The organism is Sphingomonas sp. NFX23, assembly GCF_049887795.1.
Lineage (GTDB): Bacteria > Pseudomonadota > Alphaproteobacteria > Sphingomonadales > Sphingomonadaceae > Sphingomonas.
Genome location: NZ_JAGEKH010000004.1, coordinates 170,314 through 283,225, shown reverse-complemented (window position 1 = coordinate 283,225; position 112,912 = coordinate 170,314). Strand labels below are relative to the sequence as shown.

The 112,912-nt window shown below is 65.8% G+C and carries 107 protein-coding genes, 1 tRNA gene, 1 riboswitch and 1 other annotated feature (2 of these 110 running past the window's edge); of the genes, 50 read left to right on the top strand and 58 right to left on the bottom strand.

Going from position 1 to position 112,912, the window contains the following annotated elements; translation table 11 throughout:
* The 3 genes in view from J4O76_RS12275 to J4O76_RS12265 are tightly spaced (at most 16 nt apart) and all read right to left on the bottom strand, a layout consistent with a single transcriptional unit that may run on beyond the window.
* Positions 1-29, bottom strand: the 5' portion of a protein-coding gene (locus tag J4O76_RS12275) for an RNA degradosome polyphosphate kinase (RefSeq protein WP_056058715.1). It extends 2,137 nt beyond the left edge of the window; the window shows 29 of its 2,166 coding nt (coding positions 1-29); its start codon is at positions 27-29; its stop codon lies beyond the left edge, outside the window.
* A 16-nt stretch (positions 30-45) separates the two neighbouring features.
* Positions 46-690: an HdaA/DnaA family protein gene (locus tag J4O76_RS12270; protein ID WP_426282441.1), complete on the bottom strand. Its 645-nt coding sequence runs from the start codon at positions 688-690 to the stop codon at positions 46-48.
* An 11-nt stretch (positions 691-701) separates the two neighbouring features.
* Positions 702-2,012: a heavy-metal-associated domain-containing protein gene (locus J4O76_RS12265; protein ID WP_426282099.1), complete on the bottom strand. Its 1,311-nt coding sequence runs from the start codon at positions 2,010-2,012 to the stop codon at positions 702-704.
* Between J4O76_RS12265 and purM the strand changes: the two genes are divergently transcribed.
* Genes purM through J4O76_RS12245 form a run of 4 tightly spaced genes read left to right on the top strand, consistent with a single transcriptional unit; the run spans position 2,011 to position 4,658 of the window.
* Positions 2,011-3,126: a phosphoribosylformylglycinamidine cyclo-ligase gene (gene purM / locus J4O76_RS12260; RefSeq protein ID WP_426282098.1), complete on the top strand. Its 1,116-nt coding sequence runs from the start codon at positions 2,011-2,013 to the stop codon at positions 3,124-3,126. The two genes, J4O76_RS12265 and purM, sit on opposite strands and share 2 nt — an antisense overlap.
* Entirely contained in the window at positions 3,119-3,691 is a 573-nt protein-coding gene (gene purN / locus J4O76_RS12255) for a phosphoribosylglycinamide formyltransferase (RefSeq protein ID WP_426282097.1), read from the top strand. Before purM ends, purN begins: the two co-directional genes overlap by 8 nt.
* Positions 3,688-4,053: an MmcQ/YjbR family DNA-binding protein gene (locus J4O76_RS12250; RefSeq protein ID WP_426282096.1), complete on the top strand. Its 366-nt coding sequence runs from the start codon at positions 3,688-3,690 to the stop codon at positions 4,051-4,053. The genes purN and J4O76_RS12250 overlap by 4 nt, the downstream gene beginning before the upstream one ends.
* Complete coding sequence (locus tag J4O76_RS12245; protein ID WP_426282094.1) at positions 4,050-4,658, top strand: hypothetical protein; 609 nt, start codon at positions 4,050-4,052, stop codon at positions 4,656-4,658. Before J4O76_RS12250 ends, J4O76_RS12245 begins: the two co-directional genes overlap by 4 nt.
* A gap of 120 nt (positions 4,659-4,778) precedes the next feature.
* Here the strand turns inward: J4O76_RS12245 and J4O76_RS12240 are convergent, their stop codons facing one another.
* The 4 genes from J4O76_RS12240 to J4O76_RS12225 all read right to left on the bottom strand — a co-directional run bounded on the left by J4O76_RS12240 (position 4,779) and on the right by J4O76_RS12225 (position 7,829).
* Positions 4,779-5,297, bottom strand: coding sequence for a GNAT family N-acetyltransferase (locus tag J4O76_RS12240; protein ID WP_426282093.1), 519 nt, complete (start codon positions 5,295-5,297; stop codon positions 4,779-4,781).
* Entirely contained in the window at positions 5,297-5,719 is a 423-nt protein-coding gene (gene ndk, locus J4O76_RS12235) for a nucleoside-diphosphate kinase (RefSeq protein WP_056058698.1), read from the bottom strand. The genes J4O76_RS12240 and ndk overlap by 1 nt, the downstream gene beginning before the upstream one ends.
* Positions 5,720-5,791: 72 nt before the next feature.
* Positions 5,792-6,238, bottom strand: coding sequence for a DNA polymerase III subunit chi (locus J4O76_RS12230; RefSeq protein WP_426282092.1), 447 nt, complete (start codon positions 6,236-6,238; stop codon positions 5,792-5,794).
* 115 nt (positions 6,239-6,353) lie between these two features.
* The gene (locus J4O76_RS12225) at positions 6,354-7,829 is read right to left on the bottom strand and encodes a leucyl aminopeptidase (RefSeq protein ID WP_426282091.1); all 1,476 of its coding nucleotides are present in this window, start codon (positions 7,827-7,829) and stop codon (positions 6,354-6,356) included.
* 180 nt (positions 7,830-8,009) lie between these two features.
* Here J4O76_RS12225 and J4O76_RS12220 point away from each other — a divergent pair, with 180 nt between their 5' ends.
* The 4 genes from J4O76_RS12220 (at position 8,010) to rsmA (ending at position 13,689) form a co-directional block, all read left to right on the top strand.
* A complete protein-coding gene (locus tag J4O76_RS12220; RefSeq protein ID WP_426282090.1) occupies positions 8,010-10,277 on the top strand; it encodes an LPS-assembly protein LptD in 2,268 nt (755 codons plus the stop codon).
* Positions 10,278-10,356: 79 nt separating this feature from the next.
* Positions 10,357-11,847, top strand: a complete 1,491-nt coding sequence (locus J4O76_RS12215) for a peptidylprolyl isomerase (protein WP_426282089.1) — start codon at positions 10,357-10,359, stop codon at positions 11,845-11,847.
* A complete protein-coding gene (gene pdxA, locus J4O76_RS12210) occupies positions 11,825-12,862 on the top strand; it encodes a 4-hydroxythreonine-4-phosphate dehydrogenase PdxA (RefSeq protein WP_426282088.1) in 1,038 nt (345 codons plus the stop codon). Before J4O76_RS12215 ends, pdxA begins: the two co-directional genes overlap by 23 nt.
* Positions 12,863-12,873: 11 nt before the next feature.
* A complete protein-coding gene (gene rsmA, locus J4O76_RS12205; RefSeq protein WP_426282087.1) occupies positions 12,874-13,689 on the top strand; it encodes a 16S rRNA (adenine(1518)-N(6)/adenine(1519)-N(6))-dimethyltransferase RsmA in 816 nt (271 codons plus the stop codon).
* A 45-nt stretch (positions 13,690-13,734) separates the two neighbouring features.
* Here rsmA and J4O76_RS12200 read toward each other — a convergent pair whose 3' ends face one another.
* From J4O76_RS12200 to guaB, 3 genes are all read right to left on the bottom strand, one after another.
* Positions 13,735-14,235: a tetratricopeptide repeat protein gene (locus J4O76_RS12200; protein ID WP_183037968.1), complete on the bottom strand. Its 501-nt coding sequence runs from the start codon at positions 14,233-14,235 to the stop codon at positions 13,735-13,737.
* 56 nt (positions 14,236-14,291) lie between these two features.
* Entirely contained in the window at positions 14,292-15,479 is a 1,188-nt protein-coding gene (locus J4O76_RS12195) for an RsmB/NOP family class I SAM-dependent RNA methyltransferase (RefSeq protein WP_426282085.1), read from the bottom strand.
* Positions 15,480-16,061: 582 nt separating this feature from the next.
* On the bottom strand, positions 16,062-17,519 hold the full coding sequence (guaB, locus tag J4O76_RS12190; protein WP_426282084.1) for an IMP dehydrogenase: 1,458 nt from the start codon (positions 17,517-17,519) through the stop codon (positions 16,062-16,064).
* Between the two features lie 132 nt (positions 17,520-17,651).
* Between guaB and J4O76_RS12185 the strand changes: the two genes are divergently transcribed.
* Together J4O76_RS12185 and J4O76_RS12180 are read left to right on the top strand one after the other, a co-directional pair.
* On the top strand, positions 17,652-18,620 hold the full coding sequence (locus tag J4O76_RS12185) for an SPFH domain-containing protein (protein ID WP_426282082.1): 969 nt from the start codon (positions 17,652-17,654) through the stop codon (positions 18,618-18,620).
* Entirely contained in the window at positions 18,620-19,057 is a 438-nt protein-coding gene (locus J4O76_RS12180; protein ID WP_426282081.1) for an NfeD family protein, read from the top strand. Before J4O76_RS12185 ends, J4O76_RS12180 begins: the two co-directional genes overlap by 1 nt.
* 139 nt (positions 19,058-19,196) lie before the next feature.
* Here J4O76_RS12180 and J4O76_RS12175 read toward each other — a convergent pair whose 3' ends face one another.
* A complete protein-coding gene (locus J4O76_RS12175) occupies positions 19,197-20,807 on the bottom strand; it encodes a phosphoenolpyruvate carboxykinase (protein ID WP_426282080.1) in 1,611 nt (536 codons plus the stop codon).
* A gap of 180 nt (positions 20,808-20,987) precedes the next feature.
* Here J4O76_RS12175 and J4O76_RS12170 point away from each other — a divergent pair, with 180 nt between their 5' ends.
* From J4O76_RS12170 to J4O76_RS12130, 9 genes are all read left to right on the top strand, one after another.
* Complete coding sequence (locus J4O76_RS12170) at positions 20,988-21,695, top strand: response regulator transcription factor (RefSeq protein WP_056058673.1); 708 nt, start codon at positions 20,988-20,990, stop codon at positions 21,693-21,695.
* Positions 21,664-23,247, top strand: a complete 1,584-nt coding sequence (locus J4O76_RS12165) for a stimulus-sensing domain-containing protein (RefSeq protein ID WP_426282079.1) — start codon at positions 21,664-21,666, stop codon at positions 23,245-23,247. Before J4O76_RS12170 ends, J4O76_RS12165 begins: the two co-directional genes overlap by 32 nt.
* A gap of 9 nt (positions 23,248-23,256) precedes the next feature.
* Complete coding sequence (locus J4O76_RS12160) at positions 23,257-23,688, top strand: HPr kinase/phosphorylase (RefSeq protein ID WP_426282078.1); 432 nt, start codon at positions 23,257-23,259, stop codon at positions 23,686-23,688.
* Complete coding sequence (gene rapZ, locus J4O76_RS12155; protein WP_426282077.1) at positions 23,685-24,599, top strand: RNase adapter RapZ; 915 nt, start codon at positions 23,685-23,687, stop codon at positions 24,597-24,599. The genes J4O76_RS12160 and rapZ overlap by 4 nt, the downstream gene beginning before the upstream one ends.
* A gap of 15 nt (positions 24,600-24,614) precedes the next feature.
* Complete coding sequence (locus J4O76_RS12150) at positions 24,615-25,022, top strand: PTS sugar transporter subunit IIA (protein WP_056058662.1); 408 nt, start codon at positions 24,615-24,617, stop codon at positions 25,020-25,022.
* Positions 25,019-25,294, top strand: a complete 276-nt coding sequence (locus J4O76_RS12145; RefSeq protein WP_056481934.1) for an HPr family phosphocarrier protein — start codon at positions 25,019-25,021, stop codon at positions 25,292-25,294. Before J4O76_RS12150 ends, J4O76_RS12145 begins: the two co-directional genes overlap by 4 nt.
* A gap of 106 nt (positions 25,295-25,400) precedes the next feature.
* Positions 25,401-26,216, top strand: a complete 816-nt coding sequence (locus J4O76_RS12140; RefSeq protein WP_426282076.1) for a TrmH family RNA methyltransferase — start codon at positions 25,401-25,403, stop codon at positions 26,214-26,216.
* Positions 26,217-26,344: 128 nt separating this feature from the next.
* Entirely contained in the window at positions 26,345-27,808 is a 1,464-nt protein-coding gene (locus tag J4O76_RS12135) for a L,D-transpeptidase family protein (protein ID WP_426282075.1), read from the top strand.
* Positions 27,809-27,819: 11 nt separating this feature from the next.
* Positions 27,820-28,164, top strand: a complete 345-nt coding sequence (locus J4O76_RS12130) for a hypothetical protein (protein ID WP_056058653.1) — start codon at positions 27,820-27,822, stop codon at positions 28,162-28,164.
* Positions 28,165-28,237: 73 nt separating this feature from the next.
* Here J4O76_RS12130 and J4O76_RS12125 read toward each other — a convergent pair whose 3' ends face one another.
* Together J4O76_RS12125 and J4O76_RS12120 are read right to left on the bottom strand one after the other, a co-directional pair.
* On the bottom strand, positions 28,238-29,710 hold the full coding sequence (locus J4O76_RS12125) for a SulP family inorganic anion transporter (protein WP_426282074.1): 1,473 nt from the start codon (positions 29,708-29,710) through the stop codon (positions 28,238-28,240).
* A gap of 69 nt (positions 29,711-29,779) precedes the next feature.
* Positions 29,780-29,835: a sequence feature (sul1 is cis-regulatory element that is thought to sense ions involved in sulfur or methionine metabolism; They are found in Alphaproteobacteria), on the bottom strand.
* A 150-nt stretch (positions 29,836-29,985) separates the two neighbouring features.
* The gene (locus tag J4O76_RS12120; RefSeq protein WP_120300206.1) at positions 29,986-30,429 is read right to left on the bottom strand and encodes a DUF488 family protein; all 444 of its coding nucleotides are present in this window, start codon (positions 30,427-30,429) and stop codon (positions 29,986-29,988) included.
* 58 nt (positions 30,430-30,487) lie between these two features.
* Here J4O76_RS12120 and trmFO point away from each other — a divergent pair, with 58 nt between their 5' ends.
* Positions 30,488-31,855 (top strand): methylenetetrahydrofolate--tRNA-(uracil(54)-C(5))-methyltransferase (FADH(2)-oxidizing) TrmFO, encoded by a 1,368-nt coding sequence (trmFO, locus tag J4O76_RS12115; RefSeq protein ID WP_426282073.1) that lies wholly within the window; start codon positions 30,488-30,490, stop codon positions 31,853-31,855.
* Here the strand turns inward: trmFO and J4O76_RS12110 are convergent.
* Together J4O76_RS12110 and J4O76_RS12105 are read right to left on the bottom strand one after the other, a co-directional pair.
* Entirely contained in the window at positions 31,791-32,261 is a 471-nt protein-coding gene (locus tag J4O76_RS12110; protein ID WP_426282072.1) for a histidine kinase, read from the bottom strand. The two genes, trmFO and J4O76_RS12110, sit on opposite strands and share 65 nt — an antisense overlap.
* Positions 32,262-32,326: 65 nt before the next feature.
* A complete protein-coding gene (locus tag J4O76_RS12105; protein ID WP_426282071.1) occupies positions 32,327-32,980 on the bottom strand; it encodes a squalene/phytoene synthase family protein in 654 nt (217 codons plus the stop codon).
* A 135-nt stretch (positions 32,981-33,115) separates the two neighbouring features.
* Here J4O76_RS12105 and J4O76_RS12100 point away from each other — a divergent pair, with 135 nt between their 5' ends.
* From J4O76_RS12100 to J4O76_RS12090, 3 genes are read left to right on the top strand one after another with little or no spacing between them, the layout of a single operon-like run.
* Positions 33,116-34,978 (top strand): TadE/TadG family type IV pilus assembly protein, encoded by a 1,863-nt coding sequence (locus tag J4O76_RS12100; RefSeq protein ID WP_426282070.1) that lies wholly within the window; start codon positions 33,116-33,118, stop codon positions 34,976-34,978.
* Positions 34,975-35,568, top strand: a complete 594-nt coding sequence (locus J4O76_RS12095) for a TadE/TadG family type IV pilus assembly protein (protein ID WP_247599375.1) — start codon at positions 34,975-34,977, stop codon at positions 35,566-35,568. Before J4O76_RS12100 ends, J4O76_RS12095 begins: the two co-directional genes overlap by 4 nt.
* Positions 35,565-36,278 carry a TadE/TadG family type IV pilus assembly protein gene (locus J4O76_RS12090; RefSeq protein ID WP_426282069.1) on the top strand — a complete coding sequence of 238 codons (714 nt, stop codon included), beginning with the start codon at positions 35,565-35,567 and terminating at the stop codon, positions 36,276-36,278. The genes J4O76_RS12095 and J4O76_RS12090 overlap by 4 nt, the downstream gene beginning before the upstream one ends.
* Before the next feature lie 45 nt (positions 36,279-36,323).
* Here J4O76_RS12090 and J4O76_RS12085 read toward each other — a convergent pair whose 3' ends face one another.
* Both J4O76_RS12085 and pdhA read right to left on the bottom strand, forming a co-directional pair.
* A complete protein-coding gene (locus J4O76_RS12085) occupies positions 36,324-37,751 on the bottom strand; it encodes a pyruvate dehydrogenase complex E1 component subunit beta (RefSeq protein WP_426282068.1) in 1,428 nt (475 codons plus the stop codon).
* Positions 37,751-38,803, bottom strand: a complete 1,053-nt coding sequence (gene pdhA, locus J4O76_RS12080) for a pyruvate dehydrogenase (acetyl-transferring) E1 component subunit alpha (protein ID WP_426282067.1) — start codon at positions 38,801-38,803, stop codon at positions 37,751-37,753. Before pdhA ends, J4O76_RS12085 begins: the two co-directional genes overlap by 1 nt.
* A 473-nt stretch (positions 38,804-39,276) precedes the next feature.
* Between pdhA and J4O76_RS12075 the strand changes: the two genes are divergently transcribed.
* Genes J4O76_RS12075 through J4O76_RS12065 form a run of 3 tightly spaced genes read left to right on the top strand, consistent with a single transcriptional unit; the run spans position 39,277 to position 42,856 of the window.
* Complete coding sequence (locus J4O76_RS12075) at positions 39,277-40,629, top strand: MFS transporter (protein ID WP_426282065.1); 1,353 nt, start codon at positions 39,277-39,279, stop codon at positions 40,627-40,629.
* Entirely contained in the window at positions 40,626-41,546 is a 921-nt protein-coding gene (cysK, locus tag J4O76_RS12070) for a cysteine synthase A (protein WP_426282064.1), read from the top strand. The genes J4O76_RS12075 and cysK overlap by 4 nt, the downstream gene beginning before the upstream one ends.
* Entirely contained in the window at positions 41,543-42,856 is a 1,314-nt protein-coding gene (locus tag J4O76_RS12065; protein ID WP_426282062.1) for a cell wall hydrolase, read from the top strand. The genes cysK and J4O76_RS12065 overlap by 4 nt, the downstream gene beginning before the upstream one ends.
* A 141-nt stretch (positions 42,857-42,997) precedes the next feature.
* On the opposite strand, the gene J4O76_RS12060 is transcribed toward J4O76_RS12065, so the two are convergent.
* From J4O76_RS12060 to hisI, 4 genes are read right to left on the bottom strand one after another with little or no spacing between them, the layout of a single operon-like run.
* Positions 42,998-44,800: an acyl-CoA dehydrogenase C-terminal domain-containing protein gene (locus tag J4O76_RS12060; protein WP_426282061.1), complete on the bottom strand. Its 1,803-nt coding sequence runs from the start codon at positions 44,798-44,800 to the stop codon at positions 42,998-43,000.
* Positions 44,801-44,803: 3 nt separating this feature from the next.
* A complete protein-coding gene (locus J4O76_RS12055; RefSeq protein ID WP_056049049.1) occupies positions 44,804-45,256 on the bottom strand; it encodes a MerR family transcriptional regulator in 453 nt (150 codons plus the stop codon).
* Between the two features lie 32 nt (positions 45,257-45,288).
* Complete coding sequence (locus J4O76_RS12050) at positions 45,289-45,774, bottom strand: hypothetical protein (protein WP_426282060.1); 486 nt, start codon at positions 45,772-45,774, stop codon at positions 45,289-45,291.
* A complete protein-coding gene (gene hisI / locus J4O76_RS12045) occupies positions 45,771-46,133 on the bottom strand; it encodes a phosphoribosyl-AMP cyclohydrolase (protein WP_426282059.1) in 363 nt (120 codons plus the stop codon). Before hisI ends, J4O76_RS12050 begins: the two co-directional genes overlap by 4 nt.
* A 132-nt stretch (positions 46,134-46,265) precedes the next feature.
* On the opposite strand from hisI, the gene purF reads away from it, so the two are divergent.
* The gene (gene purF, locus J4O76_RS12040) at positions 46,266-47,723 is read left to right on the top strand and encodes an amidophosphoribosyltransferase (RefSeq protein WP_056058607.1); all 1,458 of its coding nucleotides are present in this window, start codon (positions 46,266-46,268) and stop codon (positions 47,721-47,723) included.
* 16 nt (positions 47,724-47,739) lie between these two features.
* The gene (locus J4O76_RS12035) at positions 47,740-48,450 is read left to right on the top strand and encodes an SDR family NAD(P)-dependent oxidoreductase (RefSeq protein ID WP_426282057.1); all 711 of its coding nucleotides are present in this window, start codon (positions 47,740-47,742) and stop codon (positions 48,448-48,450) included.
* Between the two features lie 81 nt (positions 48,451-48,531).
* Here the strand turns inward: J4O76_RS12035 and J4O76_RS12030 are convergent, their stop codons facing one another.
* The 3 genes from J4O76_RS12030 to J4O76_RS12020 form a co-directional block, all read right to left on the bottom strand.
* Positions 48,532-49,776: a class I SAM-dependent methyltransferase gene (locus J4O76_RS12030; protein ID WP_426282056.1), complete on the bottom strand. Its 1,245-nt coding sequence runs from the start codon at positions 49,774-49,776 to the stop codon at positions 48,532-48,534.
* A gap of 209 nt (positions 49,777-49,985) precedes the next feature.
* Positions 49,986-51,347, bottom strand: coding sequence for a cryptochrome/photolyase family protein (locus tag J4O76_RS12025; protein ID WP_426282055.1), 1,362 nt, complete (start codon positions 51,345-51,347; stop codon positions 49,986-49,988).
* A gap of 33 nt (positions 51,348-51,380) precedes the next feature.
* Positions 51,381-52,283 carry a histone deacetylase family protein gene (locus tag J4O76_RS12020; protein WP_426282053.1) on the bottom strand — a complete coding sequence of 301 codons (903 nt, stop codon included), beginning with the start codon at positions 52,281-52,283 and terminating at the stop codon, positions 51,381-51,383.
* A 74-nt stretch (positions 52,284-52,357) separates the two neighbouring features.
* On the opposite strand from J4O76_RS12020, the gene J4O76_RS12015 reads away from it, so the two are divergent.
* From J4O76_RS12015 to J4O76_RS11995, 5 genes are all read left to right on the top strand, one after another.
* Positions 52,358-52,852 (top strand): RNA pyrophosphohydrolase, encoded by a 495-nt coding sequence (locus J4O76_RS12015; protein ID WP_426282052.1) that lies wholly within the window; start codon positions 52,358-52,360, stop codon positions 52,850-52,852.
* A gap of 39 nt (positions 52,853-52,891) precedes the next feature.
* Positions 52,892-53,794 (top strand): DUF481 domain-containing protein, encoded by a 903-nt coding sequence (locus J4O76_RS12010; protein ID WP_056481996.1) that lies wholly within the window; start codon positions 52,892-52,894, stop codon positions 53,792-53,794.
* Between the two features lie 40 nt (positions 53,795-53,834).
* A complete protein-coding gene (locus J4O76_RS12005; RefSeq protein WP_426282051.1) occupies positions 53,835-55,040 on the top strand; it encodes a hydrolase in 1,206 nt (401 codons plus the stop codon).
* Positions 55,037-56,053 carry an arginine N-succinyltransferase gene (locus J4O76_RS12000; RefSeq protein ID WP_426282050.1) on the top strand — a complete coding sequence of 339 codons (1,017 nt, stop codon included), beginning with the start codon at positions 55,037-55,039 and terminating at the stop codon, positions 56,051-56,053. Before J4O76_RS12005 ends, J4O76_RS12000 begins: the two co-directional genes overlap by 4 nt.
* Before the next feature lie 109 nt (positions 56,054-56,162).
* Positions 56,163-56,381 carry a hypothetical protein gene (locus J4O76_RS11995; RefSeq protein WP_056058579.1) on the top strand — a complete coding sequence of 73 codons (219 nt, stop codon included), beginning with the start codon at positions 56,163-56,165 and terminating at the stop codon, positions 56,379-56,381.
* A gap of 6 nt (positions 56,382-56,387) precedes the next feature.
* Here J4O76_RS11995 and J4O76_RS11990 read toward each other — a convergent pair whose 3' ends face one another.
* Positions 56,388-57,125, bottom strand: a complete 738-nt coding sequence (locus tag J4O76_RS11990) for a Crp/Fnr family transcriptional regulator (protein WP_426282048.1) — start codon at positions 57,123-57,125, stop codon at positions 56,388-56,390.
* Positions 57,126-57,431: 306 nt separating this feature from the next.
* Positions 57,432-58,007 carry a bifunctional adenosylcobinamide kinase/adenosylcobinamide-phosphate guanylyltransferase gene (cobU, locus tag J4O76_RS11985; RefSeq protein ID WP_426282046.1) on the bottom strand — a complete coding sequence of 192 codons (576 nt, stop codon included), beginning with the start codon at positions 58,005-58,007 and terminating at the stop codon, positions 57,432-57,434.
* 94 nt (positions 58,008-58,101) lie between these two features.
* Here cobU and J4O76_RS11980 point away from each other — a divergent pair, with 94 nt between their 5' ends.
* The 3 genes from J4O76_RS11980 to J4O76_RS11970 are packed head-to-tail and all read left to right on the top strand — an operon-like array spanning position 58,102 to position 61,449.
* Positions 58,102-59,076 carry an aminotransferase class I/II-fold pyridoxal phosphate-dependent enzyme gene (locus J4O76_RS11980; RefSeq protein ID WP_426282044.1) on the top strand — a complete coding sequence of 325 codons (975 nt, stop codon included), beginning with the start codon at positions 58,102-58,104 and terminating at the stop codon, positions 59,074-59,076.
* Positions 59,069-60,007 carry an adenosylcobinamide-phosphate synthase CbiB gene (gene cbiB, locus J4O76_RS11975; RefSeq protein ID WP_426282043.1) on the top strand — a complete coding sequence of 313 codons (939 nt, stop codon included), beginning with the start codon at positions 59,069-59,071 and terminating at the stop codon, positions 60,005-60,007. The genes J4O76_RS11980 and cbiB overlap by 8 nt, the downstream gene beginning before the upstream one ends.
* Positions 59,995-61,449 (top strand): cobyric acid synthase, encoded by a 1,455-nt coding sequence (locus J4O76_RS11970; protein ID WP_426282042.1) that lies wholly within the window; start codon positions 59,995-59,997, stop codon positions 61,447-61,449. The genes cbiB and J4O76_RS11970 overlap by 13 nt, the downstream gene beginning before the upstream one ends.
* Here the strand turns inward: J4O76_RS11970 and cobS are convergent.
* The 5 genes from cobS to cobO form a co-directional block, all read right to left on the bottom strand.
* Entirely contained in the window at positions 61,429-62,160 is a 732-nt protein-coding gene (cobS, locus tag J4O76_RS11965) for an adenosylcobinamide-GDP ribazoletransferase (RefSeq protein WP_426282041.1), read from the bottom strand. The two genes, J4O76_RS11970 and cobS, sit on opposite strands and share 21 nt — an antisense overlap.
* Positions 62,157-62,714 carry a histidine phosphatase family protein gene (locus J4O76_RS11960; protein ID WP_426282440.1) on the bottom strand — a complete coding sequence of 186 codons (558 nt, stop codon included), beginning with the start codon at positions 62,712-62,714 and terminating at the stop codon, positions 62,157-62,159. The genes cobS and J4O76_RS11960 overlap by 4 nt, the downstream gene beginning before the upstream one ends.
* 11 nt (positions 62,715-62,725) lie before the next feature.
* Positions 62,726-63,739 carry a nicotinate-nucleotide--dimethylbenzimidazole phosphoribosyltransferase gene (gene cobT / locus J4O76_RS11955; RefSeq protein ID WP_426282040.1) on the bottom strand — a complete coding sequence of 338 codons (1,014 nt, stop codon included), beginning with the start codon at positions 63,737-63,739 and terminating at the stop codon, positions 62,726-62,728.
* Complete coding sequence (locus J4O76_RS11950; protein ID WP_426282039.1) at positions 63,736-64,143, bottom strand: DUF1636 domain-containing protein; 408 nt, start codon at positions 64,141-64,143, stop codon at positions 63,736-63,738. The genes cobT and J4O76_RS11950 overlap by 4 nt, the downstream gene beginning before the upstream one ends.
* Positions 64,144-64,315: 172 nt before the next feature.
* Positions 64,316-64,509: riboswitch (cobalamin riboswitch) on the bottom strand.
* Positions 64,510-64,700: 191 nt separating this feature from the next.
* Positions 64,701-65,300, bottom strand: a complete 600-nt coding sequence (cobO, locus tag J4O76_RS11945; RefSeq protein WP_426282037.1) for a cob(I)yrinic acid a,c-diamide adenosyltransferase — start codon at positions 65,298-65,300, stop codon at positions 64,701-64,703.
* Between the two features lie 60 nt (positions 65,301-65,360).
* Here cobO and J4O76_RS11940 point away from each other — a divergent pair, with 60 nt between their 5' ends.
* Complete coding sequence (locus tag J4O76_RS11940) at positions 65,361-66,977, top strand: NAD(P)/FAD-dependent oxidoreductase (protein WP_426282036.1); 1,617 nt, start codon at positions 65,361-65,363, stop codon at positions 66,975-66,977.
* A 355-nt stretch (positions 66,978-67,332) separates the two neighbouring features.
* On the opposite strand, the gene J4O76_RS11935 is transcribed toward J4O76_RS11940, so the two are convergent.
* From J4O76_RS11935 to J4O76_RS11905, 7 genes are all read right to left on the bottom strand, one after another.
* Entirely contained in the window at positions 67,333-68,010 is a 678-nt protein-coding gene (locus tag J4O76_RS11935; RefSeq protein ID WP_426282034.1) for a peptidylprolyl isomerase, read from the bottom strand.
* A gap of 369 nt (positions 68,011-68,379) precedes the next feature.
* Complete coding sequence (locus tag J4O76_RS11930; RefSeq protein ID WP_426282033.1) at positions 68,380-68,685, bottom strand: UBP-type zinc finger domain-containing protein; 306 nt, start codon at positions 68,683-68,685, stop codon at positions 68,380-68,382.
* A complete protein-coding gene (locus J4O76_RS11925) occupies positions 68,682-70,340 on the bottom strand; it encodes an FAD-dependent oxidoreductase (RefSeq protein ID WP_426282031.1) in 1,659 nt (552 codons plus the stop codon). The genes J4O76_RS11930 and J4O76_RS11925 overlap by 4 nt, the downstream gene beginning before the upstream one ends.
* Entirely contained in the window at positions 70,337-71,719 is a 1,383-nt protein-coding gene (locus tag J4O76_RS11920) for an FAD-containing oxidoreductase (protein ID WP_426282439.1), read from the bottom strand. The genes J4O76_RS11925 and J4O76_RS11920 overlap by 4 nt, the downstream gene beginning before the upstream one ends.
* Positions 71,716-72,195 carry a DUF4126 domain-containing protein gene (locus J4O76_RS11915; protein WP_426282030.1) on the bottom strand — a complete coding sequence of 160 codons (480 nt, stop codon included), beginning with the start codon at positions 72,193-72,195 and terminating at the stop codon, positions 71,716-71,718. The genes J4O76_RS11920 and J4O76_RS11915 overlap by 4 nt, the downstream gene beginning before the upstream one ends.
* 170 nt (positions 72,196-72,365) lie before the next feature.
* A complete protein-coding gene (locus J4O76_RS11910; RefSeq protein WP_426282029.1) occupies positions 72,366-72,893 on the bottom strand; it encodes a RidA family protein in 528 nt (175 codons plus the stop codon).
* Between the two features lie 133 nt (positions 72,894-73,026).
* A complete protein-coding gene (locus tag J4O76_RS11905) occupies positions 73,027-74,670 on the bottom strand; it encodes a flavin monoamine oxidase family protein (RefSeq protein ID WP_426282028.1) in 1,644 nt (547 codons plus the stop codon).
* A 364-nt stretch (positions 74,671-75,034) separates the two neighbouring features.
* On the opposite strand from J4O76_RS11905, the gene htpG reads away from it, so the two are divergent.
* Positions 75,035-76,939, top strand: coding sequence for a molecular chaperone HtpG (gene htpG, locus J4O76_RS11900; RefSeq protein WP_426282026.1), 1,905 nt, complete (start codon positions 75,035-75,037; stop codon positions 76,937-76,939).
* A gap of 78 nt (positions 76,940-77,017) precedes the next feature.
* A complete protein-coding gene (gene bglX, locus J4O76_RS11895) occupies positions 77,018-79,249 on the top strand; it encodes a beta-glucosidase BglX (protein ID WP_426282024.1) in 2,232 nt (743 codons plus the stop codon).
* 18 nt (positions 79,250-79,267) lie between these two features.
* Here the strand turns inward: bglX and J4O76_RS11890 are convergent, their stop codons facing one another.
* The 5 genes from J4O76_RS11890 to J4O76_RS11870 all read right to left on the bottom strand — a co-directional run bounded on the left by J4O76_RS11890 (position 79,268) and on the right by J4O76_RS11870 (position 87,335).
* On the bottom strand, positions 79,268-79,867 hold the full coding sequence (locus tag J4O76_RS11890) for an ATP-binding cassette domain-containing protein (RefSeq protein ID WP_426282023.1): 600 nt from the start codon (positions 79,865-79,867) through the stop codon (positions 79,268-79,270).
* On the bottom strand, positions 79,857-80,546 hold the full coding sequence (gene modB / locus J4O76_RS11885) for a molybdate ABC transporter permease subunit (RefSeq protein WP_426282021.1): 690 nt from the start codon (positions 80,544-80,546) through the stop codon (positions 79,857-79,859). The genes J4O76_RS11890 and modB overlap by 11 nt, the downstream gene beginning before the upstream one ends.
* Positions 80,546-81,304, bottom strand: coding sequence for a molybdate ABC transporter substrate-binding protein (modA, locus tag J4O76_RS11880; RefSeq protein ID WP_426282020.1), 759 nt, complete (start codon positions 81,302-81,304; stop codon positions 80,546-80,548). The genes modB and modA overlap by 1 nt, the downstream gene beginning before the upstream one ends.
* A gap of 79 nt (positions 81,305-81,383) precedes the next feature.
* Entirely contained in the window at positions 81,384-84,752 is a 3,369-nt protein-coding gene (locus tag J4O76_RS11875; protein WP_426282019.1) for a polysaccharide deacetylase family protein, read from the bottom strand.
* Between the two features lie 249 nt (positions 84,753-85,001).
* On the bottom strand, positions 85,002-87,335 hold the full coding sequence (locus J4O76_RS11870; protein ID WP_426282438.1) for a TonB-dependent receptor: 2,334 nt from the start codon (positions 87,333-87,335) through the stop codon (positions 85,002-85,004).
* 305 nt (positions 87,336-87,640) lie between these two features.
* On the opposite strand from J4O76_RS11870, the gene J4O76_RS11865 reads away from it, so the two are divergent.
* Positions 87,641-87,859 (top strand): hypothetical protein, encoded by a 219-nt coding sequence (locus J4O76_RS11865; protein ID WP_253070541.1) that lies wholly within the window; start codon positions 87,641-87,643, stop codon positions 87,857-87,859.
* Positions 87,860-88,189: 330 nt separating this feature from the next.
* Here J4O76_RS11865 and lepA read toward each other — a convergent pair whose 3' ends face one another.
* Entirely contained in the window at positions 88,190-90,010 is a 1,821-nt protein-coding gene (gene lepA / locus J4O76_RS11860) for a translation elongation factor 4 (protein ID WP_056049136.1), read from the bottom strand.
* Positions 90,011-90,118: 108 nt separating this feature from the next.
* On the opposite strand from lepA, the gene J4O76_RS11855 reads away from it, so the two are divergent.
* Positions 90,119-90,195, top strand: a tRNA-Pro gene (locus J4O76_RS11855).
* Positions 90,196-90,306: 111 nt separating this feature from the next.
* Here J4O76_RS11855 and J4O76_RS11850 read toward each other — a convergent pair.
* Together J4O76_RS11850 and J4O76_RS11845 are read right to left on the bottom strand one after the other, a co-directional pair.
* Complete coding sequence (locus J4O76_RS11850) at positions 90,307-90,768, bottom strand: DUF1465 family protein (protein ID WP_426282017.1); 462 nt, start codon at positions 90,766-90,768, stop codon at positions 90,307-90,309.
* Between the two features lie 115 nt (positions 90,769-90,883).
* On the bottom strand, positions 90,884-91,081 hold the full coding sequence (locus J4O76_RS11845) for a DUF465 domain-containing protein (protein WP_056058507.1): 198 nt from the start codon (positions 91,079-91,081) through the stop codon (positions 90,884-90,886).
* A 252-nt stretch (positions 91,082-91,333) separates the two neighbouring features.
* Between J4O76_RS11845 and J4O76_RS11840 the strand changes: the two genes are divergently transcribed.
* Complete coding sequence (locus J4O76_RS11840) at positions 91,334-91,489, top strand: YdcH family protein (RefSeq protein WP_082441033.1); 156 nt, start codon at positions 91,334-91,336, stop codon at positions 91,487-91,489.
* 50 nt (positions 91,490-91,539) lie between these two features.
* Here J4O76_RS11840 and J4O76_RS11835 read toward each other — a convergent pair whose 3' ends face one another.
* From J4O76_RS11835 to J4O76_RS11820, 4 genes are all read right to left on the bottom strand, one after another.
* Positions 91,540-91,929: a PilZ domain-containing protein gene (locus J4O76_RS11835; protein ID WP_426282016.1), complete on the bottom strand. Its 390-nt coding sequence runs from the start codon at positions 91,927-91,929 to the stop codon at positions 91,540-91,542.
* A 59-nt stretch (positions 91,930-91,988) separates the two neighbouring features.
* Positions 91,989-92,459 (bottom strand): RNA polymerase-binding protein DksA, encoded by a 471-nt coding sequence (gene dksA, locus J4O76_RS11830; protein WP_056058504.1) that lies wholly within the window; start codon positions 92,457-92,459, stop codon positions 91,989-91,991.
* 673 nt (positions 92,460-93,132) lie between these two features.
* A complete protein-coding gene (locus J4O76_RS11825; RefSeq protein WP_426282015.1) occupies positions 93,133-93,864 on the bottom strand; it encodes a hypothetical protein in 732 nt (243 codons plus the stop codon).
* Positions 93,865-93,967: 103 nt separating this feature from the next.
* Positions 93,968-94,408, bottom strand: a complete 441-nt coding sequence (locus tag J4O76_RS11820) for a host attachment family protein (protein WP_426282014.1) — start codon at positions 94,406-94,408, stop codon at positions 93,968-93,970.
* A 103-nt stretch (positions 94,409-94,511) separates the two neighbouring features.
* Between J4O76_RS11820 and serS the strand changes: the two genes are divergently transcribed.
* The 5 genes from serS (at position 94,512) to J4O76_RS11795 (ending at position 99,449) form a co-directional block, all read left to right on the top strand.
* Positions 94,512-95,789, top strand: coding sequence for a serine--tRNA ligase (gene serS, locus J4O76_RS11815; RefSeq protein ID WP_426282013.1), 1,278 nt, complete (start codon positions 94,512-94,514; stop codon positions 95,787-95,789).
* The gene (gene surE, locus J4O76_RS11810; protein ID WP_426282011.1) at positions 95,789-96,553 is read left to right on the top strand and encodes a 5'/3'-nucleotidase SurE; all 765 of its coding nucleotides are present in this window, start codon (positions 95,789-95,791) and stop codon (positions 96,551-96,553) included. The genes serS and surE overlap by 1 nt, the downstream gene beginning before the upstream one ends.
* Positions 96,553-97,701: a peptidoglycan DD-metalloendopeptidase family protein gene (locus J4O76_RS11805; protein ID WP_426282010.1), complete on the top strand. Its 1,149-nt coding sequence runs from the start codon at positions 96,553-96,555 to the stop codon at positions 97,699-97,701. Before surE ends, J4O76_RS11805 begins: the two co-directional genes overlap by 1 nt.
* A 99-nt stretch (positions 97,702-97,800) precedes the next feature.
* Positions 97,801-99,024 carry a tyrosine--tRNA ligase gene (gene tyrS / locus J4O76_RS11800; protein ID WP_426282009.1) on the top strand — a complete coding sequence of 408 codons (1,224 nt, stop codon included), beginning with the start codon at positions 97,801-97,803 and terminating at the stop codon, positions 99,022-99,024.
* Positions 99,025-99,131: 107 nt separating this feature from the next.
* Positions 99,132-99,449 carry a PilZ domain-containing protein gene (locus J4O76_RS11795; protein ID WP_426282007.1) on the top strand — a complete coding sequence of 106 codons (318 nt, stop codon included), beginning with the start codon at positions 99,132-99,134 and terminating at the stop codon, positions 99,447-99,449.
* 4 nt (positions 99,450-99,453) lie between these two features.
* Here the strand turns inward: J4O76_RS11795 and recG are convergent, their stop codons facing one another.
* Positions 99,454-101,505 (bottom strand): ATP-dependent DNA helicase RecG, encoded by a 2,052-nt coding sequence (gene recG / locus J4O76_RS11790; RefSeq protein WP_426282006.1) that lies wholly within the window; start codon positions 101,503-101,505, stop codon positions 99,454-99,456.
* Positions 101,506-101,578: 73 nt separating this feature from the next.
* Between recG and J4O76_RS11785 the strand changes: the two genes are divergently transcribed.
* Both J4O76_RS11785 and mfd read left to right on the top strand, forming a co-directional pair.
* Positions 101,579-101,845, top strand: coding sequence for a succinate dehydrogenase assembly factor 2 (locus J4O76_RS11785; protein ID WP_426282005.1), 267 nt, complete (start codon positions 101,579-101,581; stop codon positions 101,843-101,845).
* A gap of 120 nt (positions 101,846-101,965) precedes the next feature.
* Complete coding sequence (mfd, locus tag J4O76_RS11780) at positions 101,966-105,436, top strand: transcription-repair coupling factor (protein ID WP_426282004.1); 3,471 nt, start codon at positions 101,966-101,968, stop codon at positions 105,434-105,436.
* A gap of 168 nt (positions 105,437-105,604) precedes the next feature.
* On the opposite strand, the gene J4O76_RS11775 is transcribed toward mfd, so the two are convergent.
* The 5 genes from J4O76_RS11775 to J4O76_RS11755 form a co-directional block, all read right to left on the bottom strand.
* Complete coding sequence (locus J4O76_RS11775) at positions 105,605-106,225, bottom strand: CC0125/CC1285 family lipoprotein (RefSeq protein WP_426282437.1); 621 nt, start codon at positions 106,223-106,225, stop codon at positions 105,605-105,607.
* Positions 106,226-106,352: 127 nt separating this feature from the next.
* Positions 106,353-106,769, bottom strand: a complete 417-nt coding sequence (locus J4O76_RS11770; RefSeq protein WP_426282003.1) for a secondary thiamine-phosphate synthase enzyme YjbQ — start codon at positions 106,767-106,769, stop codon at positions 106,353-106,355.
* A gap of 282 nt (positions 106,770-107,051) precedes the next feature.
* Positions 107,052-109,790, bottom strand: coding sequence for a preprotein translocase subunit SecA (gene secA, locus J4O76_RS11765; RefSeq protein WP_426282001.1), 2,739 nt, complete (start codon positions 109,788-109,790; stop codon positions 107,052-107,054).
* Between the two features lie 99 nt (positions 109,791-109,889).
* A complete protein-coding gene (locus J4O76_RS11760) occupies positions 109,890-110,141 on the bottom strand; it encodes a hypothetical protein (RefSeq protein ID WP_132739803.1) in 252 nt (83 codons plus the stop codon).
* 75 nt (positions 110,142-110,216) lie between these two features.
* Positions 110,217-111,059, bottom strand: a complete 843-nt coding sequence (locus tag J4O76_RS11755) for an energy transducer TonB (RefSeq protein ID WP_426282000.1) — start codon at positions 111,057-111,059, stop codon at positions 110,217-110,219.
* A gap of 48 nt (positions 111,060-111,107) precedes the next feature.
* Here J4O76_RS11755 and argJ point away from each other — a divergent pair, with 48 nt between their 5' ends.
* Complete coding sequence (gene argJ / locus J4O76_RS11750; protein WP_426281999.1) at positions 111,108-112,334, top strand: bifunctional glutamate N-acetyltransferase/amino-acid acetyltransferase ArgJ; 1,227 nt, start codon at positions 111,108-111,110, stop codon at positions 112,332-112,334.
* Between the two features lie 13 nt (positions 112,335-112,347).
* Here the strand turns inward: argJ and J4O76_RS11745 are convergent, their stop codons facing one another.
* On the bottom strand, positions 112,348-112,686 hold the full coding sequence (locus J4O76_RS11745; protein ID WP_426281998.1) for a hypothetical protein: 339 nt from the start codon (positions 112,684-112,686) through the stop codon (positions 112,348-112,350).
* 125 nt (positions 112,687-112,811) lie between these two features.
* Positions 112,812-112,912, bottom strand: partial view of a thioredoxin TrxA gene (gene trxA, locus J4O76_RS11740; RefSeq protein ID WP_055877560.1) — the 3' portion only. 223 nt of this gene lie beyond the right edge of the window; only the last 101 of its 324 coding nucleotides appear in the window; the start codon falls outside the window, past its right edge; it ends in the stop codon at positions 112,812-112,814.

Below are 112,912 nucleotides of genomic sequence, written 5' to 3'. Positions count from 1 at the left end.
TGGCGGACGATATGGGCTGGACGGTTCATCGGGCCTCTTGGGGGCTTATGGTGGCGTGAAGAGCGGGAGGTCGAGAGCGAGTTGCGGCCGGAGGATCAGCCCGGCCTCGGTGAGTGTGGTTCGTGCAAGAGGAATGGACAAGCGCTTGCGACGTTCCATCGCCTCTTGGTCAAGCGCATCGACGGTTCGCGTTACGGTAATATGACTGCGCTCGATTCTGGTCGCGAGCCAGTCGATCAGATCGGGGCGCGCATCGAGGCTGCGCCGCTCAAACAGATGCGCGAGCAACAGCCGCATGAGTTCGTCGTCGGGCGCGCCGATCGCCGCGATCGGGCTTGCGGCGAGGCGCGAACGCAGGTCTGGAAGCTTTACCTTCCATTCGGGCGGCGCGGCGTCGGCGACGATCAGCAGCGGCCTGTGCTCCTCCTGCGCGCCGTTCCAGGCGTGGAACAGCTGTGCTTCGGGCACGCGCTCGGCATCGTCGATGATCGTGCCACCGCTCTTCGCCGCGAAGATCCGCGCGAGCAGGCTGCGGCCCGATTTGCGCGGGCCGGTGAGGATGGCGGTCATGACGGGCCAGGTCGCGGTGTGCTCCAGCGTGTGGACCGCGCGCGAGTTGGAAGGGGTAACGAGGAAGGCGTCGTCGCGAGGGTCCGCCGGCCACCCGAGTGGCAGCGCAATTTGAGTCATCTTGGTCGCGCTCACCCTGTCGTCGCATTGTCCGCGGGCAAGTCCGGCGGAAGAAGTTGGGCGACCCGGCGGATGCGGATCGTCTGGCCGGAGCCGAATACCTGGTAGCCGCGGGCTTCGAGCGCGGTCTTTAGCGCGACGGGGTCGCCATCGTACGCGACGCGCATCAGTGAGACGCCGCCGAGCGCGAGACTGGTCGTTGCCGCCGAGCGAACACCGGGGATCGCGCGAAGTGCTGCTTCGGTCGAGGAGACGTTTGCTGCGGCCGGCGTATCGAACTGGACGATGACCGAGATCCCCTCGCCGCCGGTCAGCACCGCTGTGTTAGCGTCGGCAGTCTCGTCGGTCGGCAGGTCCTCGATCACCGCGGCTTCGGGCGGCGGCGGTGGCGACAGGCTGTAGTCGACGCGGAGCGAGCCGTTGCGGCGTGCCTGCTGATACAGGTCGTCGATCCGCTTCACCCCGGTATCGAGCAGTTGGGCGATGCCGTCTGGTGTGCCGACTCGCAGCGTGAAGCTGCCGATCAGGTCGTTGTCGGGGCCGTGGCGCGCTTCGAACACGCCGATCACCGGGCCGCCGGGCCATTGGCGATAGAGCTTTACGACCGGCATCAGCACGTCGCTCGCGCCATATTGGTCGAGGATCGTCCGCCACCAGCCGCGGCCGGGACGCTGCGTCTGGCCGACGTTGAGCAGCAGCGCGTCGGGGCCGGAGCCGGACGGGCGGACATAGTCGATGCTGCTGTTGCCGGTGCGATAGCGCGCCCAAGCCTGCTGCCACTGCGTGCTTTGCTCGAACGCCTGGCCGACGCCGCCCGAATATTGGATCGGGATCGTCAGCATCGGTTGCGAGCGATCGGCGTAGGTCGAGATGCCGAGGATCGAACCCGCGCGGCCGCGATCGAACAGCACGCCAAGCTTGGCGATGTAGCGCTGCGGGCCGATCTGTTCGTTCTCGACGACGATTCCCGAGACCAGCGAATCGAGCGTGCCGTCGGAAACGAGGCCGCCACCACCGCCGAGCCGGTTCGACAATTGGACCCAGGCCTTGCGCTGGGCGAGCCGCCAGCCGCTGTAGCGCGCGGCGTCCGCCGTCTTGCCGGCGACATCGACCGTGACGCCGCTCACCTCGTACGCGCTGCCGCTGTCGACCGGGGCTGCGCCTCGGCTGCCGCCTTCGATCTGCGCGAGCACTGTGCCGCCGCCCAATAGCAGGGCAGCGCCGGCGAGGGCGGCAGGAAGGGCTTTGATACGCGTCACGCGGGCCTTTTGGCGAAGCAGACGTAGAAATCCAAGCGCGATGTGGCTAGCAGCACCGATCATGACCGATACGCCAGACTCCGCCGCTCCCGCTTCGGGCCCTTACACCTACGCTCAGGCGGGCGTTTCGATTGCCGCGGGCAATGCGCTGGTGCGGGCGATCGCCCCGCTCGCGCGCTCCACGCGTAGGCCGGGGGCGGATGCCGATCTTGGTGGCTTTGGCGGGATGTTCGACCTCAAAGCGGCCGGGTTCGTCGATCCTTTGCTGGTCGCGGCGAACGACGGCGTCGGCACCAAGCTGAAGCTGGCGATCGAATGGGACCGGCACGAAGGCGTCGGCGTCGACCTCGTCGCGATGTGCGTCAACGACCTTATCGTCCAGGGTGCCGAGCCGCTGTTTTTCCTCGATTATTATGCGAGCGGGAAGCTCGATGCGGCGGTCGCCGAGCGCGTTGTCGCCTCGATTGCGGAAGGCTGCAAGACCGCCGGCTGTGCGCTGATCGGGGGCGAGACCGCCGAGATGCCGGGCATGTATGCGGACGGCGATTACGATCTGGCAGGCTTCTGCGTCGGTGCGGTCGAACGGACCAACGTTCTCACCGGGCGCGAGATCGCGGCGGGCGACGTGATGCTCGGGCTGGCGTCGTCGGGCGTGCATTCGAACGGGTTCTCGCTGGTTCGCAGGCTGGCGACGGATCGCGGGTGGAAGCTCGATCGACCCGCGCTGTTCGACCAGGACAAGTTGCTGATCGATCATCTGATGGCGCCGACTCGCATCTATGTCGCGAGTTTGCTGCCGTTGCTGCGCGAGCGCCGGATCAAGGGACTGGCGCACATCACCGGTGGTGGCCTGCTCGAGAACATCCCGCGCGTGCTGCCCGAAGGCGTGCATGCGGTGGTCGATGCGGATGCGTGGGAGCAGTCGCGGTTGATGGCGTTCCTGCAAGCCCAAGGTGCGATCGAGCCGGAGGAGATGGCGCGGACGTTCAACTGCGGGATCGGCATGGTCGTGATCGTCAGCGCCGACGAGGCCGAGGCGGTGACGGCGGCGCTTCAGGCGGCGGACGAGACGGTGTTCACGATTGGGCGGATCGAGACCGGCTCGCACGGTTGCACGGTGCGCGGGTCGGCCGGCACGTGGAGCGCGCGCGAGGACTGGACCGCGACGCATGGCTGACAAGACGCGCGTCGGCGTGCTGATCTCCGGGCGCGGATCGAACATGATGGCGCTGGTCGGCGCGTCGCGCGCGGCGGAGTGCCCGTATGAGATCGCTCTGGTCGCGTCGGACAAGCCCGATGCGGCTGGGCTCGCATGGGCGCGGACGGAGGGTGTAGCAACGTTCGCGCTCTCGCCGAAGGGGCTAGGGAAGCCGGCTTATGAGGCGGCGATCGATGCGGCGTTGCGCGAGGCGGGTGTCGAGGTCGTTGCGCTGGCTGGCTATATGCGGTTGCTGTCGGACGGGTTCGTTGCGGCGTGGCGCGATCGGATCGTCAACATCCATCCGTCGCTGCTGCCCAAGTACAAGGGCCTCGATACGCATGCGCGGGCGATCGCGGCGGGCGATGCGGTCGGCGGGTGTTCGGTGCATGTCGTGACCGAGGAACTCGATGGCGGCGTGGTGCTGGGGCAGGCCGAGGTGCCGATCCTTGCCGGCGACGATGCCGACGCGCTTGCGGATCGCGTGCTGGCGGCGGAACATGCTTTATACCCCAAGACCTTGGCGGAGTTCGTGACGCGATGACCGATCTGTCCCCCCTCGACCGTGTCCGCTCGGCGGCGCTGGCGTTGCCCGAGACCGAAGAGACGGTCTCGCATGGGCAACCGACCTTCTTCGTCGCCGGCAAACAGTTCGTGCAGTTCCGGGCGGATCATCATGGCGACGGGCTGACCGTAGTATGTGTGAAGACCGGCGGGAGCGACGAGCAGGCGATGCTGATCGAGGCGAACCCTAGCGTGTATTCGCGGCCGGCGTATCTTGGTGCGACTGGTTGGGTCGGGATGAAGGTTGCGGGCGATCCGGATTGGGCGCTGGTCGAGGACCGGATCGCGCGGAGTTGGGAATTGGCGGCCCCTGCCCGCTTGCTGGAGGCTGGCGGACGATGAGCACCGAGACACCTACCGAACGGCGCGAGGCTGCGGCGACGCGGCGGCGTTGGGTCACGCTGGCCGAAGTGGTGGCGGTGGCTGGCGTGCTGATCGCCGCGCTGACGCTGTGGACCAACTGGTCGGATCACCGCGCGAACGAGGCCGACAAGATCGCGGCGCAGTCTAGTGCGGCGCGCGAGCGGACGAAGATCGACCTGTCGGCGATCGTGCAGGATGGCGGCGATACGCTGTTGCTGAAGGATGCGCGGCACGATCTTCAGGACGTGACGATCACGTTTCCGCGCGCGCTGGTGGTATCGCCGCAGCGGCCGCCGGCCGAGCCGATCATTGACAAATCGTGGTTCTCGAAACCGCTTCTGAAGCTGACCGATGGCGGCGCGGACAACCGAGCAGGCCGGTTGCCCGTTCTCGTCAGCCTCCAATATTTTGATGGCGACACGACCCGGTCGGCGAGCGGCATCTATGAAGTGATCTGGAAGACCAAAGCCGGCTTGCCCTTTATGGGTCGGTCACTGAAGCTCGAGGGCTTGCGGGTTCGGCAGCGTGGTGGGGATCAGGCTAGGCTTGATGCGATCTGGGCGAAAGAGAAGCCGGCGGCTTAGCCTTCGTCATGCCGGGCTTGTTCCGGCATCCACGGTTCCGCGCACTCGACAAAGTATAGTTTGCGGAACGGTGGACCCCGGAACAAGTCCGGGGTGACGGAGAGTAGTGGATCGATTCGCTCAAACCGCTCGCGCGTAGACCGGGTCGTCGTGGAGGGTGGTGCCGACCATGAACTGGCGGGAGCCGATTACCTTGAAGCCCTGGCGTTCGTAAAAGGCTCGGGCGCGGGTGTTCTGGTCCCATACGCCTAGCAGGACTCGGGTTCGACCTGCGGCGGCGGCGTCTTCGAATGCGCGGGCCATCAGCGCGGCGCCCAGGCCTGAGCCTTGTGCCTCCTTCATGAGATAGATGCGGCGGAGTTCTGTGTCCGCGGGGCCGGGTTCGATCGGGAAGTCCGGCGCGGTCAGTACCGTGTAGCCGATCGGTGCGTGACCGGGCTCGTATTCGGCGAGCGTCACGATCGTCGCGGGATCGGACAGCCACGTCTCGAACGCGGCGACGCTGTTGTTGCGCGCGCAGTGGGCGACGATATCCGCCCCCGTCAGCACGGTCGCATAGGTATCGAGGAACGTGGCGGATGCGACGAGCGATAGCGCGGGCGCATCGCCCGGCTCGGCCCGTCGCAGCCGCCAGGTCATCAGCCGACGATTTCTTCGGGCTTGAAGAAGTACGCGATCTCGATCTCGGCGTTCTCGTCCGAATCCGAACCGTGCACCGAGTTGGCTTCGATCGACTCGGCGAGTTCCTTGCGGATCGTGCCGGCGTCGGCGTTGGCGGGGTTGGTGGCGCCCATGATGTCGCGGTTGCGCTGCATCGCGTTCTCGCCTTCGAGAACCTGGACGACGACCGGGCCCGAAATCATGAACGAGACGAGCTCACCGAAAAACGGACGCTCCTTGTGGACCGCGTAGAAGCCTTCGGCCTGCTCGCGGGTCATCTGGATGCGCTTCGAAGCGACGACGCGCAGGCCGGCTTCCTCGAGCATCTTGGTGACCGCACCGGTCAGGTTGCGGCGGGTTGCGTCGGGCTTGATGATCGAAAAGGTACGGTTCGCGGCCATGATGGTCACGGGCTCCTGTGTTGACGGTAATCGGATGCGCGGCGCTTAGGCGGGGCGCGGCGCTAAAGCAACCTATGCGGCCTGTTCCCAGCGGCCGGAGTCGTTCTGCTTCCAGTAGCGGCGTTCGACGCCATCACGGTCAGCCAACGCCTTCCACGCTAGACGCGCTTCCTGGATCGCTTCGTCGTCGAAGATGTGGAAGGCACGGTCAAAGGTTAGGATAAGGTCACGCCAACGGCCGTCTACCACCGCGACGTTGCGGGCGGCATTGGCGGGGGCGGTTTCTTGGATATCCTGAGCGATCAGAATGGGTTGGGCGGTGTCGTCGTTGCTGCCGGCCTGGGCGTGGGGGAGGAAGCTCTCGGGGGCGTAGGACCAGAGGAGACGGTCGAGCGCGACGCGTTGGTCTTCGGGTTCGGCGACGATCAGGAGGCGGCCGCCGGTTTGGACGACGCGCTCGGCTATGCGTGGGAGGACGCGGTCGAGGGGGCTGGTTAGGTGGTAGAAATCGACCTGCATGCTTACTCCCCTTCCGCTTGCGGGGGGGTCGGGGGAGGGCTTTGCCTCGCTCGACGCCGCTCGCGGTTGGCCCCTCCCCTAACCCCTCCCGCAAGCGGGAGGGGAATTCTTGGCCTCAGCCCTCAAAATTGTCCGCTACGAACTGGTCGAGCAGGCGCACGCCGTAACCGGTTGCGCCCTTGTCATGGTTCGTCCCCGGCTTGTCGGACCAGACCATGCCGGCGATGTCGAGATGTGCCCACTTCACGCCCTCGTCGACGAAGCGCTTGATGAACTGCGCCGCGGTGATCGAGCCGGCGCCGCGGGGGCCGACGTTCTTCATGTCGGCGATCGGCGAGTCGATCAGCTTGTCGTAGGCGGGCGACAGCGGGAAACGCCAGAGCGTGTCGCCGGTGGTCTTGCCGGCCGCGATCAGCTGGTCGGCGAGCGCGTCGTCGTTGGCGAAGATGCCGCCATTCTCGGTGCCGAGCGCGACGATCATCGCGCCGGTGAGCGTGGCGAGATCAACGATCGTGGTCGGCTTGTGCGCCTGCTGTACCCAGGTCACGCAATCACACAGCACGAGGCGACCCTCGGCGTCGGTGTTGAGCACTTCGATCGTCTGGCCCGACATCGAGGTGATGACGTCGCTCGGACGCAGCGCGGCGCCGTCGGGCATGTTCTCGACCAAGCCCATCACGCCGACGACGTTCGCCTTGGCCTTGCGGCTCGCGAGTGCCTTCATCGCGCCGGCGACGGCACCTGCGCCGCCCATGTCCCACTTCATGTCTTCCATGCCCGCGCCGGGCTTGATCGAGATGCCGCCCGAATCGAACGTCACGCCCTTGCCGACGAACGCGAGGGTGGGCGCGTCGGCCCCTGCGCCGTTCCACTTGAGCGCGAGGATGCGTGCTTCACGGCGCGAACCCTGGCTGACGCCGAGCAGCGAGCCCATGCCGAGCTCGGTCATCTGCGCTTCGTCGAGCACGGTGATCTCGAGCCCGAGACCCTCGACGTCCTTCGTCACCTTCTCGACGAAGCTCTCGGGGTAGACGACGTTCGGCGGCGACGTGACCAGCCAGCGGGTCAGGTCGAGCCCGCCGGTAACCGCAGCCGCTTCGGTCCAGGCTGCATCGGTGCCGTCTGGTGCGCCAGCAATGGTTATCTCGGTCAACGTCGGCTTCGACTTCTCAGCGAGCTTGGTGCGGTACGTGTCGTAGCGCCATGCGCGCTGGGCGGCGGCAGCGGCGAAGTGTGCGGCGGCCTTGGCGGTCGGCGTGGCACCGGCCGAGAGGTCGGCCACGACCAACGTCGCGCCCGAGGTCAGCAGGCGTGCGGTGATCGCACCGCCAGCCTTCTCCCAATCGGCGGTCTCGCCAGCGCCGACTCCTACTAGCAGGACCTGGCGGACCGCGCCGTCGGCGGGCACGAACAGCTCGATCACCGAGCCTGCTTCACCCGCAAAGCGTGCCGCAGACGCCGCACTGGTCGCCACCGCCTCGCCATCGCCGCCGATCGCGCTCCAGTTGATCGTCGCCAAGCCGTCCTTCGCGACGGGCACGGCGAGGATCGGGGCGTTGGCGGGAACGGTCGGGGCGAAGACGATCTGCATGAAGAAACCTCGGGAAGCTTTTGAACGGATGTGCGTACCCCATAAGTTGATGCCGCGGGTACGGCAAAGCAAGGTGGCGGCCTGTCATCTCACGGCGATTGCAGGGAAGCGCCGGTGATGCGATAGGCGGGCGATATGGCGGCAAACGGCTGCCCAGTGCCAAAGGGGTTGGTTCGGATCGTGTTGCGTATCGACCTTTTGACGGGTTGCGCCCTTTCGCTCGCGTTGGCGACCGGGATCGCGGCTGCGCCTGCCCAGGCCCAAGATTTCCAGAACCGCCCGGTCGCGCCTCCGGTGCAGGACCCGCCGGTCGCCAACGCGTCGACAACGACGCCGGCTGAGGACCAGGTACAGTTCAGCTCCACCGCGCTGGAGTACAACACCAACACCGATATCGTCACCGCGACGGGTGAAGTCCGGATGTTCCGGCAGGGCAGCCGGCTTCGCGCCGACAAGGTCGTCTGGAACCGCAAGACCGGGAAGGTCGTCGCGACTGGCAACATCGCCGTCACCAATCCCGAAGGCGACATCGCGTATGGCGACGAGATCAACCTGACCGATTCGCTGAAGGACGGCGTGGTCGACAACATGCTCGTCGTGCTGGAGCAGGGCGGAAGACTCGCGGCGAAGCAAGGCACGCGCGACGCCGACGGCACGGTCAATTTGAAGACCGCCGCCTACACGCCGTGCAGCGTCACCAACACCGCCGGTTGTCCCAAGGAGCCGACGTGGAAGATCACCGCGGTCCGCGTCACCTATCGCCCCGAGCGGAAGCGCATTTTCTACAAGGGCGCACGGTTGCATCTGTTCGGGCTGCCGAGCCTGCCGCTTCCCGAATTCTCCAACCCGGTCGGTGGCGGCAGCGACAGCGGCCTGCTCTCGCCCAACGGTGGCTATAGCCGCGTCAACGGCGTCGAAGTCAGCGTCCCCTATTACTGGAAGCTCGCCCCGAACCAGGGGCTGGTCATCACGCCGCACATCTACAGCAGCGTGCTGCCGATGGCGCAGGTCGATTATTCCGCGCTCAATTCGAAGGGCGCGTTCAAGGTACGCGCCTACGCGACCGAAAGCCGGCGCAGCGACGACCTGACGACCGCCACCCCGACCGACACGAGCATGGCGTTCCGCGGCTATATCGACGGCATGGCGCGCTATCAGCTAACGCCGAACTGGACCGCGAGCGGGTCGCTCCGCCTGACGACCGACCGCACGTTCCTGCGCCGCTACGACATTTCGCGCGACGACCGGTTGCGCACCACCGCGAGCCTGGAGCGGATCGACGACAGCAGCTATTTCTCGCTGAGCGGCTGGTACGCACAGACCCTGCGCGTCGCGGACAGCCAGGGGCAGCAGCCGATCGCGCTGCCCGAAATCGATTATCGCAAGCGATTTAACGATGGCCTCGTCGGTGGCCGGTTCCAGCTCCAGCTGAACACGGTCGCGCTGACCCGCACCGATGGGCAGGACACGCAGCGCGCGTTCGCGAGCCTGCAATGGGATTTGCGCCGCTTCACGAACTGGGGCCAGGAGGTCACCTTCACCGCGTTCGCGCGGGGCGACCTGTATAACAGCAACGAGATCGATGCGACGATCAACCCGACCTATCGCGGGTTCGGCGGCTTCCGCCAGCGTGCTATCGGCGCGGCCGCAGTGGACGTGAAATGGCCGTTCATCGGTACGTTCCTGGGCGGTACGCAGCGCTTTACGCCGCAAGTGCAGTTCGTCGCAGCACCGAAGGTCGCCAATCTTTCGTTGCCGAACGAGGATTCGCGCGCCGTCGACCTGGATGACACCAACCTGTTCTCGCTCAACCGGTTCGCCGGCTATGATCGGTTCGAGGATTCGTCACGCGTCACCTATGGTGGCGAATGGGCGCTCGACCTGCCGGGAATCGCGTTCACCACCAACGTCGGCCAGAGCTATCGTGTCGACAAGCGGCCGACCATCCTGCCCGACGGCACCGGGCTCAGCGACCGGTTCTCCGACATCGTCGGGCGCAGCGAGCTCCGGTTCCGCGACTTCGTGTCGATCGTCCACCGCTACCGGCTCGACAAGGATGGCTTCGCGATCCGCCGCAACGAGCTGGACGCGACGATCGGCTCGCGCGCGACCTATGTGCTGGTCGGGTATCTCAAGCTCAACCGCAACATCGATGCATCGATCGAGGATCTGCGCGACCGCGAGGAAGTCCGCGTTGCGGGACGCGTGCAGTTCGCACGGTTCTGGTCGGCGTTCGGTTCGGGCGTGGTCGATTTGACCAACGCGTCGGAAGATCCATTGTCGCGCAGCGATGGCTTCACGCCGATCCGCCACCGGCTGGGCGTCCAGTATGAGGACGACTGCCTGCGTCTCGGCGGAACGTGGCGGCGGACGTACAACGACACCGGCGACGCGCGGAAGGGCAACAGCTTCCTGTTGACGCTGGCCTTCACCAACCTCGGCCGCTAAGCCCGCGTTCAGCTACTTTGAGGCAAACGTCGCCGGATATGCGCCGCCATGGCAATGACGGTGCGGATTACGGCGTGCGATGATGGGATACCGACACTTGAAGCATGATGTTCGACTGGCGGCGCGTGGCGGCCGTGTGATCGGTTCTGTGGTTCTGGCTGCGCTGGCAGCAGGCGCAATCGCTCAGGCGGTGCCTCCCAAGGCTGCGCAGGGCAAGCGCGGCGCGCGACCTGCGCCGACCCAGCCCGCTCAGGCCCAGCCGGCCCAGGCTCAGCCGGCGCCCTCGGCTCCGGGACAGACCGTCCAGGACCAGAGCGTTCCGGACAATACCGGTCTCGATATCCCGACCAACCTCCAGATCTTCGGCAAGGTCGATCCTAACGTCCGCAAGCCGACCGCGATCGTCAACGATACCGTCATTACCGGTACCGACGTCGACCAGCGCGTCGCCCTGGTGGCAATGGCAAACGAGGCGAAGCTGTCGCCCGAAGATCGCGAGCGGCTTAAGCTGCAGGTCCTGCGCCAGTTGATCGACGAGACGCTGCAGATTCAGGAAGCCAAGACCGCCGACATCACGATTACCCCTGCCGAGCTGACGCAGAGCTATGACGGCGTATCGAAGCGCTTCAATCGTACGCCGGTCGCGATGCGCGCCTATCTGCGCGAGTCCGGATCGTCCGAGCGGTCGCTGAAGCGCCAGATCGAGGGCGAGCTTGCGTGGCAGCGCTATCTGCGTCGCCGCGTCGAGCCGTTCGTCAACGTCGGCGACGAGGAAGTGAAGTCGATCATTGATCGTCTCCAGGCGGCCAAGGGTACCGACGAGTTCAACCTCAAGGAAATCTATCTCGCGGCGACCCCGGCGAACAGCCAGCAGGTCTATGCGAACGCCAAGCAGATCCTGCAGGAAATCCAGAAGGGCGCGCAGCCGTTCGAATATTACGCACGGCAGTTCTCGGAAGCGTCGACCCGCGCGGTCGGCGGCGATCTCGGCTGGATCCGTGCGGCGACCTTGCCGGCGCAGCTTGCCGAAGCCGCGACGACGATGCAGGTGGGCCAGGTTGCTGGGCCGATCGAGGTCTCGGGTGGCTATTCGATCTTGTACTTGACCGACAAGCGTCAGGTGCTGACTGCCGATCCGCGCGATGCCAAGCTCAGCCTGAAGCAGTTGACGCTGCGCTTTCCGCCGAACACCAACCAGGCACAGGCCTCCGCGCGTGCGCAGGCGTTTGCAAAGGCGACGCAGGAGTTGCGTGGCTGTGGTACCGTCGAGAAGGTCGCGGCCGGGATCGGCGCGGACGTGGTCGACAACGATACGGTGCGTATCCGCGATCTGCCGCCACAGCTTCAGGAAGTGATGCTGAAGCTTCAGGTCGGTGAGTCGAGCCCCCCGTTCGGGTCTGCGGAACAGGGCGTTCGCGCGCTGGTGCTGTGCGGTCGCGACGAAGCGGCTGGCGGGTCTGTGCCGAACTCCGAGCAGATCCAGGGTCAGCTCGAGCAACAGCGCGTCAATCTGCGTGCCCAGCAGAAGCTGCGCGATCTGCGGCGCGATGCCGTGGTCGAATATCGGTGATCGGATCGTGACCCGCATCTCGGCGCTGGCGGTGTCGATGGGCGATCCTGCCGGGATCGGGCCCGAGATCATCGCCAAGGCGTGGGATGCGCGCGAGACGCATGGCTTGCCGCCGTTCGTCGCGGTCGGCGATGCGCGGGCGATCGAGCGGGTCTGGGCTGGTCCGATCGCGCGCGTGACGGACGTGGGCGCGGCGGCGGCGGTTTTCGTCGACGCATTGCCGGTGCTGACCGTGGGCGATGCGGGAGCGATCGTACCGGGCGAGCCCGATGCGGACGGTGCGCGGTGTGCGCTGCATTCGCTGGAACTCGCTGTCGGTCTCGTCCGCACTGGCGCGGCGCGTGCGCTGGTGACCGGGCCGGTGTCCAAGTCGCAGCTGTACGCCATCGGCTTCACGCATCCGGGGCAGACCGAGTTCGTCGCCGAGCGCTACGGCGTCGCGGGGGACAATGCGGTGATGATGCTCGCGGGGCCGTCGTTGAAGGTGGTGCCGATCACCACGCACGTGCCGTTGAAGGACGTATCCGCGCTGCTCACGGTCGACCTGATCGTCGCCAAGGCGCGTGCGACAGCTCGGGGATTGCTGCGGAACTTCGGGATCGAGAACCCGCGGCTCGCCTTTGCCGGCTTCAATCCGCATGCCGGCGAGCAGGGCGCGCTGGGGCGGGAAGAGATCGAGATCATCGCGCCAGCGATCGCGATCCTGCGCGAGGAAGGCATCGATGCGACCGGGCCCTTTGCCGCGGACACGATGTTCCACCCCAGAGCCCGCGAGACCTACGACGTCGTGATGTGCTGCTACCACGATCAGGCGCTCGTCCCCTTGAAGACGATCCATTTCGACGAGGGCGTGAACATGACGCTGGGCCTGCCGATCGTGCGGACCTCGCCCGATCATGGCACGGCGTTCGCGATCGCGGGCAAGAATCTGGCCGAGCCCGGTGCGATGATCGCGGCGATCGCGATGGCGGGTGAAGCGGCGGACCGGCGCGCTCAGACCGCTGCCCAGTCGTGAGCGAGGCTGCAGTGACGGAGCTTCCCCCGCTGCGCGAGGTGATCGCGCGTTATGGACTGAACGCGAGCAAGGCGCTTGGGCAGAATTTCCTGTTCGACGGCCAGTTGCTCAAGCGCATCGCGGCGGTGCCGGGTGACCTTCAGGATGCCGAGGTGCTCGAAGTGGGGCCCGGCCCGGGCGGCCTGACGCGCGCATTGCTCGCGGCGGGTGCGCGGGTGACGGCGATCGAGCGTGACCGGCGGTGTATCCCTGCGCTGGCAGAGCTTGGCGAGGCGTATCGGGGGCGGCTGAGGGTAATCGAGGGCGACGCGATGGAAGTCGCCGCGCCGGCGCTGTTCGAGGGCAAGCCGCATATCGTGTCGAACCTGCCGTACAACATCGGCACGGCGTTGCTGGTGGGGTGGCTGTCGACGTCGTGGTTGCCGTGGTGGCAGTCGTGCACGCTGATGTTCCAGAAGGAAGTTGCCGAGCGGATCGTGGCGAAGACCAACGACGATCATTATGGGCGGCTGGCGGTGCTGGCGCAGTGGCGCTCGACTGCGCGGATCGCGATGCCGGTTCACCGGTCGGCGTTCACACCGCCGCCTAAGGTGATGTCGGCGGTGGTGCATCTGACTCCGGTCGAGGCGCCGGAGGGGGTGAATTTCGCGGTGCTGGAGCGACTGACGGGCGCGGCGTTTGGTCAGCGGCGGAAGATGCTGCGGCAGAGTTTGAAGGGCGTGCCGGGCGCGCTCGATGCGCTGGAGCGGATCGGAGTGGAGGCTACGCGTCGGGCTGAGACGCTTTCGGTTGCCGACTTCACGGCGTTGGCGAAGGCGGTCGGCTGATCTTCACGATCCTCCCCCGCCAGGGGGAGGATCAATGCAAGAACCTCAATCCTTCGCGGCTACCGGGGTCTTCTCGACTTGGGCCGTGGCGATCGGCGGGCCTTTCGCGATCACCGCCGCGAGTTGCGTCGCTTCGGGGCAGACACCCTTGCAGAGCGTGCGGATCTTTACGAGGTTGTCCTTCGCGCGGACCACGGCGCCCTTAGCAACCAGTGCCTCGCCCTGTCCCTTGAGCGCGGCGACGTCGTTGGGTTCGAGCAGCAAGGCCTCGCGGTACAGGCGGATCGCCTTGCCTGGCAGGTCACGTGTTTCTGCAACGCGGGCCAGCAGGAGGAACGCCGCCCGGTTGCGCGGATCGACCGCTACCGACGTTTCGAGCACATCGGTGGCACCATCTAGGTTGCCCGCGGCGACCAACGAACGGCCCTGCGCCAACAACTGCATCGAGCGCGCGTCGATCTGGGCGTCGGGGCGTTGCCCGCTAAGCGAAGTCGACACGCATACGACGGTCAGCGCGGCGGCAAGGGCAACGGACGAAAAACGCATCATCGTCTCCAGGCGGGATACAGGTTTGGCCGTGAGTTGAGCCATAGGTCGGCTGGCTAGCACGCAGCCCGGAGGCGCGCGACAAAAAAGCCGTCGGTGCCGTCGCGACCGGGTTCGAGGCGGACGCCGTGGCCGTGCTTCGCGCCGGCGGGGAGCGACAGGGGCTCGGTCGTCCAGCCGGGATGCGCGTTGAGGAACCAGGTGACCTGGTCGGTACCCTCGGCGTCGAGCAGCGAGCAGACGATGTAGACGAGCGCGCCGCCGGGCTTGACCAGTGTGGCGGCCACGGAGAGAACCTGCTGCTGCGTCGATTGCAGCCGCGAGACGCGGTCGGGGGTGAGCCGCCAGCGTGCCTCGGGGTTACGCCGCCAGGTGCCGGTGCCCGAGCAGGGGGCATCGACCAGCACGCCGTCGGCGCGACCGGCCCATTCGCTGAGCGCTTCGATCTCGCGCGTCGGGTTGAGCAGGCGGCTCTCGACGATCGTCGCGCCGGCTCTAGTTGCGCGTGGGGCAAGGCGCGCGAGGCGGTTGCGGTCGGTGTCGCAGGCCAGGATCACGCCTTCGTTCTTCATCGTCGCCGCGAGTGCGAGCGTCTTGCCGCCGGCGCCGGCGCAGAGATCGACGATCCGTTCGCCGGGCTTCGCCTGCATTGCCAGGCCGACGAGCTGGCTACCTTCGTCCTGCACTTCGAGCGCGCCTTCGTTGAAGAGCGGGAGTGCTTCGACGTTGGTGCCGGTCGGGAGGCGGATGCCGTCGGGGGCGTGGGGGGTAGCTTCGGCTTCGGGGAGCGCGGCGAGGACGGTCGCGCGGTCGGCGATCAGCGTGTTGACGCGGAGATCGAGCGTGGCACGGCCGGCTAGGTCGGTGAGTGCGGCGCCGTCGAGGCCGGAGGCGCGGAGGGCCTTGCTCAGCCACTGCGGCGCGACGCCGGCGCGAGCGCGCGGTTCGTCCTTGGCGATCGGGGCGGGCGCATGGGTGGAGCCGTCGAAGGTCGCGGCGACTTCGGGGTCTGCGTCGGCGACGAGGAGCATCGCGGTGCGACCGTTTTCGGGGCGGTCTCCGGCCTTGCGGATCGCGGCGTAGACGAGTTCGCGGACGGCGCGGCGGTCCTTGGAGCCGGCGTAACGGCGGGTCGCGAAATAGCGGGCGATGAGCGTGTCTGCGGCGGCGCCGGACTCGCGGGCGGCGGCGATGATCTGGTCGAGGAGTTCGATCGCGGCCTGGGTGCGGGCTGGGGGAGTCACTTCTGGGCTCCCGACTTCGCGTGGGTTCGGGGGGAGGCTTGGTACGGAGTGTTCGTCATCATCCCCTCCCCTAGCCCCTCCCGCGGGCGGGAGGGGAATAATTTCGGGGCTTGGGTTCGGGATCGTGGTGGCTCCCGCCCTCTTGCTCCGTCATCCCGGCGGACGCCGGGACCCATGGTTGCGGTTTGGGTTGTGGTGGCGCGCTGTCGCTGGGTCCGCCGTGTCCATGGGTCCCGGCGTTCGCCGGGATGACGGATGGAGGCGGTGGGACGACGGAGGGGGCGGCGGTCTGTGAGTTAGCCTGCGGCCTGTGGAGCACCGCCCACGCAAATATCGTTCGTCATTCCCACGCAGGCGGGGATCCATATTCTCGAACGGTTGCGATCTTCGGAGCGTTAGCCAGTATGGGTTCCCGCCTTCGCGGGAATGACAGGGAGCGTGAGAGCTAGCCGCGACCCGCTCCCCTCCCTGAAAGGGAGGGGTTGGGGGTGGGTTGGCTCGTTTTAGCCACCGGCAGACGAGCTTGGGGAAACCAACCCACCCCCGGCCCCTCCCTTTCAGGGAGGGGAGAAGTTCCCGCCTTTACCGCGTCGGGTAGTTCGGCGCTTCCCGCGTGATCGTCACGTCGTGGACATGGCTCTCCATCAAGCCTGCACCCGTAATCTGCACGAACTCCGCCCGCGCCTGGAGATCCGAGATCGTCGCCGAGCCGGTATAGCCCATCGCCGCCTTGATCCCGCCAACCAGCTGGTGGACGACGTCTCGTGCCGGCCCCTTGTACGCGACCTGTCCCTCGATCCCCTCGGGGACGAGCTTCAGCTGATCCTTGATGTCGCCCTGGAAATAGCGATCCGCCGACCCGCGGCCCATCGCGCCGACCGAGCCCATCCCGCGGTACGATTTGTACGCACGGCCCTGGTACAGGAACGTCTCGCCAGGTGCCTCGTCGGTGCCCGCGAGCAGCGAGCCGATCATTACGGTCGACGCGCCGGCGGCGAGCGCCTTCGCCATGTCGCCCGACGTGCGAATGCCGCCGTCGGCGATCACCGGCACGCCGGCCTTGTGGCCCGCCTCCGCGCAATCCATCACCGCGGTCAGCTGCGGCACGCCGACGCCAGCGACCACCCGCGTCGTGCAGATCGAGCCTGGGCCGATACCGACCTTGATCCCGTCCGCGCCCGCGCCGATCAGTGCGCGCGTCGCTTCGGCAGTGGCGACGTTGCCCGCCACCACCTGCACCGAGTTGGACAGCTTCTTGACGCGCTCGACCGCGCGGCCGACATCGCGGTTATGGCCGTGCGCGGTGTCGATCACGATCAGGTCGCAGCCGGCGTCGACCAGCTGTTCGGTCCGGTCGAAGCCCTTGTCGCCAACCGTCGTCGCCGCCGCCACGCGCAGGCGGCCCGCCTCGTCCTTGGTGGCATCGGGGAACATCACCGCCTTCTCGATGTCCTTGACGGTGATCAGCCCGACGCAGCGATACTGCGCATCGACCACCAGCAGCTTCTCGATACGCCGGGCGTGGAGCAGGCGGCGCGCCTCTTCCTTGCCGACTTCGGTCGAGACGGTGGCGAGGTTCTCGTGCGTCATCAACTCGCTGACGGGCTGCTTTGGATCGCCCGCGAAACGCACATCGCGATTGGTGAGGATACCGACGAGCTTGCCGTCCGCTTCGACCACCGGGATGCCGCTGATGCGGTGGCCGGACATGAGGGCCTGCGCCTCGCCGAGCGTCGCGGTCGGTTTGATCGTAATGGGGTTCACCACCATGCCCGACTCGAACCGCTTGACCTGACGGACCGCGATGACCTGCTCTTCGACGGTCAGGTTGCGGTGGAGCACGCCGATGCCGCCGAGCTGTGCCATGACGATGGCCATGTCGGCTTCGGTGACGGTGTCCATTGCCGAGGACAGGATCGGGATGTTGAGCGCGATGCCGCGCGTCAGCTGAGTCCGGGTATCGGCCTGGCTTGGCAGCACGTCCGATTCCCCCGGATACAGGAGGACGTCGTCGAATGTGAGGCCGAGGCGGATATCCATGAGAGCTGCCGTTCCTGGGTGTGAGGTGGCGCGCCATGTAACCAAAGGCGCGGCGTACGGCTAGGCCTCATGTCTGGCTCCAGGGGGCGCCCACGTGCTATAGCGGTGCGATACACGGATGGGGATTGTTCGATGGGCCTGATCGTTGCCGCGCTCCTGCTGGCGCTGGTGCTGCTGTACCTCTTCACCAGCATCAAGATCGTCCACCAGGGCTATCAATACACGATCGAGCATTTCGGCCGCTTCACCACGGTCGCGCGGCCCGGCTTCAATTTCTACCCGGCGTTCTTCTACCGCGTGGGACGGAAGGTGAACATGATGGAGCAGGTGATCGATATCCCCGGCCAGGAGATCATCACCAAGGACAATGCGATGATCTCGACCGACGGGGTCGTGTTCTTCCAGGTGCTCGACTCGGCGAAGGCGGCGTACGAGGTGTCGGACCTGTACCAGGCGCTGTTGCAGCTCACGACGACCAACCTGCGCACCGTCATGGGATCGATGGACCTCGACGAGACGCTGTCGAAGCGCGACGAGATCAACGCGCGGCTGCTCAACGTGGTCGATCATGCGACGACGCCGTGGGGGGTGAAGATCACGCGCGTCGAGATCAAGGACATCCGCCCGCCGGCCGACATCGTCAACGCGATGGGGCGGCAGATGAAGGCGGAGCGCGAGAAGCGGGCGAACATTCTGGATGCGGAGGGTTCGCGGGCTTCGGAGATTCTCCGCGCCGAGGGGCAGAAGCAGGCGCGGATTCTCGAGTCCGAGGGGCGCAAGGAATCGGCCTTCCGCGATGCCGAGGCTCGCGAGCGGGCTGCTGTTGCTGAGGCTTCGGCGACGCGTGCGGTGTCTCAGGCGATCGAGGAGGGTGGCGCGCAGGCGATCAATTACTTCATCGCGCAGAAATATGTCGAGGCGATCGGGAAGTTTGCGACCTCGCCCAATGCGAAGACGATCCTGTTTCCGGTCGAGGCTACTCAGTTGATGGGGACGCTTGGGGGGATTGGCGAGCTGGCTAAGGATGCGTTGCGCGATGCGACTGCTTCGCCGCCGGCCAAGCCCGCGGCTCGGGGCCCGTTCGAGTTGTCGAAAAGCTGATGGACGCGATCGGGGCGGCTGGCGCTTGGCTGATCGCGGCGCTGGTGCTGGGGATCGCCGAGCTGGCGGTGCCGGGAGTGTTTTTGGTGTTTCTCGCGATTGCTGCGGGGGTTACCGGGGTGGCGGTGTACGTGTTGCCGGATTTGCCGGTGGCGGCGCAACTGGCGGCGTTCGGGGTTTGGAGCGCGGTTACCGTGCTGATCGGGAAGCGCTGGTACCGGGATTATCCGGTCGAGGGCGGGGATCCGATGTTGAACGATCGGTCTGCTCGGCTGGTGGGTCAGGTCGTGGTGGTGGATACTGCGATCGCTGGCGGGCGTGGACGCGTGCTGGTGGGCGACGGCAGTTGGCCGGCTCGGGGTGAGGATGCTGCTGTCGGAGCGCGCGTTCGGGTAACGGCGGTCGTCGATGGTGAGGTGGTGGTGGAGGCGCGCTAAACCCTCTCCCTACAGGGGAGAGGGAAGCCGCGTGGCGGCGCGGGTGAGGGCACGCCAAGCGGGACCGTGCCCTCACCTTCCCACCCGACTGCGTCGTGCGGGCCCCTTCCTCTCCCCCGAGGGGGAGAGGAGTTTAAAGTTACGCCGCCTCTTTCACCTTTGGCGCTGCCTGCCGGACGCCTTCGTCGACATGCTCGGCGAACTGGGCGAAATTCTCCACGAACAGGTCGACCAGCTTGGCCGCCGTCGCGTCGTAGGCGTCCTTGTCCGCCCAAGTCATCCGCGGATCGAGGATCGCGCTGTCCACGCCGGGCACGCTCACCGGCACCTGGAACCCGAAGTTCGGGTCCGTGCGGAACTCGGCGTCGTTGAGGCTCCCGTCTAGCGCCGCATTCAGCAACGCCCGCGTCGCCTTGATCGGCATGCGGTTGCCGACGCCGTATTTGCCGCCGGTCCAGCCGGTGTTGACCAGCCAGCAATCCACGCCGCCCTTCGCGATCCGCTCCTTGAGCAGATTTCCATACACCGACGGGTGCCGCGGCATGAACGGTGCGCCGAAGCAGGTCGAGAAGGTCGCATCGGGCTCGGTCACGCCGATCTCGGTTCCCGCGACGCGCGCCGTGTACCCCGAGAGGAAGTGATACATCGCCTGGTCGGGCGTGAGCTTGGCGATCGGCGGCAGCACGCCGTACGCGTCGGCGGTCAGCATGACGATGTTGCGCGGCACGGGCCCCATGTTCTCGGCCGACGCATTCGGGATGAAGTCGATCGGATACGCGCCACGGCTGTTCTCGGCGAGCGTGTGGTCGTCGAGGTCGAGCAGACGCGTCGCCGGGTCCATCACGACGTTCTCCAGCACCGTGCCGAACCGCTTGGTGGTCGCGAAGATCTCCGGCTCGGCATCGGCCGAGAGGCGGATCATCTTGGCGTAGCACCCGCCCTCGAAATTGAAGACGGCGGTGTCGGACCAGCCATGCTCGTCGTCGCCGATCAGCGTGCGGCTGGCATCGGCCGACAACGTCGTCTTGCCGGTGCCCGACAGGCCGAAGAACACAGCGGTGTCGCCGTTCGCGCCCATGTTCGCCGAGCAGTGCATCGGCATCACGCCGGTCGGCGGCAGCAAATAGTTGAGGAGGCCGAACACCGACTTCTTCATCTCGCCGGCATATTTCGTGCCGCCGATCAGGATCAGCTTGTCGGTAAAGTTGACCGCGATCACCGTCTCGCTGCGGCAGCCGTGGCGTGCGGGATCGGCGCGGAAGCTCGGCAGGTCGACGATCGTGTAGTCCGCGATGAAGTCCTTCAGCGCCGCCTGCTCGGGGCGGACCAGCATCGTCCGGATGAAGAGGTTATGCCACGCCAGTTCAGTGACGACGCGGACGTTGACGCGGTGATCGGGCTGCGATCCACCGTACAGGTCCTGCACGAAAAGCTCGTCCTTGGCGGCGAGCGCGGCGAAGAAATCCTCCTTCAGCGCGGCGAAATGCGCGGGCTCCATCGCCTTGTTGCTCTTGCCCCACCAGACCGTCGCGTCGGTCTCGGCATCGCGGACGATGAACTTGTCCTGTGCCGAGCGCCCGGTATGCGCGCCGGTCTCGACGACCAGCGGGCCGTCCGCGGAAAGCGTCCCCTCGCCACGCTCCAGCGCCGCCTCGACGAGCTGCGCGGTGACCAGGTTCCAGTGTAAATTGGCGCGGGTTTCGATCCCCTGCGCGGATAGGCCGACGGCCGGAATACGCTCGCTCGACACGGGCTCTCTCTCCTAAGTTTAATCGCATACGTATGTATGTCGTTGCGGCCGGCTGTACGGGGCAGTTTTCCACCGGTCAAATCCACTGATCTGCAGCGCCGTCCCGATACGGCTCTAGTTGAGTGCGGCGGCGGTTTGCCCTACGCCGACACGCCAACGACCGAGGCGAACCAACCCAACATGACGGCAACGATCGCGCTGGTCGACGACGACCGCAACATCCTGACCTCCGTGTCGATCGCTCTGCAGACCGAGGGCTTCGTCACGCGCGTCTATTCGGACGGCGAGACGGCGTTGAAGGCACTGACCGACAACCCGCCCGATCTCGCGGTGTTCGACATCAAGATGCCGCGGATGGACGGACTCGAACTGCTCCGTCGCTTGCGCGAGAAGAGCCAGATTCCCGTGATCTTCCTGACCAGCAAGGACGACGAGCTCGACGAGGCGCTCGGACTCGCGATGGGCGCCGACGACTATATCGCCAAGCCGTTCTCGCAGCGTCTGTTGATCGCCCGCATTCGCGCGATCTTGCGGCGTACCGAGCTGACGCAGTCTCCGGGCACCGAGACCGAGGCGGAGGCAGCAGGGCCGCTCGATCGCGGGCGGCTCAGCATGGACCCGGCGCGACATCGGACGCTGTGGGGTGGCGAACCAGTTACGCTGACGGTCACCGAATTCATGATCCTCGAGACGCTCGCGCAGCGGCCCGGGATCGTGAAGACGCGCAACCAGTTGATGGATGCGGCGTACCAGGACGATATCTATGTCGATGACCGGACCATCGACAGCCACATCAAGCGACTCCGCCGCAAGTTCCGGCAGGTCGACCCAGCCTTCGACGCGATCGAGACATTATATGGTGCCGGGTATCGATTTTCTGAGGAATGAGCTGGGCGTCGACGGCCGCGATCTCACGCTGCGGTGGTCGGGGCAGATCTCGCTCACGCGGCGTATCCTGGCCGTCAACATCTTCGCGCTGCTCCTGCTGGCAGGCGGGTTCTTCTACCTTGATTCGTATCGCAGCCGGGTAGTCGACAACCGTGTCGCGCAGACGGCGCGTGAAGCACGACTGATCGGCGAGGCAATCGCCGCGGTCGATCCGGCGTTGCGCGATCCGCTGGTGTTGCGGCTTGCACGCGATACGGGGTCGCGGATTCGACTGTTCGATGCGGCAGGGCGGACGGTCGCCGACAGCCGCGCGCTTGGCTTGCGCAACTTCGTGCTGATGGATCCGGACAAGGAAGACTGGGACCAGACGATCGCCCGGTTTCTCGACGCATCGATCGACGTGATCGTGATGGCCCCGCGGCCGCCGCTGTACCGGGAGCGTAGCGGTGCACAGCAATGGCCCGACGTGAGCGCAGTCCGCGGCCGCAGCGCCGTCTCCACGACGGTCTGGCGCGCGCCCGACCGCACGCCCGTGCTGACCGCCGCCGCGCCGCTCAGCGCCGGCGGGGTCGTGATGACCACGGTCAATGCGCGGGACATCACAAAGACGGTCCGGATCGAGCGGTTCCGGCTCAGCATGGTACTGCTCGGCGTTTCCATCGTCTCGGTCCTGCTGTCGCTGTTCCTCGCCCGCACGATCGTCCGCCCGCTTCGTCGCCTTGCACGAGCCGCGGTGCGAGTCAGGTTAGGTCGTGCACGTGAAGTCGTCGTGCCGCGCCTCCCCTCGCGCCGTGACGAACTCGGCATGCTCGCGCGCGCCCTCTCCGACATGAGCCTCGCACTGCGCGCCCGCATCGATGCGACCGAGGCGTTCGCCGCGGACGTCACGCACGAGATGAAGAACCCCCTCGCCTCGCTTAGGTCGGCGGTGGAGGGATTGTCGCGCGTGAAGGACCCCGCGCTCCAGGCGCAGTTGCTCGCGATCGTTCGTGACGACGTCCAGCGGCTCGACCGGCTGCTCTCAGATATCTCCGAAGCCTCGCGACTCGACGCGCAACTCAGCCGCGCCAAGTTCGAACCGGTCGACATCGCCGCGATGATCGACGGGCTGGTCACACAACGTGAAGCTCGCGGGGTCGAGCGCGGCATCCGCCTCCGATTTGATCGCAACCCCGACGATCGAACGGTCATACTCGGCGAAGGCGCGCGGCTCGAACGCGTGTTCGAGAACCTGATCGACAACGCGCTGTCCTTCTCGCCCGACGCCGGCCTGATCGCGATCTCCGCCATCCGCGAGGGCGAGGACCTCGTCATCCGTGTCGAGGACGAGGGTCCCGGAGTACCCGAGGAGGCGCGCGAGGACGTCTTCAAGCGCTTCCACTCGGTCCGCCCCGACAGCGAGACGTTCGGCCAGCATTCCGGGCTAGGCCTCGCGATCGCCCGCACGATCGTCGACGGCCACCAAGGCGCGATCTTCGTCGAATCGCGCGAGGACCGGCTCGATGGCGCGCGCTTCGTCGTAAGGCTACCGCTCGCCGAATTGCCGGAGTAAGGACACCGCGTGGTCGTCCCCTCCTCCGACAGGCTCCACGCCACCACGGTCGCCATCGACGGCATGGCCGTGATGATCGAGGGCGCGTCGGGATCGGGCAAGTCCGACCTCGCGTTGCGCCTGATCGATCGCGGCGCAATCCTCGTCAGCGACGACCAGACGTTAGTGGTCCGCGACGGCGAAACCTTGCTCGCACGTGCGCCGACGAAGATCGCGGGACGGATCGAAGTCCGCGGGATCGGCATCCTCGCCATGCCCTATGTAGAGGACGTACCGGTCGCCCTGCTCGTACGCGTCGATGGCGCAATCGAACGGATGCCCGAACGTAGCATCCGTAACATCGCCGGAATCGACGTCCGCGAGGTCGCGATCGCCCCCTTTGAAGCCTCCGCCCCGATCAAGGTCGAACTCGCATTGCGCAATCCGGAGCCCATAGAATGACGCGTCCTAAGGACATCCTTCTCGTCACCGGCATGTCGGGGGCGGGCAAATCCACCGTCCTCAAGACGCTGGAGGATCTCGGCTGGGAAGTCGTAGACAACCTCCCGCTGTTGCTGCTCGACCGTCTGCTCGACGCGCCGCTCCCCGAAGGATCGACCAACGACTCGCAGCCGCTCGCGATCGGTATCGGCGCCCGCACGCGCGACTTCGATCCCGAACGGATCGTCGGCCGCATCCGTGATCTCCGCGACCGTCATGGGCTCGAGATCGGAATGCTGTTCCTCGACTGCTCGGGCGCCGAACTTGAACGCCGCTATTCCGAGACCCGCCGGCGTCATCCGCTCGCGCTCGATCGCCCGGCGAACGACGGGATAAGCCGCGAGCGCGAGCTGCTCGCGCCACTTCGCGACTGGGCGAACCGGCTGATCGACACGACCGACATGGCTGCCAACGAACTCGCGCAACAGATCCGCGCGAGCTTTGCGGGCGGGGAACTCGGCGCGCCGACGCTGTCGATCCGCTCGTTTGGTTTCGCCCGCGGCCTGCCCCGCAACGCCGACCTCGTGTTCGACATGCGGTTCCTGCGCAATCCGCACTGGGATCCCGACTTGCGGCCCGGCACCGGGCTCGACGCCGACGTGTCCGCCTACATCATGGACGACCCCGCCTACGAAGCCGCGGTGAGTCGGATCGAGGAGCTGCTGATGCTGTTGCTTCCGCGCTACAGGGCGGAAGGCAAGTCGTATGTCACCGTCGCGTTCGGGTGTACCGGAGGGAGACACCGGTCGGTCCACGTCGCCGACCGCGTGGCGCGACGGTTGCGCGACGCGGGATTTTCCCCCAGTATCGCACACCGCGACCTGGGGGCCGCTCCACAAGATGCGCTCGAAGGATCACCGGTCGTCTTATGAGTATGAAACGCTGACATGATCGGCCTTGTTCTGGTAACGCACGGTCGATTGGCCGAGGAATTCGTTCGCGCGATGATCCACGTCGTCGGCCCGCAGGAACGCGTCGCGCCAATCGCGATCGGTCCCGACGACGACATGGAGGAGCGTCGCGCGGATATCGCCGCCGCGATCCAGGCAGTCGATGTCGGTCGCGGCGTGATCGTGCTGACCGACCTGTTCGGCGGCACCCCCTCCAACCTCGCCATCTCGCTGATGGAGCGCGGCCGGATCGAGGTGATCGCGGGCATGAACCTGCCGATGCTGATCCGGCTTGGCTCGGCGCGCAAGTCGATGACCGTCGTTGCGGCGGTCGCGGCGGCGCGTGAGGCCGGGCGCAAATATATTTCGGTAGCCTCCGAGGTTCTCGGCGAGGCTGCGGCGTGAGCGAGGTCTCTCGTACCGTCCAGATCACCAACCGCCGCGGGCTCCACGCGCGCGCGAGTGCCAAGTTCGTGACGCTCGCGTCTTCGCATCCGGTCGAGGTCAGCGTGACCAAGGATGGGTCGGATCACGTCACCGGCACCTCGATCATGGGATTGATGATGCTGGGTGCGGCGATGGGCGACGCGATCACGATCAGCGCGAGCGGCGATGGCGCGGAACATACCGTCGCCGCGCTCGCCGAACTGGTCGAGGCGAAGTTCGGCGAGGATTGACCGTCTTTCTCCCCTCCCGCTTGCGGGAGGGGTCGGGGGAGGGCATGAGCGACGGCGTGTTTACAAACCCCTCCCCAACCCCTCCCGCAAGCGGAAGGGGCGCTAGATGCCCCGCGAGATAACCGCCTTTTCGAACCCGCTGATCAAGTACGTCCGCGACCTGCGCGACAAACGGCATCGGCGTGCGGCCAAGCAGTTCCTCGCCGAGGGTCTGCGCATCCTCACCGAAGCGCGCGAGACGGGACGTTTGCCGCGTACTTTGTTCTACGCAGCGGCGAGTGCGAACCATCCCCTCGTCCACGCGCTGTCGATGGACGTCGAGGATGCCGGCGGTGATTCGATCCAGACCACGCCTGACATTCTCTCGAAACTGTCCGGCAAGGATAACCCGCAAGCGGTCGTCGGTGTCTTCGACGAGTTCGACGCGACGCTCGAAGACCTCGATCGCACGACGTCGGGCATCTGGCTGGTCGCCGAACGGTTGCGCGATCCGGGCAATCTCGGCACGATCCTGCGCACCGGCGATGCGGTCGGCGCGGGCGGGCTGATTTTGATCGGCGAGTCGGTCGATCCCTTTTCGGTCGAGGCGGTGCGCGCCAGCATGGGAGCGCTGTTCACGATTCCCGTCGTGAAGACCGAGTGGGAGCCCTTCCATACCTGGCTGCGCACCGGTTCTGGCCAACTCGTCGGCCTCAGCCTCGACACCGACACGGACTACAGGGGAGCGACCTACACCGGCCCGACCTTCCTGCTGACGGGTAACGAAGCGCAGGGCATGCCGCCCGAGATGGCCGAGGCGTGCGACGTGCTGGTCAAGATCCCGATGCTGGGCAAGGCGGACAGCCTCAACGCTGCGGTCGCGACCGCGGTGATGGCCTATGAAGTGCTGGCCCGGCAGGAAAAATCCCCTCCCCTGGCCTGAACCGTTAATTTTGCCCGATTGGCGATGCTTAGCGAGTCCGGTTCAGCTAAGGGAGAGCTACGTCGTGCGAAAGCATCGACCAGATACAAGACAGGACGATTATGGCTCGCGGTTTCGATGATGGACGAATGAAGACTGGCGTGATCCGGTCGGTGCTCGCGGCAACACCGCTGTTGATGGCGACCGCGTCGTTCGCGCAGGTTACGCCGCCGCCGGTCGTCACGACCGCGCCTGCTGCAATGCCGACGTCGACGCTGGCGCCGCCGGTGATCACCGTGCCGCCGCTGAGCGATACGCAGGCCGCGCTGCTCGACAGGCTGCTCAATGGCGATATCGTTGCACAGGGCCTGAAGTCGGCTGCAACCGCGTCGACCACCGCGCCGAGCAAGGACGAACTCGTCCGTGCGGCACTCGATCATGCGCGCGCGGTGCATGCCGGGCGGCTGAACGAAGCCGACTTCCAGAAGGATTGGGGCCTGCGTCCGCCGGCGTACGATCCGACGCCTGCCTTTGCCGATGCCGTGCGGCTCGACCGGATCGCGGCATGGTTCGCATCATTGCCACCGCCTTATGCTGGGTATGACGGCCTGCGGAAGGGCCTCCAGAATTATCGTTCGATCGCGTCTGCGGGCGGCTGGGCACCGCTGGCCTCCGGTCCCGATTTCACGATCGGCGCGACCGGCCCTCGCGTGATCGCGCTGCGCAAGCGTCTGGCGGCGGAGGACAAGGACGTCGCGACCAGCGGCGACCGGTTCGACGCGCCACTGGTGGAAGCGGTACGCCGCGCGCAGCGTCGCTATGGCCTCAACCCCAGCGGGATCGTCTCGACGCAGACTCTTGCCGCGCTCAATGTATCCGCCGGCGACCGCGTGCGTCAGATCATGGCGAACATGGAACGCTGGCGCTGGCTGCCGCAGGACCTGCCGCGCGACCGTATCCAGGTGAACATCGCCGCGGCCGTGCTGACGGTGTTCGACGGCGATACGCCGGTGCAGTCGATGCGCGCGGTGACGGGGCGTCCGGGCGACGAGACGCCGATGCTGTCCTCGACGATCCACAGCATCGTGATCAATCCGCCGTGGAACGTCCCGACGTCGATCGCGACCAAGGAGCTTTGGCCAAAGGAGCGTGCCAACCCGGGCTATTTCAAGCGCAACGGCATCAAGGTGATCGACGGCACGCGGCTTCAGCAGCAGGCCGGCGACCAGAGCGCGCTGGGCCGGTTCAAGTTCGATTTCGCCAACGACTATTCGGTCTATCTCCACGATACGCCCAGCCGTGCGAAGTTCGCGAGCTTCAGCCGACTTGCGAGCCATGGCTGCGTTCGCCTTGAAAAGCCTGCCGAACTCGCCGACCTGCTGCTCAAGGGCGATCCGTCCTGGACGCCCGAGATGGTCGACGCCGCAGTCGCCAAGGGTGACACGGTCCGCGCCCGCTTGGTAAAGCCGGTATCGGTCTATCTGCTCTATTGGACCGCGTTTGCCAGCGGCAACGGGCAGATGAACTTCCGCGCCGACCCTTATAACTGGGATGGCACCCTCGCTTCCAAGATCGAGGCGCGCACTGCACGCCAGACGATCGCCGCTCGTTGAGAGGACCAGACATGACGATTTCCAACCGCACGCGTACCGCCATTGCCGGCGGCCTGCTCGCCGCGATGGCCATGGCCGGCTGCTCGCGCTCGGAGCCCGACCAGCCGCCGACCGATACCAACATGGTAGAGGATACTGGCGTGACCGAGTCCGAAGCCGCGCCGACGCCCGCTCCGGCGCCGGTCGAGACTGCACCGGTCGAGACTCCCCCGACGGTGAACGCCGTCGAGCCCGAACGCGAACCACCGGTCGCGCCCGACGAGCAGATGCGCGACGATGCCGATGCGACAGGCATGACCGCGCGCGTAACTCGCGATGAGGCACCGGTCGAGAACGACACCGTTCCTCAGCAGTAAGCAAAACTATTCTACAGCAGCGGCTTGGCAGCCTTACCTCGGTGAAGCTGCCAAGCCTCTACGTTGCTGGACATTAGTCGAGCAGCAGGGGCGCGTGGCGATCGACCAGCGTTTCGCTCGCCGTGTTGAGCCCGACGACTTTGACGATCGTGCCGTGACGCCGCAGCTTCGCCACCACATCCTCCAGCGCCGCTACAGCGGTGACATCCCATAGATGCGCGCTCGTCAGGTCGATCCGCACTGCGCGAGCAGTCTCGCGAAGATCGAAGCGATCCGCGAAGATGTCCGCGCTGGCGAAGAACACCTGACCGCCGACACGGTAGATCCGCGTGTCGCTCGCCGCGTCGTGCTCGACCGTAACGTCCATCAGCCGCGTGACCTTCCAGGCGAAGAACACGCCGCTGAGCAACACGCCAACACCGACGCCCAGCGACAGGTCGTGCGTCGCGACGGTGACGACGACGGTCGCGACCATCACCACGCTCGACATCTTGGGATGCCGCGCAAGTTCGCGGATCGAGCTCCAGGAGAAGGTGCTGATCGACACCATGATCATGATCGCAACCAGCGCCGCGACTGGCACCTGCGCGACCCATGGCCTGAGCGGCACCATTACGACCAGCAGGAACACGCCGGCGACGAGCGTCGACAGCCGCCCTCGCCCGCCGTAGCGCACGTTGCCGACGGTTTGCCCGATCATCCCACAACCGGCGATGCCACCGAACGCGCCCGCGGCGATGTTCGCAAGCCCGAGCCCGGTGCACTCGCGCGCCTTCGAGCTGGTGGTTTCCGTCAGGTCGTCGACTACGCTCGCCGTCATCATCGACTCGAGCAACCCGACGGCGGCCATCGCCAACGCATAGGGAGCAACGATCCGCAGCATGTCCCAGTTGAACGGCACGTCGGGCATCCCGAACGACGGCAGCGTGGAGGGCAACTTGCCGAGATCGCCGACCGTCTTCAGCGGCATCGGCACCCACATCGCGATCGCGGTCAGCACGACGATGCAGATCAGCGGTGACGGGATGGCGTTCGAGATGCGCGGCATGAGGTAGATGATCGCGAGACCGCCGGCGATCATAGCGTAAGCCTGCCAACTGACGCCGACCATCTGGGGGACCTGCGCGGAGAAGATCAGGATCGCGAGCGCGTTGACGAACCCGGTGCGGACCGACTTCGACACGAACCGCATCAGCACGTCGAGCTTGGCGAGCCCGAACGCGATCTGGAGAGCGCCTGCGAGCATCGTCGCAACCAGAAGATATTGCAGGCCGTGAGCGTGGACCAGCGCGGCCGCGACCAGCGCAACGGAGCCGGCCGCGCCGGAGATCATCGCGGGGCGCCCACCCGCAAACGCGATGACGATGCCGATCACGAACGACGCGAACAGGCCGACTTCGGGATCGATGCCCGCGACGAACGAGAACGCGATGACCTCGGGGATCAGCGCGAAGGTACCGACCATCCCGGCGAGGATGTCGCGGCGCGCGGCCGTCGGACCGCTGAACCATTCGGCTCGATAACGAGAAAAAGATAAGGATGTCATGGATGTATCCGCATAAGACGCAGAACCGCGGCGCTGTCTTGGCAGGCGGTTACTTCGGAGGCGTCGTTGCGTTGTCCGGCGGATCGGCGGCCGGAATAGCCACCCGGAATTGCACCGGGTCCAGGGCGAATGGGTGCTGGTTAGCGGCGCTTGGGGCTCAATGCAACGTTCGGCCCAGAACCCCCGCCCGTCATCCTGACGAAAGTCGGGATCCATTACCCTGGATCCTGACTTTTGTCAGGATGACGGATCGTTTGAAGCGAGTTCGACCTTTCCTAGGTGAACAGATCCACCACCTCGGCCCCCTCGCCTACCGCCTGCAGCAGTAAGGTACGGTGGCAATGGCAGGGATCCCGTTCGTAACAGAGCAGCGCGCTGGGCTTCTCCGCCGCCAACCCGAGCATGATCGCCGCAGCAGCCTGAGCCTCGGGCAGGTCGAGCTGTTCGTCATAGACCGCGGTCAGGGTCGCGACGTCGCCCTTCTTGGCCGCATCGCGCCCGCGCTTCGGCGTTCCGAGCGCCTTCAGGTGCACGTAATCGATCTCTACCTCGCGTAACGAAGCGGCAAGCGAGGTCTTCGAAAACCCTGGTCGTCGCGACAACGGAAGCGCCCGAACATCGATCACCCGCTCCACCCCCGCCGCCTTCAATGCCGCGAGGAAATCGGCCATCGTCGTGGCCTCATAGCCGATCGTGAAGATCTTCGTCGGGTCTGTCATGCAGACGAAGTGGTATTGCGGACCTGACACGGCAAGCGTCCGACGCTATCTGAGCCGAATGACCCACGATATCCATGTCATCGGCGGCGGGCTCGCCGGTTCCGAAGCCGCCTGGCAACTCGCCGAAGCCGGCCTCAAGGTCCGCCTGTCCGAAATGCGCGGCAGCGGTGAAGAAACGCCTGCGCACCAGACCGACGGCCTCGCCGAACTCGTCTGTTCGAACAGTTTTCGGTCGGACGATGCCGAAGCCAACGCGGTTGGGCTGCTCCATCAGGAGCTGCGCACGCTTAACTCGCTGATCATGCGGCAGGCGGACATTCACCGCGTCCCCGCCGGCTCCGCGCTCGCCGTCGACCGCGACAATTTCTCGGCCAGCGTGACGGAGGCGATCGACCAGCATCCGAACATCACGCTTGTCCGCGAACGCATCGACGCATTGCCGGATGGCCCGACGATCATCGCCACCGGTCCCCTCACCGCCGCCTCGCTTGCCGCGGGTATCGGCGCGGAGACCGGCCGTGAGGCGCTGGCGTTCTTCGACGCGCTCGCGCCGATCGTCCACCGCGATTCGATCGACATGGACACGGCTTGGTTCGCGTCGCGCTGGGACAAGGGCGAGGGCAAGGACTACATTAATTGCCCGATGGACAAGGACCAGTATCTGGCCTTCCACCAGGGCCTGATCGACGGCGAGAAGACCCCGTTCAAGGAATGGGAGAAGGACACGCCCTATTTCGACGGCTGCATGCCGATCGAGGTGATGGCGGAGCGCGGCGTCGATACGCTGCGCTATGGCCCGATGAAGCCGGTCGGGCTCGACAATCCGAAGACCGGGCGCTGGCCGCACGCCGTCGTCCAGCTTCGCCAGGACAATGCGCAGGGCACGCTGTGGAACATCGTCGGCTTCCAGACCAAGATGAAGCACGCCGACCAGGTCCGCCTGTTCCGGACGATCCCCGGGCTGGAGAATGCCGAGTTCGCGCGGTTGGGCGGGCTGCACCGCAACACCTTCATCCGCTCACCCGAACTGCTCGACGAGACGCTGCGGTTGAAGTCGCGTCCGAACATCCGTTTCGCCGGGCAGATCACCGGCTGCGAGGGGTATATCGAGAGTTGCGGGATCGGCATGCTCGCGGGGCTGTTCGCGGCGGCCGAACTCACTGGCAAGACTCTGACGCCCCCGCCCTACGCGACTGCGCTCGGCGCGCTACTGGGCCACATCACCGGTGGCGCCGAGGTCGAGACGTATCAGCCGATGAACGTCAACTTCGGGCTGTTCCCGCCGATCACGGGCCGCACGAAGAAAGCGGATCGCAAGCGGATGTACACCGATCGCGGTCGAGCGGCGCTCGCAGAGTGGCTCAACTCTCCTCGGCAACAGGCTGAGCCGGCGGACAATTCACCCGAGCTGGCCCCTTCCGCTTGACCGCCGTCGTGGCAAATTCCGGGGCGGTCATCGCGCCGGATTTGTCACGGTCGGCGTCCGCGAACTTGGTCGTCGCCTTCACTGCCCATTCGTCGAACGACAGCTTGCCATCGCCATCGACGTCCAGCCGCGCGTAAGCCTTGCGCCGCTGGACCAGATATTCCTCGCGCGTGATCTTGGCATCGCGGTCCTTGTCGTAGCGATCGAACCGCTTCTGCTCGCGGGTCTTGTCGGTCGCCTCGGGGGCGGCATCGGGTAGCGGATCGGACGCGCCCGCGGCGCCGCTCACCTGCGCCATCGGCTGAGCCGGTAGCAGCGGACCCGGCCGCGCCTTCCCGCTAAAAAACATGAACCCCGCAGCAATCAACGCGATCACCGCCGCCCCACCCGCCAGATACCGCCACATCGCCGCCGCCCCCATTGCCCAGCGCGCACGCTAGGCCTCGCCGCAGACGATCCCCATCCGATTGGTCAGTATCCGGTCAATCTGTGCCACGCCAACCGCGCCACGCGCTTCGGGCTGCCGGGTCCAGCGGCTCCGGACGTCATGTCGAACCGGGCTGACACGGCAAGCGCCCCCAGAGCGCGCGCCGATGAAGGCCATCGTCCCTGCAAAGCTTGATCGAGCGCCTCGCTCGCCCGAATACGGGCCAAATCCCGGCCCGCGGTTTCCGTCAGCTTCTGCGCGAGATCTGCCAGCGCCCACCCCTCTCCCGCGAGGCCGATCCGGTCGTCGCTTACCGCCACGATCGTCGCCGCAAGATCGAACAGACGCCGTCCACGATCGCGTGCGAAACACTCGATCGCGCCTGCATCGAGATCGGGCTCGAGCAGCGCTTCCCAACCATCGGTCAACTTGCCCAGCATCGCGCCGGATACACCGAATGGCAGTACCTCGTGCTGAAGTGCCACCAGCACGGGTTCGGTGGGCGCCGGAGCCGTATCGAGACGGCCGAGCGCTTCGTACCACCATGTCAGCCGCATCTGGCCGATGATCGGCTCGCGCGTCGTTCGGACGATTGCCCCCAGGGTTTCGTCGAGCGAAAACAGCGTTTTGAGCGCCTGACGGGTTTCTGGGGGGGCATAGCTGAGCGCAAGCCTTTGCTCGGGATTGGGCGATATCATCCCGACGCAATAGCGAAGCGGAGGGAGCACCGCATCTATTCCAGGTTTCGTTAACCATGTTCCTTGAGCCGGGCTTACCGGATCGTCGCGCAAGGAGGCAGCGTGGTCGATACCGATCGACGTCAGGGACTTAGCATGCGCATCAATCACAGCAAACGGGCGGATACGCCGACCACCGTGCTGGGCCGGCTGAGAACGGACGTCCGCGGCAATACGCTTGCGATCATGGCGGCGTCGCTGATCCCGTTGGCGGCGCTGGCGGGATCGGCGATCGACGTGGCGCGCATGTATGTGGTCAAGGTAAGGTTGCAGCAGGCGTGCGATGCCGGCGCACTTGCCGGTCGCAAGTTCATGACGAGCAGCAACGCCACCACGCTCGACTCGACTGCAACAGCGCAGGCCAACGCGTTCTTCAAGAACAACTTTCGGTTGGGCTGGCTGGGTACGAAGACTGCGGATTTTACCCCGTCCAAGACGTCTGATCAGCAGGTTGCCGGCATCGCCAAGTCGGTCGTTCCGATGACGATCATGAAGATGTTCGCGGCGCCGGACGTGACGCTCACCGTGACGTGCGAAGCGCGGTACGACGTGGCCGACACCGACGTCATGTTCATCCTCGACACGACCGGGTCGATGACCTGCGCGCCTTCCGAGACGGGTGGGTGCACTATGACCAGCGAAACATATACCCGGCCTGACGGATCGCCGGGCTATTCCTATACGGAAAAGCCCAGCTCACGGATCGTCGCGCTCCGGAACGCCGTGATGGTCTTTTACGACACGCTTGCCGCCAATGCCGATCCGTCGACGCATATCCGCTATGGCTTCGTCCCCTACACCTCGACGGTGAACGCCGGGGCGGCAATCATGGCGACCGACCCCAATTACCTCGTCAAGAATTGGGCCTATCAGTCGCGCCGGATCGTCGGGGACGACGCGGTCGGCAATCCGCGGTCGTCGAGTACCACGAGGACGTCACAGGCCAACTGTACGGCGGCGGGAGGCCGGTACCCACCGACCGGATACAACAGCGCGGGCGAAGCGCTGGTTCGCAGATCCAGTTGGGGATCCTCCAATGGCGGCACGTGCACCGTATCGGAACAGACGGTCGTTCCGCTGTGGCGCTATGCCAAGACGCCCTTGATGGACGTATCGCGGTATGTTGCCGGTGACTACGTCGCCGATCCCAGCAAGCTGAACGGCCCCAACGACAATCGGTGGCAGGGATGCATCGAGGAACGCGATACGACGCCGAGTACGTCGTTCGATCCCGCGAACCTGCCTGACGATCTGGATCCCGACTACGTCCCCGACAGCGACGCTACGCGCTGGAAGCCTTTATGGCCGCAGCAATATTACTACCGGTACGATTACGACAGCATCGATGTCGGCGACCGCGATTATCCTGGATATTTCCCGAATTACGGTGGTGATCCCGCGTTTCTGAAGTCAGGTTACGTGTCGTGCGGCAAGCCGGCGAGGAGGCTCGCGCCGATGAGTCGTAACGATGTCAGCGGTTACGTGAACGCCGCGGACTTTCGGGCCATCGGGGGCACGTATCACGATACCGGCATGATATGGGGCATGCGTTTCATATCGCCTACCGGCATATTCAAGGACGACACGGCGGCTTGGCCCGGCCGCAACGCCCCTAACCGGTATATCGTGTTCATGACCGATGGCGAGATGTCGCCGAATTCCGATGTCTACGGGATGTACGGAGTGGAGCGTTACGATCAGCGGGTAACCGGCGGCAACTATGCCGATACGGCCGATTATAAAGCGCGGCATAACGCCCGGTTCCTGGCGGAATGCGACGCCGCGCGGGCTCGCAACATCCGGGTCTATGTCGTGGCGCTGGGTGATGCCATCACTAACGAGGAAAGGGCTTGCGCGACCACGACCGCGATGGCGTTCGCGCCTAAGTCGGACAAGGATTTGCGGGATGTCTTCCAGAATATCGCGACGCAGGTTGCGATGCTGCGGGTGTCCAAGTGACCCGGCGCCGCAAGGTCTCGTCGCTTGCACTCGATCGGACCGGTGCGACGATCATCGAGTTCGCGATCGTCCTTCCCGTCATGCTGGCGATGATCATGGGCCTGGGTGAGCTGATCTATCAGACTTATGTCCAGTCCATTCTCGACGGTGCGCTGCAAAAGGCCGGGCGGGATTCCGCTATCCAGGGTGGTTCGGAGAACACCGCGGTCATCGATTCCAAGGTGGCGACGATGGTGCAGAGTATCGCCGCGCAAGCGACCTTCTCCGCGACCCGCAAAAGCTACGCCAGCTTCAGTTCGGTCAATCCGGAACCGTTTACGGATACCAACGGCAACGGCGTCCGCGATCCCAAGGAATGTTTCGACGATATCAACGGGAACAACACCTATGATCTCGATCCAGGCAAGACTGGTCAGGGCGGTGCCGACGATGTCACGCTGTATACGGTCACCGTCGTCTATCCCCGCCTGTTTCCGGTCATGAGTTTCTTCGGGGTCGCGCCAACCCAAACGATCCGTGCCAAGACCCTGCTCAAGAACCAGCCCTATGCGACGCAAACCACGATTACGGTAAAGTCGGTATGCACATGACCAGGATCGCACGCGTTTGCCGATCGGCGCGCAGGTTTTCGGGCGACCGCTCGGGGCTCGCGCTGCTCGAGTTCGCTTTGTCGATGCCGATCGTTCTCGCGCTCGGCCTGTACGGCGTAGAGACGGCAAATCTTGCGCTGGCAAATCTGCGCATCAGCCAGATGGCGCTGAACCTCGCCGACAACGCGTCTCGCGTCGGCGTGCAGAGTTCGCTAGCGACTGAGCAACTCCGCGAGGTCGATATCAACGACGTTCTGGCAGCGTTGCGCAACCAGGGCGCGGCGATGAAGCTATCGACGCGGGGGCGCGTAACGCTATCGAGCCTGGAGGAACAGAACGGCAATCAGGTGATCCACTGGCAGCGCTGTCTGGGACTGAAGTCAGGGGCTGGCTATGCATCGAGCTATGGCGCCACGTCGGCGACCGACGGCACTGATGCTACTCCCGCCAACGATGGCATCGTATCCGCCGGGGGCATGGGCGACGCAGGCGCCAAGGTCATCGCGCCGCCGAATTCAGGGCTGATGTTCGTCGAGATAAACTACGACTATATGCCGGTCGTGGGTACCGCCTGGCTGCCGAGTGGTGCCACTAAGCTCCACTATATCGCGTCGTTCATCGTCAGGGACAGACGGGATTTTTCCCAGATCTTTAATCCCGCGCCCGCAACCGCCGCAATCCGATCGACCTGCGACAAGTTCACGACCTGACGGCGGCATGCGCCGGGGTTCCTTGCAGAACCCCGGCCCATCTTCTTACTTGTACGTAACCTTCTTCACCGCCGTCACGACCTTCGCGACGTCGACCAGCATTAGCTTTTCGAGGTTCGCCGCATAGGGCATCGGCACGTCTTCGTTCGTCACGCGGAGCACCGGTGCGTCGAGGTCGTCGAAGCCGTGCTCCATCACCACCGACACGATCTCCGAGGCGATCGAGCAGGTTGCCCAATTTTCTTCGACGATGATCATGCGGTTGGTCTTGGCGAGGCTCTTCAGGACCGTCTCGGTGTCGAGCGGGCGCAGCGTGCGCAGGTCGATCACCTCCGCGTCGATGCCCTCTTCGGCAAGCTTCTCGGCGGCTTCCAAGGAAATGCCGACCCCGATCGAGTAGCTGACGATCGTGACGTCCTTGCCCTCGCGGACGATCCGCGCCTTGCCGATCGGCAGGACGTGGTTGTCGAGCTTGGGGACGTCGAAGCTGCGGCCGTACATCAGCTCGTTCTCGAGGAACACGACCGGATCCTCGGTGCGGATCGCGGCCTTGAGCAGGCCCTTGGCGTCCGCCGCGTCATACGGCGCGATCACGATCAGGCCGGGAACGCTCGCATACCACGCCGCGAAGTTGTGCGAATGCTGTGCACCCACGCGCGACGCTGCGCCGTTGGGACCGCGGAACACGATCGGGCAGCGCATCTGGCCGCCCGACATGTAGTTGGTCTTGGCGGCCGAGTTGATGATGTGGTCGATCGCCTGCAACGCGAAGTTGAAGGTCATGAACTCGACGATCGGGCGAAGGCCACCCATCGCCGCGCCTGCACCGATGCCGGCAAAGCCGTATTCGGTGATCGGCGTGTCGATCACGCGACGGTCGCCGAACTCGTCGAGCAGCCCCTGCGTGACCTTGTATGCGCCCTGATACTGCGCGACTTCCTCGCCCATCACGAAGACGCGGTCGTCCTCGCGCATTTCCTCGGCCATCGCGTCGCGCAGGGCTTCGCGGACGGTCGTCTTGACCATCTCGGTGCCCTCGGGGATCGCCGGGTCGGAGATGCCGACCTTCTCCGCCGATGCGACGAGCTGCTGCGTGCCGCTTTCGGCCTTGGCGGGCGAAGCGCCTTCGGGAACCGGGGGAGCCTTGTCGTCCGACGGCGTTTCCTTCGGCGCGGCGTTGGCCGCATCGCCGGAGCGTGCTTCAGTCGGCTTGGCGTCGCTTGCGCTCTCGCCCTCTTCGAGGATCGTCGCGATAACGGTGCCGACCTTCACGTTGTCAGTGCCCTCGGCGACGGCGATCGAACCGATCGTACCTTCGTCGATCGCCTCGAACTCCATCGTCGCCTTGTCGGTCTCGATCTCTGCGAGGATGTCGCCCGACTTGACGCTGTCGCCTTCCTTGACGAGCCACTTGGCCAGCGTGCCCTCTTCCATCGTCGGGGAGAGCGCGGGCATCTTGATCTCGATCGCCATCAGTACTTCTCCACCAGAACGTCGGTGTAGAGCTCGGCAGCATCCGGCTCCGGGGTCTGCTCGGCGAAATCGGCGGCTTCGTTCACGATTTTCCTGATTTCCTGTTCAAGCGATTTGAGGTCCGCCTCGCTCACGCCCTGCGCGTCGAGCAGCTTCTTCATGTGATCGATCGGATCCGACTTGTCGCGGACCGCCTGGACCTCGTCACGCGTGCGGTACTTGGCCGGATCGGACATCGAATGGCCACGGTAACGGTACGTCTTCATCTCGAGGATGACCGGGCCCTTGCCCGCACGGACCCACGCCAGCGCTTCCTCGGCGGCACCGCGGCACGCCAGCACGTCCATGCCGTCGACCTGGATGCCGGGAATGCGGAAGCTCTCGCCGCGGCGATACAGCTGGTCCTCGGCCGAGGCGCGGTTGACGCTCGTGCCCATCGCGTACTGGTTGTTCTCGATCACGAAGATGATCGGGAGCTTCCACAGCTCGGCCATGTTGAAGCTCTCGTACACCTGGCCCTGGTTCGCGGCGCCGTCGCCGAAATAGGCCATGCAGATGCCGCCGTCGTTCGAATATTTGTGCTTGAACGCGAGGCCGGTGCCGAGCGACACCTGCGCACCGACGATGCCGTGGCCGCCGTAGAATTTATGCTCGGTCGAGAACATGTGCATCGACCCGCCCTTGCCCTTCGAGATCCCCGAATTGCGCCCGGTCAGCTCGGCCATGATCACCTTCGGGTCGATCCCGTAGGCAAGCATGTGGCCGTGATCGCGGTAGCCGGTGATCACCGAATCGGTCTCGCCGTTGAGCGCGGACTGAAGGCCGACAGCGACGGCTTCCTGGCCGATGTAGAGATGGCAGAAGCCACCGATCAGGCCCAAGCCATAGAGCTGGCCCGCTTTTTCCTCGAAACGGCGGATCAGCAGCATCTGCCGATACATTTCGAGCAGTTCGTCCTTTGACGCCTCGTACGGCTTTGGTTCTGCCGGTCGTTCGCGGTTCGTAATCGGCGGTTCGGCGATTGCGCGTGCTGGTGGGGGGGCTTTGGCCACGATGTGGGAAACCTCGTTTTCCGTAGGGGAGTTGAGGGAGCCTATAGGCGCGGACGGGGCGGAACATCAATTCCCGTCTGGGGTATGTCGGTTTGCGGGGTGTGGGATGGGGCGCTCGATAGGTCGCGCGAGCCCTACCGCACGAGCAAACCACCCCGGCGAAGGCCGGGGCCCAATTGGTAAGGTTGTAGTAACGACGCTCATCGCTCAGTTGGCGACGTCCCCCAATTGGGCCCCGGCCTTCGCCGGGGTGGTGCCGATATGCAGGGATAGCGGTGGTGACGATCTGGTTGCTCAGACGGGACACCTCCCGCTTCCTTGTTCTCCCGCGAAGGCGGGAGCCCAGACTGGGTCCCCGCCTTCGCGGGGAAACAAGCTTTCTTTGTGTGGGCGTGCTTGGCTAAGTCGCTATCCCCACCCCAAGCAAAGCTCCGGTTGCCCTTCCCGTTCGCCCACGCCTAAAGCCAATCGCAATGGCCTCCACAACAGACCCCCACCAGCATCCCTTACGGATCGCAAATTTCCGCGCCTATTGGCTGTCCCGCTTCACCGGCACCATAGCCGTCAGCGCGATGTCGATCGTGATTGGGTGGCAGGTCTACAACATCGCCCGCGAGACGATGGACATCCGGCAAGCCGCGTTCATGCTCGGCATGATCGGGTTCGCGCAGTTCGTGCCGCTGTTTCTCCTCACCCCGATCACCGGCCTAGTCGCGGACAGCTTCGACCGTCGCTGGATCGTCCGCGGCACGACGGCTCTGCTGGTGCTGACCGCCGCGACCCTGTGGTTGCTGACCTGGACCGGCCACCTCACGCTCGGCGTGCTGTTCGTGGCTGCGGTCGCGTTCGGCGTCGCCCGAGCCTTCTCCGGCCCCGCCTATTCCGCGCTGGCCCCCAACCTGGTCCCCCGCGCCGTCCTCCCGACCGCAATCGCGATCAGCTCGATCGCCTGGCAGGTCGGCACCATCGCAGGCCCCAGCGTCGGTGGCCTCCTCTACGCGATCCACCCGGAGGTCGCCTACGGCGTCGCGACGATCCTGTTCGTCGTCGCGCTGCTCTTCATGTTCCTGATCGGCCCGGTGCCGCAGCCAGCCGCGCAGACCGATCACCGCCCCCTCGCCCGCATCATCGAGGGCTTCACCTATGTCCGCCGGAACCGCCTCGTCCTCGCGACGATCACGCTCGATCTGTTCGCGGTGCTGCTGGCGGGCGCGACTTCGCTGCTCCCGGTCTACTCGCGCGACATCCTGCACGTCGGCTCACAGGGTCTCGGCGTACTCGCGGCGGGCATGGGCATCGGCGCGGCAGTGACCGCGATCTGGTTCTCGGTCCGCCCGATGAGCACCAATGTCGGCGTGAAGATGCTGATCGCGGTGGTCGTGTTCGGCCTCGCGATCCTGACCTTCGGCATCGCCACCCCGATCGTGACCTTGCTCGGCATCGCGCCCGGCACCATCGCCGGCATCCCCGTCCAGCCCGCCTTCGTCCTCAGCCTCGTCGCGCTGATCGTCGCGGGCGGTGCGGACATGATCTCGGTCTATGTCCGCCAGTCGCTGATCCAGCTCCACACCCCCGACGCGATGCGCGGCCGCGTCAGCGCGGTGTCGCAGCTCACCATCTCCGCCTCGAACGAGCTCGGCGAATTCGAGAGCGGCGTGATGGCCTCACTCCTCGGTCCCGTAGGCGCAGTGGTGTTCGGCGGCGTCGGTGCTATTGCGATCACGATCGGCTGGGCGCGGCTGTTCCCGGAACTTGGGCGCGCGAAAACCTTTGATCCCCCAGAAATCCTCGAGACCGAACCTCAGCACGGAGAAGCCAAGCCATGAAGGCCAACTCGATCCTCGATACGATCGGCAACACGCCGCACGTCCGCCTGTCGAAGCTGTTCCCCGAATCCGAAGTCTGGGTGAAGTCCGAGCGCTCGAACCCCGGCGGCTCGATCAAGGACCGCATCGCGCTCGCGATGATCGAGGCGGCAGAGAAGGATGGCCATCTCCAGCCCGGCGGCACGATCATCGAGCCGACCAGCGGCAACACCGGAATCGGCCTCGCGCTCGTCGCCGCGGTGAAGGGCTACAAGATCGTCCTCGTCATGCCCGAGAGCATGTCGATCGAGCGCCGTCGCCTGATGCTCGCCTACGGCGCGACCTTCGACCTGACCCCGCGCGAGAAGGGCATGAAGGGCGCGATCGAGCGCGCGAAGGAACTGGTCGAGCAGACGCCCGGCTCGTGGATGCCGCAGCAGTTCGAAAACCCTGCTAACATCGCCGTGCATGTCGCTATCACCGCACAGGAAATTCTTGCCGACTTCCGTGACACGCCGATCGACGTGATCATCACCGGCGTCGGCACCGGCGGGCATATCACCGGCGTCGCCGAGGCGCTGAAGAAGGAATGGCCATCGCTCAAAGTCTACGCGGTCGAGCCCGCCGCGTCGCCGGTGATCGCCGGTGGCCAGCCTGGGCCGCACCCGATCCAGGGCATCGGTGCTGGCTTCATTCCCGTCAACCTGCACACGCAGGCACTCGACGGCGTGATCGAGGTCGATGCTGCGGTAGCCAAGGACATGGCGCGGCGCTCGGCGACCGAAGAGGGCATGCTGGTCGGCATCAGCTCGGGCGCTACGCTCGCAGCGATCCTTCAGAAGCTTCCCGATCTCCCTGACAATGTTCGGGTTCTCGGCTTCAACTACGACACCGGCGAGCGCTATCTGTCGGTCCCGGACTTCCTGCCCGAACAGTGACAGCAGAGCTTTCCGCGCGCGGCACGACGGTGCTGCGCGCCACTCTCGTCGGCATCTCCGCGCTGGCGATCGTCGGGCCTGCGCTGGTCGTCGCCAACCCGCCCATGATCGTCCACGTCTCGAAGCGGGTGAAGCTGCCCGCGGGTCGGGTCGTGCCGCAAGCCGAAGTGCCTGAGGTTGAGCCGGTCAAGTTCGTCGATCTCAGCCCCGAAGACGCGCGCGCGTTCAACGCGACCGTGCCGTTCTCGACCGATCCCAACCCGGCGGCGCGGCCGTTTCGCTTCGCCGGCGGCCCGGAGGATCTGGCGCGCGCGACGGACTGCATGGCGGCGGGTATCCTCTACGAGGCCGGCGATGACACGCTAGGCGAGCGTGCGGTGGCGCAGGTCGTACTCAATCGCCTGCGCCATCCGGCCTTTCCGAAGACCGTGTGCGGAGTCGTATTCGAGGGGCAGGACCGTTCGACGGGATGCCAGTTCAGCTTCAGCTGCGACGGCGCGCTCACCCGCTGGCATCCAACCGACGATGCCTGGCGCCGCGCGCGCGAAGTGGCGGCGGCGTCGCTGTCCGGCGCGGTGTTCAAGCAGGTCGGCTATGCCACGCACTACCATACCGACTGGGTCGTGCCGTATTGGCAGTCGAGCCTCGACAAGATCACTGCGGTGAACACGCATCTGTTTTTCCGATGGTCGGGCTGGTGGGGCACGTCGCCTGCTTTCGGCCGTCACCCGGAGACCGTCGAGCCGGTCATCGCCCAGCTTGCCGAGCTGTCGGACGCGCACAAAACCGGCGCTGCGTTGGCTGAGGCGGATGCGGCGCTGGCGGAGGCTTCGATCGCGATGGGGTTTGGACCAGTTACCGAAACGACGGCTGCTCCCGCGGCGCCATTCGATGGCGATACTATTCTCGTAGCCCTGCCGCGTGGCCAGACCGCCGACGGACTCACTGCGCTTGCGGCTCAAGCGTGCGGGGACAAGCCGTTCTGCCGGTACATGGCGTGGACCGACGGCAGCAAGGCGGCGACGTCGCTCCCGTTGGCACCGGCACAGACGGCGGCGCTCAGTTTCAGTTATCTGCGGGATCGGGCCAGCGGCTACGAGAAGTCGCTGTGGAACTGCCGCCAGTTCAAACGCGCCGATCCGACGCAGTGCATGAAGGTTCAGGCGACGCTGACGGCTGTGCCGGTGCCTGCCGCCGTTGCGCCAACTGCTCCGGCGGGTGCCGAATTGAACGGGGTGCGGCGGAAGACGCTGGTGGCTACCCCGCCCCTGCCGGCGACCACGCCAGCCTCTACCGCCGCTCCTAGGTAGGGAAGCGCAACCTGCCCCCCTCCCTGGAAGGGAGGGGTTGGGGGTGGGTCGGCCCGCTTGAGCCACAACGGTTCGGATCCGCGGAAACCGACCCACCCCCTGCCCCTCCCTTCCAGGGAGGGGAGCAGAAGGCAGATCCGATCAGGCGGCCATGAACATTTCGGGCGGCAGTGCCATCAGCGACTCTGCACCACCTTCGATCTTGCGACGCAGCGCGCCTGCATCCGGCAGGATACGCTCGGCATAGAAGCGCGCGGTGATCAGCTTGGCGTCGAGGAACGCAGCCTCGCCTTCACCTGCCGCCTTCAGCTTCGTCGCAGCTACCGCCATCCGCAGCCACATCGTGCCGACAGCGACGATCCCCATCAGGTGCATGTAGCTGACTGCGCCCGCACCGACGTTCTCGGGGTTCTTCATGCCGTTCGCCATGAACCACATCGTCGCCGCCTGGAGTTGGCCGTTCGCCTTCTCCAGCGCCTCGGCAAACGTCGCCGTTGCCGGATCGCTCTTCGCTGCAGCGACGTCGTCCGCCACGAGCTTGAAGAATGCCTGGATCCCGCGCCCGCCATTCTGCGCGAGCTTGCGCCCGACCAGGTCCATCGCCTGGACGCCGTTGGTGCCCTCGTAGATCATCGCGATCCGGGCATCGCGGACATACTGTTCCATGCCCCATTCGGCGATGTAGCCGTGGCCGCCATAAACCTGCTGCGCGTTGGTCGCGATCGCATAGCCCATGTCGGTGCCATAGCCCTTGATGACCGGGGTCAGCAGGCTGATGATATCGCCGGCCAGCTGGCGCTCTTCCTCGGTCTCGGCATGGTGCTCGAGATCGGCCTGGAGCGCGGTCCACAGGATCAGCGCGCGCAGGCCCTCGGTCAGCGACTTGCCCTCCATCAACATGCGGCGGATGTCGGGATGGACGAACAGCGTGTCCGCCTTCTCCTGCGGCTCCTTCGGCCCGGTCAGCGCGCGACCCTGGCGACGGTCCTGCGCATACTGGACGGCGTTCTGGTACGCGACTTCCGCCACACCGAGCCCCTGGAGACCCACGCCGAGACGCGCGGCGTTCATCATGATGAACATCGCGGCGAGGCCCTTCATCTCCTCGCCGACGAGCCAGCCGGTCGCCGAATCATAGTTCATCACGCAAGTCGAGTTCGCGTGGATGCCCATCTTGTGCTCGATCGACCCACAGGTGACGCCGTTGCGCGCACCCAGCGAACCGTCTTCGTTCACAAGGAACTTCGGCACGACGAACAGCGAGATGCCCTTCGAGCTGTCCGGCGCGCCCGGCGTCTTGGCCAGCACGAGATGGATGATGTTCTCGGTCAGGTCATGCTCGCCCGACGAGATGAAGATCTTCGTGCCGGTGATGGCGTACGAACCGTCCGCCTGCGGCTCGGCCTTGGTGCGGATCAGGCCCAGATCGGTGCCGCACTGCGGCTCGGTCAGGTTCATCGTCCCGCCCCATTCGCCCGAAACCATCTTCGGCACGTACATCGCCTTCTGCGCGTCCGAGCCCTTGGCGATCAGCGCGGCGATCGCGCCGTGCGTCAGGCCGGGGTACATCGCGAACGCCATGTTCGACGAGATCATGTATTCCTGGAACGCGGTCGACACGACGTGCGGCATGCCCTGCCCGCCATATTCGGGCTGGTTGCCGAGTGTCGCCCAGCCGCTCTCGACATACTGCTTATACGCTTCCTTGAAGCCGTCCGGCGTCGTCACCGAACCGTCCTCATGCCGCGTGCAACCCTGCTGGTCGCCCGACAGGTTGAGCGGGAACAGCACTTCGGCGACGAACTTGCCGCCTTCTTCGAGCACCGCGTCGACCACGTCGGGCGACGCCGCATCGAAGCCGGGGAGATTATTGTAGCGATCGAGGCCGACGACATGCTCGAGGACGAAGCGCGTGTCGCGGACGGGGGGCGTATACTGGGGCATGGTTTATCCTTGGTTGTCCTGGGCGCGGCTCACTTCGAGGAGGGCCACGAAACTGGTGAGTTCGTCGATGGCGAGATCGATGTCGCGCTTCTGCGCGGTCAGCAGCGCGATCCGCGCCTGGCTGCGCTCGATCACGACCTGGCGCTGTGCGCGGCGACCATCGCCGAGATCGTAGAGATCGATCATCTCGCGGATTTCGCCGAGGCTGAACCCGACGCGCTTGCCGCGCAGGATCCAGGCGAGACGCGCGCGGTCGCGGTGCGAATAGATGCGCTGCGTACCGCGACGCTCGGGCGCGATCAGGCCCTCGTCCTCGTAGAAGCGGAGCGCCCGCGCGGTGACGTCGAACTCGGCGGAGAGATCGGAGATCGTGAAGCTCTCGCGATCATGCCGCGGCTCGATCACCGCGTAGGACTGCGGGGTCGCCTGCAATCGAGGGGATGCTTGTGTCGCCATCCCCGGAGAAATAACTCTCGTTTACGTCAACGTCAATTGCCGCAAAGCAACTTTCCCTTCGTCGACCGTAGCGTCGCGGCCTCCGATCGCGATTCGCTGAGTCGGTCGACGGTCAGCGCAGCTAGCGAGGCGCGGCCGGTGCAGAGGGCCTCGCAGGCTTCGGGGACTTCGGCGGGAAACACGATCCGATCGCCATCGAAGCGCGCGTCGAACTCGCAGGCGCCGAACGCGAGTTTCAGCGCATCGCCCGACCGCTCGACGGTTCCTGACGCGGCGCACGCCTGGTCCTCGCCATAGTCGACGCTGACGCCGATCCGGCTCGTCTTCTCTGTGCCGATCACGCAGACGCGGTCCGTATCGCGCGCCCATGATCCTTGCAGCGGCGCCTTCGGGTCAGGCACGATTCCCGCAGTCTCCGCCGCAGCCTCGAGCCGAGCCCCCGCGCTGTCCGCCGCCGCAGTCTTTGGCTCGCGCCCACACCCGCCGAGCACGAGCGCGAGCAGCAGCACGCGCTTCATTCGGCCGGCACCAGCTTGCCCCCTTCGATCCGCCGGAAGAAGCAGGTGCGCTCGCCGGTATGGCACGCCGGGCCCGCCGCATCGACGATCACCCACACCGCATCCTGATCGCAATCGATCCGCAGCTCGGCGACGCGGAGCACGTTCCCCGACGTCTCGCCCTTCTTCCAGAGCTTCTCCCGGCTCCGTGACCAGAAATGCGCCTCGCCGGTCGCCTGCGTTTCCGCCAGCGCCTCCGCATTCATGTGCGCGACCATCAGCACGTCACCCGATACGCGATCAGTGACGACCGCGGTCAGGAGTCCGGCGGAATCGAATTTCGGATCGAGCGTCAAGCCCGTGTCGCGGCTGTTTGTCATGCCCCGGATATACCCGAAACCTGCCCCGATGCGACCGCCCCCTCAAAACGATCCGCGCAATGTTATTACAAACAGGCGACAAGCCGGCGATCCGCTCGTATAGGGCAGCTTCCGCACGACGTGAGAACCGGCATGCTGACGACAAACCCTTATGATGACGACAAACTCCGCGAAGAATGCGGGGTGTTTGGCGTTTCGGCCACCGATGGCGCGGCCGCACTCGTAGCCTTGGGGCTGCACGCGTTGCAGCACCGCGGCCAGGAAGCCGCCGGCATCACGACCTTCGACGGCGCGCATTTCCACACGCATCGCGCGATGGGCCACGTCGCCGGGAACTTCGACCGCGACGACGTGATCCGGTCACTGCCGGGCACGGTCGCGTGTGGGCATGTCCGCTATTCGACGACCGGCGAGACCGCGCTGCGCAACGTCCAGCCGCTCTATGCCGAGCTGTCGACCGGTGGCTTCGCTATCGCGCATAACGGCAACATTTCCAACGCGATGCGGCTGCGTCGCGAGCTCGTCCGCCGCGGCTCGATCTTCCAATCGACCAGCGATACCGAGACGATCATCCACCTTGTCGCGACCTCGAACTATCGCACGCTACTCGACCGCTTCATCGATGCGCTGAAGCAGATCGAGGGCGCCTATTCGCTGATCGTGATGACGCCCGAGGGCATGATCGCCTGCCGCGATCCGCTCGGCATCCGGCCGCTCGTCATGGGCAAGCTCGGCGATGCGGTGATCTTCGCCTCGGAGACGGTCGCGCTCGACGTCGTCGGCGCCACCTTCGTTCGCGCGATCGAGCCCGGCGAACTGGTCATCGTCCAGGGCTCCGAGATCCGCTCGATCCGCCCGTTCGCGCCGATGGCGGCGCGGCCGTGCATCTTCGAATGGGTGTATTTCTCGCGCCCCGATTCGATCGTCGACGATCACTCGATCTACTCGGTGCGCAAAGCGATCGGCGCGCAGCTCGCGATCGAATCGCCTGTCGATGCCGACCTCGTCATTCCGGTCCCCGATTCGGGCACGCCAGCGGCGATCGGCTATGCGCAACAGTCGGGCATCCCGTTCGAGCTCGGCATCATCCGCTCGCACTATGTCGGCCGCACCTTCATCTCGCCGGGCGACAAGGTCCGCCACCTGGGCGTGAAGCTGAAGCACAACGCCAATCGCGCGCTGATCAAGGGCAAGCGCGTCATCCTCGTCGACGACTCGATCGTCCGCGGCACGACCTCGCTCAAGATCGTCGAGATGATGCGCGAGGCCGGTGCCGCCGAAGTCCATATGCGGATCGCCAGCCCGCCGACCCGGCATTCGTGCTTCTACGGCGTCGACACGCCCGAGCGCGAGAAGCTGCTCGCGGCCAAGCTCGATCTCGGCGGCATGACCGGTTTCATTCACGCAGACAGCCTCAACTTCATCTCGATCGACGGGCTCTACAAGGCGCTCGGCGAGGCGAAGCGCGCGGATGTCCGCCCGAAATATTGCGACGCGTGCTTCACCGGGGATTACCCGACGACGCTGACCGACCATGACGAAGGCTCGGAAGTCGACCAGTTCGCGATGCTCGCCGAACGCGTCATCTGATACTCGCGGAGCTGATATGACGGACAAGCCTCTCGAAGGCCGGCTGGCGCTGGTCACCGGTGCCAGCCGTGGTATCGGTGCCGCGACCGCGATTGCGCTGGCGGCGAAGGGCGCGCACGTCGTCCTGACGGCGCGTACGCCGGGTGGTCTTGAAGAGGTCGAGGCGACGATCCACGCGGCGGGAGGCTCGGCGACGATCGCACCGCTCGATCTGGCCGAGAGCGAAGCCATCGCGCGCTTGGCGACCGCGATCGGCGACCGCTGGGATGCGCTCGACATCCTCGTGCTGAACGCGGGCATGCTCGGTTCGCTGTCGTCGGTCCCGGCGATCGATCCGAAGGAAATGGCGCAGGTCCTGACGCTCAACGTCAGCGCGCAGGCGGCGTTGATCGCAGCATTCGATCCGATGCTGAAAAAAGCCAAGTCAGCTAGAGTGATCGGCGTGACCTCCAGCGTGGGCCGCAAGCCTCGCGCGTACTGGGGCCTCTACGGCGCTTCGAAGGCTGCATTCGAGACGCTGCTCGATGCATATGGCGACGAGATGGCCGAGATCAGCGCTATCCGTACCGCGATCGTCGATCCCGGCGCGACGCGGACCAAGATGCGTGCACGCGCCTATCCGGGCGAAGATCCGAACTCGGTCAAGGAACCGACTGTCGTCGCCGACCGCATCGTCGCGCTGGCGATCGAGGGCTTCGAACCCGGCCACTTCGAGCGGGTAGCCTAACCGTTCTCCTGCGAACGCAGGAGCCCAGGGTCACAATCGCCACCGCCCGTTGCCCTGGATTCCTGCGTACGCAGGAAAGCGCTACCGCTTAACAAGCGTAACCTGTGCGACGTCGATTCCACCACCAAGAAACCCGCCTTCGCAGTACATCAGATAGTAGCGCCACAACGCGACGAACCGCGCGTCGAACCGCGCCGGCAGCCGCCCTTCCGCAACCGTTGCGTCGAACGCCACCCGCCACCGCCGCAACGTCTCGGCATAGTGAAGACCGAACCCGCGCCGGTCCTCCCACGCCAGCCCACGCGCCTCGGCCAACGCGCGAAACCGCGGCTCGGACACCAGCATCCCGCCCGGAAATACGTAGCGCTGGATGAAGTCGACACTTCGCGAATAGCGATCGAAGATCGCATCGTCGATCAAGATATACTGCAACGCCGCGCGCCCACCCGGCTTCAGCGCGCGCGCGATCGCGTCGAGATACACCGGCCAATATTCCTCGCCGACCGCCTCGACCATCTCGATGCTCGCCACCGCGTCATAAGTGCCGGTGACGTCGCGGTAATCGGTCAGCGCCACCTGCACCCCGTCGAGCCCCGCCGCCGCGATCCGCTCGTCGACCTGCCGCTTCTGCTCGGTCGACAGCGTCAGCGCGTGCACGCCGACCCCCGCGCGCGCAGCCATCTCGGCGAACGATCCCCAGCCACAGCCGATCTCTAGGATCGTATCACCAGCCCGCGCCCCGGTCCGGTCGAGGATCGCACGCAGCTTGGTCCCCTGCGCCGCCTCATGCGGTTCGGCATCGTTGAACGGCTCGGCGAATATGGCGCTCGAATAGGTCAGGCTCTGGTCGAGCCACGTCTCGTAGAAGTCGTTCCCGAGGTCGTAATGCGCGGCGATGTTCTTGCGCGATCCGGTGAGGTCGTTCCGCCGCATCCGGTGCCAAGCCCGCGCCGCCAGCCGCACTACGCCCCCCGACCGTGCCGCGCCGCCGAGCGAGCGCCGGTTGCGCATGAACAGGTCGAACAGCGGCACCGGGTCTGGGCTCGACCAGTCGCCTGCCGCCCAGCCTTCATACCAGCCAACCGACCCGGCCGTCGCGAGCCTCACCAGCGCGCGCCAGCGATGTACGACGACGACCGGCAAAGGCCCGGGCGCGCGTCCGCCGATCAGCCGCCGCGTGCCGTCGGGCAGTCGCGCATCGATCCCGCCGCTCTCAAGCCCTGCGTCGATCCGGTCGAGCAGGCGGTGGAACACCGGCGCGACGAGGCGCGCGACCGGGGAAACCTGGGCGGCGGGCACATCGTCGAAAGCGGGAACGGCGGTCATCGCGGCGCTCCATGCAACACGGGCGGCGGCTAGGAAAGAGGCGTCGGCGCCGAAACGGCTGGAACGCGATCCAAGGCCACAACGCGCTCCCCTCCCTGTAAGGGAGGGGTTGGGGGTGGGTCTGGTTCCGCTTGGTCGACGGTCGTTGGCTCGAACCGGCCAACCCACCCCCAAACCCCTCCCTTCCAGGGAGGGGAGCAGATGCGACCCTATCGCGCGTGCCGCCCGGCTTCGAGCGCTCGCTCGCGCCCTTCGCGGTGGCCGACGATCTTCGCCGGATACGCCTTCGGCCGGCAGCCGGACTCGTCGGGATCATGGATCGCTTCGCCGGTCACCTTCGCCAGTTCCGGCACCCATTCGCGAATATAATCCCCCGCGTCGAACTTCTCCGACTGCGTAAGCGGCGCCATGATCCGCCCGAACATGTTCGAATCCACGCCGGTCCCCGAGACCCACTGCCAGTTCACCGAATTATTCCCGTAATCCGCATCGACCAGGCAATCCCAGAACCACCGCTCTCCCTCTCGCCAGTCGATCAGCAGATGCTTCACCAGAAAACTCGCAGTGATCATCCGCACGCGGTTGTGCATCCAGCCCGTCGCCCAGAGCTGGCGCATCCCGGCATCGACGATCGGATAGCCGGTCTTGCCCTCCTGCCACGCCTTCAGGTCCGCCTCGGCGTCCTTGCCCGAGCGCCAGGGCAGCTTGTCGAACTTGGGTCGCCCGTTCGTGTCGCCGTAATCCGGCATCGTCAGCACGACGCCATCAGTGAAATCGCGCCACGCCAGTTCCTTGCGAAACGTCGTCGCGTCGCCGTGTCCATCGACCGCATGCCACACCGCACGCGGCGAAATCTCGCCGAAATGTAGGTGCGGTGACAGGCGCGAGGTGCCCTCGATCGACGGCATGTTGCGATCGACGTCATAGGCTTCGACGATCGGCGCCATCGCCTTCGCGTTCTTCAACGCCTGCGCCTCGCCCGGCGTCCAATCGCCGAACCCCGTCGACCAGTCCGGCTTGCTCGGCAGCAGATCCCAGTCCGTCAGTGTCTCGCTCTTCGGCCACTTCGACGGCGCGGGAATCGTGCGCGGCGCCGGCTCGGGATCGCCCGGCGGCATAATCTGGTTCAGCGCCTTCCAGAACGACGAATACACCTTGAACTGCCCGCCCGACCCGGTCTTCACATCCTCGACGCGGGCAAGATGGTTGCCGTCATGGAGGCACAGCCGATCGCCAAGCGCTGCCTCGGCCTTCCGCCACCACGGTTCGTAGTGCCGGATCGCATGGACCTGCTCGGCGCCGGTTTCCTCCATCAGCGTGGTCAGCGTCTCGACCGCATGCCCGCGTCGGAAGATCAGCTTCGATCCCTTGCCCGCCAGCGACTTGGCAAACGAGTCGAGCGTGTGGTGCAGCCACCACCGCTGAGCGCCACCCATCTTCCATTTCCCCGGCGCGTCGTCGTCGAGCACGTAGACCGGGATCACCGGCCCGGCATGAGCGGCGGCGATCAGCGCGGGGTGATCGTGAAGGCGGAGGTCCTGGCGCAGCCAGAGAAGCGTGGGAGTCGTCATCGCATCCCCAACGCAGCAACCCGTGATCCAGCATCACGCCGCTGCGAAAGTTTCCCCCAGCGTCATGATCGCCGCCACGTGCCGCTCGGCGATCGCGAGCGCATCCTCGCCGTACCCACCACCCACCGTGCTCGCGAGCGGCACGCCGCGCGCAATCGCAAGGCCAGCCACAAGCCGCTCCCGCCGGGCCAGACCGTCCAAGGTCAGCGCCAATCGCCCGAGCCGATCGCCCTCGAACGGATCCACGCCAGCCTGATACAGGATCACCTCGGGCCGGAACTCGTCAAGCAAAGGCACCAGGGTCGCCTCCAGCGTTGCCAAATACGCCTCGTCGCCGACCTTGTCCGGCAACGGCACGTCGAGCGTCGATCGTGCCTTCCGCACCGGGAAATTCTTCTCCGCATGGATCGAATAGGTCGCGATCTCTGGCCGCCCCGCGAGCAACGCCGCGGTCCCGTCGCCCTGATGCACATCGCAATCGACGACGAGCACGCGCGCCACCCGCCCCTCGTCGATCAGCCTTGCCGCCGCCACCGCGAGATCGTTGAACACGCAGAACCCCGCGCCGGTGTTCGCCAGCGCATGATGGCTCCCGCCCGCAGTGTTCGCCGCAAACCCGTGTTCCAGCGCGAGGCACGCGGCCAGCCATGTCCCGTGCGGCACGATCGCGGCACGGGACGCCACCGCCGCGGTCACCGGGAAGCCGATCCGTCGCTCTTTCTCCTTCGGCACGTCCGCGCGGAGAACCTCGGCGACGTAATCCTCGTCATGCACCGCCTCCAGCCACGCGGTCGGCGTCGTTTCAGCGCGGTGCCACGCCACCGCATCGCCCTTTTCGAGCAACAGGTCGCGGATCAGCCCGTTCTTGTTCCAGCGATAGGTCGAGCGCGCCGGCGCCGGGGTGACATAGTCGGGATGGTGGACGACATGGATCATGCTCCGTAGGTAGGAGCGCGCCCGTCAACCCCCAAGTTGCCCGAGCCCCAAGCACCTGCGTTGCGGAGACTATTTTGACCGACGTTTCGACCCTGCCCTACCGCCCCTGCGCCGGCATCATGCTCATCAACGCGGACGGCAAGATCTTCGTCGGCCAGCGCAATGATTCGCCGCTGGAGGCATGGCAGATGCCGCAGGGCGGGATCGACCCTGGCGAGGACGCCGAAGCCGCCGCACTGCGCGAGCTCGGCGAGGAAACCGGAGTCATGCCGGACAAGGTCGAACTGATCGCCGAAGCGCCTGGCGAATTCGTCTACGACCTTCCCCCCGAACTGCTGGGGAAAGTCTGGAAAGGCAAATGGCGCGGCCAGACGCAGCGCTGGTTCCTGTACCGCTTCCTCGGCACCGATGCGGACGTGAACATCGCCACTGACCACGAGGAGTTCCGTGCATGGCGCTGGAGCGATCCCGCCGACCTGCCGCGGTTGATCGTGCCGTTTAAGAAGGCGCTCTACGAACAGGTACTCGCCGCCTTCGCGCCACATCTCGGCGCAACGGGTAAGCGCTGAGCAGTTCCCAATCCGTCACGCTGCCGTTACGGAACGGCTGTGCGCCGCTTAGCCCCTCTTCTTCTCGCCCCGCTGTTGCTGGCGAACGCGCCTGACCCGCAGTCGGTGATGATCCCCGAGACGATCCGCGCGATGCTCGACGCGGCGCTCGAGGCGGGCAACGAAGCGGACGTCAACACGATCGCCAAATACGCGCGCGCCGCCGATCCGCTCAGCGGCGACGCGGTGCTGGCGATCGCTGAGAAGTGGAAAGCCGACCGCGCAGCGCAGCGCACGCAGGTCATTCGCCAAGCCAGCTTCCTCGACTTGTGGAGCGGCAAGGCCGAGGTCGGCGGCTATCTGACCACCGGCAATTCCGACACCGCGGGCGGCACGGCGGTGCTCGACCTCAACCGCGAAGGCCTTCGCTGGCGCCAAAAATTCCATGCGCAGGCGGACTATCAGTCGAACCAGAACATCACGACGCGCGAGCATTATCTCGCCTCGTACGAGCCCAACTACAAGATCGACGACCGCGCCTATATCTACGGCGTCGCGCAATATGAAGGCGATCGGTTCCTCGGCTATTTCAACCGTTATTCGACCTCGGTCGGTGCCGGCTACAGCGTGATCAAGACCGCGGGGACCAAGCTCGATCTCGAACTCGGGCCAGCGTATCGCTACACCGAATTTACTGACGATACCGAGCAGAGCAGCATCGCCGCGCGTGGCACCGCCAATTTCAGCGTGCGGATCCTGAGCGGCCTGTCGGTCAGCCAGGTCGCGTCCGCCTATGTCCAACGCTACAATAGCACGCTCAGCGGCACGACATCGCTCAACGCCAAGCTGATCGGGCCGCTCTCCGCCGCGCTGTCGTACAGCGTCCAGTATGAAAGCGAGCCGCCGGTCGGCTCGGTCTCGACCGACACCACCAGTCGCGCGTCATTGGTCTACAGCTTCTGACGCTGTTCCCACGTGCGCCCGGCTTCGCTAGGGTCGCGTGATGAGGGGACTTACACCGATAGAGCGCGATGCCGTCGACACGGCGGGCGCTGCACCGATGCTGGCGCAGGTCGAGGCTTGGGCGGCCGTCAACAGCGGCACGCGCAACCTTGCCGGGTTGGCGACGATGGCCGGATTGCTCGGCGACGCATTCGCGAGCCTGCCGGGCGAGATCACGCTGGTCGAGCCGACACCGGTCGACAATGTCGGCGCGGACGGCGTGGTCTCGGCGATCGAGCACGGCAAGCACCTGCACCTCGTCGTCCGTCCCGACGCCCCGGTCCGCATGCTGTTCACGGGCCATATGGACACGGTCTATCCGGTCGATCACGCGTTCCAGTCGCTGCAATGGCTCGACGACGGCCGGCTGAACGGTCCCGGCGTCGCGGACATGAAGGGCGGGCTGGCGGTGATGCTTGCTGCACTTCAAGCGGTCGAAGCCAGCCCCCTCGCCGCGCGGATCGGCTATGACGTCGTCATCAATTCGGACGAGGAAACCGGCTCCTTCTCCTCCGCCGCGCTGCTCGCCCGCGCCGCGCACGGAAAGGTCGCCGCGCTGACCTACGAACCCGCGCTCGCCGACGGCACGCTCGCCGGCGCACGGGGCGGCACGGGCAACTTCTCGATCATCGTCCACGGTCGCAGCGCGCATGCCGGTCGCAACCCTGAGGACGGCCGCAACGCGCTCGTCGCAGCCGCCGACATCGCAGTGCGCTTGTCGAAGGTCCGCGGCCCCCGTCTCGCGGTGAACCCGGCGCGGATCGAGGGCGGTGGCCCGAACAACGTCGTCCCCGATCTCGCCATCCTCCGCATCAACTTCCGCCCGGCGACGCTCGACGACATCGCGCGCGCGCAATCGCATATCGACTCCGCAGTCGCGATGGTCGCCGCCGAGCACGACGTCCGTATCGAAGTCCATGGCAGCTTCAACCGTCCGCCGAAGCCGATCGACGACGGCGCCGCGCGGCTGTTCGATCTGGTCAAGGCATCCGGCGCGGACCTCGGTCTCGACATCGCCTGGAAAGCCACCGGCGGCGTCTGCGATGGCAACAACATCGCCGCCGCCGGCGTGCCGGTCGTCGACACGATGGGCGTCCGCGGCGGCGCGATCCATTCGACCGACGAGTTCATGATCCCCGACAGTCTCGCCGAACGTGCGGCTCTGTCGGCGGTCACCATAGTGCGTATCGCGGAGGGCCGCTTGTGAGTTTCAGGATCCGGGCCGCGGTCGACGACGACCTTCAGCACCTCTACGAAATGGCCAAGCTGACCGGCGGCGGCTTCACCAATCTGCCGCCGGATCGTCGTGCGCTCACCGCCAAGCTCGAACGCAGCCACGCTGCCTTCGCGCGCACCGACGGCCCGGTGCAGGACGAGCTGTTCGTGCTGATCCTCGAGAACATCGAGACGAAAGAAGTCCGCGGCACCTGCCAGATCTTCACGCAGGTGGGCCAGAGCTACCCGTTCTACAGCTACAGGATCGGCCAGCTCACGCAGCACAGCCGCGAGCTGAACCGCACCTTCCGCGCCGACATGCTGACGCTTGCCACCGATCTCGAAGGCGCGAGCGAGGTCGGCGGGCTGTTCCTGCATCCCGGCGAGCGCGCCGGCGGCCTAGGCTTGTTGCTCGCGCGCAGCCGCTACCTGTTCATCAAGATGCACCGCGCGCGTTTTGCCGACCGGATCCTCGCCGAACTGCGCGGCGTCATCGACGAAGCGGGCGGCTCGCCGTTCTGGGACGGCCTCGCAGGCCGCTTCTTCGGGATGAATTTCCAGGACGCGGACCAGTTCAATGCCATCAACGGTCACCAGTTCATCGCCGACCTGATGCCCAAGCACCCGATCTACACCGCAATGCTAACCGAGACCGCGCGCGCCGCGATCGGCCTGCCGCATCCCTCGGGCCGCGCTGCGATGCGGATGCTGGAGAACGAAGGCTTTGCGTTCGAGAACTACGTCGACATCTTCGATGGCGGCCCGACGATGACCGCCCGCACCGATCAGGTCCGCTCGATCGCCGACGCTCGCGAGAGCGATGTAGTCGGGATCGTTGGCGACGACGGTAAGGACGCCCTGGTCGCGACGGGCAACCTTGCCGACTTCCGCGCCGCGTTCGGCAAGGTCCGCGAGACCGAGGACGGCGTCGTGCTGGCCGAGGATTGCGCGCGCTCGTTGGGCGTCGTCGAAGCCGACCGGGTCACGCACGTCGCCCGCATATGACCGCCGCAACCCAACGTAGATCGTCGGGTTAATTTACAGGTAACCGTACTTTTTGGCGTCAGAACCGCGCATATCAGCCACTGGCACGCACCTTGCTGCTACACTCGCCATGTGGACTCGCTTTGCTCGCCTCTTCATCATCAAGACCAAGTTCGAGGCCTTCCTCGTCATCTACGGCCTCGGCGTCGGCGCGGTTGAACGCGGGATGCATTATCTCCAGCAATATCCCGGATATGGCGGCTGGCTATTGTTCGCCGCCTGCCCGATCGCCGTCTTCATGGCTGGCGGGCGGATCATCGATTCGGTCGATCACGCGCATCAACGATAGAAGCGACTAGCTGGTCTGTTGCGCGAGATGCAGGTAGCGGCTCGAAAAGTCCGCGAGTTCACGTAGTGCATCCCATTGCGGAAAACTGATCCGGCGACGATTGCGCCCGATCAGACCATCCGCCTCGAGGGACTTGATCGTGCGGTTCACATGTACCGCCGTCAGCCCGAGGGCATCACCAAGCTGCTCCTGGCTCATCGGCAACTCATAGCCATCGGCGCCGGTCAGCCCCTGCATGTCGAGCCGGATCGCGAATTCGCACAGGAAATGGGCCAGCCGCGACCGCGCATCGCGGCGACCGATGTTCAGAATCCATTCGCGGAAGATCGATCCCTCGACCAGCGTGTTGACGAAGATCGCGTTACTGATCGCCGCACGGTTCCGCGCCAGTTCGCGCAGCGCCGACCGCGGGATCGTCGCGATCTCCGCGCGCGTAAGCGTCTGGACGTTGTGATCCGCGACGTCGAGGAACAGGTGCTGGAAGTCGAGCGGCTCGCCCGGAATGTGAAGCGACACGATCTGTCGCATGCCGGCGCCGGTCAGTTTCTGGCGATATGCGAACCCCGACAGCAGGACCGCGCACTGGTCCGGCGCGTCGCCTTCGCGCACGAGATAGGAGGACGGCTCGAACGTGCGCAACGTATATGGCAGCGCGAGCAGCGCCTTGCGGTCGCCGTCGTCCAGCACAGCGTGCGTTTCCAACTTCCGAACCATCAGCGCCAAGGGGCTGGGCGTCGTAGCCATGAGTGTAATCCCGCAGAAGTCGGGGCGGGAGCACATGCATCTCTCGGTCGTCAGGGCCCAAAAATCGGCTGGCGATAATCTCTTTTAACATAGCTCGAACGAAAATGTTTTAATTAATGTTTGAGCGGACCGATTTGCTCCAATTAATTTTGGGGTCGCACAAATAAAATTAAAAATATCGGTTTCACGATCTGCCGATCATATTGCCGAAATTCAATATACTAAAAACCAGATCAGTTTTTTATATCGCACAAATGATCGCTTCCTGGCGTCATGAATACTTGCCCATCGTAAAAAATGCGATCGCTAGTCATTCTGAGATCTGTAATCCGCGTTCGGCGTCTTCCAGCGCTGGACCAACCCGGCCATGACCATCTCGACGGAGTCGACCTCCGCGGCGATCCGCTGATGCAGCAACCCTGCCGCATCCCGGAAACGCCGGGCCAACACATTGTCCGGGACGATACCCAACCCGACCTCGTTCGACACGAGGATGACGCGGCCCTTCAATCGCGCGATCGTCTCGACCAGATCGTCTACGCGCGCGGCGACAGCCTCGTCGGCTAGCAGCAGGTTCGACACCCACAGGGTCAGGCAATCGACCAGCATCACGACGTCCGGGCCGTCTTCGCTCTTCAGCGCCTCGCCAAGCGCCAGCGGAGCCTCGACGGTCCGCCACCGATCGTCGCGATCGGCACGATGGCGCGCGATCCGATCCTCCATCTCGCCGTCGAATGCCTGCGCGGTCGCGATATAGACGAGCCGCGTCGCGTGGTCCGTCGCCGCGGCTTCGGCCAAGGTTTGCGCGTGGCGGCTTTTCCCCGAGCGCGCGCCGCCCAGCACGAACAGGCTTTTTCCGAACGGCGTCCCGACCGATTGCATCCTACCGTTTCCTTCACGCTTGCTCGATGGGCCCGGAATGACGATGACGCCCGGAAGATCAAGCGAAAGCCCGCGGGCGTGAGTGAAAGACAATATGAACCCCCTGCGCATCCACGGTGGACGGATCGATCTCGCCGCCGTCCACTATCCGGATGCGCCGAGACCCTGGCTCGACCTGTCGACCGGCATCAACCCCTGCGCGTGGCCTACCGATCGCGTTCCGACGGTCGATCTGCACAGCCTCCCCTCGCCCGCAGCGATCGCCGATCTGGAAGCGGCGGCGGCGGCGGTGTTCGGTACGACCGCGGACCGGGTCGTCGCGTTGCCCGGCAGTGAACTCGGTCTTCGGATGCTGGCTGCACTGGACCTGCCTAGCCCCGTCCGGTTCGTCGTGCCGAGTTACGCCACGCATGCCGAAGCGATCGACGGCGCCGTTCCGATAGCGCGGGATGCGATCGGGACGCTCGCGGACGGCACGCTGTTGCTGGCCAACCCCAACAATCCCGACGGCCAGTGCGACACGCCGCAACGCTTGCTGACGATCGCCCGCAGCGGTGCCTTCCTGATCGTGGACGAAGCGTTTGCCGACGTCGCGCCCGGATCTAGCCTCATTCCCCTGCTCGGCCCCGACGATCGCGCGATCGTGTTTCGGTCGTTCGGCAAATTCTTCGGCCTGCCCGGCGTGCGGCTCGGGTTCATGATCGGGCCGCTGGAGCACGTCGCCGAGATACGACGGCGGCTCGGCAGCTGGCCGATATCGGCGCACGCCGTGGCCTATGGCATCGCGGCCTACCGAGACGCCGAATGGATCGCTGCCGCGCGGGTCTCGATCGTCGAACGCGCAGAGAGGCTCGACACGATGTTGGCACGTCATGGCCTCCAAGCCCGCGGCGATTGCGCATTGTTCCGGCTGATCGAGGACGACGCGGCACCAGCGCTGTTCGAACGGCTTGCACAGGTCGGCATCCTGACTCGATCGTTCGACCACTCGACACGCTGGCTGCGTATGGGCGTCCCTGGCGATGACGAAGCCTTCGCGCGGCTCGACGAGGCGCTTGGCGGTGGTTGAGCCAGTCGCCGTGCTGGCGATCATGATGGACGCAGCGATCGGCTGGCCGGCGCCGCTCTATGCGCGGATCGGTCATCCGGTTGGCGGCTTCGCGCGAATGATCGGATGGGCGGAGACGCGCTGGAACCGCCCTACGCTATCGGACACGATCCGCCGTGCCGCCGGTGTCGTCACGATCGTTGCACTCATCGCAGTGGCGGTCGGCGTTGCGCTCGCTGCGACTTCCCTCGCGCGGCTCGTTCTTGGTCCCATGGCCTGGATCGCGATCGGCGCGATGGCGGCGCCGGGCCTCGCGATCCGGAGTCTGTACGACCATGTGGTGCCGGTCGCGCGCGCCGTCGATACCGGCGACCTTGAAGCTGCCCGCGCCCGCGTCGCTATGATCGTCGGTCGGGACGTCGCGACACTCGACGAAGCCGGCGTCGCGCGCGCCGCGATCGAGAGCCTCGCGGAAAGCGTCTGCGACGGCGTCGTTGCGCCGCTGTTCTGGCTGCTGGTCGCCGGCCTGCCCGGCCTCTGGGCGTACAAGGCCATCAACACCGCAGACAGCCTGATCGGGCACCGCGAGGACCGGTGGCGTGCATTCGGCTGGGCGGCGGCCAGGACCGACGACCTCGCCAACCTCATCCCCGCCCGGCTCAGCGGCGTTTTGCTTTGCGTTGCCGGCTGGGGCGGTTGGCGGACGATGGCACGCGATGCCGGCAACCATGCCTCACCCAACGCAGGGTGGCCCGAGGCGGCGATGGCCGGCGCGCTCGGCCTTCGTCTCGCCGGACCGATCGCCTATGACGGCATCGTCACTGCCAAGCCGTATATCGGCGACGGAAGCACCCACGTATCCGCCACTGACCTCCGCGCGGCGCTCGGCATCTATCGCCGGGCCTGCATCCTTCTCCTCGTCATCGCCGGAGTACTCGCATGGCGGCTCTGATGCTCCAGGGGACCGGCTCCGACGTCGGCAAGTCGGTGCTCGTCGCCGGACTGTGCCGCGCGTTTGCGAACCGTGGCCTGTCGGTCCGCCCGTTCAAGCCGCAGAACATGTCGAACAACGCCGCGGTTACTGCCGACGGCGGGGAGATCGGCCGCGCGCAGGCCACGCAGGCGATCGCGTGTCGGGTCGAACCAAGCGTCGACATGAACCCGGTACTGCTCAAGCCACAGGGCGATCGCACGTCGCAACTGATCGTCCGCGGGCAGGTCCGCGGAACGCTCGCCGCCGCGCGGTGGCGGGAAGGGCGCGAAGGGCTGCTCGTCGACGTGCTCGACAGTTTCGAGCGGCTGTCGGCCAGCTGCGATCTCGTCGTCGTCGAGGGTGCGGGGAGCCCAGCTGAGGTCAACCTGCGCGTAAGCGACATCGCCAACATGGGCTTCGCCCGCGCCGCCAACGTCCCCGTGATCCTGGTCGGCGATATCGATCGCGGCGGGGTGATTGCCTCGATCGTCGGCACGCGCGCGGTGATCGACCCTGCCGACGCGGCGATGATCCACGGCTTCCTCGTCAACAAGTTCCGCGGCGACCCCGCACTGTTCGACGACGGCTATCGGGCGATCGAGGCACGCAGCGGATGGCGCGGCTACGGCGTGGTACCCTGGCTAACTGACGCCGCGCGCCTGCCCAGTGAAGACGCCGTGATCCTCGAACGCCGCTCCGCGTCGGTCGACCGTCGCGTAACGATCGCCTGCCCGATCACGCCGCGGATCGCCAATTTCGACGACCTCGATCCGCTGCGCCTAGAACCCGGCGTCGCGCTCGTGATGGTCCCACCAGGCACGCCGATCCCTGCGGCGGACATGATCGTCCTTGCCGGATCGAAGGCGACGATCCCCGACCTCGCCTTCCTTCGTGCACAAGGCTGGGACATCGATATCCTCGCGCATCACCGACGGGGCAGGCCGGTACTCGGGCTGTGCGGGGGGTACCAGATGCTCGGTCGGAGCATCGCCGATCCGCACGGTATCGAAGGCGCGGCAACCTCGATAGCCGGGCTCGGGTTGCTCGATATCGACACCATCCTGACGCCGACCAAAACGCTCGAGCGGATCGAAGGGACCGCAAACGGTGCACGGTTCGAAGGCTATGAGATGCACATGGGCGTGACGACTGGCACCGATCTGTGCCGTCCCGTCGGCCACCGCATCGACGGCAGCGCGGAGGGTGCGACGAGCGCGGACGGGTTGGTCCACGGCAGCTACGTCCACGGCCTGTTCGGGCTTGCCGAGCAACGCGCGGCGTGGCTGGCGCGGCTCGGCGTCGACGCGGTCGGACCGGACCATGCTGCCTCGATCGATGCGGCGCTCGACGCGATCGCCGCGACGCTCGAACGTCACCTCGATCTCGATGCGATGCTCGCCCTAGCCCAGCGCGCCGGCTGACGCACCGACGATGGCGAAAGCGAGCAGGACGCCCGTCTCGACAAGCTCGATCCCCGCCCCGTGCGCGTCTCCGGTCACGCCCCCTAATGTACGCCGCAACCACGCAGCGACGGCCAGTATCAGGAGCGGAACCGCCAACAGCGCGGGAACCGCGACGGCAGCCAGCGCCAGCAGGAGCCCCCAGCCGACAAGGTCGCGCGATCGGACTGCGCCGGCGACCGCAGCGCCCAATCCGCCTACCCGCATCGGCGGCAACAGCACTGCCCAGGCCAGCGGCCCCATCCTCGACGCAAACGGCACCAAGATGATGAGCCACCACGCCGTCAGCCCGACCGCGTGCAGCAGCACGAGCTTGGCGGTCATCTGAGCGACGATCGCGACGACGCCGAAGCTGCCGATATGCGGATCGGCCATCACCGCGAGCAACCGCGTCCGATCGCCATGCGCCGCGCCCAGCCCGTCGGCGAGATCGGCCAGCCCGTCGAGGTGCAATGCGCCCGTGACGGCGATCCACGTCAGCAACGCGGCGCACGCCCCGGTCCAGGGGTCGATCGATGCACCTGCCCGTCCCGCCGAGGCGACGAGCACGCCGATCGCCAGTCCGACGAGCGGATAGTATCGGATCGCCGCGGCAAAGTCGGGAGCCCCGGCCTCGACGCGCGGCATCGGCAGGCGCGTCAGGAAACCGAACGCGACGACCAGCCGCTTCACGTCGCCAGCCCGACGATCTGCACCGTCCGATCCGGCTCCGGCCAGATCCGCAACGACACAAGCGCGGCATAAGGCAGGTCGAACGCCCATGTCCGGCGACGATCGAACCCACACAGGTCCGCGAGCGCCGCCCGGATAGCGCCACCGTGCGTGACGACCAACGTCGGCACCGACGGAAGTACCGCCAAGGCATTGCCGACCCGGTCCAGCAACGACGACCATCGCTCACCGTCCGGCGGCGGAGCAGCGTCCGGATCGTCGTGGAACCGAGCGAAGGCCGCCGGATCGATATCGGCTGGACGCATTCCGTCCCACGCTCCGAAGTCGAGTTCGCGCCACCGTCGATCGACCTCGCCGACGATGCCCCGCACGCTGCCGATCGCCGTCGCGCAATCGCGAGTACGCTTCAGGTCTGACGACACGATCGCGGCAACCTTCAGCCCTGCGGCTCGCCGGACGCACGCCGCAACGCCGGCCTCCGTCACCGGATCGTCCGTTCGCCCCAGCAACAGGCCTTTGCGGACGGGCGCGCCATGCCGCATCAGGTACAGCATGTGCGAACCGGTCACGCGACGGAGACCCCTGCCTCGGCAAACGTCGCCATCTCGTCATGCGTCGCCAGCGCCGCGCGGACGAGCAACGTCGCCACCGCCGCGCCGCTCCCCTCGCCTAACCGCATGCCCAGCGACAACAGGGGATCGAGGTCCAATGCCCGCAACAATCGCGCATGACCCGGCTCGGCCGACACGTGGCCGGCAAGACAATGCGCGAGAATATCCGGGCACGCAGCGGCGATCGGCGAGACCGCGGCACAGCATATGAAGCCATCGAGCATGACGGGTACGCCTGCGAGACGCGCAGCTATGACCGCGCCTGCGATCGCCGCAAGTTCACGACCGCCAAGCCGGCGTAGCGTCTCGAACGGCGTGCTCAGTGCGTCCCGGTGCAGCGCCAGCCCGGCCTCCACGGTCGCGATCTTGCGGGCCATGCCGTCGTCGTCGACTCCGGTACCGGGCCCGACCCAGTCGCGTGCCGATCCATCGAAGCTGGCGAGGCACAGCGCGGCGGCGGAGGTCGAGTTGCCGATCCCCATCTCGCCGAGCACGATCAGATCGGGTGCGTCCGCAACGACGGCGGCGCCCGCGTTGATCGCCGCGAGGCATTCCTCCTCCGACATCGACGGGGCGACGGTGAAATCGATGGTCGGCCGGTCGAGATCGAGCGGGACGACTCTGAGATCGAGCCCCGCCGCGCGCGACAGCGCGTTGATTGCCGCGCCGCCATGTTCGAAATTGGCCACCATCTGCGCCGTGACGGAGGCCGGAAACGCACTGACGCCGCGATCGACGATGCCGTGATTACCCGCGAAGATCACCACCCGGCCGCGATCGAGCCGCGGGCGTTCATGGCCCTGCCAACCGGCCATGAAGACGGCAATCTCTTCCAACCGCCCGAGCGAGCCCGGCGGCTTGGTCAGTTGCCCCTGCCGCGCCACTGCCGCCGATCGAGCGGCTTCGTCCGGCTGCGGCAACGCGCTCAAGGATGATAGAAATGCCCCGGCTGTCGGAAAAAAAGTCATTCCACGACGAACCCGGCAGGCGGCGTGCGGGTGATGAAATGGCCCTTCACGCCCTGCGGCCATTGTTTGAACGGCACCTGTCCGAACGCACTCTCGCCGTAGAGCCGTGCGTAATCCAGGATCGCACGGGCAGCGTCTTCGGTCGGCTCGAAACGGCCTAGCACATAGCCGACCTTGGCGGGTGCGCGCAGATGGATGGTGCAGAAATCCTGGCACGCGAACAGGCACGGCATTTCCTGCACGGCTACGTCGGCATAGGCGGGATCGCTCGCCTGCACTGCCTTCAGCGCACTGACCAGCCGCGCGCCGCCACGCTGGCCCTGCTCGTCGTCGCGCGCGTCGGCGGAATGGCGGCACGTGTTGCACGCGACCACCGCGACGCCGTCCTCGACCGGCTTCAGCATGTCCGTTCCCGGACGATCTTGGAATGATGTGTACTTGGCATAGGAACCCCTTCGGACAGTCGGTCCCGCACCGCGCAAAGGGCGAGAAGCGGACGCCTCCTGCCTTCGCGCGACGCGAAGCGATGTCGTCGCTCGGGGTGTTACCCGTCCGTTCGGCGCACCCTGGCCGGACGAAAGACGACCGCGACGGGCAGGTCTCCTGGCTCGCGGGTCAACGCCGTCCGCGCCGCCTTCTCGGGAACATCCCAATGGCATGAGGCACAATGGCTCGCCGCGTACAGTTGCAGGGGCAGCCGGGTGTTTCCCGTTCCCATTTTCATCCCCCTCGGCGTGAGCATCGGGGGAACCTGTCGCGGGCGAAGCGATAGGCGGGAGGAAGACCCGGCGCAAGACACGGCTACGTCGGTCAGAAGTCCGCCAGCCGTCCCCACGCCCTCCCGTCATCCTGACGAAAGTCAGGATCCAGGGTAACGGGCGGCAGCCTTCGTGGCTCTGGGGCCTGACTTTCGTCAGGATGACGGACGGTCCTCGTAACGGACCGTAGAGTAGGAAGCCGCCTAGAACTCCACGCCCGCCTGCGCCTTCACGCCCGACCGAAACGGATGCTTCACCTGCGTCATCTCGGTCACGAGGTCCGCCACCTCGATCAACGCATCAGGCGCGTTCCGCCCGGTCACCACGACATGCGTCATCTCCGGCTTCGCCGCCAGCACCGCCAGCACCTCGTCGACCGGCAGATACTCGTAGCGCAACACGATGTTCAGTTCGTCCGCCACCACCATTGCATAGGACGGATCGGCGATCATCCGCTTCACCTCGTCCCACGCCTCACGCGCCACCGCGATGTCGCGGGCGCGGTCCTGCGTGTCCCAAGTGAAGCCCTCCCCCATCGGCTTGAACTCGCACAGCGCGGGGAACGCATCGAAGATCGTCTTCTCGCCGGTCGCCATCGCGCCCTTGACGAACTGCACCATGCCGACCTTCCGCCCATGCCCGATCATCCGCACCGCCATGCCGAACGCGGCGGTCGACTTGCCCTTGCCCTTGCCGGTGTGGACGATGATCAGCCCCTTCTCGATCGTCTTGCTCGCGACGATCCGGTCCTGGACCTCCTTGCGCTTGGCGCTCTTGGCATTCTGTTCGTCGTCGGTCCGCATGATCAAGTCCTCTCGTCCTCCCGATGGCGGATCGCGCCGCGCGGCGCTAGAGCGACCGACATGCTCCGCATCACCGACCTCAAGCTGCCGCTCAACCACGCCGACGAAGCGCTCCCCGCCGCGATCCGCGACCGCCTGCGCGTTACCCCGCGCGACCTGATCCGCTACACCATCGCCAGACGCGCGCACGATGCCCGCGACAAGATGGACATCCAGCTCGTCTATTCGGTCGATGTCACGCTGAAGAACGAGGACACCGTCCTCACCCGCTTCCGCAAGGATCGTCACGTCCAGCGCACGCCGGATACCGGCTACCGCTTCGTCACCAAGGGCGGCGCGAGCTACACCGGCCCCCGCCCGGTGGTGGTCGGCGCGGGCCCATGCGGGCTGTTCGCCGGCCTGATCCTCGCGCAGATGGGGTTCCGCCCGATCATCCTCGACCGCGGCAAGGTCGTCCGCGAACGCACCAAGGATACCTGGGGTCTCTGGCGCAAAAGCGTCCTCAACCCCGAATCGAACGTCCAGTTCGGCGAGGGCGGCGCCGGCACCTTCTCCGACGGCAAGCTCTGGAGCCAGATCAAGGACCCGCGCCACTTGGGCCGCAAGGTCCTGACCGAGTTCGTGAAAGCCGGTGCGCCACCCGAAATCCTCACCGAAGCGCATCCGCATATCGGCACCTTCCGTCTCGTCACGATGGTCGAGAGCATGCGCGAGACGATCGAGGCGCTCGGCGGCGAATACCGCTTCTCGACGCGCGTCGACGGTCTCGACATCGTCGAGGAGGCCGGCACTCGCCAGCTTCGCGGTCTTCATCTCAGCACCGGCGACTATCTCGAAGCCAACCACGTCGTCTTCGCGGTCGGCCACAGCGCGCGCGACACGTTCGAGATGCTGCATGCCAAGGGCGTCTACGTCGAGGCCAAGCCGTTCTCGATCGGCGTCCGCATCGAACACCCGCAATCTTGGATCGACGAAGCGCGGTTCGGGCCGTGCGCGGGTCACCCTGACCTCGGCGCGGCGGCGTACAGCCTGTCGCACCACTGCAAGAACGGGCGCACGGTCTACAGCTTCTGCATGTGCCCAGGCGGCACCGTCGTCGCCGCGACCTCAGAGGAGGGCCGCGTCGCGACCAACGGCATGAGCCAATATTCGCGTAACGAACGCAACGCGAACTCGGGGATCGTCATCGGCATCGACCCCGAGCGCGACTATCCCGGCCACCCGCTCGCCGGGATCGAGCTGCAACGCCATTGGGAATCGCGCGCCTATGTCGCCGGCGGCTCGAACTACAAGGCGCCCGCGCAACGTATCGGCGACCTGCTCGCGGGGCGCGCGTCGACCGCGCTAGGCTCAGTGATCCCGTCGTACAAGCCGGGCGTCCATATGACTGACTTGTCGGAGTGCCTGCCCGAGTTCGCGATCTCTGCGCTGCGCGAGGCTTTGCCTGCATTCGGACGCGAGATCCCCGGCTACGACCATCCCGACGCGGTGCTCACAGGGGTCGAGACGCGCACCTCGTCGCCGGTCAGGATCACGCGCGGCGATGATTTCGTGAGCCTCAACACGGCGGGGCTTTTCCCGGCCGGCGAAGGCGCAGGCTATGCGGGGGGTATTCTTTCCGCCGCGGTCGACGGCATCAAGGTCGCGGAAGCGGTTGCGTTGAGCCTCACTGCCTAAGCCGTTTCGTTCCCCCTCGAAGGCGGGGGGCCAGGAGCCACGAATACCTGCATTCGTTACCCTGAGCTCGCGCCTTCGCGGTAGAACAGAGGGTTGTGGCAACTGACTTATGACCCTGCCAAGACAAAACACCACCCCGGCGAAGGCCGGGGCCCAATTGGGGGATGCCGCTAACTGAGGCCGAGCATCGTTACTCCGACCTTTCCAATTGGACCCCGGCCTTCGCCGGGGCGGTGCACGTCGACGGCGACCGAGTTTGCGACAGAAGCCTGCAATGGGACCAACGCTTCCTCGGACTAGAGTAAGAGTCGCACAGTCCACGTGCTAAGCAAGGTCCAGATCGCCCTCCAGCCCCTCACTTCCGCGGCTGCGGCCTCGTCTCGATCAGCCACGCCCGCGGCAGCCCCGTCGGCTTCACCACCCCATCCAAACGCCGAGCACTCACCAGCGCGACACGCTTCAGGATCATCTGGTCCTTGAATGCATCCATCCCGCCGCCGGTCGGCTTGGCAAGGATGCGCTTCACCACGTCCATGCCCGCGACGACATGCCCGAACGCCGCATAGCCCGGATAGCCCGCGCGCGCGTCCATCGCCGGCGCCGGCCCGACTGTGATGAAGAAATTCCCGCCCGCCGACGCCGGCGTCATCCCGCGCGCCATCGAGATCGTCGCGTCGAGATGCTTGATCCCGGTCATCGCGGTAGTCTCGAGTGGAAACGGCGGCAGGATCCGCCGCGCATCGGTGCGGATGCCGGCCTGGATGAAGCCGAGCTTCGGCGCGGACTTCTGGCGGCTGGCGCGGTAGAAATCGGTCCCGTCGAACCGACCGTCATCGACATAGGCGAGGAAATTCGCGGTGGTCTTCGGTGCGTGGCGGGCGTCGAGCGCCAGCAGGATCGGCCCCTCCGACGTGACTAGGCGGACGCGAACCATGCCTGGTTTGGGTCCCGGTTCGGCGTGCTGTACCTGCCGCCTCGCCGGCTGCGCCGTTCCCGCAGTCGCCAAGGCCGCAATGGCTACGAAGCCCATCATCAAACGCCGCATTTCGATCACTCACGCCTTTACCGATTGGCGGCGGCTACCTGTCCGTATGTGGTGAGGCAAGCGTGGAGGAATATGTGACGTAGCGCGGCACGATAGCAGCGCTAGCTCGAAACCGTGCGGAGTTCCGATTAATCAGCATGACGGACGCCTCGTTCCTAGGCACCTCCCCGGCGGAGGCCGGGGCCCAGTTGGGAAACGTCGGTGATGTAGGTTTGCGCTTTGTCACTCAGGCCATGCCAACTGGGCCCCGGCCTTCGCCGGGGTGGTGTACCTGTGGCCAGTTCGTCCTAAACTTTCTTGCGCGCAGGGTACCTCATAGTGCCGAATCACACCGCTACGACCACAATCGCCCCCCCCTTAAACATAGCGCGGGATCGGCCCAACCTGCGGCGTCTGGTCCGGCAGATCCACCATCGTCTCGTCGACGAAACACCAGCCCCAGCCCTCCGGCGGGTCGTACCCCTCGATGATCGGGTGCCGTGTCGCGTGGAAGTGTGCGGTCGCGTGGCGGTGCGGGGAGTCGTCGCAACAGCCGACATGACCGCATTCGCGGCACAGCCGCAGATGCACCCACTCGCTGCCGATCCGGAGGCACTCCTCGCACCCCTTCGCGCTCGGCGTAACGTCGCGGACCGTATCCATATGCGTGCAACCGTAGCTCATTCCGCGTGCCTTTCCGCCATGTCGGCCAAAACCGTATGGATCTGCGCGACCACCGCAGCGCCTTCGCCGACCGCCGCCGCGACGCGCTTGGTCGAGCCGGCGCGGACGTCGCCGATCGCGAACACGCCTGCGCGGCTCGTCTGCAACGGCAGCGCGGCGGCGCCGGTGACGATGAACCCCTTCTCGTCCGTATCGACGCAGCCCTTCAGCCAGCCCGCGTTGGGGTCTGCGCCGATGAACAGGAACAGGTGTCGCATCGCGCACCGCGTCTCCGCGCCGTCGCTGCGTTGGCGGAAGATCGCCGCCGTGAGCCCGGTTGCGCGCTCACCCTCCAGCCCGACGATCTCGGTGCCGACGCGGATCGTCACGTTGAGCAGCGCGGCGATGCGGTCGATCAAATATTTCGACATCGTCGCGGCCAGCGGGCGGCGGACGATCAGGTGCAGGTGCTTCACGCGCGGTGCGAGGAACACCACCGCCTGCCCGGCCGAGTTGCCGCCACCGACCAGCGCGATCTCCTCGCCCTCGCACAACCGCGCCTCGATCGGCGATGCCCAATAGGATACGCCGGCGCCTTCGAACTCGGCAAGGTCCGGAATGTCCGGCCGCCGATACCGCGCGCCCGATGCGACGATCACGGTGCGCGACTGAACGCGTCGATCGCCCGGCAGCTCGAGCGCGAGTGGGTCACCCGCGGGCCGATCCTCGTCGCAATCGAGATGTTCCACGGTCAACGGGATTGCGATCTCCGCACCGAACTTCAGCGCCTGATTGAATGCGCGCCCGGCCAAGGCCTGCCCCGAAATGCCGGTCGGGAAGCCCAGGTAATTCTCGATCCGCGCCGACGCCCCCGCCTGCCCGCCGATCGCACGCTCGTCGAGCACGATCACCGACAACCCCTCGGACGCCGCATACACCGCCGCCGCCAGCCCCGCCGGCCCCGCACCGACGATCGCGACGTCGTACACGGTGTCGGGATCGAGCTCCGGCGTGATCCCGAGGCAGGCCGCGACCTCGATATCAGACGGCCTTTTGAGCACCGTACCGTTGGGACAGACCACGAGCGGCAGATCGCTCGACGCGACACCGGTCCGCTCGACCAGCGCACGCCCCTCATCGTCCGATGCCGCATCGAGGACGATGTTCGGAAAGCCCGATCGCGTGAGAAACCCCTGTAGCCGGACGACGTCGGGACTGTCCGGCAGGCCGACGATCACCGTCCCCCCGCTCCCCTGCTCGATCAACCCGACGCGGCGCAGAATCAACGCGCGCATCACGATCTCGCCGACGTCCGCCGAGCCGACCATCAGCGCGCGCAGATGCGCCGGATCGAACGGCAGCGCGGTACAGCCTTGGGGTCCGGCAGTGCCGCCCGCGATCGTCGGGCGTCCGGCAAGCTGGTTGACCTCGCCCGTCAACTGCCCCGGGCCGTGCGTGGTGATCGGTGCCTCGTGACTGAGCCCGTCGCGACGGACGACGTCGATCGTTCCTTCGAGCACGAGCCATGCCGCGACGCCGTGCTCGCCGATCGCATAGACCTGCTCGCCGGCGGCAAACACGCGCGCCGGACCGCTCGCAAAGCGCTTTGCCGTCTGAAGCTGTTCCGCGTTGAGCACCGGGAACATCTGGTGATCGCGCGCGCCGGGATCGCTCATGTCTGCGCCACTGGTTCGAGCCCGAGCAACAGCGTCGGGATCAGTTCGGACACGGTCGGATGGATCGGAACCGCCCAGCGCAGCGCGGCCACCGGCTGGTCGGCGTTCATCATGTCGAGGATCCCGTGGATCGCTTCGTCGCCACCGGTGCCGAGGATCGCCGCCCCCAATATCCGCTGTGTTTCCGCATCCGCCACGATCTTCATGAACCCCTTCGTCTCGCCTTTTTCGACCGCGCGCCCGACGCGGGTCATCGGCCGCTTCGAGACCAGGATCGGCCGCCCGGTCTTCTCCGCCTCCGCCTGCGTCATCCCGACCCGGCCGAGCGGCGGATCGGTATAGAGCGCATAGCCGACCAGCCGCTGGCTCAGCGTCCGGTCGTCATGATCGAGCAGGTTCGCCGCAACGATCTCGAAATCATTATACGCCGTGTGGGTGAACGCGCCGCGCCCGTTGCAATCGCCCAGCGCCCAGACCCCCGGCACATTGGTCTGCAGCATGTCGTCGACGGTGACATAGCTCTTCGCGTCGGTCGCGATCCCGGCGAGATCGAGGCCGAGGTCGTCGGTATTGGGGCGCCGGCCAACCGCGAGCAGCACGTGGCTCCCGATCACCTTCGGATCGCCCGCGCGGCAATCGACCGATACCGCAACGCCGTCCGCATGACGCGCGAAGGCGATGCAGTTCGCGCCCGTCCGCACCGTGATTCCTTCATCTTCCAATATGCCGCGCACGGCGTCCGACACATCGGCATCCTCGTGCGCAATCAGCCGTTCGCCGCGCTCCACCACGGTCACCGCGGCGCCGAATCGGCGATACATTTGCGCGAACTCGAGCCCGACATAGCTCCCGCCGACGACGACGAGATGCTTGGGAACCTGCTCCAGCGCGACCATGTCGGTATTGTCGAGATGCGGCACGTCGCCGACACCGGGCATGTCGGGCACGATCGCCCGCCCGCCGACGTTGAGGAATATGCGCGGCGCGGTCATCTCCTCACCGTCGACGGCGATCGTCCGCGGTCCGGTGAAGCGGGCGTGGCCGCGCAGGAAGGTGAGCCCGGCCATACCCTCGAGCCAGCGCTCGTTGCCCGATCGCGCGTCCATCACGACCTTGCGCGCACGCGCCGCAACGGCGGGCATGTCGACCGTGACATCGCCGGTCGCGATGCCGAAATCCGCCGCGCGTCGTGCCAAGTGCGCGGCATAGGCACTCGCCACCAGCGTCTTGGTCGGCATGCAGCCGGTATTGACACAGGTTCCGCCGACCAGCTTCCGCTCGATCAGCGCGACCGTCATGCCCGCGGCAGTCAGGCGGCCTGCCAGCGGTGGTCCGGCCTGCCCGGCACCGATGATGATCGCGTCGAAAGTCCGCATCAGATCGACAGCACCACCAGCACCGCCAGGAGGATCGCGACCGCATCCTCGATCAGCGCGGCCGGTCGATCGCTGCCGAACGTTGCCGCCAGTCGCGCGCGCAAGGCCGCGCCGCCATAAATTCCGAAGACCGCACCGACGATCCCGAGAACGATCCCCGGCAACGGCGCACCGATGCCGTACCCCACGGCAGCGCCCGACACCCCGCCCGTGAGCAGCCGCGCGACGAACTGCGGCGGCACCTTGCGGCTGGGCGTCGACGGCAGCTGATCCGTGACGAGTTCGGTGGCCGCGAGCAGCGTGAAAATCCACGGCGTGAACCGGTAGCCAAGGAACGCGAGCCATGTCCCCTGCAACGGCAACGTCCCCTTGCTCGCGGCCCAGGCTACCGCGGCAGGCGCCAGCATCGCGCGCAACCCCGCGACCATGCCGATGACAAAGGCGAGGATCAGTCCGTGAACGATCTGGGGGACGAGCATGGCGGTCTCCGATCCGGTGTGTTCGACATCGTCCCACGCACCGCCCCGAGCGTCAATTCGTTACGCATCCGATCTGGCCTCGATCCAGTCGCTCGTCGCGCTCGACGATCCGAGCGATCGGACCAAGCACCTGATATCGAAAGCGAACACGAGGCCATTTTCGCTCGAAATTATTTCGCCGCCGTCGCCTCGATCTCGACCAGGAATGCCGGCCCCGCCAACGCTGCGACCTGAACGGTCGATCGCGCGACGGTGTTAGGGTTCTCCGCCGTCCCGAAATACATCTTGAACGCGTCGTTCATGCCCGCAAAATCCATCTTGCCGCCAAGCTTCGGATCGCCCGCGACGAACACGGTGAGCTTGATGATGTCGCTCATCGCATAGCCCTGCGCCGCGAGTATCGCCTTGATCTTGCTGAAGACGCTGATCGTCTGCGTCTTGGTATCGCCGAAATCGGCGGTCGTCATTTGTGCCGACGGCGTCTTGCTCGCCGGATCGATAGGCGCCGCCAGCTGCCCGCTAAGATACAGCATCTTCGCACCCGCCGGCACGGTGACGCCCTGCAGGATCAGTCCGGGCGGCGTGTTGGCGTGCCGGACGATCGCCGACTTGGTATCGGCGGCCATCGCCAAGCCAGGCAAGGCGAGCATTGTGCAGGTCGCCACGGCCAGCGCGATGGAGTTCGTCTTGATCGTCATGTGTTTCTCTCCCCGTTGCGGATGCGAATGGTTCGGGCGCGGCACGGTTTGGCACCGCGCCCGATCTCTTCGAAGCTGACGGTCTCGCGGGCGGAATACTCACCCTTCGATCCTGTCGGGCCGAACGTCCACGTCATGCCGCGCGTCGCGAGCGGTCCGCCCCCAATGCGGCCCGGTTAGCGCCTTGCGCCGCAACCCGCCTGGCCAGCGCCATGACCTGGCCCTGGGCGGACTGGATGCCGCCCTCCTGCCAGCCCGGAGTCTGGCTGAGCGCGGCGGACGCGAAATAGACGCGGCCGTCGGGCTTCTGAAGCAGGCGGAACTCGGGCGTGTCGATATGCCCCTCCTGCCGGCCGTTCGCGCTGCCCGCATTACAGTCGGGCCACGGCCCCAGGCTGTACGGGATCTTGTGCCAGTTCACCGCGATGCCGTTGACCAGATCGCCGCCATGCCCCGGATGCAGCCGGTCGATCACCCCGCGCGAGAACGCGATCTGCTCGGCGATCGGCCGCTTGGCGAACGCGGCGGCATTGGGTCCCGACGAATAACAGCCCAGGATCATGCCGCGGGCAGAGTGCAGCCCTGCCGATGGGTACCAGATCAGCGTGGTAGGGCCGCCGACGAACGAGATGCCACCATAGATCTGTTCGCGTTCCCAGAAACGCGGGCTCTCGAACGCGACCTTGTTCGAATGATCGTAGACGACGCCCGCGATCGTCTTCTTCAGCGCGGGCGAGAAGTCGGTATCGATCGTCGCGAGCACTGGGAACGGGATCGTGCAGATGATGTAATCCGCCGTCACGGTGTCGACCACGCCGCTCGCTTTGTCGCGGTAGATCACGTCGACGCCGCGCGCGGTATGGCGGATCTTGGTGACCTCCGCACCGCGGATCGCCGGACGGCGCAGGTTGCGATCGAACCCGGCATGGATCCGGTCCATGCCGCCGACCGGCTCGAACATCGTCGCCTGCATGTAGAGATTGTCCTCGAACAGCGTCATCGGCAGCCGCTCGTTCGCCAGCAACTGGTCCATCGGTACGGCGCTGCCTGCCGACGAGAAGGAGACGCCCGCACCCGGTGCAGTCCCGAACCCCGATCGCTCGGTCCCCGCAAACGCATAGTCGGTGCCGAGGTCGCCATATGCCTTGAGGAACGGCAGGAGTTTCTGCTTGTCTGCCGCCGTCACAGACTGGTCGAGCGCACCCTGGTTGATCGCCTTCGCCAACAGTTCGGCGATGTGGCCGCGCATGTCGTTGATCGCGGTCCGCATCCGGATTTTGCTGCCGTTCTCGCCCATTACATAGGCGGAGCGGCTCGAATTGACCTCGACCTCCAGCGGCACGTCGAACTTCTTAGCGTACCCGATCAGGCCCTGATGGAAGCTCGGGATACGCGCAGGCCCCGCGTTGAAGTAGATTCCGTCGGAGAATTTGGCAGTCTGAGTCTGCTCGCCGATCATCTCGATCTTGTCGCCGTCGCGCACTGTCCAGGCGCGCCCACCGACCCGCTCGCGCGCTTCGAGCAACGTGACCCGGAAGCCAGCCTGTTCGAGCTCGTAGGCGGCGGTCAGCCCGGCGATCCCGGCCCCGAGCACGACGACGTGCGTTCCCTTGCCCAAATTCGGCGTCAGCGTGGCGAGCGCTTCGGCATGCGACGTGCCGATCAATCCTTCGGTCAATCCCAGCGCCTGCATCGCACCGAGTGTGGCGCTCAGCCCTCCCATCAGGCCAAGTCGTCGCAATATCGTCCTGCGTGTAATCGCGGCGTGTGTAGTCATCGAGGCCCCCGAGGCGACAAGCCTTCCCATGGCTTGCCGAACGTCAGAACACCGCCGGGTCGAACCCGTCAGCGGCCTCGCAGGAACATCATCCCCCGATCAATCCCAATGGACGTCAGACCGGGAACGGAAAAGAACACATAGTTCCTTTCCGCGCAGCAATCCGACACGTTGCATCTTTTGACTGAACGATCCGGATTGAACATTGCTTCAGCATGTAACGCAAATGAAATCTTTCCTGCTAGGAAACTAAACCGCCGTCGCCGGTCCGCGGCTTTGTCGGAGGACCTCCAGGTCTTGAATTCCGCTCGACCTCCGGCCAATTCTCGGACTGATCCTTTCACCAAGAGACCTGTCACATCCTATGACCACTGAAACCGCCCCAGCACCTGAAACCTCCGCGCCCGAAACCCATGCCTTCGAGGCGGACGTCGCGCGGTTGCTCCACATGATGGTGCATTCGGTCTATTCGGATAAGACCGTATTCCTGCGCGAACTGATCTCGAACGCCGCCGATGCGTGTGAAAAGCTGCGGTATGAAGCGTTGAGCGCGTCCGAGTTGCTTGGCGACGAGACCCGGCTGGCGATCGCGATCACGCTCGATCCCGACGCCAAGACGCTGACGATCGAGGACAACGGCATCGGCATGACTGCCGAGGACATGGGCGAGGCGCTCGGCACGATCGCGCGCTCGGGCACCAAGGCGTTCATGGATCGGATCGCCGCGTCGAGCGGTTCGGACGGCGCGCAGTTGATCGGCCAGTTCGGCGTCGGCTTCTATTCCGCGTTCATGGTCGCATCGAAGGTCGACGTGATCTCGCGGCGCGCAGGCGCGGACACCGCCTCGCTCTGGTCGTCGGACGGCCTCGGCACCTACACGATCGCCGACGTGCCGACCGCCGACGCCCCTGCCCGCGGCACCCGCGTCGTGCTGCACCTGCTCGAAGACGCGACCACCTACACCGACCGGTTCACGGTCGAGCGCCTGATCAAGGACCAGTCGGGCCACGTACCCGTGCCGATCACGCTGCGCGAAAAGCCCGATGCCGAGCCGGTCGACATCGCCGACGGCGCCGCGCTCTGGACCAAGCCGAAGGCGGATATCTCGGTCGAGGACTATGCCGATTTCTACCGCAGCGTCTCCGGCCAGTATGACGAGCCCGCGCTGACGCTCCACTACCGTGCCGAGGGGCTGCACGAATATTCGGTGCTCGCCTATGTGCCGGGCGCCAAGCCGTTCGACCTGTTCGACCCCGACCGCAACGGCCGCATGAAGTTATACGTCAAACGCGTCTTCATCACCGACGATGCAGAAGTCTTGCCCCGCTATCTCCGCTTCATGCGCGGGCTGGTGGATTCATCCGACCTGCCGCTCAATGTCTCGCGTGAGATGATCCAGGAAAGCCCGATGCTCTCGGCGATCCGCAAGGGCGTGACCGGCCGCGTACTGTCCGAACTCGAGAAGCTCACGACCCGCGATCCTGACGCGTATGCGAAAATTTGGGAGAATTTCGGCGCGGTCCTGAAGGAGGGGCTGTACGAGGATTTCGAACGGCGCGAGGCGCTGCTGAAGCTCGCCCGGTTCAAGACCACGACGTCCGGCGGTGCTTGGCGTTCGGTTGCTGACTATGTCGCGGTGATGAAGGACAACCAGACCGCGATCTATTACGCGGTCGGTACCGATCTCGACCGCCTCGAAGCCTCGCCACAGCTCGAGGGGTTCCGCGCGCGTGGGATCGAAGTGCTGTTGCTGCCGGACTCGGTCGACGGCTTCTGGGTGACGGCGGGCATCGATCATGACGGCAAGCCGTTCAAGTCGGTCACACAGGGCGCTGCCGATCTCGGCCTGATTCCGCTCGTCGACGGTGCCGAGCAACCGACCGCCGATGCTACGCCGGCGGTCGCCGACTTCATTGCATTCGTGAAGACGACGCTCGCAGATGCCGTTTCGGAAGTCCGCGCGTCCGAGCGCCTGACCGACAGCGCGGTCTGCCTCGTTGCAGCGGACAGCGGCATGGACCGCCAGCTCGAACGCATCCTCGCGGCGAGCGGTCAGGCGATGCCGGCGGCCAAGCCGGTGCTGGAGATCAACCCGCGCTCGGCATTGATCGCCAAGTTGGCAGCGCTCGGCGAGGACGAGACGGCCCTGCGGGAGGACGCGGCGCACCTGTTGTTCGACGAGGCGCAGATCGCCGACGGGGAGCGCCCGATCGATGCCCGGGCATTCTCCGCTCGCCTGACGCGGCTTTTCACGCGCGCGCTGGGCTAACCGCCCCGACCGCGGTTTCGCAAGTTTGCGGAACCGCGGTCCAGCGACTACCCCGCTCCAAAGACTGAGGAGCAGGATATGTCGCCCATTCTAGATCGTCGCCAGATGCTGACCGGCGGCGCGGCCATCGCCGGCCTGTCGCTCGGCTCGACCGCCGTGTTTGCGCAAAGCGACCGGATCGAGAGCCTGATCGCCAAGATGACGCCCTCTGAGAAGGCGGGTCAGCTCAGTTGCTTCTCGGATCAGATCCGCCCGATCGGCGTCCCCTTCAATCCCGGCCTCGCGACCGGCGGCGCGGCGGAGCAGCTTGTTCGTATCAAGACCGGGCAGATCGGCATGCTCTTCAACGGGGTCGGCTATGCCGGTGCCAAGGCCGCGCAGGACGCCGCGCTCGCGACCCGCTTGAAGATTCCCCTGATCTTCGCTGGCGACGTCATCCACGGCCTGCGCACCGCCTACCCGCTGCCGATCGCAGAAGCCTGCGCGTTCGACCCCGACCTAGCGATGCGTACAGCACGTGCGGCGGCGCTTGAGACCACAGCGCTCGGCATCCACTGGACCTTCGCGCCGATGGTCGACGTCGCGCGCGATCAACGCTGGGGTCGTGTCGCGGAAGGCTCTGGTGAAGACCCGTATCTCGGCATGGAACTGGCCAAAGCACGCGTCCGCGGCTTCCAGGGCGACGATCTTCGCGACCCCACGCGCGTCGTTGCCTGTGCAAAGCATTTCGCCGCATACGGAGCGGTTTCCGGTGGCCAGGATTACAACTTCACCGAAATATCGCCCGCGACGCTGCACGAAGTCCATCTCGCGCCGTTCAAGGCTGCGGTCGATGCTGGCGTGGCGACTTTGATGAGTGCGTTCAACGACATCGACGGCGTTCCTTCCAGTGGCAATCACTGGCTGATGACCGACCTGCTGCGCGGCGAATGGCGGTTCCGCGGGATGGTCGTCGGAGACTATACCGCGGACGAGGAACTGATCGCACACGGGTACGCCGCCAATGGCCGCGACGCCGCCAAGAAAGCGTTCATGGCGGGGATGGACATGGCCATGCAGTCCAACCTGTTCAATCTGTGGCTCCCCGACCTCGTCGAGAAGGGCGAGGTCCCGCTCGCGCGGCTCGACGAAGGCGTTCGACGCGTGTTGCACCTGAAGGACACGATTGGCCTGTTCGACAATCCCTATCGCTCGGTCAGCCAGAAGGCGGAGCGCAGCAGCGTCTCGACGCCCGCCATGCTGAAGCTCAGCCGCGAGGCCGGGGCGCGTTCGATCGTATTGCTAAAGAACGACGGTAACCTGCTGCCCTTGAAGAAGAACCCCGGCCGCATTGCGCTGATCGGTCCGTTCGCGGAGGATCGCAAGAACGTCGTTGGCACCTGGGCGTTCATGGCTGACGAAAAGCTCAACGTCTCCATCGCGCAGGGGCTACGCGCTCGCGGACTTACGGTCACGACGGCGCCGGGGGCGGAAATCGAAGCCCCCCTGCCCGGTGGAATCGCTCAAGCCATCGCCGCCGCCCAAAACGCCGACATCGTCCTGCTTGCGGTCGGCGAATCGCAGCTCATGTCGGGCGAAGCGCAATCGCGTACCGAAATTACGATCCCCGCACCACAGATGGCGCTCGCCGAAGCCATTGCAGCGACCGGCAAGCCAATCATCGTCCTCCTCCGCCACGGCCGCGCGCTTGCGCTCCACGGGGCCGTCAAGGGCGCACCGGCGATCCTCGCGACATGGTTTCTCGGGTCCGAAAGCGGCCACTCGATCGCCGACGTTCTGTTCGGTGACGTCAACCCGTCAGCCAAGCTGTCCGCGAGCTTCCCCAACGAGAGCGGGCAGGAGCCCTATTTCTACAATCACAAAAACACGGGTCGCCCGGCACCGGATACGGGCAGCCAAGAATACAAGTCGCGCTACCGCGAGACCAAGAACGAGGCGCTCTATCCGTTCGGTCACGGGCTGAGTTACACCAGCTTTTCGGTATCGAACGTCGTCGTGCCAGCGCGGATGACCAGTGCGCTCACGGTGACCGCCACCGTTACGAACACCGGTGCCCGAGCCGGCGACGAAGTGGTGCAGCTCTACATCCACGACCGGGTCGCCAGCCGCACGCGGCCGGTCCGCGAACTCAAGGGGTTCGCGCGTGTGTCGCTGGCGCCGGGCGAATCGAAGCTCGTGACATTGACCCTTAAGCGCGAAGATCTGCGCTTCTGGGGTGACGGCGGTTGGGTGATCGAACCGGGCCTGTTCGACCTCTGGGTCGCGACGAGTTCTGTCAATGGCGAGAAACAGAGCTTCGAACTCGTTTAGCTCTGGTCTTCCGCGGAGCTACATCCGCACGACACGGTTTCCGATCCGCTCAGCCTCTTCAGGATCGTGGGTGACCATCAGGATCGGCAAGCGCATGACGTCGCGGATATGCTCGATCGCCAGCATGACCTCCTCGCGGCGTGCACGATCGAGCGATGACAGCGGTTCGTCGAGCAACAGGAAGCGCGGTTGGCTGAGCAGCGCCCGGCCAATCGCCACTCGCTGTGCTTCGCCGCCGGAGAGCGTGCGCGGCCAGCGATCGAGCAGATGACCGATGCCGAGAAAGCCGATGATGTCCTCGAACCGCTCCGCCTTGTCGCGGACGCCGTACAGCAGGTTCGCGCGAACGCGCATGTGCGGGAATAGCCGAGCTTCCTGAAAGACATACCCGGCTTTCCTGCGCTCGGGTGGTACGTTAATTCCGTTACCGAACAGAGTTTCGCCATCTACTGCGATCCGGCCGCGGTCGGGACGGAGTAGCCCGGCGACCATGTTGAGAACGCTCGACTTGCCGACGCCCGACGGGCCGAACAGCACCGTAGCCCCCTCGCCTGCCTCCAGCGTCAACGACACCTGCGTATCGCCGAGGCGCTTCTCGATATCGATCTCAAAGGACATGAAGACCCCGGCCCGCACGGCGCGTCAACAGCTCCGACACGATCAGAGCGATCAAGGACAAGCCTACCGAAACGCAGGACAATCGCCACACGAGCGCATCGGCGCCGGGTTGCTGGAGCGCGGAATAGATCGCCAGCGGCAAGGTCTGCGTCTCGCCGGCCACGTTGGAGACGAAGGTGATCGTCGCGCCGAATTCGCCGATCGATCGCGCGAACCCGAGCACCGCGCCGGCCAGCACGCCGGGGATACTGAGCGGCAACGTCAACGTCCAGAACACGCGCCACGGCCCCGCACCTAGCGTTCGCGCCGCATTCTCGAGCCGCCTGTCGACCGCTTCGATCGAGATCCGCATCGCGCGCACCATCAGCGGCAGCGCCATGACGCCCGCCGCGATCGCCGCGCCGGTCCAGCGAAACAGGACGGTCACGCCGAACCAGTCCTGGAGCCACGCGCCGATCGGGCCATTGGGACCGAACGCCAGCAACAGCAGCCAACCGGTCACGACCGGCGGCACGACCAGCGGCAGATGGATCGCCGCATCGACAATGACCTTGCCCGGAAAACGGACGCGCGCGAGTAGCCAAGCGAGCGCAAACGCGATCGGCAAGGTCACCGCCATCGCGACGCCGCCGACCTTCAACGACAGCGCGACGATCCCCCATTCGGTCGCGTCGAGCACTAGCGCGCGGAGAAGCCGTAGCGGACGAAGATCGCCTTGCCCGCAGGCGAGAAGAGGAAACGGCGGAAGCCCTCGGCCTCCGGGTTCGTCGACGTCTTCAGCCGCGCGATCGGATAAGTGATCGCGGGATGCGTTGTCTCCGGGAAGACGCCGGCGATACGAACCTTCGCCGACGCCTTGGCATCGGTCGCGTAGACGATCGCGAGCGGCGCCGCACCACGCTCGACCAGCGCCAGCGTCGCGCGGACGTTCTCCGCACGCACCACTTTTGGCGATACCTTCGCCCAGACGCCGAGCTTCTCCAGCGACGCCTGGCCGTATTTGCCGGCCGGGACCGCGGTATCCGCCATCGCCAATGGCCCTGCCGTCAATACGCGAACGAGCGCAGCGGGCGGGCGCACCGGGATTCTTACCTTGCTACCCGCCGGCGCCGCGACGACGAGGCGGTTGCCAAGGAAAGTGACGCGGGTGCTGGCGACGATCAGGTTCTTCGCGGCGAGTGCGTTCATCCAATCCTCGTCCGCCGACACGAACAAATCCGCCGGCGCACCGGACTCGACCTGCCGCGCGAGAGCCGACGATGCCGCGAACGAAATCGTCGGCTTCACATGGCCCTTCTTCGCCCATGCATCGGCGGCGGCGGTCAGCGACTCCTGCAACGAAGCTGCGGCCAGCACCAACGGAGGGCGCTGTTGTGCCTGGGCACCCGACGCCCCAAGACTGACCGCCATCACCATTGCCGACGTCAGATACCGCATACTGCTTGCCCCTCGAACTCTGCGCGTACCGATATATAGCGCTGGGCCATAACGCCAGCCGGTTCGATACGTTGCGCGCCTAGTTAGCCGTAACCCGCCCGGTCCGCGCCAGCTTGCCCCAGCCGACCAGCGGCCCCCGCAACGCCTGCGCGATCGCCTTCAGGACGACGTAATACATCACCTGCCGATAGCCGATCCGCTGCGGGATCAGCAGCCAGAGCAACCGCCAGCGTTCCTTACGCTCCAGCGCGAACGCGATCGTCGCTGCCAGCAGGTCGATCGCGGTGAAGATCAGCCAATAGGCGAGCATCGTATAGACGTCGTGGCTCGTCTGCTCCCAGCCATGCGCCTGCACTGCGACATAGGTCGAAGCGAAGCTGACGAGCAGCGCGAGATCGATGATCGGCGAGATCGACGCGAGCACGATCTGGAACACGATCGCCTGCGGCAACCCGACCCAACCGAGCCCGCGCGGATGGGAGCTCCCGATCGCCGAGCGATGCTTGTAGAGGCACTGCAACGTCCCGAACGCCCAGCGGAAACGCTGTTTGGCGAGCGCGCGCATCGTCTCGGGCGCCTCGGTCCAGGCGATCGCGAACTGGTCGTACTGCACCTTCCAGCCATGGCGCTGGATCGCAATCGTGAGGTCCTGGTCCTCCGCAAGCGTATCGTCCGGATAGCCGCCGACGCTGCGGATCGCTTCCAGACGCCACGCGCCGACCGCGCCCGGCACGACGGTCATCGCGTTCAGGCGTGCGAGCGCACGCCGTTCGAGGTTTTGAGCGGTAATGTATTCGAGCGCTTGCCATTTTGTGATCAGGTTGACGCGGTTGCCTACCTTCGCGTTACCCGCGACCGCACCAAGCTTGGGATCGTCGAACCACCGCGCGAGGCGGGCGATCGTCATCGGCTCGAACTGCGTATCGGCGTCGAGCGCGATCACGATCTCGCCACGCGCGAGTTCGAGCCCGCGGTTGAGCGCGCGCGCCTTGCCGCCATTCTCCAGCGTCAGCAGGCGGACCCGGTCGTCGCCGGCGAACGCCTCGGCGACGACGCGGCTGGTGCCGTCGCTCGATCCGTCGTCTATGACGATGACCTCGATCGCGACGTCGTTCGACGCCAGCACGCCCTCCACGGCGCGGACGATCACGCGCTCCTCGTTGAACGCCGGGATCATCACGGTGACGAACCGCGACGGGTCGATCGCCGGGAACACCGTCTTCAACTCGCGCCGCGCCTGGATCAGCGCGAGCGCCGACAGGGCCAGCGCGCGGATGATGCCGATCGTGATCGCGATGCCGAAGATCCAGCGGAGTGCAACGACGATACCGCCGAGCGTGCTGAACAGCGCGAGATCGGCGACCGCGGCGACGCGGTCGCTCGACGAGATCACGGGCATCGACTGGTTGCGCGACAGCCCGGCGAGGGTCGAGACGGGGACGAAGCTGTAGCCCATCGCCCGCAACCGCTCGATGATGATCGGCAGCGCGGCGACGGTCTCGGCGCGGTTGCCGCCGGCGTCGTGGAGCAAGATGACGTTGCCGCTGCGCTCGGGATTGCCCGCCTCGACGCCAGCAATGGTCCGGTCGATGATCGCCTGCACACCGGGCCGCTTCCAGTCGTCGGGATCGACGTGGAGACCGACCGAAATATAGCCGCGCTGCTGTGCTTCGAGCGCGGGCAGGATCTCGTCCGCGGTGCTCGGCTCGGCATCGCCGAAATAGGGTGCGCGGAACAGGCGGAGCGAACGCCCGGTGAACGCCTGGAACAGCCGCTGCGTGGTGTTCAGCTCGTATTTCACCTGACGCTGCGAGACGTTGGCGAGGTTCGGATGCGTATAGGTGTGGCTGCCGATCTCATGGCCTTCGTCGACCATGCGCTGGAGCAAAGGCCGCTCGGTCAGCGCGTTCTCGCCGATGACGAAGAACGTCGCGGGCGCATGCTCGCGCTTGAGGATGTCGAGGATCTGCGGCGTCCATTCGGGATCGGGCCCGTCGTCGAACGTCAGCGCCAGTTGCTTCGGACGATAGCCGGTCCGCACCACGACATAGGGCGACGGCATCCGCGTGAAGTTGACGTCGGCGATCGTGCCGTCCTTCGCCGGCACCGCGTCGCGAATGCCGGTGACGGGCTCGGCGGCGATCTTGAGGATTTCGCCGCTGCCCTCGATATCGACATTGGTGCCGGCCGGCATGTTATCGATGGCGTCGGGGATCGGTAGTTTGCGATGATCGCGGCCCCAGATCGACCAGAGCCCGGGATCCTCGGAGCCGAGACGCCAGAGCGCCACGCTGCCGAGACCCGCCTTTTGCAGGAACGCGATCTGGTTATAGGCAGACGCCGCGTCGAGCAGCCAGACCTGATGCTGCACGCCGCCCTCGGAATAGGCGAAGCTGCTGTTCCCGCTGGTCTTGTCGAAAGTCGGTACGGTCCCCGAGTCCGCCGCGGCCTGCCATGCCTCCTCGACGTCGAGCGCATCGCCGTTGCCGCTGTCCGCGCCGGCGTGCCAATCATACGCGTAGGAGCCAATCGCGACGACCAACTTGGCGGGGGGAATCCCGCGCGCAGCGTCGGCGACCATGCGGGCGAACCAACGCTGTGACGCGATCGGTCCGGGCGCGCCGCTCGTCTCGTGCTCGTCATACGCCATCAGGAAGACCTTGTCGGTCACCTTGGCGTACGCGGGCAGGTTCCAGTCGGGGTTGGCGACCGGCGCCGCGATCGCGACGACCCAACCGCCCGGCGCAAAGCGCGCGCGCGTCTCGGCGAGGAAGGCGCGGTAGTTGGGCTGGGCCGATGCGGGCAGGTCCTCGAAATCGTAGAATACGCCGCCGGCATGGTTCGCGCTGAGGAACGGCACGAGCTTGTCGAGGAACGCTGCGCGGGCCTTCGGATCGGCGAACAGAGCAGCGCTGCCCGCGCCATCCCACTTCCCGTCGACCGCGTTCTGCACCATCGGCAGGATCATCGGACGGTGGACCGCTTTGTTGAGGATGTCGCGACCGGCCTGATCGCGGAACACGGTTATGTGGTGATCCTTGCCGGTGATCGAGACCCAGCCGGGGATCAGCCAGTCGAGCTGCTCGACGTGCCGCGCGAGGCTGGCGGTGCTCGCCTCGTCCCAGGGCGCGTGGAAGGCGATCGCGAGTGTAGGGTTGGCGCCATTGCCGACACCGGGCTTGGCCGCGCTCGTCCCGAACAGCTGCTTGGCGTAGTAATTCAGGTCGCGACGGGTCTCGCGGAGGATACCGCCGCGCGGTGCGGGCAGCTTGTGGAGCGCGGGATGCTCGGGCTCGATCGGGAGCAGCGGCGCAGTCGGCACCGCACCGATCGAGACGGCGAACATCGCGATCGACAGCAGCAGCAGCGCGATGAACGCCGCGACGCCAAAGGTGAACCGCCGACGACGACGGCCGCTTGCATCATAGAATACGGGATTGAGCGACATGGAGCGAGTATCAACCGGCCGAAGGAAAACGGCAACTCGCCGCAACATTTCGCTACAATGCCATTTGCGCCCACGCTGCTGAAAAATGCGTCACGCGGGCGTTAGGTAGCAACATCGAACTCCCTGCATCCCCTCCCGCGTGCGGGAGGGGATGCAGGGGTGGGCGCCCGGCCCGACCACATGCTGCGCTCGACGATAGCGCGAGCCCACCCCCGGCCCCTCCCGCTTGCGGGAGGGGGGAAGGTCAGATCAGCGGAACTTGCCGCTGAGCGACACACCGATGATCCGCGGTTCGTTGAAGACCGCCGCCATGTAGTTCTCGATCACGCCCTTGAGGTTCTTCTCGCCGGTGATGTTGCGGGCGAACACCGCCAGTTCGTACGCGTCGTCCGGTGCGGCATAACCGATCTTCAGGCCGCCCTCGAAGTTGCCGTTCGCGGTGAACTCCTTGGTCTTGTACAGCACGAACTGCGTGTAGCCCTGGATGTTGAAGTCGCCCGCGATGAACGCGCGACCGCCATTGCCGAGCGGCTGGTCGTAGCGCGCGGTGAGGTCGACATTGTATTCCGGCGCATTCGGCAGCGGCTCGCCGTCGATCTTGACCAGGTACGTCGTACCGAAAGCGCCGGGAACCGCGCGGACCGGCGCCGAGGGCGTGCAGACCACGATATTGTTGAGCGCGCAGATCTGCACCTCGGTCGTCTTGTCCCGGATCGCGCTGTGCAACAGGCTGAGCCCGGCGCCCAGCGTGAGGTTCGGTACCGGCTTCCAATTGGCCTCGGCTTCCATGCCGTACGCCTCGGCCTTGTTGCCGTTGAACAGGATGCCGTTGCCGTTGACGTCGTTGCCGTTGAGCTGGATGTCGTTGACGCGGTAGCCGAACACCGTGGCGTTAAGCGTCAGCGTATTGTCGAGCAGGCGCGTCTTGATCCCCGTCTCCCACGACAGGATCGTCTCCGAGTTCGCGGTCGAGAAGTCGGAGTTGAACACTGCCGAACGACCCTGGATCGTCGGTCCGCGGAAGCCTTGGGCAACGCGCGAGTAGAGGCTGATGTCGGGGCTCGCCTGGTACAGGATGCTCGCATCCCAGCTCGGCTTGGTCGACTTCAGCGTGACGTCGCGGCGGAAGTTGGTCGGATACTGATTGACGCCAGCCGCATTCTGAACGGTCTTCAGCAGCTGCGTACGCTTCTTGTCCTCGGTGATGCGCCCGCCAAGCGTCACCGTCAGCTTGTCCATCAGCTCGTAGCTGACCTGGCCGAAGCCCGCCCACGAGGTGTTGACGTCATGCAACCGCACCCAGTTGTTGGGATTGCGCGCCGCCGTCGTCAGGAAGAACGTCCGCTGGTAGAAATCGGTGATGTCGCGGTTGTCGAAGTACAAGCCACCGAGCTGCCAGTTGAAGCGGCCACCGGGGGTGCCGGCGACGCGCACTTCCTGCGACCATTGATCGAGATCGCGGATCTGGCCCTGCGACTGGCCAAAGCCGTTGGCCGTCAGGACGTTGGCAGCGTTGCGGACCGGGAAGTTCGCGCCCGCACCACCATCGGTATCGCCGCGGCTGAACCCGGACGTGGTCTCGTATGCGGTGATCGAGGTCAGCGTGGCTGGACCGAAGTCGTAGGACGCACGCGCCGAGCCGCCATAGGTGTTGTAGCTCTGCGGGTTGTCGTTACCCTCGTCGAGCGCCACGGTGTTGCGCGGCTCGGCGGAGACGTCGTTCGAACCCTTCTTGAGCGCGCCGCGATGGAACAACGTCGAGGTGCCGCCATACCAGCGCGCGTGGCCCGACAGGTCGAGGGTGAAGCGTTCGCCCGGTGTCAGCGCCAGCTGCACGCGGACGTTGCGATCGTCGAAGCCGCCCATGGCGTCCTTGCGCGGCGTCGCGGTGCTGTCCTGGCTTACACCGGCATAGGCGTTGTCGATGTAATCCGAGCGATGCTGGAGCAGCGTCGACAGGCGGATCGAGAGGAGGTCCTTGATCAGTGGACCACCGACGCCCGCATCGAGGCTGACGCTGCCATAGCTGCCGACCGAGGCCGATGCGCGGCTCTCGAAGTCGTTGGTCGGCTTGTTCGTGTCGAACTTGATGATGCCGGCGGTGGTGTTGCGCCCGAACAGCGACCCTTGCGGACCGCGGAGCACTTCGACCTGGCGGACGTCGAACACCGGGTTCGACTTCAGCACGACATGCTCGAGGATCACGTCGTCCTGGATGATCGTGACCGGCTGCGATGCACCGAGGTAGAAATCGATATTGCCGAGACCGCGGATGTAGAAGCGCGGGAAGATGCGGCCGGTAGTCGATTCGACGTACAGGCCGGGGACGCGGCCCGACAGCGCGAGCAGCGTATCGTCGCCGCCTGCGGTATAGGCGCGCAGTGCGTCACCCGACGCGACGCCGACCGAGAGCGGGACCTTCTGGAGGTTTTCCGAACGGCGCTCGGCGGTGACGACGATGTCGTCCAAGCCTTCCTCGGGAGCAGACTGCCCAGCCTGAGTCTGGGCCCGATCCTGGACCGGCACGGCCTGTGCGAACGCAGCCGAGCCACCCACAACCGAACCAAACGCGACGCCGAGCATCAACGCCGACTTAACGACCGAAATCTTCAAGATGATATTCCCCAATAGTGCAGCGGCGTCCCTGACGACCGGCCGCACATCCCAATACGCAACGTCGCTCCGCGCCATCGACCGCCCTCCCCGGACGGCCCGACGACGCCTCGCGACGCTCACTCCCCGGCTCGGCGGTTAGGCCGGGATTGTGTTGGTATGATGACAGTTGGTTACGGCGTTTTGGGTGATTGCAGGTTTGCGACACGGTGCGATATTTTTGCCGATGGCAGGAAGCGGAAACGCCATGCTAGCTTCGCCCTATGGACTTCGTGATGCGATTTTGGCTGACCATTCGGCGTTCGGGTTGGTTCGAGCCCAGTGCGACGGGCGGCATCTTCCCGTTCCCTTTCGCCTGGCAGGCTTGGGCGATCATGGCGGCATTTATCGCCGCGATTGCAGCGAGTGTCGTACTGCACGGCGAAGCGGCGTGGCTGACGCGGATTATCCTGTGCATCGGTTACATCGCGTTTGGGGTCGCGACGTACGAGTAACAGCGACGGGCGGCGATGCGCCGTTCCAGCGCGGGTAGGCATTCGGGGCTTGGGTTTCGAGTGTCTCAACGTCGCTTATCCGCCCCGGAAAGGTTCGACGTCGGTTCCTGCACATAGGGGTAGCATGTTTCCCCGCGAAGGCGGGGACCCAGACTGGGCTCCCGCCTTCGCGGGAGAACAAGGAAGAGCGAACTAGCTTTCGAACTGAGCCTAAGCCGCGACCTGGCAAAGCCGCGTCGTCGGACGACACGACCGAGGACAAGCTCGGCCGGTCGCCGTCCGGCTTGGCGCTAGCCTCAGCTAAGCGCTGCCCCGCCTACCCTTGGCCGCCTACGCGTCGTCGCCCATCCGCAGCGCGGCGATGAACGCCTCCTGTGGGATGCTGACCGACCCGTACTCGCGCATCTTCAGCTTGCCCTTCTTCTGCTTTTCCAGAAGCTTCTTCTTGCGGCTCGCATCGCCGCCATAGCATTTGGCGGTCACGTCCTTGCGCATCGCGCTGATCGTCTCGCGCGCGATCACCTTGCCGCCGATCGCCGCCTGGATCGGGATCTTGAACAGATGGCGCGGGATCAGCTCCTTCAGCCGCTCGACCATGCCGCGGCCGCGCACTTCGGCGGTGCCGCGGTGGACGATCATGCTCAGCGCGTCGACCGGCTCCTCGTTGACCAGGATGCCCATCTTGACGAGGTCGCCCTCGCGGTAGCCGATCTGGTGATAGTCGAAGCTGGCATAGCCCTTCGACATCGACTTCAGCCGATCGTAGAAATCGAACACGACTTCGTTCAGCGGCAGCTCGTACGTCGCCTGCGCGCGGCCGCCGACATAGGTCAGGTTCTTCTGGATCCCGCGGCGGTCCTGACAGAGCTTCAGGACGCTGCCGAGATACTCGTCGGGGACGTAGATCGTCGCCTCGATCCACGGCTCGCTGATCGTCGCGATCTTGTTCGGCTCGGGCATGTCGGCGGGGTTGTGCAACTCGATATGCGTCGTGCCGGACGGATCGGGGTGGGTCAGCTCGATCTCGTACACGACCGACGGTGCGGTGGTGATGAGGTCGAGATCGTATTCGCGCGTCAGCCGCTCCTGGATGATCTCAAGATGCAGCAGCCCGAGGAACCCGCAGCGGAAGCCGAAGCCCAGTGCCGCCGACGTCTCCATTTCGAACGAGAAGCTCGCATCGTTCAGCCGCAGCTTGCTGATGCTCTCGCGCAGCTTCTCGAACTCGGCGGCATCGACCGGGAACATCCCGCAGAACACGACCGGCTGGACTTCCTTGAAGCCCGCGAGCGCTTCGAGCGCAGGCCGCTTGGCATCGGTGATCGTGTCGCCGACGCGGGTCTGCGCGACCTCTTTGATCTGCGCGGTGATGAAGCCCATCTCGCCGGTGCCGAGCTCGGTCAGCTGCTCGATCTTCGGACGGAAACAGCCGACCCGGTCGACCAGATGCATCGTGCCGGTCTGCATGAACTTGATCTGCTGGCCCTTTTTCAGGACGCCGTCGATCACGCGCACCAGGATGACGACGCCGAGATACGGATCGTACCAGCTGTCGACCAGCATCGCCTTCAGCGGCGCCTCCGGGTCGCCGCTGGGCGGCGGGATCTTGGTGACGATCGCCTCGAGGATCTCGACGATGCCTATCCCGGACTTCGCCGACGCGAGCACCGCCTCGGATGCATCGATGCCGATCACGTCCTCGATTTCCTTGCGCACCTTCTCGGGCTCGGCGGCGGGCAGATCGATCTTATTGATCACCGGCACGATCTCGTGGTCGTGCTCGATCGACTGGTAGACGTTGGCGAGCGTCTGCGCCTCGACGCCCTGCGCGGCATCCACCACCAGCAACGCGCCTTCGCACGCGGCCAGGCTGCGGCTGACCTCGTAGGCGAAGTCGACGTGCCCCGGCGTGTCCATCAGGTTGAGGACGTAATCCAAGCCGTCCTTCGCGTGATACGCTAGGCGCACGGTCTGCGCCTTGATCGTGATCCCGCGCTCCTTCTCGATGTCCATGTTGTCGAGCACCTGCTCGGACATTTCGCGCGCGGTCAGGCCGCCAGTTTCCTGGATCAGCCGGTCGGCGAGCGTCGACTTGCCATGGTCGATATGGGCGATGATGGAAAAATTGCGGATGCGGTCGAGCGGAGTCATGGCGCGCTCCTAGCAGCGACGCCGCGTGCGCGATAGATCGCGGACACACACCATAATTGTCTTGAACGTTCGGGATGTCGCGGCTAGGGCGCTCACCGGCAATGTTGTCGGGGCGTGGCGCAGTCTGGTAGCGCACTGGTCTCGGGGTCCAGGGGTCGTAGGTTCGAATCCTATCGCCCCGACCATTGCCGATTTTACGGGGTGAGTTTGCCCCCTCCCCGAACCCAAACTCTCCGTGATGATGTAAGCGCGCACCGCCCAGCGGGCCGCCCTGCCGCCGAGATAAACTCAGCGCCCTAGAACGCGTTGGCGATCCGCTTCTGCATCGACCGAACCGGGCTCGCGATTACCTCCGGCATATCCTGCGCCTCATCCATCAGAGCCACGCGTCGATGCAGGTCGGTGCTCGCCCCGATCATTTCGCGCGCGCGCGTCGGCAGCATCGCGAGCAGCGCCGCGTCGGTGATCGGCGCATCGCCCAGCCGCCGCGCGGGATCGAGCGCGTCGCGGGGGCGCAGCTCCCCCGCCTGGACCGCGCGCTGCGTCAGCAGCCACGCGATGACGTGCATCAGCCGGGTCGTCAACTTGAGCGATTCGCAACTGAAGCTGACCCGGATCAGCGGATCGAGCGCCTCGCGTTCGACCCGGCCGGCTTCGTCGAAATAGGTCCGCGCCTCGTCGGCCAGCAGCATCGCTTCGCTATACAGAGCGTCGATCAGGCGGCGCTGCATCCGCGATTCATAGCCGGCGTGGGTCATCGATTGGACAAATGGCACACCGGCCAGACGCCATCCAGAGAGGTTAACGGCACGCTAACCATCATGTGTCCCAAAATGCGCCAGTACGTGCGCATTCCAGTTTAGGCCGTTGCAATCACGCGATAATATCTGGAATCAGCAGGTCTTCCAGCGAGGCAATTTCGTCCCGTAGCCGCAATTTTCGCTTCTTGAGCCGCGCCATCTGCAACTGGTCGGGCGTCGATGCCAGCGCAAGGGCGGCGATCGCGTCGTCGAGATCGCGATGCTCGATCCGCAATGAATCAAGTCGAACTCTTGTCTGCGCGTCGTCCACTCGCCCCCCGATGGCTGCCGTCGTGTTCGGTGCCCTTAGCAAACGCAGCGCAGTGCGCGAGTGCGAAACCGTCCCTGCCCGTCAGGCCGAGACCGAAAACGTACTTCAAGACGAATCGCGACCCCACCGCGCACGTTCGGTCCGTCGCGCCAAATCGTTCGACCAATCGATTTGGTCCGTTTCCGATGAAGACATTTCGATGACGGAGTGGTTTACTCCGTTCCCCAACCCGAATGCAGGAGGCATCCCACCGTGCAGACGACTCATCAGACAGCCCTGGAAACCAAGCATGCCGTGCTGGAGCAGCGGATCGCCGACGAAACGCACCGTCCGCTACCCGACGCGAACCTGTTGGCGAGCCTGAAGAAGCAGAAGCTGCGACTGAAGGAAGAGATCGTCAGCGTATAACGGTCGCCGATACCGCTCCCCGGGTAAATCCGGGGAGCCACTTGCGGGAGTTACAGTGGCTTCGGATTGCGCAAGGCGTACGCGCTGTCCGACGCCTTGACCGTATAGGACGGCGACAAGGGCTTGGTCCCACCGGGAGATTTGCGCACGAGCAGCGGATCGATTGGCGAGTCGAGCGATATGCCCATCCGCCCCTCGGTGCACCACGCGACCGTGCCCGCAACTTCGCCGATCCCGCGCAGCGTTACCGTGACCGGCGTCCCGACATCGACGACCTTGGCGAGCTCGGCCATCAAACCCGTCTGGGACAGATTGCGAACCCTAGCCTCGCGGGCAGTCGTCTCGTCGCCGATCCGCACCTGCGCGACCAGCAGCAAGCTGTCTCGCTCGCGCCGTCGCCGGTTCTCGTTGCCGCCGGGCGACCCGGTGTCGATGCTCATGCCGCGACCGATTTTACCATGATCGAACACAGCTTTCTCTTCCCCATCGGTGGGCGCGATCAATCCTCGCGCGACACCTTTTCGTTACGCTCGTGACGTTCCTGCGCTTCGACCGTCATCGTCGCGATCGGTCGTGCCTCAAGTCGCGCCAGGCTGATAGGCTCGCCGGTGACTTCGCAATAGCCATATTCGCCTTCGTCGATCCGCCGGATCGCGGCTTCGATCTTGGAGACGAGTTTGCGTTGACGGTCGCGCGTGCGCAGTTCGATCGACCAGTCGGTCTCGCTCGATGCACGATCGGTGAGATCCGCCTCACGCAGCGAATCGACCTGCAACTGCGAAAGCGTTTCCTGCGACTCCCGCAGGATCGATTCCTTCCACTCCTGAAGCTTGCGGCGGAAATACGCCTGCTGCTTCAAGCTCATGAACGGCTCGTCCGCGTCTGGACGATAACCATCCTCGCCGCTGTCGTTGGCGGCCTCTCGACTGGAATTCCCGGTATCGTCCACACGATTCATTACGGTCGCCATACCACTCTCCCTCTGGCCCCGTCGCATCAGCCTCGCTGATTTCCAAGGACCGCCCCCAAATGGTGAAAGCGCCTATAGTCTCACGGGCATGCGACCACAAGCGACAGCGCTTGCGCATTCTGCCCCGAAACCGACATTTTATTGCGGCGCTCGGATTGCGGATGTCGCGTCAGCGTTTTTCGGTACGGGACGGGTCCGCGGCGCGCCAGGGCTATACTTTGTCCCAGCGCGGCACGTTAACGATGACGCACTGGTTTCCGCATAAGTAAATCCTCGTTTAACCATCCGGAATGTGGTTAAGCCACTTGCGCTTAACGCTTTGTTTTGCAGTTAGTCGGATAGCAGTTCCGAATACTGCGTACGGGGATCCGGCAACACGAGGGTGCCGGCAACGAAAGAGTGACGATATGTCGGTGAGGATGGCCCTGGCGAAATTGTGCGCGTGCGCGTGCGGTGGCGCTTTGATCGGCGGCGGCGCGGTGCATATCGCGGAGCGCCCGCAGCGAACCGCTAATACCAAGCGAGTCCTGGTCAAGCGAGTCGCGCGACCACAGATCGCCGCCGTGACTCGGCCGCGCGTCCGCCGCGTGGTCACCACGACTCGCCAGACGTGCGCGCCAACCGTTGTAACGGTCGCGAACGCAGCGCCCGTCCCGGTTCCGGTCGGCACCGGTTACATTGGCGGCGGCGGCGCGGGCCCCGATCCGATCGCGGTCGGTGGCAGCGGCGGGTTCTTCGGTACGCCCGGCGGATTCGGCGGCGGGTTCGGTGGTGGCTTTGGCGGCGGCTTCGGTGGCAGCGGCGGATCGAGCGGGAGCATCGTCATCTCCTCGACGTCGAGCGGCGGATCGACCTCGACCGGCGGATCGTCGACCAGCAGCGGCGGGTCTTCGACATCGAGCGGCGGATCGTCGACCAGTACGGGTGGCGCGACCATTTCCAGCACATCGTCGACCGGTGGATCGAGCGGCAACGTATCGTCCGCATCGGGTGGATCGAGCGGCAACGTATCGTCGGCATCGGGCGGATCGAGCGGCGACGTGTCGTCCTCGACCAGCAGCGCATCGTCGGCATCGTCTGCCTCCTCCGCGTCTTCGGCCAGCAGCGGTAGTTCGTCGGGATATGGATCGAGCAGCAAGGGTTGGGGATCGAGCGGCGGCTGGAACTCGACCGGCGGCTGGAGCTCGAACGGATCGTCCGGCAGCTCCGGATCGTCGGGAAGCAGTGGCTCGTCCGCGAGCGGATCGAGTGGTTCGAGCGCAAGCAGTGCCAGCAGCGCGTCGAGCGCGAGCAGCGCCAGTTCGAGCGGCAGCACGGGATCGAGCGGTGGTCCGCCGGCACCGGTTCCCGCTCCGCCGATGGTGTTGCTGTTCGGTGCGGCAGCAGCAGCGCTCGTCGCGCGCAAGCGTTTCGCCAAAACGAAGGCGGTTGCAGCTTAACCTCTGGAACTTCGCATAGAAAAGGCCCCGCCGGAGATCTTCCGACGGGGCCTTTTTCTTATCCGTCGATCAGGCGTTCATGAGGGCCTTCTCGATGTCCTTGATCGGATGCCCGGTCAGGTCCTTATCGAGTTCGCCCTTAAGGCGGCTGGTGACTTCCTTGTGGTAATGCTTGCGCAGTTCGCCGAGCGTCTTCGGCGGCGCGATCACGATCAGCGAGTCATACCTGTTCTTCAGCGCACCGGCCTTCAGAAATTCGGCCGCGTCGGCGGCGAAGCGATCTTCCTCGATCTGGTGGAAATCGGTCGGTTCTACCGAACTCTGCACACCGCCCTGTGGCGACGACGCGCGGCCTGCCGAATCCGTTGCCTGGTCACGCGTCGGCGGATTGTCCTGCTCCTGCGCCTTTTCGACGACGAGATTGGGGAACTCGGCGTCGCCCTCGTTGCGCAGGAACAGCATTTTCCGGCCGTCCGCGACGAGCACGACGGAGTTGTGGGGAAGATGCATGCGTGTCTCTCCTTTTCGCTATGCGTATGCGGGATGAACGCGCCGCGTGCCGGGGAGGTTGCGCCGCCTTGCGTACGCCCCCGCCGGTCGGCATAGCCCGGCCATGCACGACATACGCCTGATCCGCGACGATCCCGCCGCCTTCGACGCCGCCCTCGCCAAGCGGGGTGTCGCACCGCAGTCCGCCTCGCTGGTAATGCTCGACGAACAGCGCCGCGCGACGATCGCGGACTCGCAAACCGCGCAGACACGCCGCAACGAGCTGTCGAAGGCGATCGGGCAGGCCAAGGCTCAGAAGGACGAGGCCAAGGCGCAGGGGCTGATGGCCGAGGTCGCGAGCCTGAAGGAGGCGCTGCCCGCGTTGGAAGCCGACGAAGCGCGGCTCGGTGGCGAACTCCAGGCCATGCTGGCCGCGATCCCGAACCTTCCCGCAACCGACGTGCCCGAGGGCGGCGGCGAAGACGACAATGCGCTCGTCCACACGCGCGGCACGCCAACGACGTTCGCGTTCACGGCGCGCGAGCATGACGCGATCGGCCCTGCGATCGGGCTCGATTTCGAGACCGGCGCGGCGATGTCGGGCGCGCGGTTCACGCTGGTTCGTGGGCCGGCCGCCAAGCTGCAACGCGCGCTCGGGCAATTCATGCTCGATCATGTCGCCGAGGCAGGCTTCGAGCAGGTCTCGCCGCCGTTGCTGGTCCGCGACGAGGCGGTGTTCGGCACCGGCCAGTTGCCCAAGTTCTCGGACGATCTTTTCCGGACGACCGACGGCCGCTGGCTGATCCCAACCGCGGAGGTGAGCCTCACCAACATCGTCCGCGAACAGATCCTGAGCGAATCCGAACTGCCGCTGCGCTTCACCGCGCTGACACCGTGCTTCCGCTCCGAGGCGGGCGCAGCAGGTCGCGATACGCGCGGCTACATCCGCCAGCATCAGTTCGACAAGGTCGAGATGGTCTCGATCGTCACCCCCGACATGTCCGAGGCCGAGCACGAGCGGATGACCGCCTGCGCGGAGGGCGTGCTCGACGCGTTGCAGCTACCGTTCAGGCGGATGCTTCTATGCACCGGCGATATGGGTTTCACCGCTGCACGCACCTACGATCTCGAAGTCTGGTTGCCGGGCCAGGCGCGCTATCGCGAGATCAGCAGCGTCTCGACCTGTACCGATTTCCAGGCGCGGCGGATGAACGCGCGCTATCGGCCCGAGGGCGAGAAGGGCACGCGGTTCGTCCACACGCTCAATGGCTCCGCGCTCGCGGTCGGGCGGACGCTGGTCGCGGTGCTGGAGAATTATCAGCAGGAAGATGGCTCGGTCGCGGTTCCCGCCGTGCTCCAGCCGTATCTTGGCGGGCTGACCGTCCTGGAGCCGAAGCGCTGATGCGGATCCTGCTCACCAATGACGACGGCTATCATGCGCCCGGCCTGAAGGTGCTGGAGACGATCGCCCAAACCTTGTCCGACGATATCTGGGTGGTCGCACCCGCCGAGGAACAGTCGGGGGCTGGGCATTCGCTCACGCTGTCGCGGCCGATCCGCGTGCGGAAGCATGGCGAGAAGCGGTATGCCGTCGCGGGCACGCCGACCGATGCCGTGATGATGGCGCTCGCGAAGATCATGAAGGATTGCCCACCCGACCTGATTCTGTCCGGCGTCAATCGGGGCGCGAATCTTGCCGAGGATGTGACCTATTCGGGGACCGTCTCGGCGGCGATGGAGGGCGCGCTGGGCGGCATCCGGTCGATCGCGCTGAGCCAGATATACAGCCGCGAAGGCATGGGCGACAGCGTGCCGTTCGAGGCCGCCGCGGCTTGGGGCGAACGCGTGTTGCGGCCGCTGGTCGACGCACCCTTGGCGCCGCGGACGCTGGTCAACATCAACTTTCCCGCCGGCCCGGCCGATGCGGTGAAGGGCGTGCGCGTCGTCGGCCAGGGTTTCCGTGACTATGGCCGGTTGCAGATCGTCAGCAACACCGATCCGCGCGGCTACGAATATCACTGGTTCGCGCTTGGCCGGACCGTCGAGACGCCGGCGCACGCGACCGACCTCGAAGCGACGGCGGCGGGGTACGTATCGGTCACGCCGCTGCATCTCGATCTCACGCATTTCGAATCGATGGACATGCTGAAGCAGGCCTATCGTTGATGCGGCGTGCGGGCGTCCTGGTTTCGCTGGCGACGCTCGCGCTGACCGCGTGCATTCCGCACGTCGATCGCCCCGCCGGCTATGGAAACGCGCCGCAGCGTCCGTACCGCGATCCGCCGCCCCACCGCGACGATCCGCCCCGCCCGCGTGAGAATATGCCGCGCGAGGACACGCCGCGTGACGACCGGCAGCCGCAGGACATTCCCGGACGCGATACCGGCGAGGTCACCACCCTGCCCGCCCCACGCCCCGCCTGGGAAGCGCGGCCGGTCAGCGCCGATGCGAAGACGATTCCTGATACAACCTATGTCGTCCGGCCCGGCGATACGCTGAGCCGCGTGGTCGATCGCAGCGGTGCGAGCCTCGAAGCGATCGCGCGCGCGAACGGCCTCGAATCGCCCTATTCGATCCAAGCCGGCCAACGGTTGCAGATCCCCGGCGGCCGCTATCACCAGGTCCGCCGCGGCGAGACTGGGATTGCGATCGCTCGCGCCTACGGTGTCGAATGGTCGCGGATCGTCGCCGCCAACGCGCTCGTCGAACCCTACGTGTTGCGCGCCGACCAGCGCATCCAGATCCCTGGCGAGCCGAGCGGCGGCACCGCGAGCGCATCGGAACGCGCGCAGGCGTTCACGCTTGACATCGACGACATCCTGACTGGCGGCGAACCCGCCCTCGCCAGCAACCAGGCGCCGGTAAGACCGATCGCGACGCCGCGGCGTGTGCTGCCCTCCAACGCCGTCGTCACCGCGCCGGCGCGTCTTGCAAGCGGCGGGTTCCTGTGGCCGGTCGACGGCAAGGTCGTGAAACGCTTCGGCCACGGTGCCAGCGGCGAGCGCAACGATGGCATCAAGATCGCCGTGCCGGTCTCGACGCCGATCCACGCGGCCGCGGACGGCGTCGTCGCCTATGTCGGCGATGGCATCGCCGCGCTCGGCGGGCTGGTGATCATCAAGCACGGCGGCGGCTGGACGAGCGTCTATGGCCACGCGTCGAAGCTGCTCGTGCAACGCGGCCAGAGCGTCAAACGAGGCCAGACGATCGCGCTGTCGGGCGACACCGGGTTTGCGGATCGACCCGAACTGCACTTCGAACTGCGCAAGGGCCGGACTCCCGTCGATCCAACGTCGCAACTGCCGCGAACGTGATTCTCCCCTCCCGCTTGCGGGAGGGATCGGGGGAGGGCATGGGGGCGAGGAAGCCCCTCCCCTAACCCCTCCGCAAGCGGAAGGGGAACGAGACGCACCATGACCTACCAGTCCGACCTGCTCACCACGCTGACCTCGCGCGGCTATGTCCACCAGATGACCGACGCCGCCGCGCTCGATGCGCTCGCCGGCAAGCAAGTGGTGCCCGGCTATATCGGCTTCGACCCGACCGCGCCGTCGCTCCACGTCGGCAGCCTCGTCCAGATCATGCTCCTCCGCCGGCTCCAGCAAACCGGTCACAAGCCGATCGTGCTCATGGGCGGCGGCACCGGCAAGATCGGCGATCCGAGCTTCAAGGACGAAGCCCGGAAACTGCTCGGCGAGGACGGGATCAAGGCCAACGTCGCCTCGATCCGGCGCATCTTCGAACGCTTCCTGACCTTCGGCGACGGGCCCACCGACGCGGTGATGCTCGACAATGCCGAGTGGCTCGACGCGCTCGAATACATCCCGTTCCTGCGCGACGTCGGCCAGCATTTCTCGGTCAACCGGATGCTCGCGTTCGACTCGGTCAAGCTCCGCCTCGACCGCGAACAGTCGTTGAGCTTCCTCGAATTCAACTACATGATCCTTCAGGCGTACGACTTCCTCGAACTGTCGCGCCGCGCCGAATGCCGCCTGCAGATGGGCGGCTCGGATCAGTGGGGCAACATCGTCAACGGCATCGAACTCGCGCGACGGATGGACTCGACCGAGGTCTACGGCGTCACCACGCCGCTGATCACGACCGCGGACGGCGGCAAGATGGGCAAGACGATGTCGGGCGCGGTCTGGCTGCACGAGGACCAGTTGCCGCACTTCGATTACTGGCAGTTCTGGCGCAACACCGACGACCGCGACGTCGGCCGATTCCTGAAGCTGTTCACCGACCTCCCGCTCGACGAGATCGCGCGTCTCGAAGCGCTCGAAGGTGCGGAGATCAATGCCGCCAAGATCGTCCTCGCCAACGAAGCGACCGCGATGTGCCGCGGGCGCGATGCCGCCGAGCAGGCCGCCGAGACTGCGAGGAAGACGTTCGAGGAGGGCGCGTCGGGCGACTCGTTGCCGAGCTACGCCGTTACGGGTGGCTCGATCGGTGTCGTCGAGGCGCTGGTCGGGCTCGGCTTCGTCGCCTCCAATGGCGAGGCCCGCAGGAAAATCGCCGAGGGCGCGGTGCGTGTCGATGGCGAGGCTGTCCGCGAGCCGACCAGCAGCATCGACGTCGCGTCGCCCGTACGGCTCAGCCTCGGCAAGAAACGACATGGGATGCTAACCCCCTCGTAATAGAGGCATTCTCGTTTCGAAGAACGTCGCGTTAAGTATCACCGTTCGTATCGGGTTCACGCCGCGCGCCGTACACAGGCGGGATGGTTATTCCAGGGGAGCGATCGATGCCACGCTACGCAACGGCCGTTCGCGATGCGCGCGGCGAGCCGCGCGACGAAGTGATGCACCGCACGCATGCGCTTGATGGCGACGACCGCATGGTCAAGCTGGTGCTGGTCAACATGTCCGCCAATGGCCTGATGGCACGGTGCGACGGCGATCCGGCCGCGGGCGATCGATTGCGGATTCGCCTGCCGATCTTCGGCTATGTCGACGCGATCGTGCGCTGGTCGCTTGGCGGTCGGATCGGCTGCGAGCTCGAACGGACGATCCCGCTCGCCGAATATTACACCATGCTCACGGTGATGATCCGCAACAGCTGACGCCTCAGCCGGAGCGGAGCAACGCCACGCCGGCATCGCGATCGAACAGATAGAGCGCGGTCCTAGCCGCCTGCCCTCGCGGCCCCTCCAGTCCGCCATCACGATCGATCAGCAGGCGCGCGTCGTCGTGCGCGCATTGCAGCAGGTCGGCCATCATGTCCGGCGTCGCGAGCCGGAACGCCATCTCACCCGACTGTTTCGTGCCGAGCAACTCGCCTGCGCCGCGGAGCCGCAGGTCCTCCTCGGCGATGCGGAAGCCGTCGTTGGTCTCGCGCATCAGGGCGAGACGCGCGCGGGACGTCTCGCTGAGCGACGACCCGCGCATCAGCAGGCAGATCGACCGCCCGGTGCCGCGGCCTACACGCCCGCGGAGCTGATGGAGCTGCGCGAGGCCGAAGCGATCGGCGTGCTCGATCACGATCAGCGTCGCGTTGGGGACGTCGACGCCGACCTCGATCACCGTCGTCGCGACGAGGACGGACGTGCGCGCGGCGGAGAACTCGGCCATCACCGCGTCCTTCTCGGCCGGCTTCATGCGGCCGTGGACGAGCGCCACCTTGTCGCCGAAGCGGGCGCGCAGCGTTTCCGCACGCATCTCGGCGGCGGCGAGGTCGCTCTTCTCGCTCTCCTCGACCAGCGGGCACACCCAGTAGGCCTGCCCGCCGTCCGCGAGGTGTCGGCCGAGCGCATTGACCACGTCGTCGAGGCGGTCTTCGGAGATCACGCGCGTCTCGATCGGCTGGCGGCCGGGCGGCATCTCGTCAAGCCGGCTGACATCCATCTCGCCGTATTGCGCGAGCGTCAGCGTGCGCGGGATCGGCGTTGCGGTCATTGCCAGCAGATGCGGGGGCGCGACGCCCTTCGCCTGCAACGTCATGCGTTGCGCGACGCCGAAGCGGTGCTGCTCGTCGACCACCACGAGCCCCAGGTCCTTGTAGCCGACCGCGTCCTGGAAGATCGCGTGCGTGCCGACGAGGATGTCGATCTCGCCACTCGCCAGCGCCATCAGCGTCGCCTCGCGCACGCGCCCCTTGTCGCGACCGGTGAGCACGCCGATCTCGATCGGCAGGCCGGCGAGCGTTTTCCGGAGCGTCTCGTAATGCTGGCGCGCGAGGATCTCGGTCGGCGCAAGCATTGCCGCCTGTGCGCCCGCCTCGACCGCGATCAGCATCGCCATCGCCGCGACCAGCGTCTTGCCCGAGCCGACATCGCCCTGCAGCAGCCGCAGCATCGGCGCGGTCTGCGCAAGGTCGCCCTCGATCTCGCCGACCGTCCGCGATTGCGCGCCGGTCAGCGTGTAGGGCAGCTTCAGCATCTCGCGCAGCCGCCCGTCGCCTTGCAACGCGCGGCCTCGGCGCTTGCGGGTATCCGCACGGACGATCGTCATCGCGAGCTGGTTCGCGAACACCTCGTCATACGCCAGCCGTTCGCGCGCCTTCGCGTCCGAAGGGTCGGCGTGGATACGTTCCAGCGATTCGTGCCAGCCGGGCCATTCGCGTTTCGCCTTCAGCCCCGGCTCGATCCACTCGGGCAGGTCCGGCGCGCGCGCGACCGCCTGCGTGGTCAGTGCCGCCAGCCGCCGCGACGTGAGACCTTCCGACAGCGGATAGATCGGCTCGCGCTCGCGCAACTCCTCGTCCGGCTCGACGATGTCGGGATGGACGATCTGCAATTCCTGCCCGTACTCGTCGAGCCGCCCCGAGATCCGCTTGGCCTCGCCGATCGGCAGCAGCTTCTTCGCCCAGCCCGAACTGCCGCCGAAGAAGACGAGGCTGACGTAGTTGCCGAGCTCGTCGGTCGCCTGCACCCGCGTAGGCCCCCGCCCCGCACTGATCCTGTAGTCGCGCGGAGTCAGCGTGATCGTGATGATCCGCCCCGCATCGCTCGACATCAGTTCGGTGCGTGGCAGGCGATCGACGTAGCCGGTCGGCAGATGGAAAGCGACATCGACGACGCGCGCGAGTCCGAGCCGGTCGAGCGGCTTGGCGAGCGCGGGCCCTACCCCCTTCAGGACTAGGGTTTCGGCGAACAGCGGATTGAGGATTTCGGGTCGCATGACTATCTGGCCTCTATAGCCTAGCCGACGGCCGCCGCCAGCGGTCGCCGGCTCTTCGTGTTTGGAGTTCGAAATGGACCACGAGACCCGCCTCAAGCGCCTGGGCTTTCGCAGCTCGCACCGCGGCACGCGCGAGGCCGACATGATGATCGGCGGCTTCTTCGCGACCTATGGCCGGACGTGGACGCCGGAAGAGCTCGACTGGTTCGAGGCGCTGCTGGAGGAACAGGACGTCGACATCATGGGCTGGGCGATCGGCTCGATTCCGTGCCCACCCGAGTGGGACGGCCCGATGATGCAGGCGATGCGCGACATCAACTACGTGACGGTCGTGAAGTAATCCTCTGCGCCCCTCCCTGGAAGGGAGGGGTCGGGGGTGAGTCGGCCGCTTGGCGGCCGTGACACGCGCCCCATACCAACCCACCCCCAGCCCCTCCCTTCCAGGGAGGGGGGAGTTCGAATGCCAGACCTCAAGACGATCCTCTCCGCGAAAACCCCGCTGATCCTCTCGGGCGTGCCGTCCGGCTTCCAGCCGTCGCTGCTGGCCGACCTCGCCCGCGCCGCGAAAACGCGCGCGGTGTTCATCGCGCCGGACGATGCGGCGATGCGCGCGGTTGCCTCGACCGCGGCGTATTTCGCGCCCGATCTCGAAGTGCTGAGCTTCCCCGCTTGGGACTGCCTCCCCTACGACCGCGCCTCGCCGACGCTGCGCATCATGGCCGAGCGTGTCGCCGCGCTCCAACGCCTCCAGGGCAAGCCAAAGGGTCCGCAGCTCCTCCTCACCACCGCCAACGCCGCGACGCAGCGCGTCCTCACCCCGTTCCGCATCCGCCAGCTCGTCGCGAGGCTCGCCCCCGGCGAACGGATCGGTCGCGACAAGCTGGCCATGCTGCTCCAGGCGAACGGCTATGTCCGCACCGACACCGTCCACGACCAGGGCGAATATGCGGTTCGCGGCGGGATCGTCGATCTTTACCCGTCGGGCGAGGACCACGCGCTGCGCCTCGATTTCTTCGGCGACGAGATCGAGAGCGTCCGCACGTTCGACGCGGCGGACCAGCGCACCACCGGCCGGATCGACGGCTTCGTCCTGCTCCCCGCGTCCGAAGCGCTGCTTGACGAGGACTCCATCAAGCGCTTCCGCACCCGCTACCGCGACGCGTTCGGCGCGACCGCGACCGGCGATCCGATGTATCAGGCGATCTCCGAAGGCCGGCGGATCGCGGGCATGGAGCATTGGCTGCCGCTGTTCGAGGAGAAGATGGCGACACTGTTCGACCATCTCGGCGCCAACGACGTAGTCGTGCGCGACAACGGCGTCGCCGCGGCGGTGGAGAGCCGCCTCGAATCGATCGCCGACTATTACGAGAACCGCAAGCGCGCCGAAGCCGCCCAGCCCGGCAGCTACCGCCCGATGCCCGCCAAGGCGCTCTATCTCGACGCGCAGGAATGGTCCGGCGGGGTCGAGGCGTTCGCCGCGCACATCACATCGCCATTCCACGAACCGCCGAGCGACACCGTCCTCGACTTCGACGTCGACGGCCCGCGCGATTTCGGCCCCGAGCGCGGCGCGCAGGCGAACATCTACGAAGCCGTCGCCGATCACGTCGAGAAGCTCCGGAAGCAAGGTCGCAGGCCGATTCTCGCCAGCTACTCGATCGGCGCACGCGAACGCCTGGGGAGCCTGCTTGCCGACCACGGCATGAAGGGCGGCAAGCACGCCGAGACTTGGCAGGAGGCGCTCGGCATCGCCGACACCGCGCGCAGCTTCGGCGTCGCGCTGATCGTCCTGCCGCTCGATCACGGCTTCACCGCGCCGGGGACCGCGGTGCTCACCGAGCAGGACATGCTCGGCGACCGCCTCGTCCACCGCAAGAAGCGCAAGAAATCTGCCGACGCGTTCCTCGCCGAACTGGCAACGCTGACGCCGGGCGACCTCGTCGTCCATACCGAGCACGGCATCGGGCGTTATGAGGGCCTGACGTCGATCCCGGTCGGCCAGAGCCCGCATGATTGCGTCGCGCTGAGCTATGCCGGCGGCGATAAGCTGTACGTGCCGGTCGAGAACATCGACGTCCTATCGCGCTACGGCTCGTCCGAGGAAGGCGCGACGCTCGACCGTCTCGGCGGCGAAGGCTGGCAGCGTCGCAAGTCGAAGATGAAGGAGCGGATCCGCGAGATCGCCGGCGAACTCATCGCGACCGCCGCCGAACGCGCGCTGCATCCGGGCGACGTGCTCGAACCCGATGCAAGCGGCTACCCCAGCTTCGTCGACCGCTTCCCGTACGAGGAGACCGAGGACCAGGATCGCGCGATCGAGGACGTGCTCGGCGATCTCGCCGCGGGCAAGCCGATGGACCGCTTGGTCGTCGGCGACGTCGGGTTCGGCAAGACCGAGGTCGCGCTGCGTGCGGCGTTCGTCGCGGCGATGGGCGGCAAGCAGGTTGCTATCGTCTGCCCGACGACATTGCTCGCGCGCCAGCATTACAACAACTTCGTCGCCCGCTTCGAAGGCTTCCCAATGAACATGGGTCGCCTCTCGCGGCTCGTCACCGCGAGCGAGGCGAAGGCGACCAAGGAGGGGCTGGCGAACGGCACGATCGACGTCGTCATCGGCACCCACGCGCTGCTGGCGAAGAATATCGACTTCAAGCGATTGGGGCTGGTCGTGGTCGACGAGGAACAGCGGTTCGGCGTGACGCACAAGGAGCGGCTGAAGGCGCTGCGGGCGGACGTCCACATGCTGACGCTGACCGCGACGCCGATCCCGCGCACGCTGCAGATGGCGATGTCGGGGATCCGCGAGCTGTCGGTGATCCAGACCCCGCCGGTCGATCGCCTCGCCGTGCGGACGTACATCATGCCGTTCGATCCGGTCGTGCTGCGCGAGGCGCTGCTGCGCGAGCATTACCGTGGCGGGCAGAGCTTCGTCGTCACGCCACGCGTCGCGGACCTGCCCGAGATCGAGGATTTCCTGCGCGAACAGGTGCCCGAGATCCGCTTCGTCGTCGCGCACGGGCAGATGTCGCCGACCGAGGTCGAGGAGCGCATGTCGGCGTTCTACGACAAGAAGTTCGAGGTGCTCGTCTCGACGACGATCATCGAGAGCGGGATCGACATCGCCTCCGCCAACACGATGATCGTCCACCGCGCCGACCGCTTCGGCCTCGCCCAGCTGTACCAGTTGCGCGGGCGCGTCGGACGATCGAAGACGCGCGCCTACGCGTATCTCGTGACGCCGCCCGAGCGACAGATGACAGTTACCGCCGAGAAGCGCCTGAAGGTGTTGTCCGATCTCGATTCGCTCGGGGCTGGCTTCCAGCTGGCGAGCCACGATCTCGACATCCGCGGCGCTGGCAACATGCTCGGCGACGAGCAGACCGGGCATATCAAGGAGGTCGGGTTCGAACTCTACCAGGCGATGCTGGAGGAGGCGATCATGGACGCCAAGGCCGGCGGCATGACCTCGTCGCGGCCACGCGATTTCTCGCCGCAAATCACGGTCGACGCTCCGATCCTCATTCCGGAGGATTACGTACCCGATCTCGACCTGCGGATGGGGCTGTATCGTCGCCTCAACGATCTCGACGAGGGCCAGGAGATCGAGGCGTTCGCCGCCGAGATGATCGATCGCTTCGGCCCGCTGCCGGATGCGACCGAGAATCTGATCAAGGTCATCGAAATCAAGCTGAACGCGAAACGCGCGTGCGTCTCGAAGATCGACGTCGGGCCGAAGGGCGTGCTGGTCTCGTTCCACGACGACAAGCCGCCGAACATCGACAAGCTGCTGGCGTATGTCGAGCGGCTTAATGGCGTTGCGCGGTTGCGGCCGGACAGCAAGCTGGTGCTGCAACGCGCGTGGGGCGATCCGAAGGCGCGGCTGCACGGGGCGTTGCAGTTGTCGAAGGGGCTGGCGAAGGCCGCTTCTTAAGCCCTCTCTCCTCCGGGGAGAGGGTTGGGTGGGGGGCGCCGCGAACGCTGCGCTCTACAACTGCCCCTCACCCCGGCCCTCTCCCCGAAGGGGAGAGGGAGCAACATACGAAAAAGGCCGGACTACCACTGGGGTAGCCCGGCCTTATTAGCATCTCGAAGGTAACGCTTACTTCGGCAACACTACACTCGGTCCGATGCTGTCCACAACCTTCCGCGCATCGAACGCGCGGATGTTGTCGCGCGGGATCGGGCCCTTGCGCATCACGATCTCAGCAGTCGCTTCATACCGGTCGATCGTGCGGATATCGAGGTCGTTGCCCCATGGGCCACCACCGAAACCGCCATAGCCGCCGCCGAAACCACCACCGAAGCCGCCATAGGGGCTCCAGTTGCGCCAGCCGAAGCCGCGACCGTAATAGCGCCACGACGGACCCCAATAGCCGCCGAAGCCGCCATAGCCGAACCCGCCACCGATCCCCGGCGTCGAATAGGTCCGCGACTGAAGGTTGGTGTCGCGGTCGGCCATCAGGTAATAGTCATAGCCGTTCTGCAACGTCAGTTCGGCCGCGCGGAAGAACAGGTAACGCTCGACGGTATCACGCGACGTCACGCTGTTACCGGCGAAGCTGACGAGGAAGCGGCCCGGCTCTACCTGCCGGTCGCTATAGCCGGTGCGGCTGAACCCCTGGCCCGTCGCCGGCCGATAGGTGGTCTCGGTCGCGCAACCGGCCAGCAATAGAGCGCCCGTTGCGAGCGCTGCCAATGCGACCTTGCGACCAGGTTTCATGAACATGGTATGTCTCCGTTCGCGGCGAGTGCGGCGAAACGCCTCTTATTAGCCGTCAGTGGTGGAACGGTTGATGAACGGGTTCGCTCCAATGCGCCACCTTACTGACTCATTTTTCACGTTTCGTCTAAACGCCGATCAAGTGCAGCGCCAAAGTACGACGATGCGGGCGGCGGCGATGCTCGAAGAGATAGATGCCCTGCCAGGTGCCGAGCGCGAGTCGGCCGTCGATCAGCGGGATCGACAGCTGGACCTGGGTGAGCGCGGTGCGGAGGTGCGCGGGCATGTCGTCCGGGCCTTCGTCGTCGTGGAGATACTCGCGCGATTCGGGCGCGATACGGGCGAAATAGGCTTCGAGGTCGGTTCGCACCTCGGGGGCCGCGTTTTCCTGGATCAGGAGGGACGCGGACGTATGCCGGCAGAATACCGTCAGCAGGCCTTCGGTGAGGCGTTGGTCGCGGGTCCAGCGGGCGATCTTGTCGGTGACGTCGACGAGGCCTTGGCGGGTGGTGTCGATGGTTAGGATCGTGGTGGCTTGGCGCATGGGTTCCTAACGATCGGTCAGGAGGGTTGCTCCGTGTCCCTTTCCTCGGGGGTTACCGTTCCCCCGCGAAGGCGAGGGCCCAAAAGTCCCATAGGCCATCGCCGGTAGCCTGGGCTCCCGCCTTCGCGGGAGAACAAAAGGCCGCATCATACTGCACCACCCCGGCGGAGGCCGGGGTCCAATTGGGGGACGTCGCTAACGACGGACGCGCTCCGTTACTTCGACCTCACCAATTGGGCCCCGGCCTCCGCCGGGGTGGTAACGCCTGGAAAGCTCAGCCCCTCAAACAGCCCCGTGGCACTGCTTGTACTTACGCCCCGACCCACAAGGGCAAGGCGCATTGCGGCTGACCACACCTTCCCAGTTCGCAGGATCCTCGCCGATATCGGCCTCCTGCGGCTGAGGAATCTGCAACGGCGGCATCGTCGAAGTGATGTGACCACGCGTCCCCGCATCGAAGTCGTTCGAATCATCCTCCCCCGTGAACGGGTCGAAATGCGTCGTGATGAAGTCCGGCAGTTCGGGCAGCCCGACCGGCGCCTGCATCTGGAACTGCGCGTGCGCGATCGTCTTGGTCACGTCCTCGCGGATCGTTTCGAGCATCCGCTGGAACAGCGAGAACGCCTCCTGCTTATACTCGTTGATCGGCGTCTTCTGCGCATACGCACGCAGATGCACCACCTGACGCAGCGCATCGAGCGTCGCCAGATGCTCCTTCCAGTGATGGTCGAGATTCTGCAACAGGATCGACTTCTCGACCGACGTCCACGTCTCCGCATCGAGATCCGCCGACTTCTGTGCGATCGCCTCGTCCGCCATCGCGCGGACGCGCTCCTCGATCACCTCGGGATCGACCGACTCCTCCAGCAGCCACGCGTCGATCGGCGGCTCGAGGTTCATCACCTCGGCAAGCCGCGTCTTCATCCCCGCGACGTCCCACTGCTCGGGATACGAGTTGGGCGGGCACGCATCGCCGACGATCACGTTGACCGTCTCCGCACGCATGTCGGTCACCACGTCGCCGACCGTATCGGCATCCATGATGTCCGCGCGCTGTTCGTAGATGACCTTGCGTTGCTCGTTCATCACGTCGTCATATTCGACGACCTGCTTGCGGATGTCGTAGTTGCGCGCCTCGACCTTCTTCTGCGCGGTCTCGATCGCCTTGCTCAACCACTTGCTGCCGATCGCCTCGCCGTCCTCGATATTGTTGCGCATCATCTTGGCGAACAGCGTGTCCGGCCCGAAGATACGCAGCAGATCGTCGTCGAGGCTGAGATAGAAGCGCGACAGGCCCGGATCGCCCTGGCGACCCGAACGCCCGCGCAACTGGTTGTCGATACGCCGGCTCTCGTGCCGCTCGGTGCCGAGCACGAACAGCCCGCCCGCGGCGAGCACCGCCTGCTTCTCGGCCTCGATCTCGATCGTGATCCGCGCCGCCGCCTCGTCATATTCGGGCGTGCCTTCGACCAGCTCCGGATGCTCGTCGAGCATGCGGAATTCGAGGTTGCCGCCGAGTTTGATGTCGGTGCCGCGGCCCGCCATGTTGGTCGCGATCGTCACCGCGGACTTGCGCCCGGCCTGCGCGACGATGTGCGCCTCCATCTCGTGGAAGCGCGCGTTGAGGACCTTGTGATCGACGTTCTCGCCGACCAGGAACTCGCTCAGCATCTCGGACTTCTCGATCGACACCGTGCCGACCAGCACCGGCTGGCCAAGGTCGGCGTGATGCTTGATCTTCTTGGCTATCGCCGCGAACTTGTCCTTGGTGTCCTTGTAGAACTCGTCTTCCTCGTCGACGCGCTTGACCTCGACGTTGGTCGGGATGCTGACGACGTTGATCTTGTAGATGTCGTAGAACTCGGCCGCCTCGGTCGCCGCAGTGCCGGTCATGCCGCCGATCTTGGGGTACATGCGGAAGTAATTCTGGAAGGTGATCGAGGCCATCGTCTGGTTCTCGGGCTCGATCTGGACGCCCTCCTTCGCCTCGACCGCCTGATGCAGGCCGTCCGACCAGCGCCGGCCATCCATCATGCGGCCGGTGAACTCGTCGATGATGATGACCTTGCCGTCCTTGACGATGTAGTCGATGTCCGACTTGAACATCACGATCGCGCGCAACGCCTGGTTGAGGTGGTGCACGACCTGCGTGTTCTCGAAGTCATACAGGTTCTGCCCCTCGAGCAGCCCGGCCGCCTCGAGCATCCGCTCGACCTTCTCGGTACCGTCCTCGGTGAGGATGATCGTCTTCTGCTTCTCGTCCTTGTCGTAGTCGGCGGGATCGAGCTGCTTCACGACCGCGTCGACCTGCATGTACAGCTCGGACTTGTCGTCGGTCGGGCCGGAGATGATCAGCGGCGTGCGCGCCTCGTCGATCAGCACCGAATCGACCTCGTCGACCACCGCGAAGTTGAACGCGCGCTGCGTCATCGCGCTACGCTCGTACTTCATGTTGTCGCGGAGATAGTCGAAGCCGAACTCGTTGTTGGTGCCGTAGGTGATGTCGGCGGCGTAGGCGGCGCGGCGTTCCTCGTCCGACAGGTTCGGGATGATGACGCCGATCGTCATGCCGAGGAAGGTGTAGACCTGCCCCATCCACTCCGCGTCGCGCGCCGCGAGGTAATCGTTGACGGTGACGACGTGGACGCCGTCGCCGGGGAGCGCGTTGAGATAGGTCGCGAGCGTGGCGACAAGCGTCTTGCCCTCGCCGGTCCGCATCTCGGCGATCTCGCCGCGGTGGAGGACGATGCCGCCGACCATCTGCACGTCGTAATGGCGCTGGCCGAGTACGCGGTGCGCGGCTTCACGGACGGTCGCGAACGCCTCGGGGAGCAGGTCGTCGAGCTTCTCACCGTCGGCGAGCCGCGCGCGGAACTTGACGGTCTGCGAGGAGAGTTCCTCGTCCGACATCGCCTGGAGCGACGGCTCGAACGAGGCGATCTTGGCGAGGATCGGGTTGAGCGACTTGACGTAGCGGTCGTTGGACGAACCGAACAAGGATTTGGCGAGGCCACCGAACATGGGCTGATTTCCTGAATTTGAGACGCGGCGGCACGCGGTGGGCGCACGCGGAAGCGGATCGCTCGGATCCAAAGGTTACGATAAGGTCACACCAAGACGCTATTCGCGGCGGCGCTCTGCCCATAGCGGAAGCGAGACAATGGCGATGGTGCGCAGCGTGGTAGCGACCGCAACCCGGAGCAGCGTGGGAAGGCCTGATACTGGCCTTATCAAGACCTTGGCCGGCGTTGCTGCTATCGACTGCGAGCAGACGTTGCCTTGCACCACTGCCTGGGCGGACTGCCCACGCATACCCGGCACCGCACCGGTCAGCGCGGAGAGCAGGGCAGAGAGGAGTAGCAGCAGGTTCATGCGGGACCGGACATAGGGAGTGTCATACCGCTCGTCCAATCGAAACCTCACCGGCAGGTTGCGGAACCCACAGACCTATACGTCATCTGCGTTAAGGAGACGTCGCCACCCGGCCCGATCGATCAAAACACCCTCCATCTCGACCGCGGTGCCATCCAAGGTCCGGTAACGCATGTCGCCGGAGCATGGCGACCGTGATTTCAAGAACACCTCGCCGGATGTCTGCTCGTGGCAATCAACAGCGTGCCCCGTTGCATCGACGTAAAAACGCACCGTACGCCGCCCGATCTCGGTAAGTCCTTCCGCCGCGCGGCCTTCGACCGGCTTGCCATTAAATTCAGTAGTCGTTTCATTGATCAACACTACCCCGTTCGGCGCATCCCCACGGTGGGCAATGCCGCTGCGCATGGCGGTTTCACGCATCGACCGACAGACCTGCGTAGGGGGAGGATTTTCTCGAGACTGCATCACCAGGCCACAGCGCGCCAAACCACCATCAGCGTCGAGCACCGTCGTGAACATCACTCGCATCGAGATCGTCGGCGTCCCCTCGGTCGCGGCTTGCGGTACGGTCCACACAACCTTGCCGTCATACTCGCCCGCCCGCGGACGCCCTGCCTGGTCGTTTGCCGGGGTGAACCGGGCCCTATGCGTGAGCGAAGTGCAAGTCTGCTGGTCCAAGGCCGGCACACCCGACGACGACATCACGATGCACGACAAGACGCTGCCATCCTCGCGGACGGATATCCGATATCCCACCGTGCCGTGCTCACCCGCCTTGATCGTCGATGTCGGATAGTCTTCGTAGGATATCCAGGACGCCGGATCGATCGGCACCGGTGCAGTAGCCTGCCCTCCGCCAAAGGACGCGCTAGAAACCAGCACCGAAACGCATGCCGCCAAAAACCCGACTTGCATTACCAACTCCCCCATGACGGCCGCCCGGTTTCATCCTATGTCGCGGCCATGTCGACGTCCACATCCCCCCTCGCCCTGCCCTTCCCCGCCGCGCCTGCGATCGACGGAGTCACGCTGCATGTCGCACGCGCGCAATACAAGGCGTGGGATCGGTGCGACCTCACGTTCGTGACGCTGGAGCCGGGGACGGTGGTTGCGGGTGTGCTCACGACGAGCAAATGCCCTTCGCCTGAGGTGGAGTGGTGCCGCGCTGCACTGACGCTCGGTCAGGCGCGGGCGCTGGTCGTGAATGCGGGCAATTCGAACGCGTTCACCGGATCGCGTGGTCGAGCCGCAGTCGAGGCGATCGCGGCACGGACGGCGGCGCATCTCGGGTGCCAGCCTTCGGACGTGTTCGTGTCCTCAACGGGCGTGATCGGCGTGCCGTTGCCGATCGACAAAGCCGAGGCCGGGCTCGACGCTGCGTTCGCCGCCGCGCCGTGCGGGTGGGAGGATGCCGCCGCGACGATCATGACGACCGACACCTTCACCAAGGGCGCGGTAACGACGGCGGTCATCGGCGACCGCACCGTCTCGCTGGTGGGGATCATCAAGGGTTCTGGGATGATCGCGCCGGACATGGCGACGATGCTCGGCTTCATCTTCACCGACGCCGCGATCGAGCCGGAATTCCTGCAGGCCGCGCTGTCGAAGGCGAACGCGCCGAGCTTCTCGTGCATCACCGTCGACAGCGATACATCGACCAGCGACACGGTGCTGGCGTTCGCGACGGGCAAGGCTGGTAACGTTGGGCTCGCGGATGATGACAGCGTGGGGGCGGACGCCTTCCGCGCGGCGCTGGCGGACCTGTGCCATCAACTGGCTATGCTCGTGGTTCGCGATGGCGAGGGCGCACAGAAGCTGATTGAGATCCAGGTGACCGGCGCCGACAGCGACCGCAGCGCACACCGCATTGCGATGAGCATCGCCAACTCGCCGCTGGTGAAGACCGCCATTGCTGGAGAGGACGCGAACTGGGGGCGCGTGGTCATGGCGGTCGGCAAGGCCGGCGAGCCAGCCGATCGCGACACGCTGTCGATCCGCTTCGGAAATACCCAGGTTGCCGAGGGGGGCTTGGCGCTAAGCGGCTACGACGAAGCACCGGTAGCTGCGCACCTGAAAGGCCACGAGGTCGAAATAGGGGTCGATCTTGCGCTCGGCGAAGGCAAAGCCACGGTGTGGACCTGCGACCTCACGCACGGCTACATCTCGATCAACGCCGATTATCGGTCGTGATCGCGACAACAGGCTAAAGTGCGTCGATCGCGAGAATCCTCTCGACCACTACCATGCCTGGAAAGGCGCCTTCGTGCCCAAAGCATGACGACTGTCCGAAGGAGTCGCGGTCAGTGCAATTCATGTTCAGCGTCTCGGCCCCCACAAACCGGACCCGATAGGCATGCGGCGTCATAACCTCGGCAATGCGCCCCGGCGGATTGGCGCGGACGAGCGCTTCCCTCCGGTTTATCTCCAGCCAAACACTCGAATGCGAAGCGCGATTGACTGCCAACGTCGTCGCACGGTCAAAAAATTCCTGCCCTTCGAACGTGTCGTACCAAACGCCTTCGTATGTCCGAGTCGACTTCATCGGACTACAAGCTCGGGTCATGGCAGCTTGGTCTTGGCGTTGACGCGCTATCTCGAACGCGTCTGACTTATATAGGTCAGACGATGACGGCGCTGCCACCAGAAGCAACAGCGCCGTCAGTAGCATCAGGCCAGTTCGCCTTCGAGCCAAGCCTTCAGCCGGCCCTTGGGCTCGGCGCCGACCTTGGTTGCAGCCGGTGCGCCGCCCTTGAACAGGATCATCGTCG

Excerpts from the sequence above, each read along its gene's own strand:
- J4O76_RS12270 (WP_426282441.1), bottom strand. The coding sequence starts at position 690 with ATGACTCAAATTGCGCTGCCACTCGGGTGGCCGGCGGACCCTCGCGAC.
- purM (WP_426282098.1), top strand. The coding sequence starts at position 2,011 with ATGACCGATACGCCAGACTCCGCCGCTCCCGCTTCGGGCCCTTACACC.
- J4O76_RS12265 (WP_426282099.1), bottom strand. The coding sequence starts at position 2,012 with ATGATCGGTGCTGCTAGCCACATCGCGCTTGGATTTCTACGTCTGCTT.
- purN (WP_426282097.1), top strand. The coding sequence starts at position 3,119 with ATGGCTGACAAGACGCGCGTCGGCGTGCTGATCTCCGGGCGCGGATCG.
- J4O76_RS12250 (WP_426282096.1), top strand. The coding sequence starts at position 3,688 with ATGACCGATCTGTCCCCCCTCGACCGTGTCCGCTCGGCGGCGCTGGCG.
- J4O76_RS12245 (WP_426282094.1), top strand. The coding sequence starts at position 4,050 with ATGAGCACCGAGACACCTACCGAACGGCGCGAGGCTGCGGCGACGCGG.
- J4O76_RS12240 (WP_426282093.1), bottom strand. The coding sequence starts at position 5,297 with ATGACCTGGCGGCTGCGACGGGCCGAGCCGGGCGATGCGCCCGCGCTA.
- ndk (WP_056058698.1), bottom strand. The coding sequence starts at position 5,719 with ATGGCCGCGAACCGTACCTTTTCGATCATCAAGCCCGACGCAACCCGC.
- J4O76_RS12230 (WP_426282092.1), bottom strand. The coding sequence starts at position 6,238 with ATGCAGGTCGATTTCTACCACCTAACCAGCCCCCTCGACCGCGTCCTC.
- J4O76_RS12225 (WP_426282091.1), bottom strand. The coding sequence starts at position 7,829 with ATGCAGATCGTCTTCGCCCCGACCGTTCCCGCCAACGCCCCGATCCTC.
- J4O76_RS12215 (WP_426282089.1), top strand. The coding sequence starts at position 10,357 with ATGATGGGATACCGACACTTGAAGCATGATGTTCGACTGGCGGCGCGT.
- pdxA (WP_426282088.1), top strand. The coding sequence starts at position 11,825 with ATGCCGTGGTCGAATATCGGTGATCGGATCGTGACCCGCATCTCGGCG.
- J4O76_RS12200 (WP_183037968.1), bottom strand. The coding sequence starts at position 14,235 with ATGCGTTTTTCGTCCGTTGCCCTTGCCGCCGCGCTGACCGTCGTATGC.
- guaB (WP_426282084.1), bottom strand. The coding sequence starts at position 17,519 with ATGGATATCCGCCTCGGCCTCACATTCGACGACGTCCTCCTGTATCCG.
- J4O76_RS12185 (WP_426282082.1), top strand. The coding sequence starts at position 17,652 with ATGGGCCTGATCGTTGCCGCGCTCCTGCTGGCGCTGGTGCTGCTGTAC.
- J4O76_RS12180 (WP_426282081.1), top strand. The coding sequence starts at position 18,620 with ATGGACGCGATCGGGGCGGCTGGCGCTTGGCTGATCGCGGCGCTGGTG.
- J4O76_RS12170 (WP_056058673.1), top strand. The coding sequence starts at position 20,988 with ATGACGGCAACGATCGCGCTGGTCGACGACGACCGCAACATCCTGACC.
- J4O76_RS12165 (WP_426282079.1), top strand. The coding sequence starts at position 21,664 with ATGGTGCCGGGTATCGATTTTCTGAGGAATGAGCTGGGCGTCGACGGC.
- rapZ (WP_426282077.1), top strand. The coding sequence starts at position 23,685 with ATGACGCGTCCTAAGGACATCCTTCTCGTCACCGGCATGTCGGGGGCG.
- J4O76_RS12150 (WP_056058662.1), top strand. The coding sequence starts at position 24,615 with ATGATCGGCCTTGTTCTGGTAACGCACGGTCGATTGGCCGAGGAATTC.
- J4O76_RS12140 (WP_426282076.1), top strand. The coding sequence starts at position 25,401 with ATGCCCCGCGAGATAACCGCCTTTTCGAACCCGCTGATCAAGTACGTC.
- J4O76_RS12135 (WP_426282075.1), top strand. The coding sequence starts at position 26,345 with ATGAAGACTGGCGTGATCCGGTCGGTGCTCGCGGCAACACCGCTGTTG.
- J4O76_RS12130 (WP_056058653.1), top strand. The coding sequence starts at position 27,820 with ATGACGATTTCCAACCGCACGCGTACCGCCATTGCCGGCGGCCTGCTC.
- J4O76_RS12125 (WP_426282074.1), bottom strand. The coding sequence starts at position 29,710 with ATGACATCCTTATCTTTTTCTCGTTATCGAGCCGAATGGTTCAGCGGT.
- J4O76_RS12120 (WP_120300206.1), bottom strand. The coding sequence starts at position 30,429 with ATGACAGACCCGACGAAGATCTTCACGATCGGCTATGAGGCCACGACG.
- trmFO (WP_426282073.1), top strand. The coding sequence starts at position 30,488 with ATGACCCACGATATCCATGTCATCGGCGGCGGGCTCGCCGGTTCCGAA.
- J4O76_RS12110 (WP_426282072.1), bottom strand. The coding sequence starts at position 32,261 with ATGTGGCGGTATCTGGCGGGTGGGGCGGCGGTGATCGCGTTGATTGCT.
- J4O76_RS12105 (WP_426282071.1), bottom strand. The coding sequence starts at position 32,980 with ATGATATCGCCCAATCCCGAGCAAAGGCTTGCGCTCAGCTATGCCCCC.
- J4O76_RS12100 (WP_426282070.1), top strand. The coding sequence starts at position 33,116 with ATGCGCATCAATCACAGCAAACGGGCGGATACGCCGACCACCGTGCTG.
- J4O76_RS12090 (WP_426282069.1), top strand. The coding sequence starts at position 35,565 with ATGACCAGGATCGCACGCGTTTGCCGATCGGCGCGCAGGTTTTCGGGC.
- J4O76_RS12085 (WP_426282068.1), bottom strand. The coding sequence starts at position 37,751 with ATGGCGATCGAGATCAAGATGCCCGCGCTCTCCCCGACGATGGAAGAG.
- J4O76_RS12075 (WP_426282065.1), top strand. The coding sequence starts at position 39,277 with ATGGCCTCCACAACAGACCCCCACCAGCATCCCTTACGGATCGCAAAT.
- cysK (WP_426282064.1), top strand. The coding sequence starts at position 40,626 with ATGAAGGCCAACTCGATCCTCGATACGATCGGCAACACGCCGCACGTC.
- J4O76_RS12060 (WP_426282061.1), bottom strand. The coding sequence starts at position 44,800 with ATGCCCCAGTATACGCCCCCCGTCCGCGACACGCGCTTCGTCCTCGAG.
- J4O76_RS12055 (WP_056049049.1), bottom strand. The coding sequence starts at position 45,256 with ATGGCGACACAAGCATCCCCTCGATTGCAGGCGACCCCGCAGTCCTAC.
- J4O76_RS12050 (WP_426282060.1), bottom strand. The coding sequence starts at position 45,774 with ATGAAGCGCGTGCTGCTGCTCGCGCTCGTGCTCGGCGGGTGTGGGCGC.
- hisI (WP_426282059.1), bottom strand. The coding sequence starts at position 46,133 with ATGACAAACAGCCGCGACACGGGCTTGACGCTCGATCCGAAATTCGAT.
- purF (WP_056058607.1), top strand. The coding sequence starts at position 46,266 with ATGCTGACGACAAACCCTTATGATGACGACAAACTCCGCGAAGAATGC.
- J4O76_RS12035 (WP_426282057.1), top strand. The coding sequence starts at position 47,740 with ATGACGGACAAGCCTCTCGAAGGCCGGCTGGCGCTGGTCACCGGTGCC.
- J4O76_RS12030 (WP_426282056.1), bottom strand. The coding sequence starts at position 49,776 with ATGACCGCCGTTCCCGCTTTCGACGATGTGCCCGCCGCCCAGGTTTCC.
- J4O76_RS12025 (WP_426282055.1), bottom strand. The coding sequence starts at position 51,347 with ATGACGACTCCCACGCTTCTCTGGCTGCGCCAGGACCTCCGCCTTCAC.
- J4O76_RS12020 (WP_426282053.1), bottom strand. The coding sequence starts at position 52,283 with ATGATCCATGTCGTCCACCATCCCGACTATGTCACCCCGGCGCCGGCG.
- J4O76_RS12005 (WP_426282051.1), top strand. The coding sequence starts at position 53,835 with ATGAGGGGACTTACACCGATAGAGCGCGATGCCGTCGACACGGCGGGC.
- J4O76_RS11995 (WP_056058579.1), top strand. The coding sequence starts at position 56,163 with ATGTGGACTCGCTTTGCTCGCCTCTTCATCATCAAGACCAAGTTCGAG.
- J4O76_RS11990 (WP_426282048.1), bottom strand. The coding sequence starts at position 57,125 with ATGGCTACGACGCCCAGCCCCTTGGCGCTGATGGTTCGGAAGTTGGAA.
- cobU (WP_426282046.1), bottom strand. The coding sequence starts at position 58,007 with ATGCAATCGGTCGGGACGCCGTTCGGAAAAAGCCTGTTCGTGCTGGGC.
- J4O76_RS11980 (WP_426282044.1), top strand. The coding sequence starts at position 58,102 with ATGAACCCCCTGCGCATCCACGGTGGACGGATCGATCTCGCCGCCGTC.
- J4O76_RS11970 (WP_426282042.1), top strand. The coding sequence starts at position 59,995 with ATGGCGGCTCTGATGCTCCAGGGGACCGGCTCCGACGTCGGCAAGTCG.
- J4O76_RS11960 (WP_426282440.1), bottom strand. The coding sequence starts at position 62,714 with ATGCTGTACCTGATGCGGCATGGCGCGCCCGTCCGCAAAGGCCTGTTG.
- cobT (WP_426282040.1), bottom strand. The coding sequence starts at position 63,739 with ATGACTTTTTTTCCGACAGCCGGGGCATTTCTATCATCCTTGAGCGCG.
- J4O76_RS11950 (WP_426282039.1), bottom strand. The coding sequence starts at position 64,143 with ATGCTGAAGCCGGTCGAGGACGGCGTCGCGGTGGTCGCGTGCAACACG.
- cobO (WP_426282037.1), bottom strand. The coding sequence starts at position 65,300 with ATGCGGACCGACGACGAACAGAATGCCAAGAGCGCCAAGCGCAAGGAG.
- J4O76_RS11940 (WP_426282036.1), top strand. The coding sequence starts at position 65,361 with ATGCTCCGCATCACCGACCTCAAGCTGCCGCTCAACCACGCCGACGAA.
- J4O76_RS11935 (WP_426282034.1), bottom strand. The coding sequence starts at position 68,010 with ATGATGGGCTTCGTAGCCATTGCGGCCTTGGCGACTGCGGGAACGGCG.
- J4O76_RS11930 (WP_426282033.1), bottom strand. The coding sequence starts at position 68,685 with ATGAGCTACGGTTGCACGCATATGGATACGGTCCGCGACGTTACGCCG.
- J4O76_RS11925 (WP_426282031.1), bottom strand. The coding sequence starts at position 70,340 with ATGAGCGATCCCGGCGCGCGCGATCACCAGATGTTCCCGGTGCTCAAC.
- J4O76_RS11915 (WP_426282030.1), bottom strand. The coding sequence starts at position 72,195 with ATGCTCGTCCCCCAGATCGTTCACGGACTGATCCTCGCCTTTGTCATC.
- J4O76_RS11910 (WP_426282029.1), bottom strand. The coding sequence starts at position 72,893 with ATGACGATCAAGACGAACTCCATCGCGCTGGCCGTGGCGACCTGCACA.
- J4O76_RS11905 (WP_426282028.1), bottom strand. The coding sequence starts at position 74,670 with ATGACTACACACGCCGCGATTACACGCAGGACGATATTGCGACGACTT.
- htpG (WP_426282026.1), top strand. The coding sequence starts at position 75,035 with ATGACCACTGAAACCGCCCCAGCACCTGAAACCTCCGCGCCCGAAACC.
- bglX (WP_426282024.1), top strand. The coding sequence starts at position 77,018 with ATGTCGCCCATTCTAGATCGTCGCCAGATGCTGACCGGCGGCGCGGCC.
- J4O76_RS11890 (WP_426282023.1), bottom strand. The coding sequence starts at position 79,867 with ATGTCCTTTGAGATCGATATCGAGAAGCGCCTCGGCGATACGCAGGTG.
- modA (WP_426282020.1), bottom strand. The coding sequence starts at position 81,304 with ATGCGGTATCTGACGTCGGCAATGGTGATGGCGGTCAGTCTTGGGGCG.
- J4O76_RS11875 (WP_426282019.1), bottom strand. The coding sequence starts at position 84,752 with ATGTCGCTCAATCCCGTATTCTATGATGCAAGCGGCCGTCGTCGTCGG.
- J4O76_RS11870 (WP_426282438.1), bottom strand. The coding sequence starts at position 87,335 with ATGCTCGGCGTCGCGTTTGGTTCGGTTGTGGGTGGCTCGGCTGCGTTC.
- J4O76_RS11865 (WP_253070541.1), top strand. The coding sequence starts at position 87,641 with ATGCGATTTTGGCTGACCATTCGGCGTTCGGGTTGGTTCGAGCCCAGT.
- lepA (WP_056049136.1), bottom strand. The coding sequence starts at position 90,010 with ATGACTCCGCTCGACCGCATCCGCAATTTTTCCATCATCGCCCATATC.
- J4O76_RS11850 (WP_426282017.1), bottom strand. The coding sequence starts at position 90,768 with ATGACCCACGCCGGCTATGAATCGCGGATGCAGCGCCGCCTGATCGAC.
- J4O76_RS11835 (WP_426282016.1), bottom strand. The coding sequence starts at position 91,929 with ATGAGCATCGACACCGGGTCGCCCGGCGGCAACGAGAACCGGCGACGG.
- dksA (WP_056058504.1), bottom strand. The coding sequence starts at position 92,459 with ATGGCGACCGTAATGAATCGTGTGGACGATACCGGGAATTCCAGTCGA.
- J4O76_RS11820 (WP_426282014.1), bottom strand. The coding sequence starts at position 94,408 with ATGCATCTTCCCCACAACTCCGTCGTGCTCGTCGCGGACGGCCGGAAA.
- serS (WP_426282013.1), top strand. The coding sequence starts at position 94,512 with ATGCACGACATACGCCTGATCCGCGACGATCCCGCCGCCTTCGACGCC.
- surE (WP_426282011.1), top strand. The coding sequence starts at position 95,789 with ATGCGGATCCTGCTCACCAATGACGACGGCTATCATGCGCCCGGCCTG.
- J4O76_RS11805 (WP_426282010.1), top strand. The coding sequence starts at position 96,553 with ATGCGGCGTGCGGGCGTCCTGGTTTCGCTGGCGACGCTCGCGCTGACC.
- tyrS (WP_426282009.1), top strand. The coding sequence starts at position 97,801 with ATGACCTACCAGTCCGACCTGCTCACCACGCTGACCTCGCGCGGCTAT.
- J4O76_RS11795 (WP_426282007.1), top strand. The coding sequence starts at position 99,132 with ATGCCACGCTACGCAACGGCCGTTCGCGATGCGCGCGGCGAGCCGCGC.
- recG (WP_426282006.1), bottom strand. The coding sequence starts at position 101,505 with ATGCGACCCGAAATCCTCAATCCGCTGTTCGCCGAAACCCTAGTCCTG.
- J4O76_RS11785 (WP_426282005.1), top strand. The coding sequence starts at position 101,579 with ATGGACCACGAGACCCGCCTCAAGCGCCTGGGCTTTCGCAGCTCGCAC.
- mfd (WP_426282004.1), top strand. The coding sequence starts at position 101,966 with ATGCCAGACCTCAAGACGATCCTCTCCGCGAAAACCCCGCTGATCCTC.
- J4O76_RS11775 (WP_426282437.1), bottom strand. The coding sequence starts at position 106,225 with ATGAAACCTGGTCGCAAGGTCGCATTGGCAGCGCTCGCAACGGGCGCT.
- J4O76_RS11770 (WP_426282003.1), bottom strand. The coding sequence starts at position 106,769 with ATGCGCCAAGCCACCACGATCCTAACCATCGACACCACCCGCCAAGGC.
- secA (WP_426282001.1), bottom strand. The coding sequence starts at position 109,790 with ATGTTCGGTGGCCTCGCCAAATCCTTGTTCGGTTCGTCCAACGACCGC.
- J4O76_RS11760 (WP_132739803.1), bottom strand. The coding sequence starts at position 110,141 with ATGAACCTGCTGCTACTCCTCTCTGCCCTGCTCTCCGCGCTGACCGGT.
- J4O76_RS11755 (WP_426282000.1), bottom strand. The coding sequence starts at position 111,059 with ATGCAAGTCGGGTTTTTGGCGGCATGCGTTTCGGTGCTGGTTTCTAGC.
- argJ (WP_426281999.1), top strand. The coding sequence starts at position 111,108 with ATGTCGACGTCCACATCCCCCCTCGCCCTGCCCTTCCCCGCCGCGCCT.
- J4O76_RS11745 (WP_426281998.1), bottom strand. The coding sequence starts at position 112,686 with ATGAAGTCGACTCGGACATACGAAGGCGTTTGGTACGACACGTTCGAA.